Below are 112937 nucleotides of genomic sequence, written 5' to 3'. Positions count from 1 at the left end.
GACCATCGCCTTCGACGCGTCCGCGTCCAGGCAGCGCAGCGGGTCGGCGTCCAGCTTCTCGACGTCGGCCGGTGTCGGGTACACACCCTGCGGAGCCTTCACGGAGCACAGCTCCACGACGTGCGAGACGATCTCGACGCCCGCCGTCTCCTTCAGATACGACCGGGCGACCGCGCCGAGTGCCACACGGGCCGCCGTCTCACGCGCCGAGGCACGCTCCAGGATCGGCCGGGCATCGTCGAAGCCGTACTTCTGCATGCCGGCGAGGTCAGCGTGACCGGGACGCGGACGGGTCAGCGGGGCGTTGCGGGCGAGCCCGGCGAGGACCTCCGGGTCCACCGGGTCGGCCGCCATGACCTGCTCCCACTTGGGCCACTCACTGTTGCCGACCATGATCGCGACCGGGGAGCCGAGGGTGAGGCCGTGGCGGACGCCGCCGAGGAAGGTGACCTCGTCGCGCTCGAACTTCATCCGCGCACCGCGCCCATAGCCGAGCCGCCGCCGCGCGAGGTGGTCGGCGACCATCTCGGTGGTGATCGGCACGCCGGCGGGAAGGCCCTCCAGCGTCGCGACAAGTGCGGGACCGTGGGACTCCCCCGCGGTCAGCCAACGCAGCCTGCTCAACGATGCTCCTCAGTGCTCGCGCCCTGGTTACTGCCCTGCGTACGCGCGACCTCGCGTACGGCGACGGCTCGACCGGGTGCGCGGCCCCGGTCCGCCACCTCCGATCCTCCCACGTCCGAGGCGCGGTCCGGCCGCCGGTCCAGCAAGCGGACGCGCGTCGGGAAGGAAACGGGAAGTCAGCGCTCGGCGAGCGCCTTCTCCCCGGCCCGGCGCATGGCGTCCAGCGGGGCCGGCGCGCGGCCGGTCATCCGCTCGACCTGGAGCACGGCCTGGTGCACCAGCAGGTCGAGGCCGCTGACGACGGCCCCGCCGAACATGGACCAGCGGGCGGCGAGGTCGGTGGGCCAGGGGTTGTAGAGCACGTCGAAGAGGGTGGTGGGCCGCTCGGGTACGGCGCTGGCCAGCGCGTCGGTGGCGCCGGCGGGGGTGGTGGCGATCACGAGGGGCGCGTGCAGCGCCTGTGCCGCGTCGTCCCAGTCGGCCGTACGGACCTCGACGTCGAGCCGCTCGCCCCACTGCCGCATCTCGGCGGCCCGGGTCTCGCTGCGGACGTATGCGACGACCTCGCCGGTGCAGATGCGGGCCAGGGCGGCCAGGGCGGAGGAGGCGGTGGCGCCCGCGCCGAGGATGGCCGCCGAGTCGACCTGCTCGATGCCGTGCTCACGAAGGGCGGCCACGATGCCCGGGATATCGGTGTTGTCCCCCAGGCGCCGGCCGTCCTCGGTGAAGACGACCGTGTTGACCGCGTCGACGGAGGCGGCCGTCTCACTGACCTCGTCGACCAGCGGGATGACCGCCCGCTTCAGCGGCATGGTCAGCGACAGCCCCGCCCACTCAGGGCCCAGCCCCTCCAGGAAACCGGGCAGCCCGGCCTCGTCGACCTCGAAGCGGTCGTACGACCACCCGGTCAGGCCCAAAGCGTCGTACGCGGCCCGGTGCAGCACCGGGGAGAGCGAGTGGGCGATGGGCGAACCGAGCACGGCGGCCCGGCGGGCGTCAACTGCCCTTGACGTCATGGGAACCTCGGATATCGGGACATCGCCACTCATCGACCGAAGAGCTGCTGTCTGACGGTATGCACGGATCATACGCAGACGGTCAGCTCTTCTTCCGCGCCTCGTTCCACTGGTTGACCAGCTTCTCGTGCTCCGCGAGCGTCTTGGTGAACTTGCTGGTCTTGCCGTCCATCGAGATGAAGTAGTACCAGCCGTCGTGCGTCGGGGCGAGCGCGCCCCTGAGCGCCTCCTCGCCGGGGTTGTCGATCGGGCCCGGCGGCAGACCCTTGGCGTAGTAGGTGTTGTACGGGTTGTTGTACCTGCGCAGCTCGGCGATGCTCAGGTCGATCTTGCTCTGGTTCTTCACGTAGTTGTATGTGGAGTCGAACTCCAGCCGCCCGTAGGTCTGCGGGTTGTCCGGCTTGAGGCGGTTGTAGACGACCTCGGCCATCTTGCGGAAGTCGTCGTGGCTCGTGCCCTCGGCCTGCACCAGGCTCGCCACGGTGAGCAGCTGCCAGGGACTGTCGAGGCCGAGCGCCTTGGCCTTCTTCTCCACGCCCAGTTCCCGGTACGTGGCGGTGGCCTGGGACACCATGCTCTTGAGGACGGCCTCGGGCTTCTGACCCTTTGCGACCGCGTAGCTGGAGGGGTAGAGGAATCCTTCCAGCGGGTCCTTGAGGTTCGGCTGGTTCAGCGCCCAGGCGGGCAGACCGAGGTGCTTGTACTCCTTCTTCGCGACGGCGGCCGTGGTGCCCGCCTTCACTCCGAGGCGCTGGTCGATCTCGCTGTAGACCGCCGAGTTGCGCCGCCCCTCGGCGATGATCATGTTGCTGCGGCTCTTCGGGCTGAGCATCAGTTCCACCGCGCTCGCGGCGGACATGTGCTTCTCCAGCGTGTAGACGCCGTCCTGGAGGTACTTGCTCTTGGGGTTGGCCTGCTGTGCGGAGACGAACGCGGCCGCGCTCTCGACGACGCCCGCCTCTTGCAGCTTCTGGCCGATCGCCCAGCCGCCGGCGCCCTTCGGGATGACGACCACGACCTGCTCGCCGTTCCCGCTGCCCGCATAGTCCGGGGCCGGGCCGAAACGATTTTGGTAGAAGTGATAGCCGTAGTAGCCGACCCCGCCGAGACCGCCGCCGAACACCAGGACGACGAACATGAAGGCGCAGCCGTTGCGCCGTTTCTTCTTGCCGCCCTTGCCGCCGTTGGCCGCCTTGCCCTTCGCGTCACCGCGCCCGCGCCGGCCCTTCGGGTCGTCGTCGAAGTCGTCCTCGTCATCGTCGTCCGAGAAGAAGGCGTGCTCGCCCTGGTCGGGCCCCGGGTCCCAGTCGGTCTCCGGCTCCGGTTCGGGACGCCTGCGGCCGGGCGGCTCCGGCGGCGGATACGCGTCCGGTGTGCCGTAGAGATCGGGCTGCTGCGCGCCGTACGCCACGGGCTGCTGGCCGTAAGGGTCGCCCGGGTCGGCGGCGTAGGGGACGTGTCCATGGGTGCCGGTCGCGTCCCAGCCGCCCTGCTGGTACTGCGGCTGGGCCTGCGCGGCGTACTGCTGCTGTGGCTGACCGGCGTACTGCTGCTGGCCGTAGGGCCGACCCTGAGCGTCGTAGTACTGGTTCTGCTGCTGGCCGTATCCGCCCTGCTGTCCCTGGGCCTGGCCCCAGCCACCCTGCTGCGGCTGCTGCGGATAGTGCTGCGGCTGGCCGCCGTAGGCAGGCTGCTGGCCCACGTGGGCCTGCTGCTGCCCTTCCCATCCGACGTCCCCGTACAACGGGTCCTCCGGATGCCACGGTTCGGAGCCTGGGCCCCGGCCATACTCAGTCATCGATCCCCTAGAGCCGCGAGGCGGCGGCGACACACGGCCCGGGGGGCCGGTATCCGTTCCGCCTCTTGCTGTGCGGTGGCTGTTCGAACACCATCGCATCGCGCGGAACGTTACCGTATCGCGATCAGATGACCACTTCGACGCCCTCGCCGGGTGGTTTACCTGACACCCGTTCGGATTCCAGGGCCTGCTGCAGGATGATCACGGCGGCCGCCTGGTCGATGACGGAGCGGCCCTTCTTGGATTTCACCCCGGAGGCGCGCAGTCCCTGACTGGCCGTCACCGTCGTCATCCGCTCGTCGACCAGGCGGACCGGCACCGGCTTGACGCCCTTGGCGAGTTCCTGGGCGAAGGCGCGGACCTTGATCGCGGCCGGTCCCTCGCCCCCCTTGAGGGAGCGAGGCAGACCGACGACGACCTCGATCGGCTCGTACTCCTCGACCAGTTGTCTGAGCCTGCGGTGAGCTGCCGGAATGTCCCGCCCGGGAACGGTCTCCACCGGAGTGGCGAGGATCCCGTCGGGGTCGCACGAGGCGACCCCGATCCGGGCATCCCCGACGTCGATCGCGAGTCGACGCCCTCTGCGCATTTCTGACCGTTTCCTTACTTGGCGGTGTCGGCGACGAGACGCTCGACGGCGTCCACGGCCTCACCGACGGCGCCCGGGTTCTGACCGCCGCCCTGGGCGACGTCCGGCTTGCCGCCACCGCCGCCGCCGAGGGTCTTGGCGGCCGTACGGACCAGGTCACCGGCCTTGAGACCGCGCTCACGGGCGGCCTCGTTGGTGGCGATGACCGTGAGCGGCTTGCCGTTGTTCACCGTGAACAGGGCGACCACGGCGGCCCGGCCGCCCTGGATGCGACCGCGCACGTCGAGGACCAGCTTGCGCAGGTCGTCCGGCGTGGTGCCGTCCGGGACCCGGCCGGTGACCACGGCGACGCCGTTGATGTCCCTGGCGGACTCGACGAGACCGGCGGCGGCCTGCAGCACCTTCTCGGCGCGGAACTTCTCGATCTCCTTCTCGGCGTCCTTCAGCTTGCCGAGCATGGCGGAGACCTTCTCCGGAAGCTCCTCCGAGCGGCCCTTGATCAGCTCCTGGAGCTGGGCGACGACCGTGTGCTCGCGGGCGAGGAAGTTGTAGGCGTCGACACCGACGAGGGCCTCGATACGGCGTACACCCGAGCCGATGGACGACTCGCCCAGCAGCTTCACCAGACCCAGTTGGGCGGTGTTGTGCACATGCGTGCCGCCGCACAGCTCCTTGGAGAAGTCCCCGATGGTCACGACGCGGACGCGCTCGCCGTACTTCTCGCCGAACTCGGCGATGGCGCCCTGCTTCTTGGCCTCGTCGATGCCCATGACCTCGGCGTGCACATCGAGGTCGCGGGCGAGCACCTCGTTGATCTTCTGCTCGACGTCGGTCATCACGGCCGTCGGAACGGCGGACGGGGAGCCGAAGTCGAAGCGGAAGCGGCCGGGCTGGTTCTCGGAACCGGCCTGGGCGGCCGTCGGGCCGAGGGCGTCGCGCAGCGCCTGGTGGGTGAGGTGGGTGGCCGAGTGGGCGCGGGCGATGGCCTTGCGGCGACGCTGGTCGATCGAGGCGTGGGCCTTGGCGCCGACGGTCACCTCGCCGACCTGGACGACGCCCTTGTGGACGTACACGCCCGGGACCGGCTTCTGGGTGTCGCGGACCTCGATGACGGCACCGGAGTCCACCTTGATACGGCCGGTGTCACCGATCTGACCGCCGCCCTCGGCGTAGAACGGGGTGCGGTCGAGGACGATCTCGACCTCGTCGCCCTCGGTGGCGGCCGGGGAGGAGACGCCGTCGACCAGGATGCCGACGACGGTGGTCTCGCCCTCGGTGTCCGAGTAGCCGATGAAGTCGGTGGCACCGGCCTTGTCGGCGATCTCACGGTAGGCGCCCATGTCGGCGTGGCCGGTCTTCTTGGCCTGGGCGTCGGCCTTGGCGCGCTCCCGCTGCTCCTTCATCAGGCGGCGGAAGCCCTCCTCGTCCACCGACAGGCCCTGCTCGGCGGCCATCTCGAGGGTGAGGTCGATCGGGAAGCCCCAGGTGTCGTGGAGCAGGAAGGCCTTGTCGCCGGCCAGGACCGTGCCGCCGGCCTGCTTCGTCTCGGTGACGGCGGTGTCGAGGATGTTGGTGCCGGCCTTCAGCGTCTTGAGGAAGGCGTTCTCCTCGGCGAGGGCGACCTTCTCGATGCGCTCGCGGTCGGTGACCAGCTCCGGGTACTGCTGGCCCATCATGCCGATCACGACCTCGATCAGGTCCTTGACGACGGGGCCGGTGGCGCCCAGCAGCCGCATGTTGCGGATGGCGCGGCGCATGATGCGGCGCAGGACGTAGCCACGGCCCTCGTTGCCGGGGGTGACGCCGTCGCCGATGAGCATGGTGGCGGTGCGCATGTGGTCGGTGACCACACGCAGGGACACGTCCGAGTCGTGGGCGTCACCGTAGGCGACACCGGTCAGCTCGGTGGCCCTGTTGATCACGGCCATCGAGGTGTCGATCTCGTACATGTTCTGCACGCCCTGCAGAATCATGGCGAGACGCTCCAGGCCGAGGCCCGTGTCGATGTTCTTGCTCGGGAGCTCGCCGAGGATCTCGAAGTTGTCCTTGCCGGTGCCCTCGCCGCGCTCGTACTGCATGAAGACGAGGTTCCAGATCTCCACGTACCGCTCGTCGTTGACGGCCGGGCCGCCCTCGACGCCGAACTCGGGGCCGCGGTCGTAGTTGATCTCGGAACAGGGGCCACAGGGTCCGGGGACGCCCATGGACCAGTAGTTGTCCTTCATGCCGAGGCGCTGGATGCGCTCCTTGGGCACGCCGACGACCTCGTGCCAGATGCGCTCGGCCTCGTCGTCGTCCTTGTAGACGGTGATCCACAGACGCTCGGGGTCGAGGCCGTAACCGCCCTTGTCCTGGGGGTCGGTGAGCAGCTCCCAGGCGAGCTTGATGGCGCCTTCCTTGAAGTAGTCGCCGAAGGAGAAGTTGCCGCACATCTGGAAGAACGTGCCGTGGCGGGTGGTCTTGCCGACCTCTTCGATGTCGGGCGTGCGCACGCACTTCTGCACGCTGGTGGCGCGCGGGTACGGCGGCTTGACCTCACCCAGGAAGTAGGGCTTGAAGGGCACCATGCCGGCGGGAACGAGGAGCAGAGTCGGGTCGTCCGCGATGAGCGACGCCGAAGGGACGACGGTGTGCCCGCGCTCCTCGAAGAAGCTCAGCCAGCGGCGGCGAATCTCGGCCGACTCCATCAGTGGTCCTCATTCCGGTTGTACGAGTACGTCGTGTTCTCGATGTACTTCGGGTTGCTGCGGTTGTTCTCGATGGCGTTATACCGCCGGGGCGCGGGAAGTTGGGGGCTCTGGTCGATGCCCAGGGCCTCCTCCAGCTCGGCCTCCCGCTGCGCCATGTTGTCGCGGACGTCGAGCGCGAAACCGACCGCGCGGTCCTTGAGGCGCTGACCCGTTTCGAGCGCCTTGTTCGCGGCGGACGCGGCGAGGTTCTCGGGGGTCAGCTGCTTGAGCTTGCGGTTGACCTTCGTGGTGGCCCACACACCGGCGGCGACACCCGTGGTGAACCAGAACGTACGGCGGAACATCGCTAGGTCTCAGTCCTTCTTCCGCTTCGCCCGCCGCGCGGCCGGGACCGTCCGGCCCACGATCACGGTACGCCTGGGTTCCTTGACGGGCACGTCCGCCCTGCGGCCGCCCAGCGCCCGGCGCACGCCGTAGCCGAAGGCCGCGACCTTGACCAGGGGGCCGCCGAAGGTGGAGGCGACGGTGGTCGACAGCGCGGAGGCGTTCGAGGTGACCTCCTGGACGTCGGAGGCGATCGCGTCGACCCGGTCGATCTGCGTCTGCGCCGAGCGCACGGCCGTCGAGGCGTCGGCGAGCAGCGGGACGGCCTGGTCGGTCACGTCCGCGACGAGCTTGGTGGTCGCCTTGAGCGTCTGGGCCAGCCTCGCCAGCGCGACGGCGAGGAAGGAGACCAGGATCGCCCAGAAGACGGCCACCAGGATCCCGGCCACCTCTCCACCGGACACCGTGCGCACCCGCTCTCTGAAACGTGCTCTGAAGATCGGAACCATGAAAAAAGCAGTGCACCGAGCCTATCGCGCCGGGCATGCGGCTCCGTACCGGATTACCTTCCGCGAGCGGCGGACTTGCGCGAAGCGATTGTACGGACCGAACACGCTTCAGTACGCTCCGTGTCCCATGCGAGCTCCTCAACGCCCGGGTCCCTCGACGGACGGCAATCTGCCCCTGGAGCTCGACTCCTTCGTGGGACGGTCGGCCGAACTCGCCGGGCTGGGCCGGGCACTCCGGGCCGGGCGGCTGGTGACGGTGACCGGTGCGGGCGGGGTCGGCAAGTCGCGGCTCGCGGCGCGGGCGGCGGCGGAATCGGCGCCGCGGGACGGCGTGTGGCGCGTGGAGCTGGCACCGGTGCACGATCCGGACTTCGTGGACTACGCGGTCGTGGCGGCGCTGGGGCTGACGGACCACACCACGCGGCCGCCGCTCCGGGCGCTGCTCGAGCATCTCGCCCATCGCCAACTCCTGCTGGTTCTGGACGGGTTCGAGCATCTGGTGGACGCGTGCGCCGCGCTGGTGACCGAACTGCTGCGGCGGGTGCCGGGGCTGCGGGTGCTCGCCGTGGGCCGGCGGCCGCTGGCGGTGGCGGGTGAGCGGCTGTTCCCGCTGGCTCCGCTCGGTGTGGACGAGGCGGTGGAGCTGCTCCTGGACCGGGCGGCCCGGCAGGGGGTGGAGGCGCGGGACGATGCGGACCTGCGGGAGCTGTGCCGCCGTCTGGACGGGATCCCGCTGGCGGTCGAGCTGGCCGCGGGGCGGTTACGGGTCCTGCCGCCCGGCCGGCTGCTGGAGCGGCTCGACGACCGGTTCGGGCTGCTGACCGGCGGGAGCCGGGACGCCCTCCCCCGCCATCGGACGCTGCGCACGACCATCGGCTGGAGCCACGAGCTGTGCACACCCGCGGAGCGGCTGCTGTGGGCGCGGCTCTCGGTGTTCGCCCAGACGTTCGACCTGGAGGCGGCCGAGTATGTGTGCAGCGGTGCCGGACTGCCCGCCGCCGACGTCCTCGACGTGCTGTCGGAGCTGCTCACGCAGTCGGTCGTCTCGCGCGAGGAGAGCCCGGCGGGCGTGCGCTACCGCATGCTGGACACGGTCCGTGCCTACGGCGCCGACTGGCTGGCGGCGACGGGGGACGCAAAGCGGCTGCGCCGGCGCCATCGCGACTGGTACATGGGCCTGGCGACCTGGTGCGAACTGGACTGGTTCTCGCCGCGGCAGGCCGAGGTGGCCGCGCGCGTCGAGGCCGAGCTGCCGAATCTGCGGATCGCCCTGGAGCACTGTCTGTCCGGGTCCGACGACACACATCTGGGCCAGTACCTGGCGGGTTCGCTGTGGTTCTACTGGGTCGGCTGCGGGCAGCTGTCGGAGGGACGGCGCTGGCTTGAGCGCAGCGTGGAGCTGGAGTCGGACTACGAGCAGTCCCGGCTGAAGGCCCTGTGGGTGCTCGCTCATGTCGCGATCCTGCAGGGCGACCCGGTTCCGGCGCTGGCCGCCCTGCACGAGTGCCGGGAAGAGGCGGATCGGGCCGCGAACGCGACGGCGGTGGCGTACGCGGAACACCGCAGCGGCTGTCTGGCCCTGGTCACGGACGACATGGCACGCGCAGAAACGCTGCTGCGCTCGGCGCTGGCCCACTACCGGGAGATCGGCGAGCTCAACAGCAACGTGCTGATGGCCCAGGTCGAGCTGGCGATGGCGCGGGCGTTTCGCGGGCAACTGCCGGACGCGGTGCGGCTGTGCGAGGACGTGCGCCAAGTGTGCGACGACCACGGGGAGCGGTGGGCCCGGTCGTACGCGCTGTACGTGCTGGCGTACGCGGCCTGGCGGGACGGCGATCCGGCGCGGGCCCGGGACCTGCTGGCGGACAGCCTTGACCATGCGCACTCGTTCCGCGATCTGCTGGGCTCGGTGCTGTCGATCGAGCTGCTGGCCCTGGTCACGGCGACGCTGGGCGACCCCGGTGAGGCGGCCGTGCTGCAGGGCGCGGCGGCCCGGCTGTGGCCTTCGGTGGGGTTGCCGCTGTTCGGCTCGGCCCACTTCAACGCCCCGCACGAGCTGTGCGAGGTGACGGCCAGGGAAGCGCTGGGCGACGAGCGGTACGAGGAGTGCGCACGGGAGGGAGCAGGGCTGGACGGGGAGGCGGCGGTGGCCCGGGCGCTGGGGCGGCACGGCGTGCGCCCGCTGGACGCCCTGCCGTCGCCGCGCGGACCGGAGCGGCACACCGCGCAGGAGTCGGGCATGCGAAAGCCCGCCGCCTCGCCCACCCGGAAGGGCGGGGAGACGGCGGGCTGAGGTACTACGTCCGGCTGGTGATCAGCGGGCGTAGTACTCGACGACGAGCTGCTCGTCGCAGATGACCGGAACTTCCTTGCGGTTCGGCTCGCGGTCCAGGCGGAACGCCAGGGCCTTGAGGTTCACCTGCAGGTAGCGGGGGGTCTCACCGTCGGGGGCGAAGCCACCCTCACGGGCGATCTGGAAGAGCGTCTTGTCCTTGGAGCGGTCGCGGACCTGGACGACGTCGTCCGGACGGACACGGAAGGACGGCTTGTCGACCTTCTGGCCGTTGACCTGGATGTGGCCGTGGACGACCATCTGGCGGGCCTGGTAGATCGTGCGGGCGATGCCCGAACGCAGGACCAGCGCGTCGAGGCGGCGCTCCAGCTCGACGATCAGGGCCTCACCCGTCTTGCCCTGAACCTTGGAGGCGCGCTCGTAGGCGCGGACCAGCTGGCGCTCGGAGATGTCGTACTGCGCGCGCAGACGCTGCTTCTCCAGCAGACGGACCTTGTAGTCCGAGTTCTGCTTGCGGCCACGGCCGTGCTCACCCGGCGGGTAGGGGCGGGCCTCGAAGTACTTGACGGCCTTCGGGGTCAGCGCGATGCCGAGGGCACGCGACTTCTTGACCTTGGGGCGGGACTGGTTCGCCACTGTCTCTTTCTTCCTTCTGATATTCGGCTCGTCAGGGTTGAGGGAGGTCGCATCCGCAGCCGGGGAAACCCGCCGGTCCACCTGGGACCTACCGGGCAGCCGCTCCCCTGGTCTGGGCACATACGTGCAGCACGCGAGTGGCCCACCGACCGCTCCCGGAGCTCCGGGTGGTGGTGGGCTGCCCGCGACACCTTCGACGGTGCGCGACGCTCCTGGAGCCGGTCCACGAGGAACCGGGCTCCGGCTGGTTGTCCCGCTCTGACAGCGCGGGACTCAGCGCTCCGGGAATTCTACAGGCTGCTCAGGACCGTCTGCGACCGAGGTGCTTCCTGGTCCACTCGACCGCGTCCGCGTAGCGCGCCTCGGCGCCGTGCCGGGTCGGGGCGTAGTACTCGCGGTCCTTGATCGGGTCCGGGGCGTACTGCTGCTCGGCGATGCCCTCGGGCAGGTCGTGCGGATAGACGTACCCCTGCGCATGGCCGAGCTTGGCGGCGCCCTTGTAATGCCCGTCGCGCAGATGCGGGGGCACCTGACCGGCCAGTCCCTTGCGTACGTCCTCCAGGGCGGCGCCGATCGCGGTGGTCGCGGAGTTGGACTTGGGGGCCAGGGCGAGGGCGATGGTGGCGTGGCTGAGGATGAGGGCGGCTTCGGGGAAGCCGATCATGGCCACGGCCTGCGCGGCCGCGACCGCCGTCGGCAGCGCGTTCGGGTCGGCGAGGCCGATGTCCTCGCTGGCGGAGATCATCAGGCGGCGGGCGATGAAGCGGGGGTCCTCGCCCGCCTCGATCATGCGGGCCAGGTAGTGCAGGGCCGCGTCGACGTCGGAGCCGCGGATCGACTTGATGAGGGCGCTCGCGACGTCGTAGTGCTGGTCGCCGTCGCGGTCGTACTTCACCGCGGCCCGGTCGACCGTCTCCTCCAGCGTGGCCAGGGCGAGCTCCGTCTCGCCCTTGTCGAGCGCGGCCCCGGCGGCGGCCTCCAGGGCGGTCAGGGCCCGGCGGGCGTCGCCGCCGGCGATCCGCAGGAGGTGGTCCTCGGTGTCCTCGGGCAGGGTGACGGCGTCCTTCAGACCGCGCCCGTCGCTCAGTGCGCGGCGCAGCAGGCCGCGTATGTCGTCGTCGGTGAGGGGTTCGAGGGTCAGCAGCAGAGAGCGGGACAGCAGCGGGGAGATCACCGAGAAGTACGGGTTCTCGGTGGTCGCCGCGATCAGGGTGACCCAGCGGTTCTCCACCGCCGGGAGCAGGGAGTCCTGCTGTGCCTTGCTGAAGCGGTGGATCTCGTCGAGGAAGAGGACGGTCTCCTTGCCGTATCCGCCGGTGGCGCGGCGGGCGCCGTCGATGACCGCGCGGACCTCCTTGACGCCCGCCGTGATCGCGGACAGCTCCACGAACCGCTTGTCGGTGGCCTTGGAGACGACGTACGCGAGGGTCGTCTTGCCGGTGCCGGGCGGGCCCCAGAGGATGACCGAGGACGGTCCGGCCGGGCCGCCGTTGCCCTCGCCGACCAGTCTGCGCAGGGGCGAGCCGGGCTTCAGGAGGTGCTGCTGGCCCACGACCTCGTCGAGGGTGCGCGGGCGCATCCGCACCGCCAGGGGGCTGCCTGCCGGGTCCTTCTCCTGGCGTTCTTCCGCCGCGGCGGTGAAGAGGTCGGGTTCCACGCTGAAACCCTAAGACACGGCACTGACAATCCCGTCAGGGCCGTCGGCCGGTCCGTCCGGGCCGTCGGCCGGTCCGTCAGCTCGTCCAGAAGTCCCACCAGCGGGTCAGGATCAGCATGCCGATGACGCCGGTGTGCAGGACCGGCAGCACCCAGGTGAACTCGCCGAAGAAGCCCTTGAGCCAGCGCGGGGCCGGCAGGAAGTCGTTGCGGACGTTGAACGACGTCACGTACCAGAACATGAAGATCGTGGCGACCCAGGCCAGCGAGCACCACAGGCACAGCGCGTTGATCCGGTACAGGGACTGGAACTGCAGCCAGGTGACGAAGCCGACGCCGAAGAGCGTGCCGAAGTTGAAGGTCAGCCAGTACCAGCGCGGGAAGCGGGCCCGGGCCAGCAGGCTCATGCCGACGCAGATCACGATGCCGTAGGCCACCAGGCCGAGCATCGGGTTGGGGAAGCCGAAGGCGGCGGCCTGCTTGCTCTCCATGACGCTGCCGCAGGAGACGACCGGGTTGAGGCTGCACCCGGGGGTGAAGGTCTTGCCCGCGACCTTGGCCTCAAGGATCTTGAACTTGTCGATCGTGATGACCCAGGCGGCGAGCAGACCGGCGGCGCCGGTGATGATCAGCAGCAGGGCGAAGGCGCGGCTGCCGCCCTCCGTGCGCGCGGTGGCACGCTCGGGCGCGGGGTCCGTCGAGACGTCTTTGACTGTCGTCTTGCTCATCACGCCGATCCGTCTGCTTGAGAGTTGGACATTCCTTGGGCAGGGGCCATTGTGCCGCACGAGCAGGTCTGTCCACCGTTCGGTGGACATAAGGAGGTACGCACGGTCGTCCCCGAACGTTCGGTTCCGGCCGAAGCTCGACGGCATGACAGCACACGCGAACGAACACGCGGTGCACGTACGAGGGCTGCGCAAGCAGTACGGGAACGTGACCGCGGTGGACGGAATCGATCTCGGCATCCGGCGGGGCGAGGTGTTCGGCCTGCTGGGACCCAATGGCGCGGGCAAGAGCACCACGGTGGAGATCCTCCAGGGCAACCGCGCGCGGGACGCGGGAGAGGTCTCGGTCCTGGGTGCGGACCCGGCGACGGGCACGCGCGCGTGGCGATCCCGTGTGGGAATCGTCTGGCAGGACGAATCGGCGCCCGCGCAGTTGACGGTCCGCGAGACCGTAGGGCATTTCGCCCGCTACTACCCGAGGCCGCGCGATCCGCGGGAGGTCATAGGACTGGTCGGTCTGGAGGCGAAGGCGGACAGCCGGATCAAGGCCCTCTCGGGCGGGCAGCGGCGCCGGCTGGACGTGGCGCTCGGTGTGATCGGCAACCCCGAACTGCTGCTCCTGGACGAGCCGACGACCGGCTTCGACCCGGCGGCCAGACGGCAGTTCTGGGACCTGATCCGGATGCTGGCCGACGAGGGCACCACGATCCTGCTGACCACGCACTATCTGGAGGAGGCCGAGGCGCTCGCGGACCGGCTGGCGATCGTCGCCCGGGGCCGGGTCGTCGCCGAGGGCGAACCCGTCGGGCTCCGCGAGCGCTACGGCACCGGCGTCACCGTCGAGTGGACGGACCCCGACGGCTCCACGCGCGCGGAGCACACGGACACCCCGACGAAGACCGTCGCCGGGCTCATGCACCGCTTCGACGGCGAGATACCGGGCCTCAGGGTGAGCCGCCCGACGCTGGAGGACGTCTATCTGCGGCTGACCGGACAGGAGACAGCGCGATGACCACGACCGCCGCACCCACCCGGACGGAACCCGCCGCCGTGCGCCTGCCCGGGGCCTGGGCCCTCGGACTGCACCGGGGCGCGCTGGAGATCAAGCAGTTCTTCCGGCAGCGCGAGCAGGTGGTCTTCACCTTCTCCTTCCCGGTCGTCTTCCTGTTCCTCTTCGCCTCGATCTTCCACGACGACGTGCGCGGCAGCGGCGTCACCGCCTCCCAGCTGTACGTCCCGGCGATGATGGCCTCGGGGATCATGTCGACCAGCTTCCAGTCGCTGGGCATCTCGATCGCCGTCGAGCGGGACGAGAAGGTGCTGCGCCGGCTGCGCGGCACTCCGATGCCGCCGGCGTCGTACTTCCTGGGGAAGATCTGGCTGGTTCTGTTCACCGGCGTGCTGGAGACCGCGATCCTCCTGCTCGTCAGCACCACGATCTACGGCGTCGACCTGCCGTCCGACGCGGACCGCTGGTTCGACTTCGCATGGATCTTCGTGCTCGGCATGACCGGCTGCGCGCTGCTCGGGATCGCCATCAGTTCCGTGCCCAAGTCGGGCAGGAGCGCGAGCTCCGTCGTCGTACTGCCCTTCCTCGTCCTCCAGTTCATCTCCGGCGTCTACATCTCCATCGGCACCATCCCCGACTGGATGCTGGACATCGGCGCCCTGTTCCCGCTGAAGTGGCTGTGCCAGGGGCTGCGCGGGGTGTTCCTGCCCGACTCCGCGCGCGTCCTCGAACAGTCGGGGAGCTGGGAGTTCGGGCGCATCGCGCTGGTGCTGGCCGCCTGGTGCGTCGGAGGATTGGCGCTGTGTCTGCTCACTTTCCGGTGGAAGGACCGACGCGAGGGATGACCCGCTGGAGCGCGGCGCGCGGCGCGGACGTCTGGGACCGCACGTTCGGGCTCTGGGACGCGTACTTCGCGGTCGCCTGGGCGGCCACCCTGGCCTTCGTCCTCGCGGCGGCGCATCCGGGGTGGACCGTCCGGGCCGTCGCCGCCGCGCTGCTCGTACCGCTGGTGCCGTGGTACGCCGCGGTGGGCCGTCCCCTGCTCCTGACGGATGAGCAGGGCGAGCGGCGGATGCTGCGCTATCTCTCGGGGGCCATCGCGCTGTTCCTGCCGTCGGCGGTGCTGGTCGGCGAGACGCGGCTGATGGCGTTCGCCCTCGTCCCCCAGTGCTTCATGGCCCTGCGCATGCGCGCGGCCCTGGCCGCGGTGACCGTGATCAACCTGGTGCCGGTGGTGGGCTGGGCGCTGGTGTGGCGGCCCGAGGCCACCGATCTGTTCGCCAACGCGCTGTTCTCCGTGGTCACGCTCGTGTTCTCGGTGGTGGTCGGCAGCTGGATCATCCGGATCATCCAGCAGAGCGGGGAACGGGCCGAGCTGATCGCGGAACTGGACGCGAGCCGGCACGAGATCTCCCGGCTGTCGGCCGCGCACGGCGCACTCGCCGAACGCGAACGCATGGCCCGTGAGATACACGACACCCTCGCTCAGGGCTTCACCAGTCTGCTGATGCTGGTGCAGGCGGTCGAGGCCGAGCTGGAGGACGATCTCCCGCAGGCCCGCCGTCATCTGGCGCTGATGGACGAGACGGCCCGCCAGAACCTCGCCGAGGCCCGCGCCCTGGTGGCCGGCGGCACGCCCGCCGACCTCGACGGCGCCTCCCTGCCCGACGCGCTGGGCAGACTGGCGGCGCGGCACGCGGCGACGCTGAAGGTGACCGGTCCGGTGCGGGCGCTGCCGGCCGCACCGGAGGTGGTGGCGCTGCGCTCCTGCCAGGAGGCGCTGGCGAACGCCCGCAAGCACGCGGGGAGTTCGGCGGCGGTCGGCATCCGGCTGTCGTACGCCGACGAGACGGTGACCGTCTCCGTGCGCGACGACGGCTGCGGCTTCGACCCGGTCACGGTGTCCGGCGGCTACGGTCTGGCGGGGCTGCGCGCCCGGGTCGCCGAGGTGGGCGGGACGGCCTCGGTGTGCAGCACGCCCGGCGACGGTACGACCGTGACCGTACGACTGCCCGTCCCCGCCGCCGTGAGGAGTGAGCCCGCGTGATCCGGATCGTCCTGGCCGACGACCATCCCGTCGTCCGCGAGGGGCTGCGCGCCATGCTGAGCGCCGAGCCGGACCTGGAAGTGGTGGCCGACGCGGCCAGCGGCCCGCAGGCCGAGGCACTGGCGGCCGAACTCCGGCCCGACATCGTGCTGATGGACCTGCGCATGCCGGGGGGTGACGGCGTCGACTCCATCGTGCGGATGAGCGAGGCCGGGCTGCCGTGCCGGGTGATCGTGCTCACCACGTACGAGACCGACCGCGACATCCTGCGGGCCGTTGAGGCGGGGGCGGCGGGCTATCTGCTGAAGGACCTGCCCCGCGGCCAACTCGCCGACTCGGTACGGGCCGCGGCCCGGGGCGAGACCGTACTGGCGCCCTCGGTCGCGGCCCGTCTGGTGGACCAGCTCCGCGCCAGGCCGGAACGGCCTCGGCTGTCGCAGCGGGAGAGGGCGGTGCTGCGGCTGGTGGCGGAGGGCTGCACGAACGCGGAGATCGGGAGACGTCTGTTCATCGGGGAGTCGACTGTGAAGACGCATCTGCTGCGCGTCTTTGGCAAGTTGGGCGTGGACGACCGGACGGCGGCGGTCACCTGCGCGATGCGGCACGGGCTGCTCGACCAGTGAGCGAAGGGGCGCCGTATTCCCGGCGCCCCTCCTTGTACTAGCCCAGTCTCGACTCGTACTAGCCCAGTCTCGACTCCAGCTCCGCCACGATCTCGTTCACGCCGATCGCCGTCTGCTCGCCGGACTCCATGTCCTTGAGCTGGACGACACCCTCGGCGAGGTCGCGTTCGCCGGCGATGAGCGCGTAGCGCGCCCCGCTGCGGTTGGCGCTCTTCATCGCGCCCTTGAGCCCCTTCACGCCGTAGGAGAAGTCGGCCGCGACACCGAGCCTGCGCAGCTCCGTGACCTTCGCGAACAGCAGCCGACGGGCGTCCTCGCTGAGCGGGACCGCGAAGACCGAGGTCGAGGACGGGAGATCGAGCTCGACGCCCTCCGCCTCCAGGGCCAGGACCGTGCGGTCCACGCCCAGCGCCCAGCCCACGGACGGCAGCGCCGGGCCGCCGATCATCTCCGACAGGCCGTCGTAGCGGCCGCCGCCGCCCACCGCGGACTGGGAGCCCAGACCGTCGTGGACGAACTCGAAGGTCGTACGGGTGTAGTAGTCCAGGCCGCGCACCAGCTTCGGGTCGTCCTCGAAGGCCACGCCCGCCGCCGTGATCAGCTCACGGACCTCCTCGTGGTACGTCTTGCAGGCGTCGCAGAGGTAGTCCCGCAGCAGCGGCGCGTCCCCCAGCTGCTTCTGGACCGACTCACGCTTGTCGTCGAGCACCCGGAGCGGGTTGATGTCGACGCGGCGGCGCGTGTCCTCGTCCAGGTCCAGACCCCGCAGGAAGTCCACCAGCGCGGCTCGGTACACCGGCCGGCACTCCTTGTCGCCCAGGCTGTTCAGCAGGATGCGGAAGTTCCGCAGCCCCAGCGAGCGGTACGCCTGGTCGGCCAGGATGATCAGCTCGGCGTCCAGCGCCGGGTCCTCCGCGCCGATCGCCTCGGCACCGACCTGGGAGAAGTGCCTGTAGCGGCCCTTCTGGGGGCGCTCGTAGCGGTAGTACGAGCCCGAGTACCAGAGCTTGACCGGGAGGTTGCCCGCCTTGTGCAGGTTGGCCTCCAGCGCCGCGCGCAGGACGGAGGCCGTGCCCTCGGGGCGCAGGGCGAGCCGGTCGCCGCCCTTGGTCTCGAAGGCGTACATCTCCTTCGTCACGATGTCGGTCGACTCACCGACACCGCGCGCGAAGAGCTCGACGCTCTCGAAACCGGGCGTCTCGATGTAGCCGTAGCCGGAGTTGCGCAGGGGCGCGGCGATCGCCTCGCGCACAGCGAGGTACTTGGCGGAATCCGGCGGGATCAGGTCGTACGTGCCCTTGGGGGCCTTGAAGGTGCTCACGGAAGGTCTCGTCACATTCCTCGTCGGGGAGCGTCGACATTCGCTCCCAGGCCGACGGCCACCTGCCGCAGATACGGGTTGGTGGCGCGCTCCTGGCCGATGGTCGTCTGGGGGCCGTGGCCGGACAGCACCACGGTCAAGTCGTCGAGCGGCAGGCACACGCGGGCCAGCGAGTCGAGCATCTCGGCCATGTCACCGCCGGGCAGGTCGGTGCGTCCGATGGAGCCGGCGAAGAGCAGATCGCCCGAGAAGAAGACCGACGGGATGTCCGCGGTCTCGGGCATCTGGAAGGTCACCGACCCCTTGGTATGGCCAGGCGCGTGCGCGACGGAGAGTTCCAGACCCGCCAGTTCCAGCCGGGCGCCGTCGGTCAGCTCCTTGACGTCGTCGGGCTCCCCCACGGTCAGCTCGCCGATGAGCGGCATGCCGATGGAACGGCCGAGCGCCTTTGCGGGGTCGCTCATCATGTACCGGTCCTCGGGGTGGATCCACGCGGGCACGTCGTGCGCGCCGCACACGGGGACGACCGAGGCCACGTGGTCGATGTGGCCATGGGTGAGGACGACGGCGACGGGCTTGAGCCGATGCTTCTTGAGCGCTTCCTCGACTCCTTGGGCGGCCTGGTGGCCCGGGTCGATGATCACGCACTCCTCACCGGCGGCGGGGGCGACGAGATAACAGTTCGTCCCCCAGGCCCCGGCGGGGAACCCGGCAATGAGCACGATCGTCCTTCGTTGTGTCGATACGGGCAGGCTGATGCTGCTGCAGAGCCTACCGGCGCTGCCGATTCCTCAGCGAACCCATATACGGTACGGGGCTACACGCTGCGGTCGGCTCACAGGGCGCACGCGTACCGGTCGACACACGACACTCATGAGGAGAGAACCCGGTGGTCAGCCAGGAACAGCGGAAGCGTCAGCTCGCCCGGGAGAAGTTCTTGCGGCAGCAGCAGCGGCGCACGAGCGCGCGGCGCAAGGCACGCATGCGCAACTCCGTGATCGCGTCGGTGCTCGGCGTTGTCGTCATCGGCAGTGTCGCCCTGTACACGACCGGGGTACTCAAGAACGACGACGACAAGACCAACGCGAGCGCGGACGTCACACCCAGCGCCTCGGCCCCCAGCAAGGCGCCGGACCCGTGCGAGAAGGCCGCCGCGGGCTCCGTGAAGAAGCTCAGCTGGAAGAAGGAGCCGGCGGTCACGATCGACACGTCGGCCAAGTACACGATGAAGCTGGCGACGACGTGCGGTGACATCGACGTCGCGCTGAAGGCGTCCGCGGCGCCGCACACCGTGAACTCGTTCAACTTCCTCGCCGGCCAGGGCTACTTCGACCACACCAAGTGCCACCGGCTCACCACCAACGGCATCTACGTGCTCCAGTGCGGCGACCCGACGGGCACCGGCAGCGGCGGTCCCGGCTACACGATCCCGGACGAGAACCTGAAGGACTCCAGCCTGAAGGGCAACGTCTACCCGGCGGGCACGGTCGCGATGGCGAACACCGGCCAGAAGCACACCGGCGGCAGCCAGTTCTTCCTGGTGTACGCGGACTCCCAGTTGCCGCCCAGCTACGCACCGTTCGGTACTGTCGACGCGGCGGGCCTGAAGGTGCTGAAGAAGATCGCCACCGCGGGCGAGAACACGGGCGCCGGTGACGGAGCCCCGAACGCGACGGTCGTCATCAACAAGGCGACGGTCACAAAATCCTGACGAGCATGACGGCCAGCTGCGGAATTTCCGTCGCGCGGGATGCGGACAGGCAACCCGCCGGTCGCCTATGTTGGCCGTGACGAAACTGTGGACGATGCCCGGGGGCGCGAAGGCCCCTCGCAGGCATCATGTGGAGGAGGCGCTGTGAGCAGCGACCCGTGGGGCCGCGTCGACGAGACGGGGACCGTGTACGTGCGTACGGCCGACGGCGAGCAGGTCGTCGGTTCCTGGCAGGCCGGCTCCCCCGAGGAGGCGCTGGCCTACTTCGAGCGCAAGTACGAGGGCCTGGTTGTCGAGATCGGCCTCCTCGAAAAGCGAGTGCAGACCACCGACCTGTCGGCGAAGGACGCCCAGACGGCCATCGGCCACCTGCGGGAGCAGATCGAGGCGCACCACGCGGTGGGCGACCTGGACGCGCTGCGGGCGCGGCTGGACAAGCTGGTGGCGACCGTCGATGCGCGCCGCGAGGAGCGCAAGGCGCAGCGTGCGAAGCAGTCCGACGAGGCCCGCAAGGCCAAGGAGGACCTGGTCACCGAGGCGGAGCAGCTGGCCCAGTCCGACCAGTGGCGGGCGGCAGGCGAGCGGCTGCGCGCGCTGGTGGACACCTGGAAGGGGCTGCCGCGGCTGGACCGCAAGTCCGACGACGAGCTGTGGCACCGCTTCTCGCACGCCCGCTCGGCGTTCTCCAAGCGCCGCAAGGCCCACTTCGCGCAGCTCGACGCGCAGCGCGAGGACGCCCGGAAGGCCAAGGAGAGGCTGGTCGCCGAGGCCGAGTCGCTGTCCGACTCCACGGACTGGGGTCCGACGGCCGCCCGCTACCGCGAGCTGATGTCGGAGTGGAAGGCAGCGGGCCGCGCCCAGCGCGAGCACGAGGACGATCTGTGGAACCGCTTCCGCGGCGCCCAGGACGTCTTCTTCGCCGCCCGCAGCTCGGTCTTCGCCGAGCGGGACGCGGAGCAGTCGGAGAACCTGAAGCTGAAGGAGGAGCTGGCCGAGGAGGCCGAGAAGCTCCTTCCGATCACGGACCTGAAGTCCGCCCGGGCCGCCTTCCGCTCGATCAACGAGCGCTGGGAGGCCATCGGCCATGTGCCGCGTGACGCGCGTCCGAAGATCGAGGGCCGGATGCACACGGTCGACCGGGCCATCCAGGAGGCCGAGGAGGCCGAGTGGCGCCGGACGAACCCGGAGGCACGCGCGCGTGCCGAGGGTCTGACCGGTCAGCTGCAGGCGGCCGTGGACAAGCTGAGGGGCCAGATCGAGCAGGCGCGCGCCCAGGGCAACACGTCCAGGGCCGACAAGCTCGAAAAGGAGCTGGAGGGCCGCCAGGCGCTCCTGGACCAGGCTCTGAAGGGTCTGCAGGAGTTCGGCGGCTGACAGGCCGCTGACCACGCCCTACGCATGCGAGAGGGCCCCGTACGCGATGTACGGGGCCCTCTCGTCGTATGCGCCCGTGCGAGACGCGGTGTGCGCCTGTGCGACGCGCTGGCGCGGTGCGGTGGTCATGACTACCGCGGTGCGGTGGTCATGACCGGTTGCGCGCCGAGGTCACGCGGTAGACGTCGTACACGCCCTCCACGCCCCGCACGGCCTTCAGGACGTGTCCGAGGTGCTTCGGGTCGCCCATCTCGAAGGTGAAGCGGGAGGTGGCGACGCGGTCGCGGGAGGTCTGGACGGCCGCGGAGAGGATGTTGACGTGCTGGTCCGACAGGACGCGCGTGACGTCCGACAGGAGCCGGGAGCGGTCCAGCGCCTCGACCTGGATGGCGACCAGGAAGACCGAGGACTGGGTGGGCGCCCACTCGACGTCGAGGATGCGCTCGGGTTCGCGGGACAGTGACTCCACGTTGACGCAGTCGCTGCGGTGAACCGATACGCCGCTACCGCGTGTGACGAAGCCGATGATCGGGTCGCCGGGTACGGGCGTACAGCAGCGGGCCAGCTTGACCCACACGTCGTCGACGCCCTTGACCACGACGCCGGGGTCGGCACTGGAGCGGCGCTTGCGGCCACGGGTGCGCGTGGGCGGTACGGCCTCGTCGATCTCCTCGGTGGCGGCCTCCTCGCCGCCGAGGGCCTGGACGAGCTTCTGCACGATGTTCTGCGCGGAGACATGGCCCTCGCCGATCGCCGCGTACAGCGCGGAGATGTCCGAGTAGCGCATCTCGTGGGCGAGCGTCACGAGCGAGTCGCCGGTGAGGATGCGCTGGATCGGCAGGTTCTGCTTGCGCATCGCGCGGACGATGGCGTCCTTGCCCTGCTCGATCGCCTCGTCGCGGCGTTCCTTGGAGAACCAGGCCCGGATCTTGTTGCGGGCGCGCGGCGACTTGACGAAGCCGAGCCAGTCGCGGGACGGGCCGGCACCGGGTGCCTTGGAGGTGAAGACCTCCACCAGATCGCCGTTGTCCAGGGTGGATTCGAGCGGTACGAGCCGGCCGTTGACCCGTGCTCCTATGGTGCGGTGGCCGACCTCGGTGTGGACCGCGTAGGCGAAGTCGACCGGGGTGGCCCCGGCCGGCAACGCTATGACATCGCCCTTGGGGGTGAAGACGAAGACCTCGTTGCGGGACAGGTCGAAGCGCAGCGACTCCAGGAACTCGCTGGGGTCCTCCGTCTCCTTCTGCCAGTCCAGCAACTGCCGCAGCCACGCCATGTCGTTGATGGCGTCCTTGTCCTTGCCGGACGACCTGGGCGCGTCCGTACGGACCTTGGAGGCGCCGGCGACGGCCTCCTGCTTGTACTTCCAGTGCGCGGCGATGCCGTACTCGGCGCGGCGGTGCATGTCGAACGTGCGGATCTGGAGCTCGACGGGCTTGCCGTTGGGGCCGATCACCGTCGTGTGCAGCGACTGGTACATGTTGAACTTGGGCATCGCGATGTAGTCCTTGAACCGGCCGGGGACCGGGTTCCATCGCGCGTGCACGGTGCCGAGGGCCGCGTAGCAGTCGCGGACGGTGTCGACGAGTACACGAATCCCCACCAGGTCGTAGATCTCCGCGAAGTCCCGGCCGCGGACGATCATCTTCTGGTAGACGCTGTAGTAGTGCTTCGGGCGGCCGGTGACGGTCGCCTTGATGCGGGCGGCGCGCAGGTCGGCCTGGACCTCGTCGGTCACTATGGCCAGATACTCGTCACGTTTCGGTGCCCGCTCGGCCACCAGCCGTACGATCTCGTCGTACATCTTGGGGTAGAGGATCGCGAACGCGAGGTCCTCCAGTTCCCACTTGATGGTGTTCATGCCGAGGCGATGGGCGAGCGGCGCGTAGATCTCAAGGGTCTCGCGCGCCTTCTTCTCCTGCTTCTCGCGCTTGAGGTAACGCATGGTGCGCATGTTGTGCAGGCGGTCGGCGAGCTTGATGACCAGGACGCGCGGGTCCTTGGCCATGGCGACGACCATCTTGCGTACGGTCTCGGCCTGCGCGGCCTCGCCGAACTTGACCTTGTCCAGCTTGGTGACGCCATCGACGAGGAGGGCGACGGTGTCGCCGAAGTCACGGCGGAGCTGGTCGAGGCCGTACTCGGTGTCCTCGACGGTGTCGTGCAGCAGGCCCGCCATGAGGGTGGCCGGGTCCATGCCCAGTTCGGCGAGGATCGTGGTCACCGCGAGCGGGTGGGTGATGTACGGGTCGCCGCTCTTGCGCTTCTGGCCGCGGTGCCAGCGCTCGGCGACCTGGTAGGCGCTTTCGATCTGGCGGAGCGTGGCGTTCTCGATCTTGGGGTCGTTGCTGCGCACTATCCGCAGCAGCGGTTCGAGAACCGGGTTGTACGGGTTCGCACGCTGGACGCCGAGGCGGGCGAGGCGGGCACGGACGCGGTTGGAGGAGCCGGAGCGGGCGGGCTGGCCCGCGGAGGGACGGGCCACGGGGGGCTGCGCGGAGCGCTCGGGCGGGGCCGGCTTGGGGCGCGAGGTCGAGGCAGGCTTCTCGGCGGGCGCGGACTGGGCGTGCTCGACCGTCCCGCGGGTGTCGTTCTTCGCGTGCGGCGCGGGCTTGGCCGCCGGTGCCGAGGCGGACTCGGGCTTGGCGGCGGTCAGGTGCTGGGCCTCGTCTGGCAAGAGGACTCCTCGTGCGCGATCCGGGTCCCCCGGTCAGGCTCCGGAGACCCCATGGTAGCGAGCCTGAGCTCAAGCATCGCCTTCAGGCCGATGTGAGGACCGACTACCAGAGAAACACGAGAGGCTGCCGCCGGATTCCGCAGGGGCGGCGTGCGGGTGGTCGGCGGGTGTCCCGGGGGTTGCGAGAGCCTTGCGCCGGCCGCCGCGAGCGAAGCCGATTCCCACGAACCAGGGCTTACGGCAGCCGCCCCGGGCGGTCGGCCGGCCTGAGGGATGCCGCCACCTTCCAGCGGCCGCCCGGGACCGACCGACTTCCGCGGACGCAGGCTTACGACAGCCGGGAACGACGCCGACTCCACTGACACGCGCACGAACGGCCACCACCGGACCCACCCGGGCCACCTTCGGGCAGTCGACCGACCTGGGGGTTGCGAGCGCCTTGCAGCGGCCGCCCGGGACCGAACCCGACCTCCGCGGGCACAGCCTTGCGGCAACCGCCCCCGGGAACGACACCGACTCCGCGGACACGCGCACGAAACGCTGCCACCAGACCCACGCGCACCACCTTCGGACGGTCGGCCGGACTGGGGGGTGCAAGCGCCTTGTACGCAGGCTTGCGGCAACCGCCCCCGGGAACGACACCGACTCCGCGGAACGCACGAACGACAGGCTGTCGCCGGACCCACATGGGCCGCCCGCGAGCGGTCCCGGGGGCACTGGGGTTGCGGAAGCCGTGCGGCAGTCTCATCGAGGGCGAAGCCGACTCCGGCGACGCGTAACGACAGGCTGTCGCCGGACCCACGCGGGCCGCTCGCGAGTGGTCGGCGGGTGGCCTGGGGGTGCGGACGGTTTGCGGGGGCTGCCCGTGGGGTGGCGACGGGGGCGTGCGCGTGGTTGCCGGTGGGGGTGCCACGGTGCTGCCGCGGGACAGCGTGGCCGAACGCCGAACGGCCGTCCCGGGGTCCGGGGCGGCCGTTCGGTTGGGTCTGTGGGGCTCAGAGTTGGAGGAGAGCCTCCAGCGGAGCGCCGTTCAGGGGCGCTTCCAGGCGGGCGCGGCCGTCGAGGAAGCCGAGTTCCATCAGGACCGCGACGCCCGCCACCTCGGCACCCGCCCGGTGGATGAGCTGGATCGCGGCCTCGGCCGTGCCGCCGGTGGCCAGCACGTCGTCGACGATCAGGACACGGTCGCCGGACGTGAGGTCCTCCGCGTGCACCTCGATCTCCGCCGAGCCGTACTCCAGGTCGTACGCCTGGCGCAGCGTGGCACCGGGAAGCTTGCCCGCCTTGCGCACGGGGATGAACCCGAGGCCCGCGCGGACGGCGACCGGGGCGCCGAGGATGAAGCCACGGGCCTCCAGACCGACGATCTTGGTGGCACCGGTGTTCCCGGCGACCTCCGCCAGCGCGTCGGTGAGCGCGGTGAACGCCGCCGGGTCCGCCAGGAGCGGGGTGATGTCCTTGAACATCACCCCCGGCTCCGGGTAGTCGGCCACATCGCGGATGCGGCTGAGCAGCAGTTCCTCGATGCCCGTCATCGGCGCTTCCCCGAGGCTCGCCCACGGCCCCGGCTGCGGGACGCGGACTGGCCGCGGGGGCCGACCACGGCGGCCGCGGCGTCCTCCGGCTCGTCCGCGGCCACGGACCGGTTCTCAGCGAGTTCCTCCTCCGCGGCGGCCTGGGCCCGCTTGGCCAGGACACGCTTGCGGAGGGCCTTCATCTGCGGCTCGCGCTCCTTGAGGTCGGCGACGAGCGGCGTGGCGATGAAGATCGAGGAGTACGCACCTGCCGCGAGGCCGACGAACAGCGACAGCGAGATGTCGTTGAGCGTGCCGGCGCCGAGGAAGCCGCCACCGATGAACAGCAGGCCCGCCACCGGCAGCAGCGCGACCACGGTGGTGTTGATCGAGCGGACCAGGGTGCCGTTGATCGACTGATTGGCGATGTCGCTGTAGGTGAAGCGGGTCTGCTTGGTGATGTCCTTCGTCTGCTCCTTGAGGCTGTCGAAGACGACGACCGTGTCGTAGAGCGAGTAACCGAGGATCGTCAGCAGACCGATGACCGTACCCGGGGTGACCTCGAAGCCGACCAGGGCGTAGATACCGGTCGTGATCGTGATGTCGTGGATCAGCGCGACGAGTGCCGCGATGGCCATGCGCCACTCGAAGGCGATCGCCAGATAGATCACGACGAGCACCATGAAGATCGCCAGGCCCTGCCAGGCCTTGGAGGCGATCTGCTCGCCCCAGCTGGGGCCGACCAGGTCGGCCGCGAGCTTCTCCGGGTCGATGCTCAGGTCCTTGGCCAGCGTCTGCTTGACCTGGTCGGACTTGTTGGTCTCGATGCCGGCGATCTGGATGCGCATGCTGCCGTCGCCGAGCTTCTGCACGATCGCCGGATGGCCGGAGGCGTCCTTCGCGTACTCCTCCGCCTGGGTCACCGAGACGTTCATGCCCTTGGGCGTCGTGAAGACCGCTCCGCCCTGGAACTCGATGCCCATGTTCAGACCGCGCACCGCCAGGCCGACGATGGCCGTGATGGTGATCAGGATGGAGATGCCGTACCAGAGCTTGCGGTGGCCGATGAAGTCGTAGCTGACCTCACCACGGTGCAGTCGGGCGCCGAGGTTGCCGAGTTTCGACATCTCACGCTTCCTTCGGGTCGACAGGGCCGGCGGCAGGACCGGCGGGACGGCGGGTGCGGCGCAGCGGGGCCTTGGCACCCAGGCTCTTCGGGTCGAGGCCGGACCACTTGTGGCCGCTCGCGAAGAACTTGCGGCGGGCGAGGACCGTCATCAGCGGCTTGGTGAAGAAGAAGACGACGACCACGTCGAGCACGGTGGTCAGACCCAGTGTGAACGCGAAGCCCTGGACCTTGCCGACGGTGACGATGAACAGCACCGCGGCGGCGAGGAACGACACGAAGTCGGAGACCAGGATGGTGCGCCGGGCACGCGGCCAGGCCCGCTCGACGGCGGGTCGCAGCGAGCGGCCCTCGCGGATCTCGTCCCGGATGCGTTCGAAGTACACGATGAACGAGTCCGCGGTGATACCGATGGCCACGATGGCACCACAGACCGCGGGCAGGTTCAGCGCGAAGCCGATGGCCGGGCCGAGCAGCGCCATGAGCACGTAGGTGAGGACGGCGGAGACCAGCAGCGAGGCCATCGCGACGAGCGACAGACCGCGGTAGTAGGCCACCAGGTAGATCACGACCAGCGCGAGGCCGATCGCGCCGGCGAGCAGACCGGCGTGCAGCTGGTCGCCACCGAGCGCGGCGGTCACGGTGGTGACGCTCTGCTCCTGGAAGGACAGCGGGAGCGCGCCGTACGACAGCATGTTGGCGAGGCTCTGGGCCTCCTGCTGCGTGAAGCTGCCGGAGATCTCCGCCTGGCCGCCGGTGATGGACTGCTGGACGTACGGGCTGGAGACGACCTCGCCGTCGAGGACGATGCCGAACTCGTTCTGCGGCTGCTGCTTCTTGGACAGCTCGTCGGTGATGTCCGCGAACTTCTTGGCACCGCTGCCGTTGAAGTTCATCTGGACCTGCCAGCCGGAGGCGCCCTGCGTGTCGTACACGGCCTGGGCCTTCTTGACCTCGGTGCCGTCCACGGCGGCCGGGCCGAGCAGGTACTTGTACCAGACCTTGTTGTTCTCGCCGCAGGCCACCGTGGGCTCACCGGGCTTGGCCTTCTTGCCGGCGGTGGCACGGACGGTGGGCTTGGAGCAGTCCAGCGCGGCGTACTCGGCCTGGAGCTTCGCGGCCGCCGCGGCGTCGGCGCCGCCGCTGGAGGAGGCGGACGGGCTCGCGGAGGACGTGGCGCTCCCGGACGGGGAGGAGGACGGCGTGGCGTCGTCCTTGAGGGCGTCGGTGACCGCGCGGCCCTGCGAGGTGGCGGTGGCCGTCGGGGACGCGGAGGAGGACGAGGACGCCTTCTCGTTCGAGGACGCGCTGCTCGACGGGCTCGGTGAGGAGCTGCCGCTGGAGGAGGCGCTCGGCGAGGGGCTCGCCGACGCCGGGACGCTGGCCTCGCTGGCCAGGACGGGTCGGAAGTACAGCTTCGCGGTGGTGCCGACCTGCTCCTGGGCCTCCTTGGAGTTGGTGCCCCTGGGGATGTTGACGATGATGTTGTCGGTTCCCTGGGTCTGCACCTCCGCCTCGGAGACGCCCAGGCCGTTGACACGGCGGTTCATGATGTCGACCGCGGTGTCCATGTTGGCCTTGTTGATCGCGGACCCCTGGTCGGCCTTCGCCTTGAGCGTGATGCTCGTGCCACCGGCAAGGTCGATGCCCAGACGCGGGGTGGTGTGCCCGGTGGCGAACATGCCGCCGGTCAGCGCCGCGATGGCGATCAGGATGAGGGCCAGCGAGCGCCCCGGCTTGCTCTGGGCGCTCGCGCTCCGGCCCCTCTTAGGTGCTGCCACCTTCTTGTACTCCCTCTCGGGCCGTTGCGCGCCGGTCGGCGCGGTCGGCCATGACATGGTGTCGGGATCCCGTCAGGGAAACAGACGCGCCCGGGGCGCGCTGGGCGCGAACGGATCGCGCCCAGCTCCCCGGGACGTGACTACTTCGCGTCGGAGTCTCCGTCGGTCTTCTTCGGCTCGTCGTCGTCGGCCTTCGCCTCGACGGACTCGGCCTGGTCGGCCTGCTCGTCGGCCTCGTCCTTCTTACCGAGGTCGACGGCCTTGTCGTCGGAGGCGGCGGCAGCGTCGGCGACGGACGCGTCGGTCTCGGTGAGGGAGGAGGCGTCGTCCGGGACGACGTCGGACTTCAGGTCGTGCTCGATGCCGTGGACGATGCGGTTGTACTCGTCGTCGGTGAGGACGGCGCCGATGGCGTTCTTCGCGAAGAGGAGCTCGACACCCGGGCCGGCGTCAAGGAGGACCGTGTCCTCGTTGACCTCCTTGACCGTCGCGTACATGCCCCCGATCGTGCGGACGCCGGATCCGGGCTGCATCTCGTTCCGCATGTTGGCGGCCTGCTGCTGCTTCTTCTTGGCCGAGCGCGTCATCAGGAACATGGCCGCGATGAGCACGATGAAGGGGAGAAGGGTCAAGGTATTCACGGGACGGGATTTCCTTCGCACGACCGCGGCGGGGAGCGGCCTGGTGGATGGGGGTGTGGTCGGCGCCGCCGGTAAGAGCGGCATCGGCGGAGTCTAAGCGAGTCCGCGTGCATGGAACAACGCTCAGCATGGCACCTGGGTTCCTGCCCCGGCCAATGCGCTCGCCGTCACGCCCCGAACAGGTCCTGTTGTCCGGTTCCCGAGGCCGTCGAGCGGGGCGGGGTGAGGCCGAGGTGCGCCCATGCCGCGGGCGTGGCGACGCGTCCGCGCGGGGTCCGGGCGAGCAGTCCCTCCCGGACGAGGAAGGGCTCGGCGACCTCCTCGACGGTCTCGCGCTCCTCGCCCACCGCGACGGCGAGCGTCGACAGGCCGACCGGGCCGCCGCCGAACAGCTTGAGCAGGGCCTGCAGGACGGCGCGGTCCAGGCGGTCGAGGCCACGGGCGTCGACCTCGTAGACCTGCAGGGCGGCCGCGGCGATCTCCTTCGTGATGATCCCGTCCGCCTTGACCTGCGCATAGTCGCGGACCCGGCGCAGCAGGCGGTTGGCGATACGGGGCGTGCCGCGGGAGCGGCCGGCGATCTCGGCGGCGCCGTCGGACCCGATCTCGACGTCGAGCAGGCCCGCCGAGCGGTGGACGACGCGCTCCAGTTCGTGCGGCTCGTAGAACTCCATGTGCGCGGTGAAGCCGAAGCGGTCGCGCAGCGGGGGCGGCAGCAGGCCCGCGCGGGTGGTGGCGCCGACCAGGGTGAACGGGGGCAGTTCGAGGGGGATGGCGGTGGCGCCGGGGCCCTTGCCGACGATGACGTCGACGCGGAAGTCCTCCATCGCCATGTAGAGCATCTCCTCGGCGGGCCGGGACATGCGGTGGATCTCGTCGAGGAAGAGGACCTCGCCCTCCTGGAGGGAGGAGAGGATCGCCGCGAGGTCGCCGGCGTGCTGGATGGCGGGGCCGCTGGTGATGCGGATGGGGGCGCCCATCTCTGCCGCGATGATCATCGAGAGGGTGGTCTTGCCGAGGCCGGGGGCGCCGGAGAGCAGCACGTGGTCGGCGGTGGCGCCACGCGCACGTGCGGCGCGCAGGACCAGGTCGAGCTGCTCGCGGACCTTCTCCTGGCCGATGAACTCGCCCAGGTCCTTGGGGCGCAGCGCGGCCTCGACGGCCTGGTCCTCACGGTCGGCGACAGGGCCCACCAGCCGCTCGGCGGCGGAGGTGTCGGTCGTGTCGTCCCAGTTCACTGAGGTCTCCTAGCTGAGGGTGGCGCAGTCGGGTCAGCGGGCGCGGTTCAAGGTCTGCAGGGCGGCCCTCAGCAGCTGGCCCACCTGGGGCGTGCCGCCGGCGGCCTCGGCCTGCGGTGCCACGGCGGACACGGCCTCGTCGGCCTCGCGGGTCGCGTAGCCGAGGCCGATGAGGGCCGCGTGCAACTGGTCGCGCCAGCCGCTGGTGACCGGTGCGCCGATCGCGGGGGCGCCGACGGGCTCGCCCAGGCGGTCCTTCAGTTCCAGCAACAGCTTCTGGGCGCCCTTCTTACCGATGCCCGGGACGGCGACGAGGGCCTTCTCGTCCCCCGTGGAGACCGCCCTGCGCAGCGCGTCCGGCGTGTGCACGGCGAGCATCGACTGGGCCAGGCGTGGGCCGACTCCGCTGGCGGTCTGAAGCAGCTCGAAGACCTGGCGCTCGTCGTCGTCCACGAAGCCGTACAGGGTCAGCGAGTCCTCGCGGACGACCAGGGAGGTGGCGAGCTTGGCCGACTGGCCCATGCGGAGCGTGGAGAGCGTGTTCGGCGTGCACTGGACGGCCATGCCGACTCCACCCACCTCGATCACCGCTGCGTCGGGAGCGAGTGCGGCGACCGTGCCGCTGACGAAGGCGATCATGCCGTACGGCCTTTCGTTGCTTGGGCTGTGTGCAGGGCGACGGCCTGCTGCAGTCGGTTCTGGGCGGGGGCGCGCCAGATGTGGCAGATGGCCAGGGCGAGGGCATCGGCCGCGTCGGCGGGCTTGGGTGGCGCGCTGAGCCGAAGCAGGCGGGTGACCATGGCGCCGACCTGGGCCTTGTCGGCGCGGCCGCTGCCGGTGACGGCGGCCTTGACCTCGCTGGGGGTGTGCAGGGCGACGGGGATGCCGCGCCGGGAGGCGCAGAGCAGGGCGACGGCGCTGGCCTGGGCCGTGCCCATGACCGTACGGACGTTGTGCTGGCTGAAGACGCGCTCGACGGCGACGCACTCGGGCCGGTGTTCGTCCAGCCACTGCTCGATGCCCTGCTCGACGGCGACCAGCCGGCGTCCCAGGTCGGCGTCCGACGGGGTGCGGACGACGCCCACGCCGAGCATGGTGAGCGGGCGTCCCGCCACGCCTTCGACCACCCCGACACCGCATCGGGTCAGTCCCGGGTCCACCCCCAGTACGCGCACCGGCCCCTCCCTCTCGCTCGCCTGTTTGTGCAGGCTATCGGGTGCCACTGACAACGGCCGACACGACGACGGGCCGACGGGGTGTGTCCCGTCGGCCCGTTGAGCCCGTGGAGATGGCGAAGGCGTTACGCGTCGACCTTCTCCATGATCTCGTCGCTGACGTCGAAGTTGGCGAAGACGTTCTGCACGTCGTCGCTGTCCTCAAGGGCGTCGATCAGCTTGAAGATCTTCTTGGCGCCCTCCTCGTCCAGCTCGACCTGGACGGACGGCACGAAGCTGGACTCGGCGGAGTCGTAGTCGATGCCGGCCTCCTGGAGGGCGGTGCGGACCGCGACCAGGTCGGTGGCCTCGCTGATGACCTCGAAGGACTCACCGAGGTCGTTGACCTCCTCGGCACCCGCGTCCAGGACGGCACCGAGGACGTCGTCCTCGGTCAGCTCGCCCTTGGGGACGATGACGACGCCCTTGCGGCTGAACATGTACGACACCGAGCCCGGGTCGGCCATGTTGCCGCCGTTGCGGGTCATGGCGACGCGCACGTCGGAGGCGGCGCGGTTGCGGTTGTCGGTGAGGCACTCGATGAGCACCGCGACACCGTTGGGGCCGTAGCCCTCGTACATGATCGTCTCGTAGTCGGCGCCACCGGCTTCGAGACCGCCGCCGCGCTTGATGGCGGAGTCGATGTTCTTGTTCGGGACCGACTGCTTCTTGGCCTTCTGAACGGCGTCGTAGAGGGTCGGGTTCCCTTCGAGGTCGACGCCGCCCATACGCGCCGCGACCTCGATGTTCTTGATCAGCTTCGCGAAGAGCTTGCCGCGCTTGGCGTCGATCACGGCCTTCTTGTGCTTCGTCGTGGCCCATTTAGAGTGGCCGGACATCTGCCTGTCTCCTTCGCGTAACCCATCTCTGCAACGAACTCCAGAGATCCTACAAGGACTCCGGCGTCCGGTTGGCGCGCACCATGTCGACGAACAGGGCGTGCACGCGGTGGTCGCCGGTCAGTTCCGGATGGAACGACGTGGCGAGCGCGTTGCCCTGGCGGACCGCCACGATGTGACCGCCGTGCTCGGCGAGCACCTCGACCTCGGCACCCACGGACTCGACCCAGGGGGCACGGATGAAGACGCCCTCTACAGGATCACCCTCGACGCCACGGACGTCGACCGCCGCCTCGAAGGACTCGTTCTGCCGTCCGAAGGCGTTGCGGCGCACGATCATGTCGATGCCGCCGACGGTCTCCTGGCCCGAGCGCGGGTCGAGGATCTTGTCGGCGAGCATGATCATGCCCGCGCAGGTGCCGTAGACCGGCATGCCGTCCCGCACGCGCGCGCGGAGGGGCTCCATCACTCCGAAGAGGATGGCCAGCTTGGAGATGGTGGTGGACTCGCCACCGGGGATGACGAGGCCGTCGACCTCGGCGAGTTCTTCGGGGCGCCGCACCTGCCTGGCCACGGCGTCCGCCGCGGCCAGGGCGATGAGGTGCTCCCGTACGTCGCCCTGGAGGGCCAGGACGCCTATGACAGGAGTGCTCATGGGGTCTCTACCAGGGCCTCTTACCAGCCGCGGTTGGCGTAGCGCTCGGCCTCGGGCAGGGTGTCGCAGTTGATGCCGACCATGGCCTCGCCGAGGTTGCGGGACGCGTCCGCGATGATCTTCGGGTCGTCGTAGAAGGTGGTGGCCTTCACGATGGCGGCGGCGCGCTTGGCGGGGTCGCCGGACTTGAAGATGCCGGAGCCGACGAAGACGCCCTCGGCGCCGAGCTGGCGCATCAGCGCGGCGTCGGCCGGGGTGGCCACGCCACCGGCGGAGAACAGCACGACCGGCAGCTTGCCGAGCTCGGCGACCTCCTTGACGAGCTCGAACGGGGCGCGCAGCTCCTTGGCGGCGGCGTAGATCTCGTTGTTGTCGCAGCCGCGCAGCTTGGCGATCTCGCCCTTGATCTGGCGCAGGTGACGGACCGCCTCGACGACGTTGCCGGTGCCGGCCTCGCCCTTGGAGCGGATCATCGCGGCACCCTCGGCGATACGGCGCAGGGCCTCGCCCAGGTTGGTGGCACCGCAGACGAAGGGGGTCGTGAACGCCCACTTGTCGGAGTGGTTGACCTCGTCGGCCGGGGTGAGGACCTCGGACTCGTCGATGTAGTCGACGCCGAGGGACTGCAGGACCTGGGCCTCGACGAAGTGACCGATGCGGGACTTGGCCATGACCGGGATCGAGACGGCGCTGATGATGCCCTCGATCATGTCCGGGTCGGACATACGGGCCACGCCGCCGTCCTTGCGGATGTCGGCCGGGACCCGCTCCAGGGCCATGACGGCGACAGCGCCCGCGTCCTCGGCGATCTTCGCCTGCTCCGGCGTGACGACGTCCATGATCACGCCGCCCTTGAGCTGCTCGGCCATGCCGCGCTTCACGCGGGCGGTGCCGGTCTCGGGAGCCTGGTTCTCGGTGCTGGACACGGGTGACCTCACTGAAGTGAAAGACAGTTTCTGCTGCAGAGCAGGAAACGTGAGTGGACCAGGCCACAGCAAGGGCCAATGTGAAGGCGGTGGATCCTTTTGGCCTACGATCCCGAGAAATCGCAGCTAGACGGCCCGGTCCACCAGCGCCGCCGGGGGCTCGTCGTCCATCTCGAAGGCCAGCGGGAAGGGGGCGTGGCCGGCCAGCCGGAACCAGCGCACCTTGCGGTGCTCGCGGAGCCGGCGGGCCGCGCCGACGGCGTCGTTGTGGAAGCGGCGGGCCATCGGGACACGTCGCACCGCCTCGGTCAGCTCACGGGCCGCCGCCTCCCCTCCAGGGGCCTCGCGGACCGCCTCGACCTGCTGGGACTCCGCGAAGACCGCGCGCAGCGCCTGGCTCAGTTCGCTCTCGGCGACCTCCCGCTGCTCCTCCTCGGCCTGCCGGGCCGCGTGCGCGGCCTCGTACAGGACGATCGAGGCGGCCGGATCCAGCACGCCGGAGGTCGCCAGCTCCTGGGTCACTGACGCGCGGCGCAGCAGCTGGGCGTCGAGGGCGGCACGGGCGGCGTCGATCCGGGCGTGCAGACGGTCCAGGCGGCCGGCCGTCCAGCTGAGGTAGAGACCGATCACGACAAGGGCGACGAGGATCCAGATGAGGGTTGCGCTCACGGGCGGCAAGGCTACCGGGGCGCTCCGCTGGCTTGGCCGAGTGCCTTGCGGTTGCCGACGCCGCAGTGGCCGCCCGGGGGCTGCCGCCCCCGCTCCCCCGCATCGGCCCGAACGCCCTCGTCCTCAAACGCCGGACGGGCTGAATCTCACCGGCCTCGGCATCAGGCGGTCCGGCTACCGGTGACGCCAACCTCAACGCTCCCGGCCGCGCCCAATACCGCCACCCCGGCCCTCACACCCGCCCAGGGGCTCCCGCCCCCAGACCCCTGCATCGCGGCCCGAGCGGCCTCGTCCTCAAACGCCGGACGGGCTGAATCTCACCGGCCTCGGCATCAGGACCAAGCGGTCCGGTCGGCGGTCACTTCGACCCCACGGCTCCCGGCCGTGTACCCCGCATAGGCCCTGAACAGCGTCGTCCCCAAACGCCGGACGGGGTTGATTTCACCGGCCTCGGCATCAGGACCAGGCGGTCCGGCTACCGGTGACGCCAACCTCAACGCTCCTGGTCGCGCCCGATAGATACCGCCACCCCGGCTCTCACGCCCGCCCAGGGGCTCCCGCATCGGCCCGAACGGGCTCGTCCTCAAACGCCGGACGGGCTGAATCTCACCGACCTGGGCATCAGGACCAAGCCGGTCCGGTCGCCGTGAATATCGCCGACCTCGGCGTCAGGACCCGTGCTGGCTCAGTCCCGGGCCAGGCCCAGGCGGGCTCTCAGGCCCGAGCGTTCGTCCGTGGCTACTGCCGCCGCGCCCGTCGTGACCGTTTCGTAGACCGAGAGGATGTCCGCGCCGACCGTGGACCAGTCGAAGCGGCGTACGTGGACGCTGCCGTGGGCGCGCAGTTCGGCGCGGCGGGCCGGGTCGGCCAGGAGGCGTACGGCCGCGTCGGCCAGGGCGTCCGCGTTCTCGTTGGTGAAGAGTTCTCCGGCCGCGCCCTGGTCCAGGACCTGGGCGAAGGCGTCCAGGTCGGAGGCGAGGACCGGCGCGCCCGCCGACATCGCCTCGACGAGGATGATGCCGAAGCTCTCGCCTCCGGTGTTGGGCGCCACGTAGAGGTCGATGCTGCGCAGGAAGCGTGCCTTGTCCTCGTCGCTGATCATGCCCAGGAACTCGACGCGGGAGCGGAGTTCTGCGGGGAGGGTCTCCACCGCCTCCTCCTCGTCGCCGCGACCGGCTACGAGGAGCCGGGTCTGCGGGCGGGCGGCGAGGATCTTGGGGAGGGCCTTCATCAGTACGGGCAGGCCCTTGCGGGGCTCGTCGATGCGGCCGATGAAGCCGATCGTGTCGCCCTGCCAGGCGGGATTCGGCTCCGCCTTGGCGAAGAAGTCGACGTCGACGCCGTTGGGGATGACCACCGCGTCTCCGCCCAGGTGTTCGACCAGGGTGCGTCGGGCGTACTCGCTCACCGCGATCCGTGCGCTGATCTTCTCCAGCGCGGCCTGCAGGATCGAGTACGCGGCGATCATCGCCCGGGACCGGGGGTTGGAGGTGTGGAACGTCGCGACGATGGGGCCCTGGGCCGCCCAGCAGGTCAGCAGGCCCAGCGAGGGCGACGTCGGCTCGTGGATGTGGACCACGTCGAACTCGCCGTCGTGCAGCCAGCGTCGTACCCGGGCCGCGGAGAGGAAACCGAAGTTCAGCCGGGCCACCGAGCCGTTGTACGGCACGGGCACCGCGCGGCCGGCCGAGACGACGTACGGCGGGAGCGGGGTGTCGTCGTCGGCCGGGGCGAGGACGGACACCTCGTGGCCGAGGCGGATGAAGTACTCCGCCAGGTCGCGGATGTGGAATTGGACGCCACCGGGCACGTCCCAGGAGTACGGGCAGACGATGCCGATCCTCACGGCGTCCCCTTCGCGGGATCGAGATCGGCGAGCCACAGCCGCTGGAGCATGTGCCAGTCCTCCGGATGTTCGGCGATGCCCGTGGCGTAGGCGTCGGCCAGCGCCTGTGTCATGACAGACGTCTTCTCGTCCCGCGTACCTGTCTCGGGTACCTCGATCGGAGGATGGATCCGGCCCTGCATGACGGGCGAGTCGTCGTACCAGAGGGTGACGGGCAGCAGCAGCGCGCCCGTCTGCTGGGCGAGCAGGGCCGGGCCCGCGGGCATCCGTGCCGCCTCGCCGAAGAACTTGACCTCCACGCCGGAGGCGGACAGATCACGGTCGGCGACCAGGCAGATCAGGCCGCCGTCACGCAGCCGCCGGGCCAGCGTGCCGAACGCGGAGCCGCCGCTGTGCGGCAGGACCTCCATGCCGAGGCCCTCGCGATAGGCGACGAAACGGTCGTACAGGGTCTCCGGCTTGAGGCGTTCGGCGACCGTCGTGAAGGGCGTCTCCAGCTTGGTGGTGACCCAGGCGCCCGCGAGGTCCCAGTTGGCCAGGTGCGGCAGCGCGAGGATCACGCCCCGGTCGGAGGCCAGACCGTCGGTCAGGTGGTGGACGTCCTTGCACTCGAAGCCGGTCCTGATCCGCTCCGGGCTCCAGGAGGGCAGCCGGAAGGACTCCATCCAGTAGCGCAGGTACGAGCGCATGCCCGCGCGCGAGAGCTCGGCCAGACGCTCGGGGGTCGCGTCGGGTACCACGCGCGCGTAGTTGCTCTCCAGGCGCTGGACACCCTTGCCCCGCCGCTTCCAGGCGAGGTCGGCGATGCCGTGGCCGAGGCGTACGGCGACCGGCTCGGGGAGCTTCTTGACGGTGCTCCAGCCGAAACCGTACAGCGCGTCGGTCAGCCGCTCCGCGGTGCTCACTTCGCCGCCTCGCTCCCCTGGGACGCGTCGGCGTTGTCGTCGGACGCGGCCGCCTCCGCCTCGGCGGACTCCCTGCGGACCGTGACCACCCGCTGGATCAGGGTGACCAGGCTGCCCACGGCGACGATCCACAGGGCGATCGGCAGCAGCACCTGGATACCGGGAACGCCGAACTTGTGCAGGCCGGCCAGACCGGCGGCGACCAGCGAGATCACCAGCCGCTCGGCCCGCTCCACGAGCCCGTTGACGGCGACCGGCAGGCCGATCGACTCGCCACGGGCCTTGGTGTACGACACCACCTGACCGCTGGCCAGGCAGAAGATCGAGACGGCGCACAGGACGTTGTCGTTGCCGTTTCCGGCATACCACAGCGCGAAGCCGCCGAAGATCGCCCCGTCGGCGACCCGGTCGAGGGTGGAGTCCAGAAAGGCTCCCCAGCGGCTGGAGCGGCCCAGCTGGCGGGCCATGTTCCCGTCGACCAGGTCCGAGAAGACGAACAGCGTGATCACGATCGTGCCCCAGAAGAACTCGCCCCTGGGAAAGAAGACCAGCGCGCCCGCGACCACACCGGCCGTGCCGATGAGCGTCACCGTGTCGGGGCTGACGCCCCTGCGGATGAGAAACGCGGCGAACGGCGTGAGGACACGCGTGAAAAATGCACGCGCGTACTTGTTCAGCATGGCCTTCCCGACGGTCGGTGGCGCCGCGCGTCCCTGATGGTCGCCGGCTGGCCCATCGTAGTCACGCGCGCGTGCGGGTGACCGCCGGGCACCCGGAGCCCGTCTCCGGATCCGGCGGATGGCCCGCAAGTGACGCTGGGCCACGCGATCGGCGTCCGTCGTATGGACGCACCGTGACGGGAGTGGAAAGCTCGAAGGACCGCGGGCGTCATCGGAGCCGCCACCGCACGCGGCCCGGCATGCCCGCGCCCACAGTGACCTCACCGTGCACGGGAGGCAAGGCCATGGGCGACAAGGCACAATCACACCCCGGGGCCGCCGGCAGGGCTACGGCGGCCGACCATCCCGCGTCCCTACGGAATGTGGTGCTGGTCGGCCACTCCGGTTCGGGCAAGACGACTCTGGTGGAGGCTCTCGCGCTGACCGCGGGGGCCGTGAACCGGGCGGGCCGTGTGGAGGACGGCGGCACCGTTTCGGACTACGACGAGATCGAGCACCGGCAGCAGCGCTCCGTGCAGCTCTCTCTCGTGCCCGTCGAATGGGACGGGTTCAAGATCAATCTTCTGGACACCCCCGGATACGCCGACTTCGTCGGAGAGCTGAGGGCCGGTCTGCGAGCGGCGGACGCGGCCCTCTTCGTCGTCTCGGCATCGGACGGCGTGGACGGCTCGACCCGGATGGTGTGGGAGGAGTGCGCGGCGGTCGGCATGCCGCGGGCCATCGTCATCACGCACCTGGAGGCCGCCCGCGCGGACTTCGAGGAGATGACACGGGTGTGCGCGCAGGCGTTCGGCGCGGACGACCCCGACGCCGTACTCCCGCTCTATCTGCCGCTGCACGGCCCGCAGGCACCCGACGGGCACGCGCCCGTGACCGGGCTGATCGGACTGCTGTCGCAGCAGCTGTTCGACTACTCCTCCGGGGAACGCAAGGAGTCCGAACCGGGTCCGGACCAGCTGCCGCAGATCGAGGAGGCGCGCAACCGGCTCATCGAGGGGATCATCTCGGAGAGCGAGGACGAGACCCTCATGGACCGCTACCTCGGCGGGGAGCAGGTCGACATCAAGACATTGATCGAGGACCTGGAGCGGGCCGTGGCCCGCGGGGCCTTCTTCCCGGTCCTGGCCGCCGCCCCCGCGGCCGAGGGCGCCAAGCAGGGCATCGGCACGGTCGAGCTGCTCGAACTGATCAACCGTGGCTTCCCGACCCCGCTGGAACGGGAGGCACCCGGGGTCGCCACGGTCGACGGGAAGTCGCGCGAGCTGAAGGCGTGCGATCCGGGCGGGCCACTGGTCGCGGAGGTCGTGAAGACCTCGTCCGACCCGTACGTCGGCCGGGTCTCCCTGGTCCGGCTGTTCTCCGGCACGCTGCGCCCCGACGAGACGGTGCACGTCTCCGGGCACGGGCTCGCCGACCGCGGGCACGAGGACCACGACGTCGACGAGCGGATCGGCGCCCTGTCGACGCCGTTCGGCAAGCAGCAGCGGCCGGTGACGCACGCCGTCGCGGGCGACCTTGTGTGCGTGGCGAAGCTGAGCCGTGCCGAGACCGGGGACACGCTCTCGGCCAAGGACGACCCACTGCTCATGGAGCCGTGGCAGATGCCCGACCCGCTGCTGCCGCTGGCCATCCACGCGCACAGCAAGCCGGACGAGGACAAGCTCTCGCAGGGGCTGAGCAGGCTGGTCGCCGAGGACCCGACGATGCGCCTGGAACAGAACCAGGACACCCACCAGGTGGTGCTGTGGTGCCTGGGCGAGGCCCACGCGGACGTCGCCCTGGAACGGCTGCGCAGCCGCTACGGCGTCCAGGTCGACGTCGTACCGCACAAGGTTTCCCTCCGGGAGACGTTCGGGAGCAGGTCCGCGGGACGCGGACGGCATGTGAAGCAGTCCGGCGGGCACGGGCAGTACGCCATCTGCGAGATCGAGGTCGAGCCGCTGCCCGGAGGCTCGGGCATCGTGTTCGTGGACAAGGTGGTGGGCGGAGCCGTGCCCCGGCAGTTCATCCCGTCGGTGGAGAAGGGGGTACGGGCCCAGGCGGCCAAGGGGGTCGCGGCCGGCTATCCCCTGGTCGACGTGCGGATCACGCTGCTCGACGGCAAGGCCCACTCGGTGGACTCCTCCGACGCCGCCTTCCAGACGGCCGGCGCGCTCGCGCTGCGCGAGGCCGCGGCGGACGCCAAGATCCATCTGCTGGAGCCGGTGGCCGAGGTGAGCGTGCTGGTCGGCGACGACTACGTGGGCGCCGTGATGAGCGACCTGTCGGGCCGGCGCGGCCGGGTGCTCGGCACCGAGCAGGTGGGCTCCGGGCGCACGCTCGTACGGGCCGAGGTGCCCGAGTTCGAGATCGGCCGGTACGCCGTCGACCTGCGGTCCCTCTCGCACGGCACCGCCCGCTTCAGTCGCGCGTACGCGCGGCACGAGCCGATGCCGCCCCAGGTTGCCGAAAAGATCCGCGAACAGGCCAAGGAGGCTTCGTAGTCGAAGATCCCGGAGGGCACCGCACATCCTTCCGGAACGTCATCCTCCGTACGGGCGGGCGGCTTTGGCCGTCCGCCTACGGATGTCAGTGCCTGCGGATACGCTGATCACCTGATCCCGTCATGCCGGATCAGGACGATGACCTGTTCAACAGGTGTGCGGGGCAAGGAAGTCGGGAAGGCCGCAGAAGCGACACCGGCGGCGATCGGGGGCGGGAATGTCGATTGGAACCGAGTGGGACGGGCCACAGGTGCCCATCTCCGGCGGTGAGAGCCAGGCGGCCACCTTCGCGCTGGCCTCGGCCGCCTACCGGGACAGTCCGTTCGACGAGATCAAGAAGGCCGACAACGAATGGCACAAGTCGACCGTCAAGACCGGCCGGATCGCGCTGTTCCGGCCGAATCTGGGCGAGGCCTTCTCCCGGGCCGTGGTCGACCGCATGCTCCGTTCCGGCCGCGCGCCGCTCATCCAGTCCTTCGGGATGGATCCCCAGGTCGTCGTGGAGCACAGCCTCGCGGCCAACAACATCCGCAAGGCGCGTGACAACCGCCTGAGCACCGTCATGGTGCTGTGCGGCCTGCTGTTCCTGCCCGGACTGCTGTTGTGGCTGCTGGTCTTCCAGCTCCGCACGTTCGTCGCCAAGCGCGACGACAAGCGGGCCGGGGCGCTCGCCACCACGCTGCTCGTCGCGGTGGGCGCGGTCGCCGCGATCTTCCTGGTCCGCATGCCGTTCACCGGGTTCTGGGCCTGGTACGCGCGCGGGTGCGTCGTCGCCCCGGTGCTGGGCTGGTTCTGGGCCAAGCAGATCTGCGAGCGCACGGCGCAGGACCTGCGCGGACGCTGGGACGGCCTGCTCTCCGGCAGCAGCGTCGGCGCGAAGATCCCCGAAACGGTGCCGAGCAGCCCCGGTGAGACCGCGGCCGAGCAACTGCGCCAGTCCCTCGCCCGGCTGAGCGCCGAGCAGCGGTCCAACTCCGTCTTCTACGCCGGACCCAAGGGCATACTCGGCATGGGCACGCGCTGGGGTTCCTGGCAGCTCGCCGAGGACCTGCTGCCGGCCGATCCCACCCGGGAGATCCACCCGTTCCGCAGCTGGGACGTCATACGGTCCATCCACGACCAGCTGCGCATGCTGGAGCGCGGCCCGCTGAACACCGGCGGCTTCCCCAAGCCGTCCATCAAGCACTGGATCGTCACGCCCATCGGCGAGAACGCGGAAGCGGTGTCCCGGCCGGAGGGCACGGACGTCGAGGCGTACTCGGTCAAGACCCACGCGATACAGGACATCTGCAACAAACAGCAGTTCGGCAGCGGCGACCGGCACTACCTGGGCGTGCAGTGGACGCTGTGGGACGGGCAGCTGGTGCTCACCATGCTGATCACGGTGACCGTGCTGCACCAGACGCTGCGCATCGAGGTGACCGGGCATGCGCTGGGGCCGGTGCACTCGCTGTTCACCACGAAGCCCGCGGCGCCGACCAAGGAGGTCGCCAAGTCCTTCAAGCCGTGGGAGAACCGGACGATCAAGCTCCCGCTGGTCGGCACGGACGAGGTGGTACGGCTCGCCGCGCGGGCGCCGCTGACCTGGTATCCGCCGCTGCTCAACTGGCTCGGCGGCTCGCTGGGCCTGCCCGAGCCGTTCGGTCTGCGCCACGCGTGGGCGGACCGGCCGTGGCGGCACCGCTTCATGGCCGACGATGCGCTGCGCGCGGCCACGCCGGTGCTGCGGGTGGTGCACTCGGCGGCGATCCGGGTACTGGAGGAGAACGGCGTCGACACGGAGAAGTTCGGCACGCGCTCGGCGTTTCTCAGCACGGCTGTACAGGATCCGGCGCCGAAGAAGGCCGACCTCTACGACGCGTAGGCCTCCGGCGGTTCGGCCGGGTTCCGTGCGGGTGGGTGGGGGTTCCCCTCTCCTGGGGGCTGCCGCCCCCCGACCCCCGCTTCGACCTGGACGGCCTCGTCCTCAAAAGCCGGACGGGCTGAGATGTGCGGGCCGGGCCGCGATGTACCGGTCGGCCGCCGAAGAGCCGGAAGCGTCACTCACGTCGTCGGCCAGGACTCCGCCAGCATCTTCCTCGTGTCGGCCAGCAGCTGCGGCAGCACCTTGGTGTGGCCCACCACCGGCATGAAGTTCGTGTCGCCGCCCCAGCGGGGGACGATGTGCTGGTGGAGGTGGGCCGCGATGCCCGCGCCGGCGACGGTGCCCTGGTTCATACCGATGTTGAAGCCATGGGCGCCGGAGGCGGTGCGCAGGGCCGTCATGGCCTGCTTGGTCAGCTCGGCCAGCTCGGCGGTCTCCGGGCCGGTCAGATCCGTGTAGTCGGCGACGTGGCGGTACGGCACCGTCATCAGGTGGCCGCCGTTGTACGGGTAGAGGTTCAGCACCGCGTAGACGTGGTCGCCACGGCGGACGATCAGACCGTCCTCGTCGGACTTGGCCGGGATCGAGCAGAAGGGGCAGCCGTCGTCGGCACCCGGGCCGCTCGGCTTGTTCTCGCCCTGGATGTAGGCCATCCGGTGGGGCGTCCACAGGCGCTGGAACGCGTCCTGCGTCCCCACTCCGATCTGCTGCTCCGGCTCACTCGTCATGCTACGCAGCATATGGCTTCGCCCGTTCGTGGCGTGTCGCCGGGGCGTCCCGGGACGGGGAAGGGCAGGGCCCCGGGGATGTCGTCCATCCGCCGGGGCTCCGGGGCGAGCAGGGTCAGACCTGCGTCCGGTCCTGCACCACCTTCGCGATCTTGGCGATGGCCTCGTCGAACGGGATGCCGTTCTCCTGCGAGCCGTCGCGGTAGCGGAAGGAGACCGAGCCGGCCGCCATGTCGTCGTCGCCCGCGATGACCATGAAGGGCACCTTCTGCTTCTGGGCGTTGCGGATCTTCTTCTGCATACGGTCGGAGGAGGCGTCCACCTCCACGCGCAGGCCCTGCTTCTTCGCCGCCGCGGCGAACTTCCGCAGGTAGTCGACGTGCGCGTCACCGATCGGGATGCCGATCGCCTGGACCGGGGCCAGCCACGCCGGGAAGGCGCCGGCGTAGTGCTCCAGGAGCACCGCGAAGAAGCGCTCGATCGAGCCGAACAGGGCCCGGTGGATCATGACCGGACGCTGCTTGGAGCCGTCGGCGGCCGTGTACTCCAGGTCGAAGCGCTCCGGCAGGTTGAAGTCGAGCTGGATGGTCGACATCTGCCAGGTGCGGCCGATCGCGTCCTTGGCCTGGACGGAGATCTTCGGGCCGTAGAAGGCGGCGCCGCCCGGGTCGGGGACCAGCGGCAGGCCCTGCTTCTCGGCGACCTGGCGGAGGGTCTCGGTGGCCTCCTCCCAGACCTCGTCGGAGCCGACGAACTTCTCCGGGTCCTTGGTGGACAGCTCCAGGTAGAAGTCGGTCAGGCCGTAGTCGCGGAGCAGGCCGAGGACGAAGGTGAGCGTCTTGTCGAGCTCGTCCGACATCTGCTCACGGGTGCAGTAGATGTGCGCGTCGTCCTGGGTGAAGCCGCGGGCCCGGGTCAGACCGTGCACGACGCCCGACTTCTCGTACCGGTACACGGTCCCGAACTCGAAGAGGCGCAGCGGCAGTTCACGGTACGAGCGGCCGCGCGCGTCGAAGATCAGGTTGTGCATCGGGCAGTTCATGGGCTTGAGGTAGTAGTCCACGCCCTCGTCGAGCTGCATGGGCGGGTACATGCCCTCGGCGTACCAGTCGAGGTGGCCCGACGTCTCGAAGAGCTTCCCCTTGGTCGCGTGCGGGGTGTAGACGAACTCGTAGCCCTCTTCCTCGTGGCGGCGCCGCGAGTAGTCCTCCATCGTACGGCGGACGATGCCGCCCTTGGGGTGGAAGACGGCCAGGCCGGAGCCGATCTGCTCCGGGATGGAGAACAGGTCGAGCTCGTTGCCCAGCTTGCGGTGGTCGCGCTTCTCGGCCTCGGCGAGGAAGTCGAGGTACGCCTTCAGCTCGTCCTTGGACGGCCAGGCGGTGCCGTAGATGCGCTGGAGCATCGGGTTCTTCTCGCTGCCGCGCCAGTAGGCGGCCGCGTTGCGCATCAGCTTGAACGCCGGGATCAGCCGGGTGGAGGGCAGGTGAGGACCGCGGCAGAGGTCCTTCCAGCACAGCTCGCCGGTCTTGGCGTCCAGGTTGTCGTAGATCGTCAGCTCGCCGGCGCCGACCTCGACGTCCGCGCCGTCCTCGGAGGAGGCGGAGCCCTTGAGGCCGATCAGTTCCAGCTTGTACGGCTCGGCGGCTAGCTCCTCGCGGGCGGCCTCGTCGGTGACCACACGGCGGGAGAACTTCTGGCCCCGCTTCTGGATCTCCTGCATCTTCTTCTCGACGGCCTTGAGATCCTCGGGCGTGAACGGCTTCTCGACGTCGAAGTCGTAGTAGAAGCCGTCCTTGACCGGCGGGCCGATGCCCAGCTTGGCCTCAGGGAAGATCTCCTGCACGGCCTGGGCCATGACGTGTGCGGTGGAGTGGCGCAGGATGTTCAGGCCGTCCTCGGAGGAGATCTCGACGCCCTCGACGGCCTCGCCGTCCTTGAGTTCGTAGGTGAGGTCCTTGAGCTCGCCGCCCACGCGCGCCGCGATGATCGAGCGCTCGCCGGCGAAGAGGTCGGCGGCCGTAGTGCCCGTCGTCACCACGCGTTCTTCCCGCTCGGAATCGCGTTGGATGATCACACGGACGTCTGACACCGGTCTCTCCTGACTGCAGGTGGGGTGCGGCGCCATACCGGGAGCGCGCGCAATAGGGGATCGTACCGACCCGGACCGGCCGACCGCGAAACGGTCACCCACAGTCCCCGGCCGGTCGCAACCCCTAGCCCGTCGCGGCCGCCCTCAGTCGCAGTCCTCCCCGCTGCACGCCTCCTCGAAGAAATCGAGATTCTCCTGGAGCGACTTCAGCAGCCGGTCCCGCTCGGCCTCGTCCACCTGCACCGGTACGACCCCACAGGCCCCGGTCAGCCGCCGGAAGCCGCCGCGGCTCTCCAGCCGCCCGTGCACCCGCACCGGCAGTCCGACGAGGTGGGCGTGTCCGGCTGTCCGGTAGTCCTCCTCGTCCAGCGTCACCCGCAGATACGGGACCTCGGCACCCGCGAGCACCCGCAGCCGTACGCTGCCCTCGCCGCGCGGCCCCGACCGGCGCATCCGGACGACGGAACCGGTGATCCGCACCGGCACGGACGGTTCGTCGCGCAGATAGCGGGCGCCCGCCTCGCGCAGGACGGGCAGGTCGCCGGGTGAGAACTCGACCGGTTCGGCGGACGCCGCGCAGTCCTCGGGGACACCCGCGGCCGGCGCCCACTCGACGGCGATCCGGGCTCCCTCGGTGCCGCGCACCAGGGCGACGAGGGATTCGGTGAGCTCCCGGCTGACGCCGGCCTCGACCGCGCCGTCGAAGGCGTCCATGCCGCCGGTGGCCCGCTGGTAGTCGATGGCCTCGCGGATGGCGTAAAGGGCCTGCTGGAGGCGCACGGCGAGCGGGCGAGCGGCGGCCACGGGGGCGAAGGCGGTGAGCCTGCGGCCACCGGTCGCCGAGCCGACCAGGACGTTCTCCAGCATCACGGCCGCCGCCCTGCGGTGCCGGGCGCCGTAGTAGCCCGCACGCGCGCGTGTGGCGAGCGCGGCCGCGAGCAGCATCTGCCGGGCGGCCGTGCGCAGCTGTTCCTCGACCGTCCAGGGGGCGGTGTCCACCGGTCCGGACGGTACGTCCCGCCACCAGCGGATCTCGTCGCTGGGCACGGCGAGTCCCACGAGGACCTCGCGCGCCGAGGGATTGCCGCTGCGGGACAGGGCGACCAGGGCCTCGCCGAGCAGGTCGTCGCTGTCGGGGAAGGCCCGGCTCTCGGGCACCAGCAGGCTGGTCCCGCCGCCGCCCGGCCCGGGCGGGGTCCAGCGGCCGTAGCGCCCGGGGGCGCCGCCGCGCCGTTGCCAGCCGTGCCGGTGCAGCAGGGCGCCGAGCACGGCGGGGTCGACGTCGGCGGGGTCGGGGGAACGGTTCCAGTGGGCGGCGTCCCCGGTGACGGGATGCGGCCTGCCTTCCCGCAGGGGCTCGTCGTACGGACGGTCCCTCATGGTCTGCCTCCCGTCCCGACCCGCGTCATGATCTCGCACAGCGCCCGGTCGTCGAAGATGCGCGAGGTCGGGATCCGCACGGTGGTCCGGTGCCGGCCGGTGATCGGGTGGCCGGCCAGGTTGACCCAGTAGCAGCAGTGCCGCAGGTCGAGCCGGTCGTGGCTGGCGCGCAGCCAGTCGTCCTGGGAGCGCGGCACCAGCATCACGACGAGGATCTTGTGCACCGAGACCGGGGTGCGGGCGAGCTTGCGCAGATGGTCGTTGTCGAGCGTGAAGGAGAAGAAGCGGCCCGGCGGGTTCGGCGCGATCTGGTACGTGCACTTCAGCTGCACCTTGATGGTCACCTCGTCGTCGACGGTGTGGCCGGGCGAGCCGTGGCTGACGTGCCAGTCGATGCCGTTGTCCGGGAACGGCTGCGACAGCGAGCAGCCGGCCGCCGCGGCGACCGCGTGCAGATAACCGACCTGCAGTGTCTCCATGCAGGCGGTGGTGGCGAGTGTGCCGCGATGGGGTGCCGTCCGTTCGGGCAGCAGCCCGCCCCGCTCGGGCTGCGCTATCACCATGACCAACAGCCTTCCAAGCCAAGTGTTTCCCCGCTGCGGGCCGCTGAACTGCAAAGACCCGCACTCCTGTTGTGTCCTTCCGGCGTACGGCGCAAACAGCCCGGGTATCACCAAACAGGCAGAAGACGGGACGTCAGCTGCCGTGGGTGAACGAGGAGTTGTGTTGCGATGACGTGCTGGTACGAGGGGCCGCTGGCCGCCTTCGACACGGAGACCACGGGCGTGGACGTCGAGACCGACCGGATCGTGTCGGCCGCCGTCGTGGTCCAGGACGCCCCGGGCACCCGGCCCCGGGTGACCCGTTGGCTGGTCAACCCGGGTGTTCCGGTGCCGGAGGCGGCGACGGCGGTGCACGGGCTGACGGAGGAACATCTGCAGCGCAACGGCCGCTGGCCGGCGCCGGTGATGTTCGAGATAGCGGAGGAGCTGGCCGAGCACGCGACCATGCACCGCCCGCTGGTGGTGATGAACGCGCCGTTCGATCTGACGCTCCTGGACCGCGAGTTGCGCCGCCATCGCGCGTCGTCGCTCGACCGCTGGTTCGAGTCGTCACCGCTGCTGGTGCTCGATCCGCGGGTCCTGGACAAGCACCTCGACCGCTACCGCAAGGGCCGCCGCACGCTGACGGACCTGTGCGCGCACTACGGCGTCGTGCTGGAGGGCGCGCACGACGCGGGCGCGGACGCGCTGGCGGCGCTGGAGGTCGTACGGGCGCTCGGGCGGCGCTTCGCGACCCGGCTGGAGCGCCTGTCCCCCGCCGAACTGCACACCCTGCAGACCACCTGGCACGCGGCTCAGGCCCGCGGCCTGCAGGCCTGGTTCGCACGCAGCGGCTCGGACGAGGCGGTGAGCACGGACTGGCCGCTGCGACCGGAGCTGCCGGCGGCGGCGTAGCGTCGGGGTCGCCGAAGTCGTAGTCGATGACCTCGGTGACACGGATGCTGCCGTCGGCGGCGACCTCGAGGTATCCCGGTGGCGGGTAAACAAGAAGAGCCGGTCCGCAAGTTGTGGACCGGCTCTCTCCCGGTGGGCGATACTGGGTTCGAACCAGTGACCTCTTCGGTGTGAACGAAGCGCTCTCCCACTGAGCTAATCGCCCGGGAACGCACTGAACAATACAGGTCCGGGCGTGATTCCTTCAAACCGCTTCGAGGTACGCGGCCAGGCCGCGCCGCCCGGCCCGCATCATCAGCCGGTGGTTGGCGCGGAAGAACGGGCGTCCGGGCACGGCCAGTCGCCGCAGCAGGGGCTTGCCGACGTCGACCACCTGGTCGAAGCGGGCGAGGGTGCCGGAGCCGTCGGGGGTGACGGTCCAGCGGGCCCAGCCGTCCATGTCACCGGACAGCGCCGTCTCCAGGACCCCGGCGGCCGGGTCGCGGCGTACCTCGCGCGCGGTGAAGGTCAGGTCGTACGGGAGGAAGGCGCGGACGGTGAACAGGCCCGTGGTGTCGTCGAGACGGTGCACCGAGCGCACCTGGGGCCACCAGCGCGGGTAGTCCTCGGGACGCTCCAGGGCTCCGTAGACGACGTCGGCCGACGCGGTCAGGTTCCACAGGCTGAGGAAGCGGTAGTGGGTCCAGTCCATGGGCGGAGTCTGCCCGTACCCAGTGCCGCACACCGGGATCTGAGTACGTTCTGAGTACGCACACTCATGTCGGGTGACGTGACGTGGACCACACTCCAGGGCATGACGTACCCTCTGCCCCCGGTCGAGGAGCTGCGGCTCATCGATGCGGAGCTGTGGCAACTCGACGCCCGTCGGGCCCAGTTGCTGTCCCGCCGCGCCCGGCTGGTCGCCGCCCTGCACCGTCCGATGCCGCCGATGCCCCTCGCGCCGCCGCGCCCCGAGGCCTCCGCGCCGCGCGTGCAGAACGTGCTGCTCGTGCTCGGCGGTGTGCTCCTCACCATCGCGGCGGTGGCGTTCACGCTGGTCAGCTGGGGGCATCTGGGCATCGCCGGGCGGGCCCTGGTGCTCGGCGCGGTCACCCTGGCCGCGCTCGCGGCGCCGGTGGCGCTGCTGAAGCGGGGGCTCGGATCCACGGCCGAGTCGGTGGCGGGTCTGGGTCTCGCGCTGACCGTGCTCGACGCGTACGCGCTGCACGAGGTGGCGTTCACCGGCACGGGCGGCACGGCATACGCGGCGCTCGCCGCGGCGGCACTGGCGGGGCTGTGGGCGGCGTACGGGCTGCTGCCGCCGACGGCACCGCTGCGCTCGCCCGTCCCCGCCGCGCTGCTCTCGGCCCAACTCCCGCTGCTCCTGTGGGCGCTGGCCGTGGGCGGGGGCCCGTACCGCATCGCGTCGGCGCTCCTGGCGACGGCCGGGTTCGACACGGTCGTGGCACTCGTGGGCACCGCCGGGGCCGTCCGCCTCGTCGCCGCCCTCGGCGCGTGCGGCACGGGCGCCCTGGGCGCATGGACGGCCGGCTGGCTCTCCTGGGACGCAGCCGGCCCGAGCGCCGCCGCCCGTGCGGCGGCGCTCCTCGCCCTCGCGGCGGTGATCGCGCTCGGCGCCGCATGGCGCCTGGAGCAGCCGGTCACCGCCGCGGGTGGCGCTGTGGCGGGTGGTCTGCTGCTGGTGACGGCGTTCGGCGGCCTCCTGCGCGTGACGCTGCCGGACGACTGGACGGTGCCCGGCCATCTGGCCTTGGGCGTCGCCCTGCTGGCGGCCGTACGAGCTCCGCTCCCCGAGCCCGTACGCCGTGGTCTTGTGCTGGCCTCGGGCGGTGTCCAGGCCCTGGCGCTGCTGTGGACCGTCCCGTTGGTCGCCGTCACCCTCGTGGGTCCCGTCGCCTGGGCGACGCGCGTCTGGTCCGGCGCCCCGTCCGACGCGCGCGCCACGGTGACGGCCGACGCGCCGTGGCCGCCGCACGCGGTGGCGGTGCCGGTCGTCCTCGCGGTCGTCACCGCCGTACTGCTGTCGGCGGTCCGCGACACGACCTGGCGCCCACGGGCCCTCGTCGGCGCCCTGACCCTGGCGTGGGCCACCGCTCTGGTCCTCCCCGCGGTGCTCGAACTGCCGTATGCCGCCGGGCTGTCGGTGCAGGGGGTCACGACGGCGGCAGCGCTGCTGGTGGCCGGGTTCATACGCCGCCACGCCCCCGCGCAGGAGCCCGACCGCCCGAGCGCGCAGTCGACCACCTACCTGCCCGCGCGGGTGACCGCCCTGGTCCTCGCGCTCCTCGCCGCCCTCTCGCTCTCCTTCGGCGCGCTCGCGTCGCGGACGGCGACCTTGACCGTGCTCTGTGCCCTGACGGCGCTGTTCGCGGGGGCATCCCTCCTCTCGCGTCTCGCCCCGTTCACGGCCCCCGCCGCGCTCACCCACGCCACCGCGCTCGCCGTCGCCGCGGGCGCCGCCGCCGACTGGCCGCCGTCGCACACGGCCCTGCTCGTGCTGGCGGTCCCGGTGGCCGCGGCGCTCCTCGCCGCACGTCTCGGCGACTCCCCGGCGACCGTCCCGATGGAGGTGACAGGAGCGGCGGCCGGGCTGCTCGCGACCGGGCTGGCCCTCGCCGACCCGCCGATGCTGGCCCTGGTGCTCGGCCTGTCCGCAGTGATCACCGCGGGCGTGGCGATCCGCCCCGACCGGCGCCCCGTCGGCTATGCGTCCGCGGCCCTGTTCGCCCTGGCCGCCTGGGTGCGGCTGGCGTCCTGGGGTGTCGAGGCCCCCGAGGCGTACACGCTCCCGGTCACCGTCCCGGCGCTGTTCCTCGGCGTACTGCGCAGGCGGCACGATCCGCGGACCTCGTCCTGGACGGCGTACGGCCCCGGACTCGGCGCCACCTTGCTGCCGAGCCTCGCCGCCGCCTGGGGCGACCCGCACTGGACCCGTCCCCTGCTGCTGGGCACGGCGGCGCTCCTGCTCACCCTGCTGGGCGCCCGGCACCGGCTGCAGGCGCCGCTCGTGCTCGGCGGCGCGGTGCTCACCCTGGTCGCGCTGCACGAACTCGCCCCGTATCTCGTGCAGATGGCCGACGCGCTGCCCCGCTGGGTGCCTCCCGCCCTCGCCGGACTGCTCCTGCTCGCGCTCGGGGCGACGTACGAGCGGCGCATCCGGGACGTCCGGCGGGTGCGGGAGGTCCTGGGGAGGATGAACTGAGCGGCTACGACGGCATCTTGTCGCCGAGCAGCGCCAGGTTCTCGATGGCGGCGAGGCCGTAGAGCGCGGTGTCGTTCGAGGACACCCAGCTCGCCTCGCCGCCCTCGACCAGCGTGGCCGGGCCGGTCAGCCGCTCCGTCCTCCACGGCGAGGACTCCGCGTAGCCGTCGGAGCTGTAGAACTTCGTCCAGGCGCGCTTGGCGAGCGTCGCGTCGCCGGTCTGCAGGGCGGCGTAGGCGTCGAGGCGCGAATGGCCCTGGAAGAGCAGCAGGGTGCCGAAGTTGGAGCCGTAACGGGCGGTCTGCTCGGCCTTGGTGGCGTTGAAGTAGCGGCAGTAGTCGAGGTAGGCCTCCTTGAACCGCGGCATGTCGACGAGGTGGATGAGCTCGGCGCACAGTTCGTTGAGGCCGAAGACGGCGGAGAGGTGGGACACCGAGACCACGGGCGTGTCGGCGACGGCGAACCTGCCGGTGTCGAGGTCGTACAGACCGCTGCCCTGCACGAAGCCGTTGGGCTGAGCGGCGATGGTCTCCATGGTGGACAGCACGCGCGCCTTGGCCTTCTCCCACTTGGGGCCCTTGCGCTCCCACTCGGTGAGCCAGGCCGACACCAGTCCGCTCCAGTCGGTGCCGAAGCCGATCGACAGGGCGTGCCGGTCGGGTGTGTACGGCTCGGTGCGGATCTTGCGGATCGGGTCGAGGACGAGGAACGTCTCGTCGGAGTCGACATTGGCGTGCATGAGGTCGCCGACGCGCTCGTCGGCGGTGAGGAAGTAGTAGTAGCGCCGGTAGGTGGTGTTGGCGATGCGCTGCTGCTTGGCGCTGTCGGCGAAGTGCTGCACGCCGTGTCGGGTACCGAGTCCGGCCCATTTGCCCAGGTGGTAGACGTCGACCTCGCCGGTGTGCCGGGTCATGGCCTCGGCGAAGCGGAAGATGTCGGCGCGGCCGGAGCGGAGATAGGCGAACCAGAGCCACAGGTCGGGCGACAGCTCGGAGTTGTCCCAGGCGTAGCCGCCGACGTCGTACCGCCACTGGTGCCGGACCGTGTCATAGGTGTGCATGATGTCGCCGTAGTCCCAGAAGCCGTACCAACGGCGCATCTCCACCTGGTCCTTGTAGTAGGTGAAGAGGAAGTCGAGGTGGTCCTCGATCTTCGCCTTGGCGGCCGTCGAGCGGTCGGGCTCGGAGTAGAGGCCGGGGCCGAAGACCTTGGCCTTGATCAGCTGCTTGGGCGGGGCGGCGAGCTGCGGCAGGACGCGGACCGCGGCGACCTGGTCGGCGAGGGTCTGCGGGGCCGGGGTGGACTCGTTGGCCCAGAAGAAGAGTTCGGAGGTGCGGGCGATGCCGTAGGGGGTGCCGAACTCGGGCTCGTAGTCCTCGTAGGTGATGTTGAGGCCCTCCAGCTGCTCGGGGTAGGTGTCCTGGCCCATGCCGTCGTGGTAGAAGCGCAGGTCCATGGGCTGTGCCTCGGGCGACCAGAGCCAGAGGGTGACGGTCGCCGCGTCGGTGTGGGCGTCGCGGATGTCGAGCTGGGCGGGGAACTTCTCCCAGAAGTCCCTGAGCCCGAAGGAGAATCCGCCGCTCGCCCCGCCCACATACCCGAACCCGGAGGCCCGCCCGCCACCGCCGGCGGCGATCCAGCCGTACCCCTTCCTCGTCCGCTTGCGGACGGTGAAGCCGTCGGCGGAGAGCTGGGAGAGGGTGTAGTCGCCCCACTGCGGGATGTACTGGAGCCGGCTCGTGACGCGCTGGTCCCAGGTGGCGGGATCGGGCAGCTTCCGGCCCGCGTACTGGGCCGCCTGCACGGCCGCCCCCGGGTCGCGGCGCAGCCCGGTGATGCCCTGGACGGCCTCCCGCAGCAGGCCCGTTCCCTCGCCGCCGATGCGGATGTGCCGGTCGTAGGCGGCGTCCCGCATGGGCACGGTGAAGCGGACACCGAGCCCGCGGACGAAGTCGCCGCTCGCCTTCCCCGGCTCCTGCGTCCCGTCGTAGGTGATCGTGTGCACCATGCGGAAGGAGTCGGCTCCCGCGTAGAAGTAGAGCCTGATCGAGAACGGCAGCCAACTGCGGTCGCCCTTGCGGTGCTTGCCGTCGATGCGGACCACGGCACGGACCGGTCCGTCCTGCTCGACGGTGACCGAAGCGATCGCGCCGTCGAAGCGCTCGGTCTTCACCGTGCCCTGGTCCTCGTCCTCGATCTCCGGCTGGCGGAGGAGGACGAGTCGGCCGTTCCTGGCGATCTCCGTCGAGCCGCGGGTGACCGACTTGACGAGCGTGGCACCGGACGTGCCGATCCGGACGGTGATGACGCCGGTCGACACATCGACGGTCCCGCCGCTCCTGTCGACGGTCACCTTCTTGTCGGGGGACTGCGGTGTGCCCGCCGCGAGGGTGAGCTTTCCGCTGCCCGAGGAGACCGCGTGCGCGGTCCACTTGAGGGAGCCGTCGGGCCAGTGGGCGATCGGCCAGGACTGCACGGGCACGGCCCTGCCGTCCGCGTCCGTCAGCGCGAAGGTCTGGTCCTCCTGGTACGCGCCCATCGGCCAGGGCACGCCGACGGTGGAGCCGGGGGCCGCGCCGAGGCCGCCGTCCTCCAGCCAGTCGAGGGTCACCGGGTCCGCGTCGGCGGCCTGGGTTGTCGGCGCGGCCTGGGCGTCCTTCGACCCCAGTGCCCAGCTGAACTGGGCGGCGGCTCCGGCGACGGCCGCCGCCTTGAGGAGGGATCTGCGGGGAATGGAAGACATGTCGGATTCAGCCTTTCCTATCCGTGCGAATGCAAGGTGGTCAGGGGCATGACAGTGCGGGGTACGGCGCCGAGGCACCGACCCTGATCGAGGAGCCGCCGCTCAGCGGCGCCGGTACCGCTCCTCCACGGCGACGGCCGCCGCCGCGACGGCCCCCAGCACGGGGACCGCCAGCGGCGCGATGAGCAGCGCGGAGCAGACGACGAGCACAGCTCCGCCGACGAGCAGGAAGGATCCGGCGGGGTCGAGCACGGTACGACGGCCCGCGTCCGCGAGCAGCGCGCGCCAGGTGTCCCCCGGCGCCCAGACCGCGGCCGCGCGCAGCCCGGCGACGGCGAGGCCGATCACCGCGGACATCCCCGCGGCCCCGACGAGCGGCCCACCCGGCAGCCCGGCACGCACGGCCTGGACGTCCACCCACGCTGCGGCCACCGCACCCCACCCGAGGGCGCCGACGACCCAGCCACCGCGCAGGGCGGCCCGGAAGTCCCCGACGAACTCCCGCCACCCCCCGCGCTCATGGGCCGTACGCCGCCGCAGATGCCGGGCGCCGGCCGCGAAGGCCGCCGGCCAGGTGACGACCCCCAGCGAGGCCACGGCGATCCACACGCCCGTGAGCAGACACTCGGCGAAGACGGCGAACCTCTCCGCGAACACCGACTCGCGCCGCGCCCTCACCCGTACGTCGGCCACGGCCTCAGCCCTTCAGTCCGGAGGTCGCCATCCCGTCGATCAGATACCGCTGGAAGGCAAGGAAGAACAGCAGCACGGGCAGTAGCGCGACCAGCGACATGGCGATCATGCCGCCGTAGTTGGCGGCCACGCCGTCGGAGTCTCGGAACATCATCAGCCCCAGGGAGACGGTGTACTTGCCGGGCTCGTTGAGGTAGATCAGCGGGCCCATGAAGTCGTTCCAGGCGTTGATGAAGGTGAAGATCGCGCTGGTGATGAGCGCGGGCCGGCACAGCGGCAGCACGATCGACCAGTAGATGCGCAGATGACCGCAGCCGTCCAGCCGGGCGGCCTCGTCCAGCTCACGGGGCAGGTTCCGCATGAACTGAACCATGAGGAAGACGAAGAAGGCCTCCGTGGCGAGGTACTTGCCGATGAGCAGCGGAGCGTAGGTATTGATCCAGTGCAGCTTCTGGAACATCACGTACTGCGGGATCAGGAGCACGTGGTACGGCAGCAGCAGCGTGCCGATCATGAGCGAGAAGAGCAGGTTCCGGCCGGCGAACCTGATGCGGGCGAAGGCGTACGCGGTCAGCGAGCAGGAGATCAGGATGCCGACGACGGAACCGACCGCGTAGAAGAGGGAGTTCTGGAAGAACGTCCAGATGGCGATGTCGGCTATGCCGTCCGCGAGGCCCTTGAAGTTCCCGAGGACCGGGTGGCCCGGGAACAGCTGGAGGCTGTTGATGATGTCCTTGCTGGGCTTGAACGAGGCGCCGACGACCCAGACGACCGGGTAGAGGATGACGGCGAGGATCAGCAGGGCGCCCAGGTGCCAGCCGAGCGAGCCGGTCCGCCGACGGCCCGCTCCCGTCGCCTTCGTCGTCATGACACTCATCGGGCCTCCTCCTCGTAGTGCACCCACTTCTTCTGGGACCAGAAGAGGACGGCCGTCACCAGCGCCACGGCGAGCAGCAGCATCCAGGCCATCGCCGCGGCGAAGCCCATCTGGGAGTTCTTGAAGCCCTGCTGGTAGAGGTAGCAGGTGTAGACGAGCGTGGCGTCCGCGGGCCCGCAGTAGGTGTTGGAGACGACGTACGCCGACCCGAAGATCTGGAACGAGTGGATGGTCTCCAGGAGCACGTTGAAGAACAGCACCGGGGAGATCATCGGCAGGGTGATGTTCCAGAACTTCCTCAGCGGCCCCGCGCCGTCCATCTCGGCTGCCTCGTAGAGCTCCCTGGGCACCTGTTTGAGCCCGGCCAGGAAGATCACCATCGGCGCCCCGAACTGCCAGACGGTGAGCGCCACCAGGGAGTACAGGACCCAGTCGGCGTTGCCGACCCAGCCGCCGACGTGGAAGCCGAGGAAGGACTGCGTACGGTCCACGACGGCACCGTCGGAGAAGATCGACCGCCAGACGAAGCCGACCGACACGCTCGCGCCGATGAGCGACGGCGCGTAGAAGGCGGCCCGGTAGAAGGCCTGGCCACGGCGGCTCTGCGCGAGCAACAGGGCGACGCCGAGGGCGAGCAGCAGCTTCAGCGGAGTGCCGATGACCACGTACTTGGCCGTCACCTCGACCGACTTCTGCCACCGGGGGTCGTCGAACATCTTGGTGAAGTTGTCGAACCCGACCCACTTCGGGGTGTTGAAGAGGTTGTAGTCCGTGAAGGCGAAGTAGAGCGAGGCGACCATCGGGCCCGCGGTCAGCAGCACGAAGCCCGCGATCCACGGGGACATGAACAGATAGCCGGCGAGGTTCTCCCGGCGGCCCCGCCGCCCCCTGGCCGTGGGGGCGGCGGAGCGGGCCTTCCGGGTGGCGGGCACGGATTCCTTGACGAGCGTCACGGAGGTTCCCATCGGACTTGTCAGGCTGATCGGGCGGTCGGACTGATCGGGCTTGTCATGCTGATCGGGCTGATCGGGCTTGCCGGCCTGATCGGACTGAGGCGCAGCCCGCTCAGGCTTGGAAGGCGGCCTCGGACTCGGTGAAGAACTGCTTGACCGAGTTCGCGACCGTGGTCTTGCCCTGTCCGAGGTCACCGCCGATGCGCAGGAAGGCGGCCTCGACGGTGTCGGCACCGGAGGGGTGCGGCGTGATCGTGCCGAGGACGCCGGACTTGGCGGTGTCCTCCTCGTACTGCGCGATCTCCTTGCTCACCGCGTCGGTCGGCTTGAACGCCGCGTACTGCTCGGTGCTCGCCAGGATGCCCCGGTCGTAGCCCATGATCTTGCCGACCTCGGGGTCGTGGACCATGAAGTCGATGAACTGGGCGACTTCCTTGGGGTGCGCGGTACGGGCAGAGGCGCTCAGCATCAGAGATGCCAGGTACTGGCCGGTGTGCGTGCCGTCCACCGTGGGGATCGGGGCCAGGCCGTAGGTGCTGCTGCCCTCCGCCGAGTAGCGGACCGTGAAGTTGTCCCAGGTGAACTCCGAGGCCCCGTGACCGGCGGAGAGCGAGGACTTGGGCTGGTCCTGGGAGACGACCTTCGGGTCGGTGACGATGCCGGCCTTCACCCGGTTGTAGCCGTCCTGCCACCACTCCGTCAGATCGGCCTTGTCGAAGCCGAGCCCGTCCTTGGTGAAGAACGCCTTGCCGTTCTGCCGGAGGTACAGGTCGTAGAGGTACATGATGGTGAAGTAGCCGGTGTCGCCGGCGATCCCGGTCTTGTCGTGGATGGTCTTCAGGGCCTTGAAGTACTCGTCCCAGGTCCAGCCCGCCCGCGGGTCCACGCCCGCCCGCTGGAAGACCTTCTTGTCGACGACCAGCGCCATGGTGTTCGAGCCGACGGGCACACCGAGCTGCTTGCCGTCCACCTCGCCGACCTTGGTGACACCGGCGCGGAAGTGATCCAGGCTCAGATTGCCTGCCTGCACCTGGGAGTTCAGGTCGAGAAGAATGCCTCTCTTGTCGTACTTCCGAAGAAATCCGACGGCATTCTGGAAAACGTCCGGCGGATTTCCGCCGGCGGCCTGCGTCTGGAACTTCTCCCAGAACGAGAGATACGTCTGGAAGTCGGTCTTGACCTTGATCTTCGGATACTTCTTCTCGAAGAGCGCGATGCTCTGATTGATCCTTTTCGCCCGCTCCTCGGCACCCCACCACGAGTAACGGATCGTCACCGTCCCGCCCCCGGAACCGCTGTCGCCGCCACACCCCGTCGTGGCGGCCAGCCCTAGGGCGGCCGCCGACGCCCCGGCCGCCTTCAGGATCGTTCGCCTCTCCACATTCCCGCTGGTTCCCACAGTCGAACCCTCCCCGCGCGTCACCGCCGCGTACATGAATCGTTTCAAGTAAGCGCTTGCTGGCACAAGGTACGGAGGGCCCGGAGGTGCGTCAATGACTCGGACAGGATTTTCTCGCGCGGGGCGCCGGGCGGCAGGGCGGCGGGGGCGGGGAGGGACCCGGGGGCGACGGGAAGGTTTGGGTCGCCCCGGAGCCGTCACACCTGGGCGTTCGACTCCTGCGGCCGGCCCGAATCGTCCAGACCGCGAGCCGATGCCTCACAGCGCAGGGGGACGCGTCCGGCGCCGAACGGCCGACGGCCCGCCTGCAGTGAGGCAGACGGGCCGTCGGTTCCGGGTGGGCGATACTGGGTTCGAACCAGTGACCTCTTCGGTGTGAACGAAGCGCTCTCCCACTGAGCTAATCGCCCGGGCGCAGGGAGAACATTACCCCATGTCAGGGGATGCCTCCGACCAGCGCCGACCGGTGCGGATCACTGACGCTTCAGCGTCCAGGGCATCACGACGCCGAACTTCCAGACGTAGATCCCGACCAGGACGGCCACGATCACCAGGCCGATCACCGTCAGGGCGATGTTGCGCCGACGGACCTTCGGGTCCAACGCCCGCTGGGCCGCCTCGGTGACCTTGCGCTTGGTCCAGCGGAGCACGAGCTGGGCCCAGACGAACTCGGTGGCCCAGATCGCCATACCGCCGAAGATCACCACCCAGCCGGGTCCCGGCAGCGGCAGCATGATGATGCCGGCGAGCACGACCGCCAGACCGACGACGAAGATGCAGACCTGCCAGCTCACATGCAGGGCGCGCCGCGCCTTGATGAACTCCGGCGCCCTCGATCCGAGCCCGCCCTCGACGCGCTCCCCGTCAGCCTGCGCCTCGCCGGACGCCACCGCGACCTCGCTCGGCTCGTTACTCCCCGTATTCATACGGCCAAACCCTACCCGAGTGAAACACGTCACCGGAATGGTCGTACCTCGCGTACTGGTTCTCGGCCGGAAGAGTTACGTAAAGACACGCAAAACACTCAGAGGGGTTTACAACGGCACCGTAGGTGGCATGTCGATTTCGCCGACGTGCGAATCCCCGAGCGCACACTGAGCGAAAGGCCCTGGCGCTTATGAACACCACGGTCAGCTGCGAGCTGCACCTGCGCCTCGTTGTGTCGAGCGAGTCCTCCCTGCCTGTCCCCGCAGGCCTGCGGTACGACACGGCCGACCCCTACGCCGTGCACGCCACCTTCCACACCGGAGCCGAGGAGACCGTCGAGTGGGTGTTCGCCCGCGACCTCCTCGCCGAGGGTCTGCACCGGCCCACAGGCACCGGCGACGTCCGCGTCTGGCCGTCCCGCAGCCACGGCCAGGGCGTCGTGTGCATCGCCCTGAGCTCCCCGGAGGGGGAGGCCCTGCTGGAGGCCCCTGCGCGGGCCCTGGAGTCCTTCCTGAAGCGGACGGATGCCGCCGTGCCTCCCGGCACGGAACACCGGCACTTCGATCTGGATCAGGAGCTCTCGCACATCCTGGCGGAAAGCTAGGTCGCGGCCCCTCGAAGCCGCCCGGCGCCGTCCACTCGGGGAGACGGCTCGGGCCCAAGACAATCGCATACGGGATGCGCACCGGCGCCGTCACCGTGGGTTTCCGCGGGGGCGGCGTCGGTGTGCGCGGGCGTCCGGCGCCCGCGGTCACGGAGCGTGCCGCAGGGAACCCCTTCGGCCACCGGAACGTTCTACCGGCAGCCAGCCACTACCATCGGCCAGCATCGGCGGGCGCCCGCCCGACCCCCAGGCCAGGGAGCGAAACGTGCTGATCACCCACGACACCCGGTGCGCCCTCGACACCGTGGTGGATCTGGTGAACACCGTGCCGGAGGACGACACGACGGCGGACGGACTGCCGGATGTCGCAGCCCTCGAAGTTTTTGTGCGATCGCACAAAATAAGTGATGTCGGGATTCTGTCCGAGTTCGATCTGTCGGCGGTGCGCAAGATCCGCGGTCGGTTCGCGGGGATCTTCGCGGCCCCGGACGCCCGGTCCGCGGCCGTCCTGATCAACGAACTGGTCGCCGCCGCGGGCACGACGCCCCGGCTGACGGACCACGACGGCTACGACTGGCATGTGCACTACTTCGCCCCCGGCGCCTCCGTGGCCGACCACCTCGCGGCCGACTGCGGAATGGCACTGGCCTTCTTCGTGGTCGCCGGGGAGCAGGAGCGGCTCAGGCGCTGCGAGGCCCCCGACTGCCGGCGCGCCTTCGTCGATCTCTCCCGGAACCGCTCGCGGCGCTACTGCGACAGCCGCACCTGCGGAAACCGGCTGCACGTGGCCGCGTACCGGGCACGGCGCAAGGAAGCGGCGGGCTGACCGCCCGTTCTGCCCTTCTCGATGCGGGACACCTCGGTGCCGACGCCCGTCCCGGCGGGTGGCGCCGGGAGGAGCGTGTACGGCTCAAAGCCACAGCAGATCGTGCAGCGCGGCCATGAGGAGCAGACACCCGATCACCGCAAGGAAGATCATCAGCGGTGGCTGGGAAAGGGCGAAGAGGCATCCACGCGGCTCGTCCTTCGGCGGCGCGGCATCGCTCTGTGTCGTGTCCAGCATCTCGCCGCGATGATGACCCAGGGAGCACCCTCCGCGCGATCAACACGCCCGTTGGATGCGGGAGTTCGCCGAATTCTGTGATGTCCGGTCCGGTTCCGGTCCGACCATGATCACTTCCGCGTGCGGTCTCGACCCACTGTGTCGTTTCAGTGCGTCACGCGGACGTCGTGTGCGGTGCTCCCTGAACCGTCATATGCCGTGCTTCTTGAGGATGGCCTCGATGTCGCTGAAGTCGTCCGAGGCGCCGGTGGTGCGGGGCGCGGTCGTCGGCCGGGTCGCCGGGCCGAGAGAGGGCGCGGAGGCCGTCGGGGCCACCGCCGTCTCGCTGCGGGCGGCACGGGCGGCCTTGCGCTCCGCACGGGTTCCCCCGCGCCGGCGTTCGACGGCGCGCGTGGTCGCGAGCAGGACCCAGGCCCCGCCCAGCAGGCCGAAGCCGATCCAGGCCGTGGGGCTGAACGCGGTGTCGGCCAGCCAGCCGACGACACCGGTCATCACCAGGCCGACGGGAATCAGTGAATAGGCCGCGATACGGAAGGCCGCCAGGAAGCGCTTGCGGTACGCGGTGACCGCAGCGATGCCCAGGCCGGCCGCGGACACGGCGGAACAGACGGTCTCGGCAATCATCCGGTCCTCCTGGCGGACTCGGTCGGGCAGGGCGGAAGAGCAGGGTGCGCTCGCGGAAGAGCGAGCTGCGCTTCGTCCCTTCCATCCTGCACCGCCCGGTACCCGCGATGCCATGGTCGGGCCCGACATCAGGGACATCTCCGGGTCGGATCCTCCCCAGGTGCCGGTCACCGCCGTACGGTCCCGATTCGGCCCCGGGAGGCTCGCCTGGGAGACTGGTTCCCATGAGTGACTCCTCCCCCACACCCACCGGTACCCCCGTTCCCGTACTCGACGTGTGGTGCGAACTCCAGTGCCCGGACTGCCGCAGCGCCCTGGACGACCTCCACGCCCTGCGCGCCCGCTACGGCGACCGGCTGGAGCTGCGGCTGCGGCACTTCCCGCTGGAGAAGCACAAGCACGCCTTCGCCGCCGCGCAGGCCGCCGAGGAGGCTCTGGAGCAGGGGAAGGGCTGGGCGTACGTCGAGGCCGTGCTCGGCCGGGTCGAGGAACTGGACCGCAAGGGAGAACCCCTCCTGGTCGAGGTCGCCGGCGAACTCGGGCTGGACGCCGAGGAGTTCGACACCGCACTGATCGACGGGCGGCACATCCTGATCGTCGACGCCGACCAGGCCGAGGGCAAGGCGATCGGTGTGACGGGCACCCCGACGTATGTCATCGGCGGCGAGCGCCTCGACGGCGGCAAGAGCCAGGAGGGGCTGCGCGAGCGCATCGAGGAGATCGCCGACCGGCTGCTGGCCGGGCAGGACTGACGCCGGAGCAGGTCCTTGTGCGTCGGGACGGTACGTCGAGACCTCAGAGCAGGTTCTTGTACATCGAGTACGACGTCGGCACGTATCCCAGTGACGCGTACAGCCGCTCGGCCGGTGTGTTGCCGGCGAAGACGTTGAGGCCCAGGACGCGCTTTCCGGCGGTGATCGCCTGGGCCTCGGCCAGCAGCATCAGCGAGCGTCCGTGGCCCCGGCCGCGGGCGTGCTCGTCGGTCTCCACGTCGTAGACGTACGCCGTGTCCCCGGCGAGCGACAGCCACAGGGTCCCGACCCCGGCTCCCTTCCACTCCAGCACGCTCACCAGCATGTCCTCGGTCGCGAGGCCGTGGGGCAGCAGCTGTGCGTGGTCGTGCTCCGACTTGGCCCGCGCCTCGGCCCCGGGTACGCCGCGGTCGATCCAGTCCTGGGCGTAGTCCGCGAGCTTGCGCGCGAGCCAAGGCCCGTACTCGGCCTCGGTCATGGGTCTGCCCCGGCTGCCCGCGGGCAGTCCGGGCGGGGTGTCGCCGAGCGGCTTTTGCATGCCGCGGTTGCGGTGGACGTAGCCGAGCGCCGTGGCGAGCCGCAGCGCGCCCTCGGCGTCGGCGGGCACCGAGACCTCGATGCGCCGGCAGCCCCAGCCGCGCGTCACCTCCTCGGCGGCGAGCGCGGCCACCGCGCCCCGGCCGCGTCCGCGGTCGGGCTCCTCGATGCGCAGCTCGTCGATCCGGGCGACGGAGGGCCCGAAGACCGGGTGCGTGGAGAGGTGCACCACGCCGACGGGACGGCCGTTCACGCACACCTGGAAGTGGCGCGACAGCGCCCCGCCGGGGGCGCGCTGAAGCGGCTCGGTCGGCCGCAGGGTAGTGGTCATCACGGGTGTTCTACCCGTTCCCGGGGCCCGGAGCAGCCCATTATCCGGAGCCCCTGCCGGGAGCGTCGGGGAGCGTCGTGGAACGTCCGGGCCGGTCAGGGGTCGAGGTCGTGCCCGGAACGCTCGTCGAAGATCCGCATCGCCTTGGCGGTCACCGGGCCCGGCGCGCCGGGCAGTTCGCGGGCGTCGACGCGGTGCACGGCCTGTACGTCCCGGAGGGTGGACGTGAGGAAGACCTCGTCGGCGCGTTCGAGGACGTCCAGCGGCAGGTCGGTCTCCTTGGCGCCGGTCCACTCGACGGTCAGGGCGCGGGTGATGCCGGGGAGGCAGCCGGAGGCGAGCGGCGGGGTGTGGATCTCGCCGTCGAGGACGACGAAGACGTTCGAGCCCGTGCCCTCGCAGAGCTGCCCGACCGTGTTGGCGAACAGCGCCTCGGAAGCGCCCTGTTGACTTGCCCGGGCGAGGGCGACGACGTTCTCGGCGTACGAGGTCGTCTTCAGGCCGGTCAGCGCGCCCCGCTCGTTGCGGGTCCAGGGGACGGTGATCACGGCGGTGGAGTCGGCGCGGCGGGTGGTCTCGCCGAGGGCGACCACCAGGGTCGGGCCGTGCTCGCCGCGGTCGGAGCCGAGGGGGCCGTGGCCGCCGGTGTAGGTGATCCGCAGCCGGCCCAGTGGCATCGGGTTGGCCTCCAGGACGGCGGCGCAGGCGCGGCGCACCTCGTCGTGGTCCGGGTCGGGCAGCCCCAGCCCCCGGGCCGAGCGGGTCAGCCGGTCCAGGTGGCGGGTGAGCGCGAACAGCTTCCCGTCGGTCGCCTTCACCGTCTCGAAGATGCCGTCGCCCACGGTCAGCCCGTGGTCGAAGACGGAGACACGGGCGGATTCGATGTCCCGCAGCCCGCCGTCCAGCCAGATCTTCACCCAAGACCCCTTCCACTCTCCGCGTACGTGCCCGACGCTACCGCGAGCAGCCGGGACGCCTTCAGCTCGGTCTCCCGCCACTCACCCTCGGGGTCCGATCCCCACGTGATACCGGCGCCGGTGCCGAAACGCAGTGTCGCCGCGCCCTGGGCGGACCGATCGATCCAGAAGGTGCGGATGCCGACGGCCAGCTCGCCGGTGCCCCGGTCGGCGTCGACCCAGCCGATGCCGCCGCAGTACGGGCCGCGGGGCGCCGTCTCCAGGGCCTCGATGATCCGCAGGGCGCTCGACTTGGGCGCGCCGGTGACGGAGCCGGGCGGGAAGGCCGCGGCGAGCAGCCCGGGCCAGCCCGCGCCGTCGCGCAGTTCGCCGCGGACCGTCGACACCAGATGGACCAGGCCGGGGTGCTTCTCCACGGCGCACAGGTCGGGGACGGTCACGCTGCCGGTGGCGCAGACCCGCCCGATGTCGTTGCGGACCAGGTCCACGATCATCACGTTCTCGGCGTAGTCCTTCTCCAGGAGGTCCGCCTGGGTGCGCCCGGTGCCCTTGATCGGCCCGGACTCGACGACCAGTCCGGCACGGCGCAGAAAGAGCTCGGGCGAGGCCGTGGCGATCTCCACCCCGTCCCCGGGCAGCCGAATCGTTCCCGCGTACGGCGCCGGGTTGCCGCGGGCCAGCAGTGCGGTCAGGGCGTCCACGTCGGCGTCGGGGGCGACCGGCGCGGAGAGCACCCGGCAGAGGTTGGCCTGGTAGACCTCCCCGGCCGCGATGTGCTCGCGTATCCGGTGCACGGCCGCGATGTACGCCGCTCGGTCGAGGGACGACGTCCAGTCGCCGGCCGCCGGGCCCCGCCACCGGCCCGGCACCGGGGCGGGCACCGGCTCGTCCCGTACGTCCGCGAAGCGAGCGCAGGTCAGCCGCCCCTCGAAGTCCGCGCAGACGGCCCAGAAACCGGAGGAGTCCAGGGCCGCGGGATCACTGGTGACATCGAGCAGGCCGGTGGCGACACGGTCGCCGAAGCGGGCAAGAGGAGCGAGGTCGAGCACGGAGTCGAGTCTATGGCGGGTGTCGTCAGGGTGGCCCGGGCATGTCCCGCCGGTGCCCTGACCGCGTCCTTCGGCGGGTGCAGCGCAGCACGCTGCGCAAACGCGTTTTTGTGCTGGCCCGGGAATCCGCTAGAGTTCAACACGTCGCCGGGACGCGGAAGCGGACCGAAACGACAGGCGGACGTAGCTCAGTTGGTAGAGCGCAACCTTGCCAAGGTTGAGGTCGCGAGTTCGAGCCTCGTCGTCCGCTCGAAGGAACCAGGGGTTTTCCCGATCCCCTACACTCCTGGTGGAGTGGCCGAGAGGCGAGGCAACGGCCTGCAAAGCCGTCTACACGGGTTCAAATCCCGTCTCCACCTCCAAGGACGATTAGCTCAGCGGGAGAGCGCTTCCCTGACACGGAAGAGGTCACTGGTTCAATCCCAGTATCGTCCACTGGTCCGCAAGGACCTTGATCCGCGAGGATCCCCGCGCGATTAGCTCAGCGGGAGAGCGCTTCCCTGACACGGAAGAGGTCACTGGTTCAATCCCAGTATCGCGCACGCAGTACTCCCGGACGATTAGCTCAGCGGGAGAGCGCTTCCCTGACACGGAAGAGGTCACTGGTTCAATCCCAGTATCGTCCACACACCGGAGCCCCCGGCCGTCTCGTACGGCCGGGGGCTCCGTCGTGCGCGGCTCAGCTGGAGAACAGCATGTGGCCGAAGCTCTTGTGGCGGTGGTGGCCGCCGTGACCGCCGTAGTGGCCGCCGTGACCACCGTGCGGGGCGCCCCAGGCGGGGGCGGACGGAGCGGCCGGGTACGCCTGCGGGGCGGCCGGGGGCGGCGGGGCGGGCTGGGACCACTGGGACTCCAGGCGGGTCAGCGCCTCCAGCTCGCCGTAGTCGAGAAAGATGCCGCGGCAGCCGCTGCACTGCTCGATCTGGACGCCGTTGCGGTTGTAGGTGTGCATCGGCGCATGGCACTTCGGACACTGCATGGTCGGCTCAACTCCTCGCCGGTAGGTCCTGCTTCGTGTTTCCCCAGGACAGACTCAGTCCGGCCCCGGTCGGTTGCACCCTACTTCGGGAATCCGTGCGACAACTCGGGCGGTACGCAACTCATTCGGTCACAGGCGTCGACCAGGGACTGCTCCACCTCGTCCAGGGGGCGGCCGACCGCGAGCGCTTTCGTGACAAAAAGGGCGGCGGTCTGTGCGGTGAGGGCACGGGCCGGGACGTCCAGGGCCGGCCAGGGGTCGCCGTCGGCGGGTACGGCCGGGCCGCCGGCCGCGCGGTAGGCGGTGAGGAAGCGGGTCCACTCGTCGGGCGGGAGGAGTCCGCAGGCGTACCAGGCGGCGGGTCGCGCGAGATCCCAGGCCGGGACGCCCACACCGAGGTCGTCGACGTCGATGAGCCGCCAGGGACCGTGCGGGGACGGGTGCCGGACCAGCTGGCCGAGGTGCAGGTCGCCATGGCACAGGGCCGGGGCGCCGGGCATGGGGGCCTCGGCACGGGCCCAGGCCGGGAGCGCCGCCCAGGCCCGCAGTATCGGGGGTGCGGCGGGGTGGGGGGCCGGTGCCGCGGCGAGGGCCGCCCGGAGACGGCCGATCGCCCGGGCGGCCTTGGCGGGGCCGCGCATGGGGGGCAGGGGCAGGGCGGAGGTGACGGCGGAGGTGGCGGTGGCGGGGAGGGTGGCCGCAAGGGGGCGCCGAGGGGCGGGGACGGCGGGGGGCTCGGTGGGGAGGTCGCACCGGGGGCCGGAAGTTCCGGTGGCGGAAGCGCGGTCGGCGGGGGCGCGGTCCGTGGCCGGGATGCGATGGAGGCGGGCGAGCAGGGTGGCCGCGGCCTCCCAGGGGGCCGCGTCCGGGTCGTCCGGGTCCACGGGTGTGCCGTACGGCCAGAAGGTCACGAGGCGGTCGTTCAGGGCGGCGGGGGCCGGGGTCAGCGGGGCCAGGAGGATGTCCGGGTGGCGGACGGCCGCGGTGAGTCGGAGGGCCAGCTCGGCGGGGTCGGTGCCCGGGGTGTGGGCCTTCGCGACGGTGTCGGCATGGCGGACGACGGTGGCGTCGGGACGGTCGGCGAGGGTGACGGTCGCACCGCAGGCGCAGGAGGCTTCGCCGGGGTGGGCCGCGGCGGTGGCCTTCGCGGTCAGCTGCGGCAGTACGTCTGCGGTCACGGGGTTCCCTGAGTGCGTACGGCTGTGTCCGGCGAGCGTACGCGGCTGTGGAGCGCCGTGGCGTGCCCGAGCCGGCGTCGGCCCCTGTGCGGAAGCTCGACGCCGGCCCGGCGCACAAAAGCAATGCCGGCGCAGCTCCCCAGCTGCGCCGGCATTTGTGCCGTCCGCCGCACCCCCGTCCCCACGGGGTTTCATGGGTGGATGTCCCCGCCCGGACCGCTCTTCCGGGCCTGGGGTCGCCGCTCAGCGCCCCAGCATCACGCCCACGGACGACGCCTGTGTGGCCACTGTCTCCCAGCCGTCGAAGACGAGGAGGAGCAGGGCCGCCAGGGGAAGGGCCATGATCGTCGCCACCAGGGGGTGGCGGCGCCCCGTGCGGCGGGGCGCTGTGCGCCCCTGCGTGCGAATCAGTGTCCGCGGTGCCGTCAGGGCCATGGTCCCTCTCCTGACCGTCTCGGTTGTCGTTGGCAGCGGCGGGTGTCTGACCTCGGGGGACGAGTGCTGCACCCGCCGCTTGACCTCAAATCTAGGCTCGTGGCGCCCACCGGGCGTCATGCCGTCGTACCGAATCGCGGGCCTCCCGGAGGATGAGCCATCACCTGCGGAGTACTCCCCTGGGTGGAGACGAGGTCCTAGGTCTAGGGGTCTTCCCTGAGGGGTCGCCCGGTGTGTCCGGGCTTTTCCGAGCTGTCCTCGCGGGGCACTGGCTGCTCCACGAGGGCCAGGACCCGGTTCGCCATGAAACGGGCCGTACGCACGACGGTGCCTCCCCCACTGCCTGAAGGGCGTGGGGGGACCCCCAGCGTGACTTCGCTCACTTCCACGACGCCTCGGCGCACCGCTGTCTCCACCCTGCGGCCCGCTCTGCTCGCCACCACCTCGTAGGTGCGCGTCGTGTCGCCGGCATCCACGACTATCTCCACGCGGTCACCCTTCACGGGTTGAATCCCCCTTCTGTGACAGGCGGTTGAGGTCACAGCACGGTCAAGGCCGCCCGGATCGGCAGCTTCCTGACCACCCCTCAAGTCTCCCACCCGGCACTGACAATCCTTCGGGCCGAGAGGGCGCGGCCTCTGCGCGCAGGCGGCCGCGGAAACGTAAGCTGTGGCACGTCACACGGACCGGGCAGCGGGGATGAACATGGCGATGATGCGCCTGAGGCGCGAGGACCCGCGCGTCGTCGGCTCGTTCAGGCTTCACAGACGGCTGGGCGCGGGCGGGATGGGCGTTGTCTACCTGGGCTCCGACAAGAAGGGGCAGCGGGTCGCCCTGAAGGTCATCCGCCCCGATCTGGCCGAGGATCAGGAGTTCCGGTCGCGCTTCGCCCGTGAGGTCTCGGCGGCACGGCGGATCAGGGGCGGGTGTACGGCGCGGCTCGTCGCGGCGGATCTCGACGCGGAGCGGCCGTGGTTCGCCACGCAGTACGTGCCCGGCCCCTCCCTGCACGACAAGGTCGCCGACGAGGGTGCGCTCGGCGCGGCGGAGGCGGCCGCGATCGGTGCCGCCCTGTCCGAGGGGCTCGTCGCGGTGCACGAGGCCGGGGTCGTGCACCGGGATCTGAAGCCGTCCAACATCCTGCTGTCCCCGAAGGGGCCGCGGATCATCGACTTCGGCATCGCCTGGGCGACGGGGGCCTCGACGCTCACGCACGTCGGCACCGCGGTCGGCTCCCCCGGGTTCCTGGCACCCGAGCAGGTGCGCGGTGCCGCGGTCACGCCCGCCACGGACGTGTTCTCGCTGGGCGCGACCCTGGCGTACGCCTCGACCGGTGACTCCCCCTTCGGGCACGGCAGTTCCGAGGTGATGCTGTACCGCGTGGTGCACGAGGAGCCGCACCTGCACGGTGTTCCGGACGCGCTCGCCCCGCTGGTACGGGCCTGTCTGGCGAAGGACCCCGAGGAGCGGCCCAGCACGCTCCAACTCTCCCTCAGGCTCAAGGAGATCGCGGCCCGCGAGGCCCAGGGCCTGTCCGAGGTACGGCCGCCCACGCCGCGCCCCGGCGAGACCGAACGGCCCACCGGTCGGCTCACCGACACCCACCCCGAGCAGCAGCGCACACTGCGCCGTACACAGCCGTCCCCGAGCTCGACCCCTGCCCCGCGCGGCGGCACTCCCGCACGGGGCGGCAGCGCCTCGCGCGGCGGCGGCGCCCCGTCGCGGGGCGGATCACGGCCGACCCCGGCGGCCCGCAATACGACACGGTCCGGCAGCGGCAGCCGCCCCGCGCCCCGTAGCGGCACCGGCCGCCCGGGTCCGCGCGCCACGGGGACCGGGCGTCGGCCGGCCAATCCGCGGCTGCTGCGGCAACGGCTGTTCGTGTTCGTCGTGGTGACCCTGCTGGTCGCCCTCGGCATCGCGACGGCCCAGGGCTGTCAGGGACCCTCGCGGGGACTCGGCGGCGTGGGAGGAACGGTGTCGCCGCGACACGCACACGTGGACGCGCCACCGCCGGACGTCAGGACGGCCTGAGGCGCCACGGTCGACACCTGTTCAGCTGTGCGGACGGGGATGCGGGCATCCACGACGCCTTGGGCCCCGACTCGGAGCTCGGCGGGGCGGTCGACACGCACCTGCGCGTCTTCTGCCGGGTGTCAGTCGAACCGTCGTCGCGCCAAGGTGACCTACGGCGGCGGCGCGCCCGCCGGGCTCCGGCCCATGCCGGACGGTTGCGCCACATCCTCGCCTCGGCCGTCGCCGGCAACCTGTCCCTGAGGCGCGACGACCACGGGGAGAACGGGATCGTCGCCGACACCCGGCACGCGGTCGGCGACACCGGTCCGACGGGACCCGAGGCGGGACGTGACCTGTCACCGGCCGGCCGCGTCCTGGAGCCGGCCGTGTGCAGCGCGGGCAGGCCCGCAACTCAGGGGGCAGTGCCCCGGAGTTGCGGCAGGATTCGCTCGAAGAACTCGCGGTCGCCGTCGAAGACGGGGTCCAGGTGCAGGAACTCCTGCGCTGTCACCCAGCGGAGGTCGGCGACCTCGCCAGGGTCGGGGACCGGGTCGGCGGTGCCGGGGTCCGCGGTCCACCAGTGGAGGCGGAAGGCGCCGTCGTCGGTCACCGACTCCCAGACCTTCTCCCCCGCGGTCACCACGAGGCCGACCTCCTCGCGGACCTCGCGCACAAGGGCCTCCGCCTGTGTCTCGCCCGGTTCGAGCCTGCCGCTGAGGGGCGCCCAGTAGCCGGAGCGCTCGGCGGCCGGACCACGGCGGATGACCAGCACCCGGTCACCTCGCGGGAGGACCGCGACGATTGCGTCACGCATGGCGGGGCCTAGGGGGTGTCGTTTGGATCAGGTCGGCTGTGACGAGCGGTGCGGTCTGGCCGACCCGAGCGGGGTCATGGGGGTGCCCCCTGGTCGAGCGAAGCCGAGAGCTTGGGGGAGCGTGCAGCTGCAAGGCGGAGGAGGGAGTCGACGCGGAGCGTCGGCGAGTGACGACAACGCGGCTGGGGGTCCCCCCTGCTCGGAGAGCTTGGGGGAGTGCGTGCCAGACCCCGCGACGCCGGAATGATCCAAACGACACCCCCTAGGCCACGGGGCGGCCGGTGGCCACCGCGTAGAAGGCGACCGCGGCCGCCGCGCCCACGTTGAGGGAGTCGACGCCGTGGGACATCGGGATGCGTACCCATTCGTCGGCGGCGACCAGCGCCTGCGTGGACAGGCCGTCGCCCTCCGCGCCGAGCATCAGCGCCACCCGGTCCATGCGGTGCGGGGCGGCCTCGTCGAGGCTCTTCGCCTTATCGTCCGGGGTGAGCGCGAGCAGCGAGAAGCCGGCCTCGCGGACCGACTCCAGGCTCTTGGGCCAGGAGTCCAGGCGGGCGTAGGGCACGGAGAAGACCGCGCCCATGGAGACCTTGACGCTGCGGCGGTAGAGCGGGTCTGCGCAGTCCGGCGAGAGCAGGACCGCGTCCATGCCGAGGGCGGCCGCCGAGCGGAAGATCGCGCCGATGTTGGTGTGGTCGTTGACGGACTCCATGACGACCACCCGGCGGGCGGAGCGCAGCAGTTCGGCCGCCGTCGGCAGCGGCTTGCGCTGCATGGAGGCGAGGGCACCGCGGTGCACGTGGTAGCCGGTGACCTTCTCGGCGAGCTCCGGGCTGACCGCGTACACGGGCGCCGGGAGCTCGTCGATGACGTCGCGCATGACGTCGACCCACTTGGCGGAGAGCAGCATGGAGCGCATCTCGTAACCGGCGTCCTTGGCGCGGCGGATGACCTTCTCGCCCTCGGCGATGAACAGGCCCTCGGCCGGTTCTCGCTTGCGGCGCAGCTCGACGTCGGTCAGGCCCGTGTAGTCGCGCAGGCGCGGGTCGTCGGGATCCTCAACGGTGATGAGATCGGCCACAGGGTGATACTGCCTTGTCCTGGGTGTGGTGCCAACGGCTCTGACGGGACAGGTTACCCACGGTTACGCGGACGGTGCCGGGCCGGGCCGCGGGCCCACGCCGACGACCGCACCGACGACGATGACCGCCGGCGGCTTCACGTCCTCGGCGCGCACGGTCTCGGCGACGGTCGCCAGGGTGGCGTCGACACGGCGCTGGGCTGCGGTCGTGCCCTCCTGGACCAGGGCGACCGGGGTGTCGGGGGACTTGCCGTGGGCGACCAGTGTCTCGGCGATCTTCCCGATCTTGTCGACGCCCATCAGGATCACCAGGGTGCCGGTCAGCTTGGCGAGCGACGGCCAGTCGACCAGGGAGCGTTCGTCGTCGGGCGCGACATGGCCGCTGACCACGGTGAACTCATGGGCGACGCCCCGGTGGGTGACGGGGATGCCGGCCGCGCCGGGCACGGAGATCGAGCTGGAGATGCCCGGGACGACCGTGCACGCGATGCCGGCCTGCGCGAGTGCCTGCACCTCCTCCATGCCCCGGCCGAAGACGAAGGGGTCGCCGCCCTTGAGCCGTACGACGGACTTGCCCTGCCGTGCGTGCTCGATGAGCGCGTTGTTGATGGCCTCCTGGGCCATGTAACGGCCGTAGGGGATCTTCGCCGCGTCGATCACCTCGACGTGCGGCGGGAGTTCGGCGAGCAGGTCGCGCGGGCCGAGGCGGTCGGCGATGACGACGTCGGCCTCGGCGAGGAGCCGGCGGCCGCGGACCGTGATGAGGTCGGGGTCGCCGGGTCCGCCGCCGACCAGCGACACCCCGGGCGTCCTGGTGCGGTGATGCGGGGCGACGAGGGTGCCGTCGCGCAGGCCCTCCACGACCGCGTCACGGATGGCCGCGGTGTGGCGCGGATCGCGACCGCGCGCGTCCGTGGTGAGCACGGCGACCGTGACGCCCTCGCTGTGGCCGGTCGCCGGGGTCCAGGCGGTGGCCGCGTCGGCGTCGTCGGAGCGGACGCACCAGACACGGTGGCGCTCCGCCTCGGCGGAGGCGGCGGTGTTGGCGTCGGCGTCGCTGGTGGCGATCAGGGCGTACCAGGCGTCGGCCAGGTCCCCGTCCGCGTACGGGCGCCGCTCCCAGGTGATCTCGCCCGCGTCCGCCATCGCCTCCACGGAGGGGGTCGCCTCGGGGGACACGAGCACGATGTCTGCGCCCGCCGCGATCAGTGCGGGCAGGCGGCGCTGGGCGACCTGGCCGCCGCCGAGTACGACCACTCGGCGACCGGAGAGGCGGAGGCCTACGGGGTAGGCGGGGTGTTCGGCCATGAGGGGCGGCTCCTCGTACAGGCAGCGGTGCGGTGGGCGCGCTGCGACTTCGGAGCGGCCCTGACGTGCGGATTTTAAGGTGCGGACGGGACACGCGGCTCGGTGGTCCGATGGCTGAACACCGGACCACCGCCGCCGTGACGCCTATTTCTCGGTCACTCCGGCCGAATCGAACGTCGCCACCTCGTGCATCGCCCGTGCCGTGCTCTGCACCAGCGGCAGGGCGAGCAGTGCGCCCGTGCCCTCGCCGAGGCGCAGGTCGAGGTCGACCAGGGGGCGCAGGCCGAGCTTGTTGAGGGCGGCCACATGGCCGGGCTCGGCGCTGCGGTGGCCCGCGATGCAGGCCGCGAGGACCTCGGGGGCGATGGCGCGGGCCACCAGGGCGGCGGCTCCGGCGCTGACGCCGTCCAGGATCACCGGCGTACGCAGCGAGGCGCCGCCGAGGAGCAGGCCGACGATCGCCGCGTGCTCGAAGCCGCCGATCGCCGCGAGGACGCCGATCGGGTCGGCCGGGTCCGGCTGGTGGAGCTCGATGGCCCGGCGGACGACCTCGGTCTTGCGGGCCAGGGTCTCGTCGTTGATGCCGGTGCCACGGCCGGTCACCTCGGCCGGGTCGGCGCCGGTGAAGACGGAGATCAGGGCCGCGGACGCGGTGGTGTTGGCGATGCCCATCTCGCCGGTGAGCAGCGCCTTGTTGCCGGCCGCCACCAGGTCGCGGGCGGTCTCGATGCCCACCTCGATGGCGGCCTTGGCCTCCTCGCGGGTCATCGCGGGACCGGTCGTCATGTCGGACGTGCCCGCGCGGACCTTGCGGGGCAGCAGCCCGGGCGTGGCGGGCAGGTCGGAGGCCACGCCCACGTCGACGACGCAGACCTCGGCGCCCACCTGGTTGGCGAAGGCGTTGCAGACCGCTCCGCCGCCGAGGAAGTTGGCCACCATCTGGCCCGTGACCTCCTGCGGCCAGGGGGTGACGCCCTGGGCGTGCACCCCGTGGTCGCCGGCGAAGATCGCGACGGCCGCGGGCTCGGGGATCGGCGGCGGGCACTGCCGGGACAGCCCGGACAGCTGCGCGGAGATGATCTCCAGCATGCCGAGCGCACCTGGCGGCTTGGTCATCCGCTTCTGCCGCTCCCAGGCCTCGCCGAGCGCCTTGGCGTCCAGCGGGCGGATCCCGGCGACGGTCTCGGCGAGCAGGTCGTGCGGGTCCTCGCCGGGCAGCGCGCGACGGCCGTACGTCTCCTCGTGCACGACCCAGGACAGCGGGCGCCGCTTCGACCAGCCCGCCTGCATCAGCTCGGGCTCGTCCGGGAACTCGTCGACGTAACCGACGCACAGGTAGGCGATGACCTCCAGGTGCTCGGGCAGGCCGAGGGCGCGGACCATCTCGCGCTCGTCGAAGAAGCTGACCCAGCCGACGCCGAGGCCCTCGGCGCGGGCGGCCAGCCAGAGGTTCTCGACCGCGAGCGCCGCGGAGTACGGCGCCATCTGCGGCTGCGTGTGACGGCCGAGGGTGTGCCGGCCGCCGCGGGTCGGGTCGGCGGTGACGACGATGTTCACCGGAGTGTCGAGGATGGCCTCGATCTTCAGTTCCTTGAACTGCTTCGCCCGGCCCTTGGGCAGCGACTTCGCGTACGCGTCGCGCTGGCGCATGGCCAGTTCGTGCATCGTGCGGCGGGTCTCGGCGGACCGGATGACGACGAAGTCCCAGGGCTGCGAGTGGCCGACGGAGGGCGCGGTGTGGGCGGCCTCCAGCACGCGCAGCAGCACCTCGTGCGGGATCGGGTCGCTGCGGAAGCCGTTGCGGATGTCGCGACGCTCACGCATGACCTTGAGGACGGCCTCGCGCTCGGCGTCGTCATAGGCGGGCGCGGCCGGACCGGTGGACTGTCGTGCTTCTGCCACTGCGGCCGTGCTCTCTTCCTGGTCGGCGGCCCTGGTCTCCAGGTCCTCCGCGTGCTGTACGACTTCGGGGCCGGGCTCCGCGTCCGGCGCGGCCGGGACGGGTGCGGGTTCGGCCTCGCGGGGTGCGGGGACCGTGGCCGCGGGCTCCTCCGGGGCCGCGGCGGGCGGCTCCTGGAGGGGGAGGACCAGCGGGTGCGGCGGGGTCGGGGCCAGGTGCGGAGTGGTCGGCACCGTTCCCTCGACGGGCACGAACTGGCCCAGGGGCTGGTCCGGGTGCGCCACCAGGGGGACGCTGCCCGGGAGGGAGTCGCCGGGAGCGGCCTGTTCGGGGACGGCCGCGGCAACGGGGGCGTCGGCCTCCGGTTCGGCTTCGGGGGTGTCTGCCTCGGGGGCAACTGTCTCCGGGGCACCTGCCTCGGCGGCGGCGTCGGTCACGGCGTGTGCGACGGCCGTGGGCGGCACGGTCTGCGGCCCCTCGGCCACGACGGGCGCCGGCGGCTGGGCCTGGGGCTGGGCGTGCGGCGCGACGGGGTCGACGGCCGGCTGAGCCGCCTCGGCCTCCGAGCCGACGGGCCCCTGAGGCGGTACGGCGATGACGGCCGGGGCTTCCTCTGCGTGGCCGGACTCGGCGGCGACGGCCTGCGGCTCCTGGCCGGGCTGAGGCTGCCGCGCCTCCTCGGCGGGCGGCTGCTCACCCACGGCACCGACGGCCTGCGGGATCTCGTCGGCGGCGGGGTGCGCGGGCTGGGGTGCCTGGGCGGCGGCGTCCGGCTGGGGGGCCGCGGGCAAGGGAGTGCCCGCGGCGGGCGTCGCGACGGTCTCGCCGGTGGGCGCGGCCAGTACGGCGTCCGGGGCGGACACGACCGCCTCGGCCTCCGGCGTCTCCTGGACGACGGCCACGGGCTCGGGTACCTGCACGGCCTCGGCGACCGGGGCGACTGCCTGAGCCGGCGACACGATGACCTGGGCACCGGGCACACCGGCGGCGGGCGTCTGAGCATGAGCCTGTGCGGCCTCGGCGAGCTGTGCTCCCTCGGCCTCCGGGAACCGCGGACCTTCGGGAGCCTGGCTCGGCGGGACCTGCGGGGCCTGCGGGACCTGCGATCCGTCCGGAGCGTGCCCCTCGGGGACCGGCGCCCCCTGCACCTCGGTGCCCTCCGGCCCCTGTACGGCGACCGGGCCCTGCACACCGTCCGGAGCCCCGGCGACCTGCGCGGCCCCGGCGACCTGCGCGGCCCCGGGGACCTGCGCGGCCTCGGCACCCTGGCCGCCCTCGGCGCCCGGCACGGCCGCCGGACCCTGAGCCGGTCCGGTTTCCTGCGCGACCGGCGCGCCGTACACCCCGTCGTGTCCGTGCACGGGCTGCATCCCGTCGTGCCCCTGCACGACCTGCGGGTTCCCCTGCGCGGCACCCTGGACGTCCTGGACGGACAACGCCGCATCGGCGGGAGCGGTGGCGGTCGCGAAGCCCGGTGCGGGCGCCTGCTCCGCCGTACCGCTCGCGACGGCCTCCGTGGCGAGCCGGGCCACGGCGGCCTGGGCCGCGCCGGGTCGGCCGGCGGCCGGCTCCACGGCCGACTCCACAAGGGGAGCCACCGCTTCCGCGGCCGGGGCCGGGGCCGGAGCGCCCACGTGTGCCGCGGGTGCCGGCGCCGCGCCCCATGGGGCCGCGCCCTGGGGGGCCGCGTCGGGCAGCGCCTGGACGTCGAGGTACTCGGGGCCGGTCGTCTGCGGGCCGGGCTGTCTCACCGGCGCGCCCGCGGGACCGCGGTCGGCGAGGGAACGGACCGGGCTGGCCGAGGCGTTGGGGATCGGCGGACCCATGTGCAGCGGGCGGCGCGGGGCCGCGGTCTGCTCGTGCGGGGCCGAGAGGATCGGGGACGGCGGGACGGACACCGGCGGGTCGGGCAGGCGGACGCCACCGAGGTCGACGGAGCCGCTGTCGCGGCCGGCCGCCTCGTGCGGTCCCGGCTCGTGCACGGCCTCGACGACCGGCTCCGGGGCGGGCGGCGGCACCTCGTTGCCCCATGCGCTCTGGGCGCCCGGCAGGAGCAGGTCCTCGTCCTCGGCGGTGGTCTCGGAGAGGTAGGTGTACATGCCGTGCGCGGGAACGCCTGGCTGTTCCACCCTGCCTGCGCTCTCCGGCAGTCCCTCGCCAGGGACCTGGCCGGTGTCCGTCATGCGTACCCCTCGCCCATCGGTTAGTGCTTCTACGACCAGCTCACCCGGAACGGCGCACCGACCGCCCCGCAGTGAAGAACGAGCGTGCGTGCCCAGCGGCACGAACGACCGTCCCACAAAAGGCGACAAAGCCATTCGGTGGCATTGTCCCGGTCGTTCCGCCCTCGCGGCAGCTTGATCCGCGACAGCCCGCTGTGGACTGCGCCACGTTGCGCGTCCTCCGGTTCTGCCGTACCACACCCACCCCAAAACGGGCGTGTTTTCCGGACATTGACGAACGAATTTCCGGGCCACTGGAGCGGTACAACGATCGGCCAGCCTACCGCGCGCAGTACGACAACAGGATCACGGGGCGCGATCCGGTAGAAGCCCGCTGAGCAGGAACGCAACGTTCCGCTCCGTCTCGGTCCAGCCTCGTGTCTCCAGTTCGACGGACTGCATCAGGGCGCACTCGACCCGGTAGCCGTGCTCGGTCAGATCGCGGCCGACGAGTTCGGCCGCGTCGCGGGTCGCGGCGTGCGCGACGATGCGCTGCGGGCGCCGGTCGGCGACCGCGGAGACCACGGCCGCTCCCCCGCCGCCGACGCGGACGACGTCCGGTTCGGGCAGGTTCTCCAGGACGTGCGGGGCAGTGCCCTGCACGATCTGCAGCTGCACGCCGAAGTGCCGCGCGGCGGCCTCGGTGCGGGCGCACGCCTGAGGGTTCCGGTCGACCGCGATCACGGCGGCACCGGCGCGCGCGGCCTCGGTGGCGAACGCGCCGCCGCCGCAGCCGATGTCCCAGACGAGGTCGCCGACGCGCGGTCCCAGGCGGGCGAGTTGGGCGGCCCGGAGCAGATCCGTCTCCCCCTCGCCGAGTCCGCCGCCGTAGGCCTCGTCGGGCAGTACCCAGCCGCGCGGACCCGCGCCGGGGTCGCGTCCGGCGATCCAGCCACCGCCCTCGCCCGCCCCGACCGGCCCGCCGATGACGATGACGACGTTCGGGTCGCGCCAGGTGTGGTCGGCGGCCTTGTCGGAGGTGACGACGGTGACCTGTTCGCGCTCGGTACCCAGTTCCTCGCAGATGACGAAGGTGCGGTGGACCCCGTCCAGGAGCAGCCCGAGTTCGGCGGGGCCGGCGCCGGGTGAGGTGAGTACGGCGACCTTGGTGTGGGCCCGGCACACATTCACCGCGCGTCGCAGGGTGCGCCGGTGTGCGACGACCACTTGGGCGTCGTCCCAGGGCATTCCGGCTCGGGCGAATGCGGCGGCCACGGAGGAGACGGCGGGGACGACTTCGACCTCCAGGCCGAACTCGGGTGCGCGCAGGGTCCGTACGACACCGAAGAAGCCGGGGTCTCCGTCGGCGAGCACCACCGCGGTGCCGCGGTGGGCGGCGATGCGGCGGGCGGCGAGGGCGACGCTGCCGAGGCGGATGCGTTCGGCGGCGTGGGGCACCTCGGGGAGCGCCAGGTGGTGGGCGGCGCCCGCGACGAGGGTGGCGGCGCCCAGGGCTCCGCGGGCCGCGGCGGTCAGCGGTGAACCGTCCCAGCCGATCACCGTGACGCGGTCGGCCATCGTCGTCAGTCTCCAGGGTTTGCGCAGGTCGTCAGGGGTGGGGCCCGTAGGCAGGCTCCGTGAGGGTACCTGGTGGGGGCGACGGGCGCGCGACGGGCGGTGGCCCTGTGGGGCCCGTGCTGTCAGTTCCAGTCCGAGAACGACGTGAAACCGCCGGTGTCGGCGAGCTGCTCGCCGGCGCCCTCCAGGTCCTCGGGCAGCAGGCTCCACACGATGAAGTCGGTGCGCACATCGGTCCACGCGCCGTCCTCGGTGCGGACGTGGACTATGCACGCGTTGCGCAGGACGCCCTCGCTGATGCAGCCGATCTTCTGGGCGACCTGCTGGGAGGCGGTGTTGTCGGCGGCGGTGCGCAGCTCGATGCGTTCCAACTTCTGGTCGCCGAAGAGCCATTGGGCGGTGGCGAGCGCGGCTTCGGAGGCATAGCCCTCGCCGCGGGCCCAGGGGGCGATGATGTACGACAGTTCGGTGGACCGGATCTGCCAGTTGGTCTTCGTCAGCTGGACGATGCCGACCAGGCGCTGGGTGAGGAACTCGGTGACGGCGAGGTCCAGGCCCCGGCCGGCGGTGCGCTCGGCGGGCGCGTACTCGGTGATCCAGTGCCGGGCGCCGTCCTCGGTGAACGGCTGGGGGACGTCGGTCCAGGCCGCGACCTGTTCGTCGTTCATCATCTCGGCCAGGGCGGGCACGTCGTCCTCGTCGAGGGGCCGCAGCACCAACCGCTCCGTGCTGATGGAGATGTTGGGGAAGGTGCTAGTCATGCGCCACTCCGTAACTTCGGAAAACCTTCAGGGCCTGCTGAACTGCCCAGCATGCAGCATGAAACCACTCAACCCCACAACGGGGCCGACTCCGGGTGAGGGAGTGGACCCCGTGCGTGGCGATACGCGGTATACGCCCCGTCAGAACGAGGCGATGACCGAGCCCTGGTACTTGTCCTCGATGAACTTCTTCACCTCGGGCGAGGTCAGGAGCTTGGCGAGCTTCTTGACCCGCGGGTCCTTCTCGTTGCCCTTCTTCACGGCAAGGAAGTTGCCGTACGGGTTGTCCTTCGCGGACTCCAGGACGAGGGCGTCCTTGGCGGGCTTGAGGCCGGAGGAGATGGCGTAGTTGCCGTTCACGACCGCGGCGTCCACGTCGTCCAGGGAGCGCGGGGTCTGGGCCGCCTCGACCTCCTTGAACTTGAGGTTCTTCGGGTTCTTGGTGATGTCGTGCGGGGTCGCTTCGGTGCCCACGCCGTCCTTGAGGGTGATGAGCCCGTTGGCGGCGAGGAGCTTCAGGGCGCGTGCCTCGTTCACGGTGTCGTTCGGGACGGCGACGGTGGCGCCGCTCTTCAGGGCGTCGGTGCTCTTCACCTTGTGGGAGTAGAGACCGAGCGGCTCCAGGTGCACCGTGACGACGGGCACGATGTGGGTGCCGCGCTTCTTGTTGAAGTCGTCCAGGTACGGCTGGTTCTGGAAGTAGTTGGCCCCGACGGAACCGTCCTCCGTGGCCGTGTTCGGCACGATGTAGTCGCTGAACTCCTTGACCTCCAGGTCGAGGCCCGCCTTCTTCGCCAGGTTCTGCTTGACGAAGTTCAGGATCTCGGCGTGCGGGGTGGGGCTCGCGGCGACGACCAGCGGGCCGCTGTAGTCGGCGGAGGAAGAGGAGGACGCCTTCTCCGAGCCGCAGGCGGAGAGCCCGAGGGTGAGGGCTCCGGCGGCGAGGACGGTGGTGGTGATCTTGGCGGTGTTACGCACGAAAAGTGCCTTTCCTAGGGGTGGTGCGACCCCGTCTTGGGTGTACGGGGAGTCTTTTGGGGGGCTCAGGCGGCCTTGCTCACGTCGGCGGGCGCGGGTGTCCTGGCCTTGAGCAGGCGCAGCTTCGGCGCCGGGCCGGAGCGGCCGCCGCGCCGGTGCAGGGAGCGGGCCGCGTAGTCACCGGCGAACTGGATGACCGAGATGACGACGGCAAGGATCGCCACGGTGATCCACATCATCTGCGTCTCGAAGCGCTGGTAGCCGTAGCGGATGGCGATGTCGCCGAGGCCGCCCGCGCCGACCGTGCCGGCCATGGCGGAGTAGCCGATGAGGGCGACGACCGTGGTCGTGGTGCTGGAGATCAGCGAGGGCAGCGACTCGGGTACGAGGACCTTGCGGACGATGGTCCAGGTGTTGCCGCCCATCGACTGCACGGCCTCGACGAGCCCGCCGTCCACTTCGCGGACAGCCGTCTCGACGAGTCGGGCGAAGAACGGGATGGCGCCGATGGCGAGCGGCACGATGGCGGCCTCGCGGCCGATGGTCGTCCCCGTGATCCAGCGGGTGAAGCTCATCAGCGCGACCATCAGGATGATGAACGGCATCGAGCGGGCGATGTTCACGATCTGCCCGACGACCTTGTTGGCGACGACGTTCTGCAGCAGTCCGCCCTTGTCGGTGAGGACGAGCAGGATGCCGAGCGGAAGCCCGCCGACGACGGCGATGAGCGTGGACCAGCCGACCATGTAGAGCGTGTCCCAACACGCCTGGGACAGCAGCGGCTGCATCTCGGACCAGGTCACTTGGCACCTTCCTTCACCAGCACGGGCTCCTGGCCCGCTTCGCCCACGACATCGATCTGCAGGCCCTGTTCACGCAGGAACCCGATGGGCACGACGTTGTCCTCGTAGCGGCCGGGCAGTTCGATGCGCATACGGCCGATCTGGAGGCCGCCGACGGTGTCGATGGCGGCGCCGAGGATCGATATGTCGATGTTGTAGGTGCGCGAGAGCTGGGAGATGACCGGCTGGGTGGCGGCCTCGCCGTGGAAGGTGACGTCGAGCACCGTCCGGTCGGCGCCGGTGGCCTCGCCGCCGACCGGGAACAGCGCGGCGGCCAGTTCGGAGCCGGGGGTGGCGAGCAGCTCGCTGACGGTGCCGGACTCGACGATGCGTCCCTGCTCCATGAGCGCGGCCGAGTCGCAGATGCTCTTGACCACGTCCATCTCGTGCGTGATGAGCAGGACGGTCAGGCCCAGCTGCCGGTTCAGGTCGCGCAGCAGCTGGAGGATGGAGCGGGTGGTCTCGGGGTCGAGGGCGCTGGTGGCCTCGTCGGAGAGCAGCACCTTGGGGTCGCCGGCGAGGGCGCGGGCGATGCCGACGCGCTGCTTCTGTCCGCCGGAGAGCTGGGCCGGGTAGGCCTTGGCCTTGTCGGTGAGGCCGACGAGGTCGAGCAGTTCGAGCGCCTTGCGGGAGCGGTCCTTGCCCGACCTGCCGAGGATCTCCAGCGGCAGCTCGACGTTGTCCTGCACGGTGCGCGAGGACAGCAGGTTGAAGTGCTGGAAGACCATGCCGATCCGGCTGCGCGCCCGGCGCAGTTCCCGGCCGGCCCGCGGACCGCGCCCGGCGAGGGCGGTGAGGTCCTGCCCGGCGACGGTCACGGTCCCGGCGGTGGGGCGTTCCAGCAGGTTGACGCAGCGGATGAGCGAGGACTTGCCGGCGCCGGACTGGCCGATGACGCCGTACACCTCGCCTTCGCGGACGTGGAGATCGACGCCGTCGAGGGCGGTGACCTCTCGGCCGCGCGAGCGGTAGACCTTGGTCAGGCCCGATGTGGTGATCACTGTGATTCCGTCACTGTCGAGTGCGCGGGCGTGGGTGTGCCCGGGCACAGGTGCATTCGTTCAGGGACGCGGCACGGTTCTCGCGGTGGCGATGGAACCGGGGGAGAACATGTGCGCGGGGCGGCTTGCGTCGCGGACGTCGTCGGACGACACGCGGACGTGCCACGGCTCTCGCTTCGGGGCGCGAGGCTCAGGTGGTGCAGGGGCCCTCTAGAAGGCGCACATTCGACACAGACAACGAGCACCGGGCGTCATGGTCGCCTCGGTCGCAAGGGTGCGGCTGCTCGTCGTGGTCATGCGATCAGTAAACCAGACGTACGGTCCTGACAGTCCGCGGTCGTCCACATGCTGGACAGTGGTGGACACTGGTCAGCGGCGTACGGAGATCGCCACTCCCCCGTCGGTGACCAGGGCGGACAAGGCCGACAGGTCGTCGACGACCAGGTCGGCGACCAGTTCCTGGGCCGGGTGGGTTGTGGCCAAGGCCACGGTGGTCATCCCGGCGGCACGGCCTGCCCGGAGCCCCGCCGGGGCGTCCTCGAAGACGACGCAGCGGGCCGGATCGACGCCCAGCCGGCGCGCGGCGAGCAGATAGGGCTCGGGGTCGGGCTTGCCGCGCGTGACGTCATCGGCGGCGACCAGCATCTTGGGCCGGACCCCCACGGCGTCGAGCCGCGCCTCGGCCAGCCGCCGGGTGGCGGAGGTGACGACGGCCCACCGCTCGGCGGGCAGCGAGTCCAGGAAGTCCCGGGTACCGGGCAGCAGCCGGACACCGCCGTCCGGCACATCCTCCACCTCCAGCTGCTCGACCCGCGCGACCGCCTCCGCGACGACCTCCGCGGGCAGCAGATCGGCGACTATCTCCACCGCGGTCCGCCCGTGCAGCTCGACCCGCGCGAAGTCCTCCGCCGTGATCCCGAACTCCCGCGCCCACCGCGCCCAGCACCTGTCCACGGAGTCGAGTGAGGAGACAAGGGTGCCGTCATTGTCGAACAGGAGTGCCTGAGCATGGATCGTCATGGTCTAGACCCTACGGTGTACGGCGGGGGCGACCGCATCGGACCGTTTGGCCCGTAATAGGGTCTGCGCATGCTCAATGCCCTGACGCTGGTGACCAGTGTCGCCGCGCTGCTGCTCGCCGCCTGGTGCGGGTGGGCCGCCTATCGTGACCAGCCGACCAAGGACTGGCACTTCATCGGCATGGCAGTGGTGTCACTGCTGGCCGTGGTGCAGCTGGTGATCGGGGTGGTCCAGCTGGCGCGGGGCGAGAAGCCGGAGCAGGGCACGACGATCTTCGTGGCGTATCTGCTGGGGGCGTTCGCGTGCATCCCGGCGGCGGGCTTCATGTCGCTGGCCGAGCGGACGCGGTGGGGGTCGGTGACCGTCGCCGCGGGCGGCGTGGTGCTGGCCGTGCTCGAAGTGCGGCTCTTCGACATCTGGGGAGGGTGAGATGACGGCCACGGAGGAGACGAAGCCGGCGCGGACGCGGCTCATCAGCGGGCCGGGCATGCTGCTCGTCTGGTTCTACGGCGTGATGGTCGTCGGAGCCGTCTCACGCTCCGTCGTCCAGATCACGACGGACTTCGAGCGGGCGCCGCTCGCCTACTCGCTGTCCGCGGTCGCGGGTGTGGTGTACGGGTTCATCACGTACTCGCTGGTGCGTGGCGGCGAGAAGGCCCGCAGGGCGGCAATGGTGTGCTGCGCCGCCGAACTCGTGGGAGTGCTCGTCGTCGGTACGTGGACCCTGGTCGAGCCGTCGGCCTTCCCGGACGCGACGGTCTGGTCCGACTACGGGATGGGGTACGTCTTCATCCCCGTACTGCTGCCCCTGTCGGCCATGTACTGGCTACGGAAGGCGCGGGACGGCGTCAGGCCGTAGTCGCGTACGACCCCGCCGGCTTCTCCAGGACGATCATCGGTACGCCGTCCGCACCCTTGGACGTGCCCACCGTCTCGTAGCCCACCCGCCGGTACAGCCGCAGGTTCCCCTCGCTGCGGTGGCCGGTGTGGAGGCGGAACTTCTTGGCGCCGCGCTCCTCGGCGAGGGCTCCCTCGGCCGCGCGCAGCAGTCTGGCGCCGATGCCGTGGCCCTGCAGACGCGGGTGGACGCAGAGCTTGCCGATGGCGGCCGCGCCGTCCTCGGTCACCGTGCCGCGCACCGAGCCGACCACCTCTTCGCCGAGCCGGGCGACGAAGACGCAGTCGGAGGCGACCTCCTGACGGACCGAGTCGAGACTCTGGACGAGCGGGTCGATGCGGTAGTTGCCGTACAACGCCGCCTCGCTCTGGAAGCACAGGTACTGGAGCCTGAAGATCTGCTCCGTGTCCTGTTCGGTCGCCACCGAGATGGTCACGCTCATGCCCATGTGCGCACGCCTCCCGCTCACCTGATCGTCTGTCGTCCCCCACTCCTATCCCCGCACTTCGCGGGCCGCAACCTCCGGTGCGAGCAATCGACGCAGACATCCCAGACATCGGGAACGTTCCGGGCCAAGACTGCCCTGTGAGATACCCAACTCCCCCGCGATCTCCCGGTATGTGAGGTCCTTCGGGGAGAGCAGCGCCTCCATCAGACGAGGGCAGCGGCCGGGCAGCCGGCGGACCGCGTCCCGCAGGGCACGGTGTCTGGCGGCGGTGAGGGCGAGCTGCTCGGGCCCGCGGCCGCTGTCGTCGGCGGGCTCCGTGTCGTACGGCCGCTCAAGACGGTTCGTACGACGACTGCGGCGCACCTCGGCGCGGACGGCCTTGCGCAGCCACGCCTCGGGGTCGAGCGGCGGCCCGTCGGAGTCCAGTCGCTCAAGGAGGCGCAGCCAGACCGCCTGCTCCAGGTCACCCGGTTCGGTTCCGGAGGCATATGCCTCGGCGGATGCCTCGGCGGTGAGCAGCGGGCTCAGCGCGGCAACCAGATCGTGCGTCATATGCGGAACGACGCGGCCGCCCCGACGGCAGGTTGCCGGGGCGGCCGCGGGTCTACCCGAACGGGTTCAGCGGGCTCAGCCGTTGACGAAGTCCTCGCGGGCGAGCACACCGGTGTCCGCGTTGTCGGTGAAGACACCGTCGATACCGGTCGCGAAGTACGTCTTGAATGCCCCGAAGGAGTCTCCGTAGGCGTCGGCGCCGGTGCCCTTGCGGAACTCCGCCGGGAGGAAGGGGTTCTCGTTGCGCATGGTGTAGGGGTGCAGGATCAGACCCACTTTGTGCGCGTCCGCGACCAGGGTCGTCGGCGTGGTGAGCCTGCCGTCGGCGTCCTTCGGGATGACCAGGTCGAGCGTCGGGCCGATGCCCTGCGCATAGCCGGCGATCTCCCGGAGGCCCTTGGGCGTGATGAGGTCGGCGACCGTGCGCGGGTCGCCCGCCTCGACGAAGTCCCAGGGGCGGCTGGTCGCACCGGAGAGCAGGACCACGAGCGGGTTGTCGACCAGCTTGTTCAGGCGCTGGATGCTGGTCGGCTCGAAGGACTGCAGGATGACGGGCGAGTTCCGCCGGTCCTTGCCGTACTTGCGCAGCAGCTTGGCGACCCGCTCCTCAAGGCCGAGGCCCAGCTTGCGGAAGTAGGTGGGGTGCTTGGTCTCCGGGTAGATCCAGACCTGCTTGCCCCGCTTGCGGGTCTCCTCGTCCTGCCACTTGAGGACCTCTTCGAAGGTGGGGATCTCCCAGCGCCCGTCGTAGAGGGTGTTGTGCGGGCGGTTGGCCGGGATGCGCTCGATCGCGCGCAGCGTCTTCAGCTCGGCGAGCGTGAAGTCCTCGGTGAACCAGCCGGTGGTGGAGACGCCGTCCAGCACCTTGGTGGTCTTGCGGTCGGCGAACTCGGGGTGGTCCGCGACGTTCGTGGTGCCGCCGATCTCGGGCTCGTGGCGGCAGACCAGATGGCCGTCCTTGGTGGGGACCAGGTCGCCGGCCTCGACGACGTCGGCGCCGAGGTCGAGGGCCAGGTTGTACGACCCGAAGGTGTGCTCGGGCCGGTAGCCGCTGGTACCCCGGTGGCCGATGATCGTCGGCTTGGGCAGGCTCTTCAGACCACCACCGGTCCGGGCCGCCTTGGCCTCCGCGGCTCTGGCGGCGCCGGGCAGCCCGAAGACCGCTCCGCCCGCGCCGAGCACCGCGGCGCCGAGAAGCGCCCGTCGTGCGGTGCCCTGCGTCTGCTCGTTCGACTCGTGGCTTTCCATGAGGGCCCTCCTGCCGTCCGCCCGTGATTGCGGCCCGATGGTAGGGGCGTGGACATGACTGCCGGGAGACCTCCGTTCGAACACGCGGGTGACGCCGGATGTCATGAGGAAAGCAAGATGTGACGGTCCGTCGGCATCGGCCCGGACGGCGCGGGTACCCGGCCCGATGGGCCAACCGCGCGATGTCCATCACATCGTCGCACCGGCGTCACGCGCGGATTCCGGCACGCCACCGCAGGTAAACCTGCGTCAACAGTACGTAAGACCTCGGTGAAGCGGACGCACCCGATGTGCGTTTCCCCCGGAGCCGCGAGTAATGTCCTCACCTGCACAGACTCATATCGACCCCCTCGACATCGGAGGACCCGTTGTCCCGCTTCGCGCTCATCAAGGCAGTGCTCGGACCGATCATGCGCCTGATGTTCCGCCCCCAGGTGGAGGGCGCGGAGCGCATCCCGAGCGACGGACCGGTCATCCTGGCCGGCAACCATCTCACGTTCATCGACTCCCTCGTGCTGCCGCTGGTGACCAAGCGGCAGGTGTTCTTCATCGGCAAGGACGAGTACGTCACCGGCAAGAGCCTCAAGGGCCGGCTGATGGCCTGGTTCTTCACCGGCGTCGGCATGATCCCGGTGGACCGGGACGGGGCGAGCGGTGGCGTGGCCGCGCTGATGACCGGTCGCCGGATCCTTGAGGAGGGAAAGGTCTTCGGCATCTACCCCGAGGGCACGCGGTCGCCCGACGGCCGGCTGTACCGGGGCCGCACCGGCATCGCCCGCCTCACGCTGATGACGGGCGCGCCGGTGGTTCCCTTCGCGATGATCGGCACGGACAAGTTGCAGCCGGGGGGGCGGGGTATTCCGCGGCCGGGCCGTGTGACCGTTCGCTTCGGTGAGGCGATGGAGTTCTCCCGGTACGAGGGGATGGACCGGGACCGGTATGTGCTGCGGGCGGTGACCGACTCCGTGATGGCGGAGGTCATGCGGCTGTCGGGGCAGGAGTACGTCGACATGTATGCGACCAAGGCCAAAGCCGCCTAATCGCCCTAGGGGTTCTGTCGTAGTGCGAGTGCCGGTGCGTTGTGGCTTGTCGCGCAGTTCCCCGCGCCCCTTTGGGGCGCTTTCCTCAGCCGGTGCTTTCCAGTTTCTGGTCCTTCAGTAGGAACCATGCCGCCGCCGCTGTTGCCAGCAGGACGGCCGCTCCTGCGCCTGATGCCAGGTGCAGGCCGTGGACGAAGGCGTCCCGGGCCGCCGTCAGGAGTTCCGCCGAGGTGTGGGCGGGGAGGGTCGTCGCCGTTTGCACCGCCGCGCCCAGTGATTCATGGGCCGCTTCCGGGGTGCCGGCCGGGCCCGTGAAGTCGCGGTAGACGCCGGTCACGATCGAGCCGAGCAGGGCGATGCCCAGGGCGGCGCCGAGTTCGTACGCCGTTTCGGAGACCGCGGAGGCAGCGCCCGCCTGGTCCTTGGGGACGCTGGAGAGGATCACGTCGGCGGTGACGGTGAAGGAGAAGCCCGCGCCCACGCCGACGACCAGGAGCGCCGCGCCCAGGACCGGATAGCCCGTCGACCGCCCCAGCGTCGTGAGGACGGCGAGGGCCAGGCCCACCACCGCGAGGCCGCCGGAGACCACGGCCCGTACCGAGAAGCGCCGGGCCGCGCGGCCCGCGACGAGACCGGCCGCCACCGCGCCGACCGCGGCGGGCAGTTCGGCCAGACCAGCCTCGAACGGGCGCCTGCCCTGGACGAGTTGCAGGTACTGGGAGAGGAAGAACACCAGGCCGGACATGCCGAGCACGGTCAGCAGGTCGGCGAGGACCGCGCCGCTGAAGCCCCGCTTGCGGAACAGCCGCATGTCCAGCAGGGGCGTGGGCATGGTGAGCTGGCGGTGGACGAAGCCGTACAGCGCGGCGGCGCCCAGCAGGCCCGCGGCGAGCGTCGCCGGGGTGAGGCCGTGCGTGGCGGCCTCCTTGACGGCGTAGACGACGCCGATCATGCCGACCAGCGACAGCACGACGCTGATCAGGTCCCAGGGACCGGGATCGGGGTTCCGGGACTCGGGCAGCGTCCTGATGCCGACGAGGACGAGGACCACCATCACCGGCAGGTTGATGAGGAAGACCGAGCCCCACCAGAAGTGCCCGAGGAGGAAGCCGCCCACGATCGGCCCCACGGCCGTGCCGGCGGAGGCGGTGGCGCCCCAGATGCCGACCGCGAGGCTGCGCTCGCGCGGGTCGTGGAACAGATTGCGGATCAGGGCGAGTGTGGCGGGCATCAGGGTCGCGCCCGCGACACCGAGCAGCGCCCGCGCCAGGATCAGCAGCTCCGGCGTCGTGGCGTAGGCGTTGAGCACGGATATCGCGCCGAACACCGTGGCGCCGCCGAGCAGGATCCGCTTGCGGCCGATGCGGTCGCCGAGGCTGCCCATGGAGACCAGCAGTCCGGCGATGACGAAGGAGTAGACGTCACCGATCCACAGGAGCTGGGTGCCGGAGGGGTTGAGGTCTTCGCTGATGTAGGGGGTCGCGAGACCGAGGACGGTCGCGTCGACGGCCACCAGCAGCACGGCCAGCACGAGGACGGAGAGCGCGAGCCAACGGCCCGGACGCTTCTCCACCTCCGCCATGGGGGCCGGCTGCAGGGTGCTGGTCATGATTCCTCTCTTCGGAGTGCGCCACCGAGCAACAGCTCGGTGATCATGTGGGTGAAGTCCTTGGGGGCCACGCGGCCTTCCGCGACCGCCCAGGCGCCGGAGGCCATCAGGCCGTACAGCGCCTCGGTGAGCCATGCCGGGGTGAGGTCGATGCGGAACTCGCCGCCGGCCTGGCCACGCCGGAACAGGGCGGCGACGCGGGCGTCGAGGCGGGCCCAGCCCTCGTTCTGTTCCTCGCCCTCGAACAGCTGGTTCTCGGTGTAGAGGAAGGCGAGCAGTCCGGCGGCGGGCTCGATCGCCCGCACCAGCCGGCGTACGGCCTCGCTCGCGGGTCCCTCGTCGAGCCGGGCCACGTCGAGCGCGGCCTCGCACTCCGCGATGCCGAGCGCCTCCAGCGCCCGCACGAGCGCGTCGCGCCCGGCGAAGTGGCGGTGCAGCGTGGCGCGGCTGATCCCGGCCGCCCTGGCGACCTCGTCCATGGTGGCGGTGGATTTACGGGTCAGCAGGGCCGCGGCACTGCGCAGCACGTGGTCACGATCGAGGGCCATGAAACAATCGTAGCCCATGTGAGACATCTCTGTCTCACAATAGGCATGCGTGACTCATCGTTGCTGGTCGGTGCGGGTGCTCCGTCAGTGCCAGGGCAGCTGCCCGCGCCGCTCCCAGTACGCGGCCGGCTCCTCGACGAGGGCCGCGAGCCGCTCCAGCTGGTCCTCGTCGAGGTCGACGACGGCGGCGTGCAGGTTGGAGGCGAGCTGGTTGGTGGTCGCGGCGCCGGAGAGGACGATCCCGGCCCACGGCAGGCGCAGGATCAGGGCGAGGGCCACGGCGTCGCAGCCGAGGGAGGTCTCCGCGGCCACGGCCTTCAACGCGTCCGGTGCGTGCGGCTCCGCGAGCCGCCCGTTGGCCATGCCTTCCTTGACGATCACCGTGAGCCCGGCGTCATGGGCCTCGGCGAGGGCGGGGCCGGCCGAGGTCTCCAGGGCGTTGTAGGTCGACTGGACGGTGCGGAAGAGGGGCTCGCCGTCGACGGTCACGGCGAGGGCGGCCCGGACGGTATCGGCCTGGGCGGGGCCGCTGGTGGAGAAGCCGATGGTCATGCCCTCGGCGGCGGCCTGGGCGAGCCGGCTGTGGAGTTCCTTGTCGGTGAGGGCCGGGCTGTCCGGGGTCACCGAATGGATCTGGTAGAGGTCGAGGCGGTCGCCGAGCAGTTCGTCGGTCTCGGCGCGCTGCCGCTCGTAGGTGGCGAGGCTGTGGTCCTTGACCTCGTGCTCCTCCGCGTCGGCGGACCAGCCGGCGGTGTAGGTGTAGCCCCATTTGCTGCCGACGACGATGTCGTCGATGTCGGGGCGGGCATTCAGCCAGTCGGCGAGGAACTCCTCGGAGCGGCCGTAGGAACGGGCGACGTCGAAGTAGCGCACGCCCTGGGCGTAGGCGGCGTCGAGGAGTTCGTGGGTGCGGGTGCGCAGCGTCCCGACGCTGCGGTCCTCGCCCAGGTCGTGGTCCCGGCCGAGGTTGATGTAGCCGGGGCGGCCGACGGCGGCGAGACCGAGTCCGATGTGGCAGGTCGGGGTCGTTGCTGAGGCCAGTCGCGCGAAGGGCATCGCGGGCTCCGTTCGGTCGGCTCCGTTACGGCTTGCGACCAAAGTAACCCGCGATGACCTTCGACTCCCGCACTGGTCCGATTCCTGCTGGACCGTCGCTCCTACTTGGCCGTCGCCCACTCGTGCTGAACCGCCACGTCCTGCTTCAGTTCGGCCAGCTGGACCGCGACCGCGCTCGGGGCAGTACCGCCGCGGCCGTTGCGGGAGGCCAAGGCGCCCGGGACGTTCAGGACGCTCCGTACCTCCGGTGTGAGGTGGGCGGAGATCTTCGCGAACTGCTCGTCCGTGAGGCCGTCCAGTTCCTTGCCCTCGGACTCGGCGACCTTGACGCACTCCCCCGCGACCTCGTGCGCCACGCGGAACGGTACGCCCTGCTTGACCAGCCACTCCGCGATGTCGGTGGCGAGGGAGAAGCCGGCCGGGGCCAGCTCCTCCATGCGCTCGCGGTTGACCGTGAGCGTGGCGATCATGCCGGTGAAGGCCGGGAGCAGCACCTCCAGCTGGTCGCAGGAGTCGAAGACCGGCTCCTTGTCCTCCTGGAGGTCGCGGTTGTAGGCCAGCGGCAGGGCCTTCAGGGTCGCCAGCAGACCCGTCAGATTGCCGATCAGCCGGCCGGACTTGCCGCGCGCCAGCTCCGCGATGTCCGGGTTCTTCTTCTGCGGCATGATCGACGAGCCGGTGGAGAACGCGTCGTGCAGCGTGACGAAGGAGAACTCCTTCGTGTTCCAGATGATGATCTCCTCGGAGATCCGGGAGAGGTTCACCCCGATCATCGCCGTGATGAAGGCGAACTCGGCGACGAAGTCACGGGAGGCCGTGCCGTCGATGGAGTTGCCGACACTGCCGTGCTCGAAGCCGAGGTCCTTGGCGACCGCCTCCGGGTCCAGGCCCAGGGAGGAGCCGGCGAGGGCACCGGAGCCGTACGGCGAGACCGCCGTGCGCTCGTCCCACTGGCGCAGCCGCTCGGCGTCCCGGGACAGGGACTGGACGTGCGCGAGGACGTGGTGGGCGAAGAGGACCGGCTGGGCGTGCTGGAGGTGGGTGCGGCCGGGCATGGCCACGTCCGGGTGGGCTTCGGCGAGGCCGATCAGGGCGTCCTGGAGGTCGGCGATCAGACCGCCGATCGTACGGGCGTGGTCCCTCAGGTACATCCGGAAGAGGGTCGCCACCTGGTCGTTCCGCGACCGGCCCGCGCGCAGCTTGCCGCCGAGGTCGGGGCCGAGGCGCTCCAGTAGGCCGCGCTCCAGGGCGGTGTGGACGTCCTCGTCGGCGATGGTGCCGACGAAGGAGCCGTCGGCGACGTCCGCTTCGAGCTGGTCGAGCCCGGCGAGCATCCGGGTCAGCTCGTCCTCCGTGAGGAGTCCCGCCTTGTTCAGCACGCGCGCGTGGGCACGCGAACCGGCGATGTCGTAGGGCGCGAGCCGCCAGTCGAAGTGGACGGACGCGGACAGCTTGGCCAGGGCCTCGGCGGGACCGTCGGCGAAACGGCCGCCCCAGAGCCGTACGTCACCGCTGTTGCTGCTCACTTGCGTTGCTCCTAGAGAGAGACGGATGTGCCGCCGCCTCCCTGCCGACCGGCGGTCAGGGAGGCGGCAGTGGCGTTACTGCTTACGCGAGGTCGCGTCAGGCTACGCCCGCGACTGACGCTGCGCCGCGATCTTCGAGGACATGCTGTAGATGTCGATGAAGCCCTTGGCCGCGGCCTGGTCGAAGGTGTCGCCCGTGTCGTACGTGGCGAGGTTGAAGTCGTACAGCGACGACTCGGAGCGCCGGCCGGTGACGACCGCGCGGCCGCCGTGCAGGGTCATCCGGATGTCGCCGTCGACGTGCTGATTGGCCTCGGCGATGAAGCCGTCGAGGGCGCGCTTGAGCGGGGAGAACCACTGGCCGTCGTAGACCAGTTCGCCCCAGCGCTGCTCCACCTGCCGCTTGTAGCGGGCGAGTTCGCGCTCGACGGTGACGTTCTCCAGCTCCTGGTGGGCCGTGATGAGCGCGATCGCGCCCGGGGCCTCGTACACCTCGCGGGACTTGATGCCCACGAGACGGTCCTCGACCATGTCGATCCGGCCGATGCCCTGGGCGCCGGCGCGCTCGTTGAGCTGCTGGATCGCCTGGAGGACGGTGACGGCCTTGCCGTCGATGGCGACGGGGACGCCGTGCTCGAAGGTGATGATCACCTCGTCGGCCTCGCGGGGCTCGGCCGGGTTGGAGGTGTACTCGTAGATGTCCTCGATCGGGGCGTTCCAGATGTCCTCCAGGAAGCCCGTCTCGACCGCGCGCCCGAAGACGTTCTGGTCGATGGAGTACGGGGACTTCTTGGTGGTGGCGATCGGGAGCCGCTTGGCCTCGCAGAAAGCGATCGCCTTGTCGCGGGTCATCGCGTAGTCGCGGACCGGGGCGATGCACTTGAGGTCGGGGGCGAGGGCGACGATGCCGGCCTCGAAGCGGACCTGGTCGTTGCCCTTGCCGGTGCAGCCGTGGGCGACCGTGGTGGCGCCGTGCTTCCGGGCGGCGGCGACGAGGTGCTTGACGATCGCCGGCCGGGACAGGGCGGAGACCAGCGGGTACCGGTCCATGTAGAGGGCGTTGGCCTTGATCGCCGGGAGGCAGTACTCGTCGGCGAACTCGTCCTTGGCGTCCGCGACCTCGGCCTCCACCGCCCCGCACGCGAGGGCGCGCTTGCGGATGACGTCCAGGTCCTCGCCGCCCTGACCGACGTCGACCGCGACCGCGATGACCTCGGCGCCCGTCTCCTCGGCGATCCAGCCGATGGCGACGGAGGTGTCCAGACCGCCCGAGTAGGCGAGTACTACGCGCTCGGTCACTGGTGTCTCCTCACCGTGCATTGCCGACATGCATGAGTATGCAGTGTTCTGCATGATTCGTCAATCCGCGAACCCGTCGGGAGAGTTTCGAAGAGACGTTGAACAGACGAAACCGCTTTCCCGTACTCACCCCCGAACGCCGGCGCCACGTTCGCAGAAACCCACTCCTGACCCAAGTGAGGCATCCGCATGTCCAGGGCTCTTCCGAAGTACAACAAGCGTCGCGTGGCCGTCATCGGTGGCGCTGCCGCCGTGGCGCTGTCCGGCGCGGTCATCGCCGGCTCCGCCCTCGCCGGGACGCCTGCCAAGAGCGGCAGCGCCACGAACGCCCGCACCCTCGCGAGCCCCGGCACGATCACCTGCCCGGACGTGGCCTCGAAGCTCCCGGCGATCCCCGCCTCCGCCAAGGCCGAGGTCGACCGCAACCTCGCCCTGCTCCAGACCCAGATCCAGGAAGCCAACAAGCGCCTGGTCGACACCGTGGGCCAGGGCGGCCCCAACTTCGTCAACAACGCCATCCTCGGACCCCTCAAGGACAAGCGGGTGGCGACCGTCAACCGCATCGCCACGGCGATCGGGCGTACGGCCGCCAAGCCGACGGGCCTGGACGCGCTGGCACCGTGCACACTGAACGCGGGCGGCGCGAACGCGGGCACCAACACGGGCGGTGCCGCCGCGGGCAACAACGCGACGGCCACCCCGGGCGCGACGGGCGCGCAGCAGTCCACCGGCGGCACGAACAACGCCAACGCCGCCGTGGGCACGATCAGCTGCCCGGACGTGGCCTCGAAGCTCCCCGCGATCCCCGCCTCCGCCAAGGCCGAGGTCGACCGCAACCTCGCCCTCCTCCAGACCCAGATCCAGGAAGCCAACAAGCGCCTGGTCGACACCGTGGGCCAGGGCGGCCCCAACTTCGTCAACAACGCCATCCTCGGCCCCCTCCAGGGCAAGCGCGTCTCGACGATCGACCGCATCGCCATCGCCATCGGCCGCACGTCGGCCAAGCCGACGGGCCTCGACTCCCTGGCCGCCTGCACGCTCACCAAGTGAGGTGACAGGTTGCTGTGGCCGCCCCGCACTCCCTCCGGCCGGGGCGGCCACGGTGGACAGGTGGACCGGTCGACCGCGGGATCGCGGGATCACCGGATCGCGGGTCGCCGGATCGCGGATCGCGGATCGCGGGTCAGGGAAATCCTTAGACAGCCGAAAGGACTCTCCCGATAATCGTTGGCCATGGGAAAGACCTATGAGCGCATCGACGGCAGGCTCCGCACGTTCATCGAGGAACAGCCCCTCTTCTTCACCGCGACCGCACCCCTGTCCGGCGACGGCACCGTCAACCTCTCCCCCAAGGGCCTCAAGGGCTCCTTCGCGGTGCTCGACGAGCACACCGTGGCGTATCTGGACTTCGCCGGATCCAACGCGGAGACCATCGCGCATCTGCGGGAGAACGGCCGGATCACCCTGATGTGGTGCGCCTTCCAGGGCCCGCCGAACATCGTGCGGGTGCACGGGCGGGGCGAGGCCGTCTTCCGTGACGACGCCCGGTTCGGGGAGCTGCTCAGCCACTTCCCCGGCATCGACCCCACCCCGCACGGCCTGCGCGCGATCATCGTCGTCCACGCCGAACTGGTCCGGGACACCTGCGGATACGCGGTGCCCTTCATGACGTACGACGCGGACCGCGATCTGCACGGAAAGCGCTTCGCCCGCGAGGACGACGCATCGCTGAGCGACTACTTCCGGAACAAGGAACACGTGGCGACTAGCCTGGATGGCCTACCAGGGCTGCCGCTGCCGCTCCCGCCCTCTACCGTCTGAGCCATGCGCCCCGGTGTCGTGGTCACCCTCGCCTCCCTGTCCCTCCTCACGCCCGGCTTCGCACCGGCCGGTGCGACCGCCCCGCTGCCCGCCCGTATGGCGGACACCGGGGGCGGCACCCAGCTGATCACCGCTCAGGCAGCAGGCACCGCCTCGACGTCGGGCACGCTCATCTGGTGGGACCTGCGGGGCGGGCAGTGGGTGCAGGCCGGTTCGGCACCGGCCCGCTTCGGCGCGAGGGGGCTCGCCGAGGGGGCGTCGCGCAAGCAGGGCACGTACACGACGCCGACGGGGCTGTACGACCTGCCGTTCGCCTTCGGCATCAAGGCGGCCCCGGGCGGTACGTCCGTCACCTACCGTCCGGTGCACGAGAACTCGTGGTGGTGCCAGGACAACGCGTCCCGCTCGTACAACCGCTGGACCGAACCCCTCCCGGCCGACTGCCGCGCCTCCGAGTCCGAGCACCTCGTCTCGTACGCCGGTCAGTACGCCCACGCGCTCGTCATCGGCTTCAACTACGCGCATCCGGTGCGCGGGCGGGGGGCCGGGATCTTCCTGCACGTCAACGGGAGCGGGGCCACGGCGGGTTGTGTGTCGGTGCCGGCGGACGCGATGCAACGCATCCTGAAGTGGGCGGACCCGAAGGCGCGTCCGCACATCGCGATCGGAACGGCGGCCGGGACGACGGCGATCACCCGGTACTGAGCGCCACCGGCAGCCGTACCGAGAACGTCGTCGCCCCGGGGCGGCTCTCCAGGCCCACGCTTCCCCCGTGCGCCTCCACCACCGCCGCCACGATCGACAGACCCAGCCCGGCGCCGCCGCCCGAGGCGTCCGTGCGGCGGCGGTGCTCGGCCCGGGTGAAGCGCTCGAAGACGCCGGGCCGGACGTCCTCGGGGACGCCGGGGCCGTCGTCGTGGACCTTCAGGGTCGCCGTCCTGCTTCCGTCCGCGCCGCCCTCCGTATCGCCCTCCGTGTCCAGGGACACCGTCACCTTCGTGCCAACAGGTGTGTGCAAACGCGCGTTGGCCAACAGGTTGGCCAACACCTGTTGGAGACGATGCGCGTCGCCGGTCACCGTCACCGGCTCCTCCGGCAGCTCCAGCGTCCAGCGGTGATCGGGGCCGGCCGCGCTGGCGTCCGTGACGGCGTCCAGGACCAGATGGGTGAGGTCGACGGGGCGGCGCTCCAGGGGGCGGCCCGCGTCCAGGCGGGCGAGCAGCAGCAGGTCGTCGACCATCTCGCCCATCCGGGAGGACTCGGCGGCGATCCGCTCCAGCGCCCGGGTGACCTCCGGCGGCACGGGCCCGGGGTGGAGCAGGGCGAGTTCCGCGTGGCCACGGACCGAGGCGACCGGGGTGCGCAGCTCATGGCTGGCGTCGGCGGCGAAGGTGCGCAGCCGCTCCTCACTGGCATGCCGCTTGGTCAGGGCGTCCTCGACATGGCCCAGCATGCGGTTGAAGGCGGCGGCGACCCGGCCCACCTCGCCGCGCGGGTCGGCCTCGGGGGCCCGGGGCGGCAGCGCCACCTCACCGCTGGCCAGCGGGAGTTCGCTGACCCGGGTGGCGGTCGCCGCGACCCGGCTGAGCGGACGCAGCGACCAGCGGACCCACAGCGCCCCGGTGACGCCCGCGACGGCCAGGGCCAGGCCGAAGACGATCGCGGCGACCAGTTCCAGCCGGTGCACGATGGCCTCCACCGGCTCCAGCGGCAGGCCGACGATCAGCACATCGCGGTCGAGGCCCCGGGACGCCACGACCCGGTAGTCGTCCAGGGAGGAGAGGCGGACGGTGTGGGCCCTGCCGTCGACCGGTACCGCGGCCAGCCGCCGCTGGTCCGCGTCGGTCAGGTCGACATTCAGCTCCACGGCCAGGTTCCCGGAGCGGACCAGCCCCTTGTTGGTGACCGTGCCGTTCACCAGGCGGGCGCCGAAGGTGCCCGTGGCCTGTCTGCGGGTGTCGCCGTGCTCGTCCCCGTCGTGATCGTTCGGCAGCCGGCCGCTGTGCTCCAGACTCGCCGGGAACCGGGTGCCGACCTGGACGAGTTGTTCGTCGAGGCGCTGTGTGAGGTAGCCGCTGAGCCCGACCACCGCGGCGAGCCCGACGGCCGCGCAGCTCACCGCCAGCAGCACCACCAGGCCCACGGTGAGCCGGGCCCGCAGGGTACGCGGCCGGGGCAGGCGCCGTAGCCGGCGCGGGAGTCTCACCTGCCCACCGGCTTCAGCACGTACCCGGCCCCGCGCACGGTGTGGATCATGGGCTCGCGGCCCGCGTCCACCTTCTTGCGCAGATACGAGATGTACAGCTCGACGACATGGGCGCGGCCGCCGAAGTCGTACGACCACACCCGGTCGAGGATCTGCGCCTTGCTGAGCACCCGGCGTGGATTGCGCATCAGGAACCGCAGGAGCTCGAACTCGGTCGGGGACAGTTCGATCAGTTCGCCGGCCCGGGTCACCTCACGGGCCTCCTCGTCCATGACCAGGTCGCCGACGGCCAGCCGCGGGCCCTCCTCCTGCTGCCGGGCCATGCCCGCCCGCCGCAGCAGTCCGCGCAGCCGGGCGACGACCTCCTCCAGGCTGAACGGCTTGGTGACGTAGTCGTCGCCGCCCGCGGTGATCCCCGCGATCCGGTCCTCGACCGCGTCCCGGGCGGTGAGGAAGAGCACACAGACGTCCGGCTTCACCTCGTGCAACGAGCGCAGCACGGCGAAGCCGTCGGTGTCGGGGAGCATCACGTCGAGGACCACCGCGTCGGGCAGCAGCTCGCGTGCCGCGGTCACCGCGCCGGCGCCGTCGCCGGCCGCGCGCACCTCCCAGCCCTCGTAGCGCAGGGCGCCGGTGAGCACCTCGGCGAGGTCCGGGTCGTCGTCGACGACGAGGACACGTAGGGGGGTGCCGTCGGGCCGGGTGAGGGCGGGCCGGCCGGAGCGGGTCGTGTGCATCGCGTTCATCGCGTCTACAGCATCGCTCCTCCCGGCGGCCGCGGGTGACCCCCGTGGCTCTGAGTTTCCTGTGAGTGGGCCCACAGGGCGCCGTCTCAGAGCTTCCTCAGAGGTTCACGCAGCACAGTGGCACGGCGGACGGGAGCACCCGGGAGAAAGGGCCCACACATGACCACCCTGTACGAACGGCGGGCGGCGCCGGCCGTGACGCCGGTTCCCCGCAGCTCCCCCGCGGGCCCCCTGCTCGCCCTGCTGTGGGCCGGGGCGGCGGCCGTGGTGGCGCTGTGGTGGACGGACACCGGTTCGGTCGTCGGTACGGCCGGCTGGCTGACCGGCGCCGGGCGGATCGCCGGGCTGCTGTGCGGGTACTCCTGCGCGGTGCTCGTCGGGCTCATGGCCCGGGTGCCGCTCCTGGAGCGGCGGATCGGCTCGGACCGGGTGGTGCGCTGGCACGCGATGGCGGGCCGCTACACGGTCTGCCTGCTGGTCGCGCACATCGTGCTGATCCTCGCCGGGTACGCCGCCCAGGACGGCGCCTCGATCGTCCACGAGACGGTCACGGTGATCCTCGACTATCCGGAGATGCTCAAGGCCACCGCGGGCACGGTGATCCTCTTCGCCGTCGGCATCACCTCGGCGCGGGCGGTGCGCCGCCGGACCAGCTACGAGTTCTGGTACTACGTCCATCTGCTCACCTACGCCGCCGTCTTCCTGGCCTTCGGCCACCAGTTGGCGCTCGGCAACGACTTCAACGGGAAGCCGGTGGCCACGGCGGCCTGGTACGCCCTGTACCTGGGCGTCGCGGCCCTGGTGGTGTGGTTCCGGGTCCTCGTGCCGGTGAGGCTCAATCTGCGTCACCGGCTGCGGGTGGAGTCCGTGCACCGGGAGGCGCCGGGCGTGTACTCGGTCGTCGTACGCGGGCGGCGGCTGGCGGAGCTGGGGGCGCGGCCGGGGCAGTTCTTCCGCTGGCGGTTCTTCGGGCAGGGCATGGGCTGGACGTCGACGCCGTACTCGCTGTCGGCGCCGCCCCGCCCCGACCTGCTGCGCATCACGGTCAAGGCGCTCGGCGACCACAGCGCGGCGGTGTCCCTGCTGCGGCCGGGCACCCGGGTGTGGGCGGAGGGGCCGTACGGCTCCCTGACCGCCGACCGGCAGACCGCGCACAGGTCCCTGCTGATCGCGGGCGGCGTCGGGATCACCCCACTGCGGGCGCTGTTCGAGACGCTGCCCGGCGAGGTGACGCTGCTCTACCGGGCCCGTACGGCCGAGGACCTGGCCCTGGGCGGGGAGCTGGAGGCCATCGCGCGCTGGCGCGGGGCGAAGGTGCTGTACGCCCTCAACGGCGCGCACGGGGAGCGCCCGGCACTCACCGCCGACGCCCTGCGCGCGACCTTCCCCGACCTGTCCGGGCACGACGTGTACATCTGTGGTCCGCACGGCTTCGCCCAGGACCTGTACGGGGCGCTGCGCGCCGCCGGTGTGCCGGACCGCCGTATCCACCACGAGTCGTTCGAGCTGTGAGGCCCCCGTGCACGCGTTGAAGAAGACCCGACCCCTGCGCCGCATCGTGCTGGCGAGCGCGGCCACCGTCTCCGGGATGGTGCTGCTCCTGTCGCTGAAGCCGCACACGAGCCCGGCTCTGGCAGTGGGCACGCAGTCGCCCGTGCCGTCCAGCAGTGCGAGCGCGTCGGCCGGCGGGTCCTCGGGCGGGTCCAGCGGATCCACCGGCAAGAAGGCCACCGGTACGAAGACGGTCACCGGCGACTCGGTCCAGACCCGCTGGGGCCCGGTCCAGGTGCGGGTCACGGTGAAGAACGGCAAGCTCACGGAAGTGACCGCCGTCACCTACCCGCAGGACAATCCGCGCGACCAGGAGATCAACAGTTACGCCATCCCCCAGCTGCGGCGCGAGGCACTGGCCGCGCAGAGCGCAGAGATAGACACGGTCTCCGGAGCGACGTACACGAGTGACGGCTACCGCCAGTCGCTCCAGTCCGCCTTGGACTCTGCCGGAGTCTGAACACACAGGAGTCGAGGCACGTATCAGTGGGCCAAGGGTCAAGTCCCCACGGAGGAACCGTGACCACCACGCTCGCAGGCGGACGTGCCGCCCGCCGCCAGACGATGCGCCGCATCCGCCCGCGCCGCTCCCCGGCCGTCCCGCTGCTGATCGCCGTGTGGGCGGGCGCAGCGGCCGTGCTGGGGCTGTGGTGGCACAACACACCGTCCATCGCCGACGACAACGGCAAGATCCTGAACGCGGGCCGGATCACCGGTCTGCTGGCCGGCTACCTCATGGCGCTGGTCGTGCTGCAGATGGCCCGGGTGCCCGCCCTGGAGCGGCGCGTCGGCTCGGACCGGGTGGCCCGCTGGCACGCCATGAGCGGCCGGTACACGCTCTGTCTGGTCTTCGCGCACATCTTCCTGACCATGTGGGGCTATGCGCTCCAGGCGGGCAAGTCGCTGGGCGACATCGTCCAGCAGACCATCGACTCCATCACCCAGCTGCCGGACATGGGCAAGGCCGCCATCGGCACGGGTCTGTTCGTGGTCATCGGGCTGACCTCGATCGGTGTGGTCCGCCGCAGGCTGCCGTACGACGCCTGGTACCACGTGCACCTGTTCACCTACGCGGCGGTGTTCCTGACGTTCTGGCACCAGATCACCACCGGCAACGACTTCGCCCTGGAACCCGCCGCGAAGACCTTCTGGTACGGGCTGTACGGCTCGGTCACCGCGTTGGTGCTCTGGTACCGCATCCTCACCCCGATCCGGCTGAACCTGCGTCACCGCCTGCGCGTCGAGGCGGTCATCGAGGAGACGCCGGGCATCGTGTCGGTGCTCATCGGCGGCCGCAAGCTGCACCGGATGGGCGCGGAGGCCGGGCAGTTCTTCCGGTGGCGGTTCCTGGCTCCGGGCATGCGGTTCAGCTCGCACCCGTACTCGCTGTCGGCGGCGCCGCGTCCGGACATGCTGCGGATCACGGTGAAGGCGATCGGCGACCACAGCGCCCGGTTGCGCGAGCTGCGCCCCGGCACCAAGGTGTGGGCGGAGGGCCCGTACGGCGCCATGACGGCCTCCCGCCGCAGCCGCGGCAAGGTGCTGCTGGTCGCGGGCGGCGTCGGCATCACGCCGATGCGTGCCCTGTTCGAGACGCTGCCCGGCGCGGCCGGCGACCTGACCCTGCTCTACCGGGCCAACACCACCCAGGACCTGGCCCTGTGGGACGAGCTGGCGGTCATCGCCAATGAGCGCGGTGCCCGGCTGATGTACGCCGTGAACAGCCCGGAGGGCGAGCGGCCGGACATCTCCGCGGACACCCTCCAGCGGAAGATCCCGGACATCGACCGGCACGACGTGTTCATGTGCGGCCCGCCCGGGTTCGCGCAGCAGGTGTACGAAGCGCTGCGCGGCGCGGGGGTGCCCGCCCGCCGCATCCATCACGAGTCGTTCGAGATGTGAGCGACGGGAAACCACGGAACCTCCACGGGAACTCGACGGGAAATCAGGAGCTCAGAAGAGATGCGGAAGAGCCACCCCATTCGGCGCGTCGTGCTGGCCACCGCGGCCACCGTCTCCGGTGTCGTACTGCTGCTGTCGCTGAAGCCGTCGACGGACCCCGCCTCGGCGTCGGCGGCGGGTGCGGCGCCGCAGCAGACGGCGGCCGGGCAGGAGTCGCCCCAGGGCGGGGCACAGGCGGCCGGGACGGGCACGGTGACCGGTGACGCGGCGCAGACCCAGTACGGGGTCGTGCAGGTACGGCTGACCGTCGCCAACGGCAGGATCACCAAGGCCGAGGCGGTGCAGGCACCGAAGGGCGGCACGAGCGACCAGAAGACCGCGCTGTCCGTGCCCAAGCTCAACCAGGAGGCCGTGGCCGCGCAGAACGCGAACATCGACTCCGTCTCCGGCGCGACCTACACGAGCACCGGCTACAAGAAGTCGTTGCAGTCGGCGCTGGACAAGATGAAGGCGGCGGCCGGCTCGTCGGGGTCGTCCGGCACAGCCGGCTCCGGTTCGTCCGCCGGCTCCGGTGGGGCCGCGCAGGCCACGAAGACCGTGACCGGGCAGGTCGCGCAGACCCAGTACGGGCCGGTCCAGGTCCGTATCACCGTCGCCAACGGCAGGATCACCAAGGCCGAGGCGGTGCAGGCGCCCAAGGGCGGCACGAGCGACCAGAAGACCGCGCTGTCCGTGCCCAAGCTCAACCAGGAGGCCGTGGCCGCGCAGAACGCGAACATCGACTCCGTCTCCGGCGCCACCTACACGAGCACCGGCTACAAGCAGTCGCTGCAGTCCGCGCTGGACCAGGCCGGTGGCTGAGGCCGTGGCCGAGTCGGAAGCTCCCGCCGCGGTGCGTCGGGCGGAGGAGGTCATGGGGACCGTCTTCTCCTTCGACGTCCGCGGCGGGGAACCGCATGCCGTACAGGCGGCCCTCGACGAGGCGGTCGCCCAGCTGCACCGGGTCGACGAGGTGTTCAGCACCTACCGCGAGGACAGTCAGGTGTCCCGGCTGGCCCGCGGCGAACTGACCGTGGCCGCATGCGATCCCGAGGTCGCCGAGGTGCTGGAACTGGGCACCGAGGCGGAGCGGCTGAGCGACGGCTGGTTCAGCATGCGCTACCGGGGCCGGTTCGATCCGACCGGGATCGTCAAGGGCTGGTCCGCGGAGCGCTGCGCGCGGCTGATCGCGGAGACGGCCGGGGTGAGCGGCGTGAGCGTGAACGGCGGCGGGGACGTCCAGATGTTCGGCGCGCCGGAGCCGCAGCGGCCGTGGCGAGTGGGGGTGTCGGATCCCCTGCGGCCCGGTGGGCTGGCGGCGGTGATCTCGTCCGCCGGGGTGTCGGAGCTGGCGGTCGCCACGTCCGGTACGGCGGAGCGCGGGGCGCACATCGTGGATCCGCGGACGGGGAAGTCGGCGGTCACGGATCTGGTCGCGGTCACGGTCGTCGGCCCGAGCCTGACATGGGTGGACTGCTGGGCCACGGCAGCGTTCGCGATGGGCTCGCGGGAGGGCCTGGCGTGGCTGGAGTCGCTACCGGACGTGGAGGCCCTGCTGATCACCGCGGGCGACGAGGTGCGCTGCACGGGGGGCTTGGCGGCACGGCTGGGGTGACGGGTGGTACGGCTGGCCGGGGGCGCGTGCTGCGGCTGGCCGGGGGTGGGTCGCGCGGCCCGGCGCTCACGGGGTGCCGCTGCGCCCACCCGTGCCGCCCCAGGCGGCACGACTGCCCGCAGCTGGGGCAACTGGATGGCAAGCGGTCACCGCAACACCCTAGGGGCGCGGGGAACTGCGCGACCGGCCACACACGAGCCGCAGTCGGCACATCACAGGAGCCCCACCCTCAGTGGCCGTTCTGAGCCAATCGCAGCAGATGTTCCGCCAGCGCCTGCCCCCCTGACGGATCACGACTGATCAGCAGCAACGTGTCGTCACCGGCGATCGTCCCCAGGATGTCGTGCAGCTCGGCCTGGTCGATGGCCGAGGCCAGGAACTGCGCAGCCCCCGGAGGGGTCCGCAGGACCACGAGATTGGCGGAGGCCTCCGCGGAGATCAGCAGCTCCTGGGAGAGCCGCCGCATCCGCTCCTCCTTCGCCGACTCCCCCAGCGGAGCGCGCGGCGTGCGGAAGCCGCCCTCGCTCGGGACCGCGTAGATCAGCTCACCGTCGGTGTTGCGGATCTTCACCGCGTTCAGCTCGTCCAGATCCCGGGAGAGCGTCGCCTGGGTGACGGTCAGCCCGTCATCGGCGAGGAGCTTCGCCAACTGGCTCTGGGAGCGCACCGGTTGCCGGTTGAGGATGTCCACGATCCGGCGGTGGCGTGCGGTGCGGGTCTGCGGCACGGCAGGCCCCGCGGTCTGCTCGTGGTCCTGCGCCTGGCTCATCGTCGTCTCATTCCCCGGCTCGTCCGTCCCCGTTCGCTGCTTCGAGGATGCCGGGCAGCGCCCGGAGAAGGGCGTCCGTCTCGTCGTCGGCGAGATTCAGCGGCGGCATCATCCGTACGACGTCGGGGGCGGGCGCGTTCACCAGGAATCCGGCCTCCTGAGCCGCCTGCTGCACCTGCGGCGCGAGCGGCTCGGTGAGCACGATACCCAGGAGGAGGCCCGCGCCCCTGACATGGTCGATCAACGGGTTGCCGAGTGACTCGATTCCGTCCCGCAGCGTCTCGCCCTGCCGCTTGACGTTCTCCAGCAGTCCCTCGTTCGCGATGGTGTCGAGGACGGCGAGTCCGGCGGCGCAGGCGACCGGGTTGCCGCCGAAGGTCGTGCCGTGGTGGCCCGGCCGAAGCAGCTCGGCGGCCCGGCCGAAGGCGACGGTGGCGCCGAGCGGCAGCCCGCCGCCCAGGCCCTTGGCCAGGGTCACGACGTCCGGCAGGACGCCCTCGTGCGCCTGGTACTCGAACCAGCTGCCGGTCCGCCCGATGCCGGTCTGCACCTCGTCGAGGACGAGCAGGGACCCGGTGGCCGCCGTGATGGCGCGGGCCGCCTTCAGATAGCCGGCCGGGGGCACCACGACCCCGTTCTCGCCCTGGATGGGCTCGATGACGACGAGGGCGGTCTCCTCGGTCACCGCGGCCGCCAGGGCCTGCGCGTCGCCGTAGGGGACGTGGGTGACGTCGCCGGGCAGCGGCAGGAACGGCTCCTGCTTGCCGGGCTGGCCGGTGAGCGCGAGGGCGCCCATCGTACGGCCGTGGAAGCCGCCCTGGGTGGCGACCATGTGGGTGCGTCCGGTCAGCCGGCCGATCTTGAAGGCGCCTTCGTTGGCCTCGGCGCCGGAGTTGCAGAAGAAGACCTTGCCGTCGCGGCCGAAGTGCTCCAGGAGGCGTTCCGCGAGGGCGACGGGCGGTTCGGCGATGAAGAGGTTGGAGACATGGCCGAGGGAGGCGATCTGCCTGCTGACGGCCTCGACGACGGCCGGGTGGGCGTGGCCGAGCGCGTTGACCGCGATGCCGCCGACGAAGTCGAGGTATTCCTTGCCGTCGGCGTCCCACAGCTTCGCGCCCGCGCCGCGCACGAGAGGCAGCCGAGGAGTGCCGTAGTTGTTCATGAGCGCGCCCTGCCACCGCGCGGTCAGTTCCTGGTTGCTCATGATTCCCCCTGTTCGTCCGGCTTCTCGTCGGGCACGACCATCGTGCCGATGCCTTCGTCGGTGAAGATCTCCAGCAGGATCGAGTGCTGGACCCGGCCGTCGATGACTCGGGCGGTGTTGACGCCGTTGCGCACGGCGTGCAGACAGCCCTCCATCTTCGGCACCATGCCGGAGGACAGCTCCGGCAGGAGCTTCTCCAGCTGGGAGGCGGTGAGGCGGCTGATCACCTCGTCGGAGTTCGGCCAGTCCTCGTAGAGGCCCTCGACGTCGGTGAGGACCATGAGTGTCTCGGCGCCCAGTGCCGCAGCGAGTGCCGCAGCCGCCGTATCAGCATTGACGTTGTAGACATGTCCGTCGTCCTGACTGCGGGCGATGGAGGAGACGACCGGGATACGGCCGTCGGCGAGCAGGGCCTCGATCGCGCCCGTGTCGATCTCGGTGATCTCGCCCACCCGCCCGATGTCGACCAGTTCGCCCTCGATCTCGGGCTTGTGCTTGGTGGCGGTGATGGTGTGCGCGTCCTCGCCGGTGAGGCCGACGGCCAGCGGTCCGTGCTGGTTGAGCAGCCCGACCAGCTCGCGCTGCACCTGCCCGGCCAGCACCATCCGTACGACGTCCATGGCGTCCTCGGTGGTGACCCTGAGGCCCGCCTTGAACTCGCTGACGATGCCGTGTCTGTCGAGCGCCCGGCTGATCTGCGGTCCGCCGCCGTGCACGACGACCGGCCTGAGGCCGGCGTGGTGCAGGAACACCACGTCCTGCGCGAACGCGGCCTTCAGCTCCTCGTCGACCATGGCGTTGCCGCCGAACTTGATCACGACGGTCCTGCCGTTGTGCCGGACCAGCCAGGGCAGCGCCTCGATGAGGATCTGCGCCTTGGGCAGGGCAGTATGTTTGCGGGTCGAGGACTTTCGCTCTTCTGAGTGATTGACCGTCATAGCCGACTTTCGGAAAGATCTCGGATCAGCCGCCGGGTGGGCGGTGTTGGCCTGCGGAGGTGGCGTAAGACTCATCTCGGACACGTCCGGGACGAGCGGCCGCCTGTGGAACTGGAACCCTCGTTGGCGACGACGAGGACCCGCGACAACCAAGCGGGCACGTCAAGACGAATAGGCGCTGTTCTCGTGGACATAGTCGGCCGTGAGGTCGTTGGTCCAGATGGTCGCAGATTCATTGCCTGCCGCGAGGTCCGCCACAATGTGGACCTCGCGGTAGCGCATGTCGACCAGTTCGCGGTCCTCGCCGACGCCGCCGTTCTTGCACACCCAGACGCCGTTGATGGCGACGTTGAGCTGGTCCGGCTCGAAGGCGGCCTGTGTGGTGCCGATGGCGGACAGGACGCGGCCCCAGTTGGGGTCCTCGCCGTGGATGGCGCACTTGAGGAGGTTGTTGCGGGCGATGGAGCGGCCCACCTCGACGGCGTCGTCCTCGGTCGCGGCGTTGATCACCTCGACCTTGATGTCCTTGCTGGCTCCCTCGGCGTCCCGGATGAGCTGCTGGCCGAGGTCGTCGCACACGGTCCGTACGGCCGCCGCGAACTCCTCGTAGCCGGGGGTGACCCCGGCCGCGCCCGAGGCGAGCAGCAGCACGGTGTCGTTGGTGGACATGCAGCCGTCGGAGTCGACCCGGTCGAAGGTGACCTTGGTGGCGGCCCGCAGCGCCTTGTCCAGGACCTCGCTGTCGAGGTCGGCGTCGGTGGTGAGGACGACCAGCATGGTGGCGAGGCCCGGCGCGAGCATGCCCGCACCCTTGGCCATGCCACCGACGGTCCAGCCGTCCCCGGTCACGACGGAGGTCTTGTGGACGCTGTCGGTGGTCTTGATGGCGATGGCGGCCTTCTCGCCGCCGTGCTCGCTCAGGGCCGCCGCGGCCGTCTCGACGCCCGGGAGCAGCTTGTCCATCGGGAGCAGGACGCCGATGAGGCCGGTGGAGCAGACGGCGACCTCGATGGGGCCGCGCCCGAGCACCTCGGCAACCTTCTCGGCGGTCGCGTGGGTGTCCTGGAAGCCCTTCGGTCCCGTACAGGCGTTGGCGCCGCCGGAGTTGAGGACGACGGCGGAGACCTGGCCGCTCTTCAGGACCTGCTCGGACCACAGCACCGGCGCGGCCTTCACACGGTTGGAGGTGAAGACACCGGCGGCGGCGCGGCGGGGCCCGTTGTTGACCACGAGGGCCAGGTCCGGGTTGCCGTTCGCCTTGATCCCGGCGGCGATGCCCGCCGCCGTGAATCCCTTGGCTGCCGTGACGCTCACGGTGCGACTCCGATCGTGGAAAGCCCCGTGGTCTCGTCGAGTCCGAGGGCGATGTTCAGGCTCTGGACGGCACCGCCCGCGGTGCCCTTGGTCAGGTTGTCGATGGCGCTGATCGCGATGATGCGGCCCGCGGCCTCGTCGTGTGCGACCTGCACCTGAACGGCGTTGGAACCGTGGACGGACGCCGTGGCGGGCCACTGGCCCTCGGGCAGCAGGTGGACGAAGGGCTCGTCGGCGAAGGCCTTCTCGTAGGCGGCGCGGACCGTCTCCGCGGTGACACCGGGGCGGGCCTTCGCGCTGCACGTGGCGAGGATGCCCCGGGACATCGGCGCGAGGGTGGGAGTGAAGGAGACGGAGACCTTCTCCCCGGCGGCCGCGCTCAGGTTCTGGATCATCTCGGGGGTGTGCCGGTGCCCTCCCCCGACGCCGTACGGCGACATCGAACCCATGACCTCGCTGCCCAGCAGGTGCGGCTTGGGCGTCTTGCCCGCGCCGGAGGTGCCGGAGGCGGCGACCACCACGGCCTCGGGCTCGGCGAGCCCCGCCGCATAGGCCGGGAAGAGGGCGAGGGAGACGGCGGTGGGGTAGCAACCGGGCACCGCGATGCGCTTGGACCCCTCCAGCGCAGCGCGGCCACCCGGAAGTTCGGGGAGGCCGTAGGGCCAGGTCCCGGCGTGCGGGGAGCCGTAGAACCGCTCCCAGTCCGCGGCGTCCTTGAGCCGGAAGTCGGCGCCCATGTCGATGACGATCACATCCGGGCCGAGCTGCTCGGCGACGGCGGCGGACTGCCCGTGGGGCAGGGCGAGGAAGACGACGTCATGTCCGGCGAGGGCTTCGGGGGTGGTCTCCGCCAGCACGCGGCCGGCCAGCGGAAGGAGGTGCGGCTGCAGGGCGCCGAGCCGCTGACCCGCGTTGGAGTTGCCGGTCAGGGCCCCGATCTCGACCTCGGGGTGCGCAAGGAGCAGCCGCAGGACCTCTCCGCCCGCGTACCCGCTCGCTCCGGCCACCGCCGCTCGTACCGCCATGTCACCCTCCTCTGGATGGCATGACTATACGTTTCGCTGCACGTTTATGCAATCCTGAGATCAGGCCCGAGATCACGAAGACGGCCGGAACAAGGAGCCCGCCACGCCCTCGCCGGAGGTTGCGGTCGGCACCGCAGGGGCGTTTTCTGGAAGTGTCCGGCGGTAAAGCGAGAGCGCCCGGGGCCACGGCACAGACCGTTGGCCCGCGCCTGCTTGTGTGCCCCCCGGGTAGCGGCCCGCCGTCGCCGCCGTCATCACAGTCCGATGCGGAGGTGACCGAGGTGAAAGCGGTCGTATACGAGGAGCCTTTCCACGTGGCCGTACGGGACGTGGACGATCCACGGATCCAGCACCCCAACGACGTGCTCGTACGCGTCACGTCGACCGCGATCTGCGGCTCGGATCTGCACATGTACGAGGGCCGCACAGCGGCCGAGCCCGGCATAGTCTTCGGACACGAGAACCTCGGCGTGATCGAGGAGGTCGGTACCGGCGTGATGTCCCTGTCCCAGGGAGACCGTGTCGTGATGCCCTTCAACGTCGCGTGCGGGTTCTGCAAGAACTGCCTCGCCGGGAAGACCGGGTTCTGCCTGACGGTCAATCCGGGCTTCGCGGGCGGGGCGTACGGATACGTGGCGATGGGACCCTACAAGGGCGGCCAGGCAGAGCTGCTGCGCGTGCCCTTCGCCGACTTCAACTGCCTGAAGCTGCCGCCGGGTGAACAGTTCGAGACGGACTTCATCCTGCTCGCCGACATCTTCCCGACCGGTTACCACGGTTGCGAGCTCGCCAAGGTCATACCCGGCGAGAGCGTGGCCGTGTACGGCGCCGGGCCCGTGGGACTGATGGCCGCCTACTCCGCGCTGCTGCGCGGTGCGTCCAAGGTGTTCTCCGTCGACCGGGTGCCGGAGCGGCTCGCCAAGGCGGCGGAGATCGGGGCCATCCCCATCGACTTCACCAAGGGTGACCCGGCCGAGCAGATCAAGGAACAGACGGGAGGAGAGGGCACCGACAAGGGCGTGGACGCCGTCGGGTACCAGGCCCAGGCGCACGACGCCAGTCACGAGGAACCCGCCATCGTCCTCAACGCGCTCGTCATGACGGTCCGGCCCACCGGCATGCTCGGTGTCCCGGGCCTGTACGTCCCGTCCGACCCGGGCGGACCCGACGAGCACGCCAAGCACGGCCAGCTCCTGGTCTCGATCGGCAAGATGTTCGAGAAGGGCCAGCAGATGGGCACCGGCCAGTGCAACGTCAAGCAGTACAACCGCCAGCTGCGCGACCTGATCATCGCCGAGCGCGCCAAGCCCAGCTTCGTGGTCTCCCATGAGCTGCCGCTGGACCAGGCGCCGGAGGCGTACGAGAAGTTCGACAAGCGGATCGAGGGCTACACCAAGGTCGTGCTGCACCCCGAGCACGCACTCGCGGCGTAGCACCCACGCGGCAGAGAAAGGAAGCCGGGCGCACGGGACATCACCTGTCCCGTGCGCCCGCGCGTCCGGCTTGACCTGGAGTGCGCTCCAGCTCCTACCGTTTTTGCCGAAGAACCCCCATCGAACGACTGCTCCACGTACGGCAGTCGAGGACGGATGAGCCCACATGAGCGAGAGCACCACCCGTGAAGAGCGCTTCGCCCGTGGTCTGAAGGTGCTGGACGGCGTCGACGGCGAGGCCGGCAGGCGGGTCATCGACTCGCTCGCCGACATCAGCCCCGAACTCGGCCACCAGATAGTCTCCTGGGGCTTCGGGGAGATCTACACCCGGCCCGAACTGTCGCCGCGGGAGCGCCAGTTGGTGACGCTGGGCATGCTCACCGCGCTCGGCGGCTGTGAGCCTCAGCTGGAGGTGCACATCAACGCGGCCCTGAACGTGGGCCTCACACCCGAGCAGATCATCGAGGCGCTGCTGCACTCCGCCGGGTACTGCGGCTTCCCCAGGGCGCTCAACGCGACGTTCGTCGCGAAGAAGGTCCTCGCCGAGCGCGGGCTGCTGCCGCTGGGGCAGCAGCCCGCGGACGACTCTGCGGCTACCTCTGTCTGATCCGCAGGAAGGTGACGGAGTTCGCCGGGAAGGTGTACGTGAACCGGTCGGCGACTCTCGTGAAGGTGGACGTGACCGGGGCGACCGCCGTGGACGTCTCGGTGTTCACCGCGTCGGGCGCGGCCGCCAGGGTGGTCACCCGGGCCCTCGGCGCGACCTCGGCGCCGCCCAGGTCGATCGCCGTACGGGCCGCCGTGGACTGGACGTTGACGACCTTGACGATCAGCTCACCGGTCCTGGCGTCGTGCGTGACGACCTGGCGGAACGGCTCGGCCGGCCGGTCGTCGGCGAAGCTGCCCCACTCCTGGCCGTCGAGGTAGAGGGTGACCTGGCGGCCCCGCACCTTGATGTCGATGTCGTAGGTGCGGCCGGTCTCGATCGTGCCGGCCTTGGAGATCAGCGTCGACTTGCCGCCGTCGACGGCCTGCTCGACGGCGCTGGTGGTGTTGTTCCAGCCGCCCAGGTTCCACCAGTAGTAGTTGCCGGTGTCCTTGACGCCGAAGGCGACCAGGAAGCCCTCCTTGCCGGACTTCTTGGTGGCCTTCGCGTGCAGGTCGTAGTCGTGCCAATTGACGTCACCGGCCGAGACCATGGTGTTCTCGGCGGTGTCGGAGGTCTGGACGTACTGCCCGTCCTGGACGCTCCAGTTGCCGGTGCCGGTGTGGGTCCACCGGGAGGCGTCGCCGGAGAAGTCGTCGTCGAGGAGCGTCGTCCCGTCCGCCGAGGTGACCTTCACGTCGTCGTAGGCGGCGCTGGTGTTCCAGGTGGACAGGCCGACGGCGCCGCTGATGGGAGCCTGCAGTGACGGCGTGCCGGTGGCCGTCGAGGGGATCACGCGGTCGCCCACGTTGTTCATGAACAGCTTCTGGACCTCGTAGTTGGCCGAGCCCCAGGAGGAGTGGTTGTCGAACCACACCAGGTCCGGGCTCCACTGCACATAGTCCTCGTTCGCGAACAGCGGCGCGTAGGAGGCGAGCTTGACGACGTCGGCGTTGCGCTCCAGACCGGTCATGTAGGCGGCCTCGGCGAGGCCGTTCTTGAAGGCGTTGCCCCAGGAGGCGTATTCGCCGAGGAAGACCTTGGGACCGCCGCGGTCGTAGGAGTCGTAGCGGTCGTTGTTCTGCAGGAACCACTGCGGGCTGTTGTAGTAGTGCTCGTCGACCATGTCGACCTTGGCGTCCTTGTTGAGCCGCCAGGCCGTGTCGAAGGTCGAACCGGCGTCGTCCGGACCGGAGTTGGAGATCACGGTCACGTCGGGGTACTTGGCCTGGATCGCGGCGCGGAACTGCTTGAAGCGGGCGAAGAACTCGTTCGGGAGGTTCTCCTCGTTGCCGACCTCGATGTGGGTGAGGTGGAAGGGCCTCGGGTGGCCCATCTCGGCGCGCTTCTTGCCCCATGCGGAGGTGACGGGGCCGTTGGCGAACTCGATGAGGTCGAGCGTGTCCTGGATGTGCCGCCGGAGCAGTGCGTCGTCGTCGACGGCCTTGTTCTGGCCGCAGCCGGTGACCAGGGCCGGGACGACGGGCAGCGGCATCGCGCCGATGTCCTCGGCTAGGCGGAAGTACTCGTAGTAGCCGAGGCCGTACGACTGGTTGTAGCCCCAGAAGTTGGCGTTCGTGGCGCGCTGCTCGACCGGGCCGATGGTGTCCTTCCACTGGTACGAGCGCTTGCGCTGCCAGCCGGAGGACTCGCTGTAGTCCTGCATGGAGCCGGTGTTGACCAGGCAGCCGCCGGGGAAGCGCACGAAGCCCGGGTGGAGGGCGGCGATCTTCTCGGCGAGATCCTTGCGCAGGCCGTTGGGCTCGTGCTTGTAGGTGTCCCGGGGGAACAGGGACACCATGTCGAGGGCCGCGGCGCCGGAGGAGGCCACGGTGAGCCGGCCGGCGGTGCTGGTGCGGGTCGCGGTGAAGGAGGCCCGGTACTGGGCCCAGCCGCCCTTCACGGCCGTCCGCCGGGCCTTGGTCAGCGTGCCGTCGGCGTCCTGGAGGGTGAGGGTGAGGTCGGTGCCGCTCTCGGCGCGGGCCCACACCGAGAAGTCGTACGTCTTGCCCTGTTCCACGGCGATGCCGGTGTTGTAGCCGGCGTTCGTGACCGCCGAACCGGCGCCCAGCGAGAGGTAGTTGCGGTTGCGGTCGTTGAGGCGGCCGGAGTCGTTCACGACCTGGGCGCTGCCGGTGACCGTCCAGGCCGTCAGCGGGGTGTACGACTTGTTGTCGTCGGTGGAGTACTCGAAGGACCGGTTCTGCACGAGCTCGGCGTACAGGCCGCCGTCGGCCGCACGGTTGATGTCCTCGAAGAAGACGCCGTACATGGTGTCGTCGATCGCGGCGCCCCTGGCGGTGGGATCGACGGTGATCGCGTAGTCGGTGACGTCCTCGGCGTGGGCGGGTGCGGGGGTCATGGCCGTGGCGAGCAGGAAAGCGCTTGCTCCCAGGCCGATTCTCCAGCGGGTGCGGGTGGTGCGTGACATGGATACTCCGCGGCTCTTGTCGGATCGTTCGCGACGTTCGAAATATCAGACAACGATCAGCACTTCGAACGGCAAGATAGGGAAGGGGTGTGAGCACGTCAACGGGGCCTGCGCGGGGACGTAAGGTCGACGGCATGGACGGGCTGCCACGAGGAGGCGTTCCGCGCCACGTGTCACACGGCGTGGGCGGGTTCTGGCCCGTGCCGGACGTGCTGGCTCATCTGGCCGGGCGCTGGCGGGTGGAGCGGACCGTGCGGGACCTGGCGAGCGGCGACGAGGGGTGGTTCGTGGGCAGCACCGTCTTCCGTCCACTGACCGGGGGCGGACTGCTGCACGAGGAGTCCGGCCTGTTCACCTGGCAGGGCGTGACCCGTCCCGCCGAGCGGACCCTGCGCTTCCTGCCCGGAGAGACGCCAGGCACCGCGGACGTCCGCTTCGCCGACGGACGGCCCTTCCACGACCTGGACCTGACCTCCGGCCGGCACATCACCGACCACCCCTGCTCCGCGGACCTCTACCGGGGCGAGTTCACCGTCCGGGACGCGGACCACTGGCGGACGGTGTGGCATGTCGCCGGCCCCACGAAGGACCTCGTGCTGACCACCGACTACGCGCGCGTGGGCTGAGTCGACGCCCCGTCGAAACGCTGCACCGGCCGCGCCTCCAGCACGAACACGAGGGCAGCG

At 70.8% G+C, this 112937-nt stretch carries 102 protein-coding genes and 7 tRNA genes (1 of these 109 running past the window's edge); 34 read left to right on the top strand and 75 right to left on the bottom strand.

Annotated features, from left to right (window positions below):
• From aroC to AB0I54_RS17360, 7 genes are all read right to left on the bottom strand, one after another.
• Positions 1 to 624 carry the 5' portion of a chorismate synthase gene (gene aroC / locus AB0I54_RS17390; protein WP_363296837.1) on the bottom strand. The gene continues 561 nt to the left of window position 1, outside the view, so 624 of the gene's 1185 nt are visible here — the first part of the coding sequence; its start codon is at positions 622 to 624; its stop codon lies beyond the left edge, outside the window.
• Between the two features lie 176 nt (positions 625 to 800).
• The gene (locus AB0I54_RS17385; RefSeq protein WP_363296836.1) at positions 801 to 1640 is read right to left on the bottom strand and encodes a shikimate dehydrogenase; all 840 of its coding nucleotides are present in this window, start codon (positions 1638 to 1640) and stop codon (positions 801 to 803) included.
• Positions 1641 to 1722: 82 nt separating this feature from the next.
• Complete coding sequence (gene mltG / locus AB0I54_RS17380) at positions 1723 to 3438, bottom strand: endolytic transglycosylase MltG (RefSeq protein WP_363296835.1); 1716 nt, start codon at positions 3436 to 3438, stop codon at positions 1723 to 1725.
• Between the two features lie 124 nt (positions 3439 to 3562).
• Positions 3563 to 4027 (bottom strand): Holliday junction resolvase RuvX, encoded by a 465-nt coding sequence (ruvX, locus tag AB0I54_RS17375; protein WP_363296834.1) that lies wholly within the window; start codon positions 4025 to 4027, stop codon positions 3563 to 3565.
• Positions 4028 to 4041: 14 nt separating this feature from the next.
• Positions 4042 to 6714, bottom strand: a complete 2673-nt coding sequence (gene alaS / locus AB0I54_RS17370; protein ID WP_363296833.1) for an alanine--tRNA ligase — start codon at positions 6712 to 6714, stop codon at positions 4042 to 4044.
• Positions 6714 to 7061, bottom strand: coding sequence for a hypothetical protein (locus AB0I54_RS17365; protein ID WP_363296832.1), 348 nt, complete (start codon positions 7059 to 7061; stop codon positions 6714 to 6716). The genes alaS and AB0I54_RS17365 overlap by 1 nt, the downstream gene beginning before the upstream one ends.
• Positions 7062 to 7070: 9 nt before the next feature.
• Positions 7071 to 7514, bottom strand: coding sequence for a DUF948 domain-containing protein (locus AB0I54_RS17360; protein WP_363296831.1), 444 nt, complete (start codon positions 7512 to 7514; stop codon positions 7071 to 7073).
• Between the two features lie 163 nt (positions 7515 to 7677).
• On the opposite strand from AB0I54_RS17360, the gene AB0I54_RS17355 reads away from it, so the two are divergent.
• Positions 7678 to 9843: an AAA family ATPase gene (locus tag AB0I54_RS17355; RefSeq protein ID WP_363296830.1), complete on the top strand. Its 2166-nt coding sequence runs from the start codon at positions 7678 to 7680 to the stop codon at positions 9841 to 9843.
• A 21-nt stretch (positions 9844 to 9864) separates the two neighbouring features.
• Here AB0I54_RS17355 and rpsD read toward each other — a convergent pair whose 3' ends face one another.
• From rpsD to AB0I54_RS17340, 3 genes are all read right to left on the bottom strand, one after another.
• Positions 9865 to 10479, bottom strand: coding sequence for a 30S ribosomal protein S4 (rpsD, locus tag AB0I54_RS17350; RefSeq protein ID WP_014671539.1), 615 nt, complete (start codon positions 10477 to 10479; stop codon positions 9865 to 9867).
• Positions 10480 to 10780: 301 nt separating this feature from the next.
• A complete protein-coding gene (locus AB0I54_RS17345) occupies positions 10781 to 12136 on the bottom strand; it encodes a replication-associated recombination protein A (protein ID WP_363296829.1) in 1356 nt (451 codons plus the stop codon).
• Positions 12137 to 12212: 76 nt separating this feature from the next.
• Positions 12213 to 12863, bottom strand: a complete 651-nt coding sequence (locus tag AB0I54_RS17340) for a vitamin K epoxide reductase family protein (RefSeq protein WP_363296828.1) — start codon at positions 12861 to 12863, stop codon at positions 12213 to 12215.
• A gap of 145 nt (positions 12864 to 13008) precedes the next feature.
• On the opposite strand from AB0I54_RS17340, the gene AB0I54_RS17335 reads away from it, so the two are divergent.
• Genes AB0I54_RS17335 through AB0I54_RS17320 form a run of 4 tightly spaced genes read left to right on the top strand, consistent with a single transcriptional unit; the run spans position 13009 to position 16542 of the window.
• Positions 13009 to 13875 carry an ABC transporter ATP-binding protein gene (locus tag AB0I54_RS17335; RefSeq protein ID WP_363296827.1) on the top strand — a complete coding sequence of 289 codons (867 nt, stop codon included), beginning with the start codon at positions 13009 to 13011 and terminating at the stop codon, positions 13873 to 13875.
• Positions 13872 to 14717 (top strand): ABC transporter permease, encoded by an 846-nt coding sequence (locus tag AB0I54_RS17330; protein WP_363296826.1) that lies wholly within the window; start codon positions 13872 to 13874, stop codon positions 14715 to 14717. Before AB0I54_RS17335 ends, AB0I54_RS17330 begins: the two co-directional genes overlap by 4 nt.
• On the top strand, positions 14714 to 15919 hold the full coding sequence (locus tag AB0I54_RS17325) for a sensor histidine kinase (RefSeq protein ID WP_363296825.1): 1206 nt from the start codon (positions 14714 to 14716) through the stop codon (positions 15917 to 15919). The genes AB0I54_RS17330 and AB0I54_RS17325 overlap by 4 nt, the downstream gene beginning before the upstream one ends.
• Positions 15916 to 16542, top strand: coding sequence for a response regulator transcription factor (locus AB0I54_RS17320; protein WP_363296824.1), 627 nt, complete (start codon positions 15916 to 15918; stop codon positions 16540 to 16542). Before AB0I54_RS17325 ends, AB0I54_RS17320 begins: the two co-directional genes overlap by 4 nt.
• A 58-nt stretch (positions 16543 to 16600) precedes the next feature.
• Here AB0I54_RS17320 and hisS read toward each other — a convergent pair whose 3' ends face one another.
• Together hisS and AB0I54_RS17310 are read right to left on the bottom strand one after the other, a co-directional pair.
• Positions 16601 to 17863: a histidine--tRNA ligase gene (gene hisS / locus AB0I54_RS17315; RefSeq protein WP_363296823.1), complete on the bottom strand. Its 1263-nt coding sequence runs from the start codon at positions 17861 to 17863 to the stop codon at positions 16601 to 16603.
• A gap of 11 nt (positions 17864 to 17874) precedes the next feature.
• Positions 17875 to 18585: an MBL fold metallo-hydrolase gene (locus tag AB0I54_RS17310; protein WP_363296822.1), complete on the bottom strand. Its 711-nt coding sequence runs from the start codon at positions 18583 to 18585 to the stop codon at positions 17875 to 17877.
• Positions 18586 to 18752: 167 nt separating this feature from the next.
• On the opposite strand from AB0I54_RS17310, the gene AB0I54_RS17305 reads away from it, so the two are divergent.
• The gene (locus AB0I54_RS17305; protein ID WP_363296821.1) at positions 18753 to 19574 is read left to right on the top strand and encodes a peptidylprolyl isomerase; all 822 of its coding nucleotides are present in this window, start codon (positions 18753 to 18755) and stop codon (positions 19572 to 19574) included.
• 144 nt (positions 19575 to 19718) lie between these two features.
• On the top strand, positions 19719 to 20948 hold the full coding sequence (locus tag AB0I54_RS17300) for a DUF349 domain-containing protein (RefSeq protein WP_363296820.1): 1230 nt from the start codon (positions 19719 to 19721) through the stop codon (positions 20946 to 20948).
• Positions 20949 to 21096: 148 nt separating this feature from the next.
• Here AB0I54_RS17300 and AB0I54_RS17295 read toward each other — a convergent pair whose 3' ends face one another.
• From AB0I54_RS17295 to pgsA, 15 genes are all read right to left on the bottom strand, one after another.
• Complete coding sequence (locus AB0I54_RS17295; RefSeq protein WP_363296819.1) at positions 21097 to 23625, bottom strand: bifunctional (p)ppGpp synthetase/guanosine-3',5'-bis(diphosphate) 3'-pyrophosphohydrolase; 2529 nt, start codon at positions 23623 to 23625, stop codon at positions 21097 to 21099.
• Between the two features lie 995 nt (positions 23626 to 24620).
• Positions 24621 to 25160 carry an adenine phosphoribosyltransferase gene (locus AB0I54_RS17290; protein ID WP_363296818.1) on the bottom strand — a complete coding sequence of 180 codons (540 nt, stop codon included), beginning with the start codon at positions 25158 to 25160 and terminating at the stop codon, positions 24621 to 24623.
• Positions 25157 to 26266, bottom strand: a complete 1110-nt coding sequence (gene secF, locus AB0I54_RS17285) for a protein translocase subunit SecF (protein ID WP_363296817.1) — start codon at positions 26264 to 26266, stop codon at positions 25157 to 25159. The genes AB0I54_RS17290 and secF overlap by 4 nt, the downstream gene beginning before the upstream one ends.
• A gap of 1 nt (position 26267) precedes the next feature.
• Positions 26268 to 28046, bottom strand: coding sequence for a protein translocase subunit SecD (gene secD, locus AB0I54_RS17280; RefSeq protein ID WP_363296816.1), 1779 nt, complete (start codon positions 28044 to 28046; stop codon positions 26268 to 26270).
• A gap of 140 nt (positions 28047 to 28186) precedes the next feature.
• Positions 28187 to 28687, bottom strand: coding sequence for a preprotein translocase subunit YajC (gene yajC / locus AB0I54_RS17275; protein WP_363296815.1), 501 nt, complete (start codon positions 28685 to 28687; stop codon positions 28187 to 28189).
• A 167-nt stretch (positions 28688 to 28854) separates the two neighbouring features.
• Entirely contained in the window at positions 28855 to 29925 is a 1071-nt protein-coding gene (gene ruvB, locus AB0I54_RS17270) for a Holliday junction branch migration DNA helicase RuvB (RefSeq protein ID WP_363296814.1), read from the bottom strand.
• A 33-nt stretch (positions 29926 to 29958) separates the two neighbouring features.
• A complete protein-coding gene (ruvA, locus tag AB0I54_RS17265) occupies positions 29959 to 30564 on the bottom strand; it encodes a Holliday junction branch migration protein RuvA (protein WP_363296813.1) in 606 nt (201 codons plus the stop codon).
• Positions 30561 to 31100: a crossover junction endodeoxyribonuclease RuvC gene (gene ruvC, locus AB0I54_RS17260; protein WP_363296812.1), complete on the bottom strand. Its 540-nt coding sequence runs from the start codon at positions 31098 to 31100 to the stop codon at positions 30561 to 30563. Before ruvC ends, ruvA begins: the two co-directional genes overlap by 4 nt.
• Positions 31101 to 31225: 125 nt before the next feature.
• A complete protein-coding gene (locus AB0I54_RS17255; protein ID WP_363296811.1) occupies positions 31226 to 31978 on the bottom strand; it encodes a YebC/PmpR family DNA-binding transcriptional regulator in 753 nt (250 codons plus the stop codon).
• A gap of 49 nt (positions 31979 to 32027) precedes the next feature.
• Positions 32028 to 32633 (bottom strand): pyridoxal 5'-phosphate synthase glutaminase subunit PdxT, encoded by a 606-nt coding sequence (gene pdxT / locus AB0I54_RS17250; protein WP_363296810.1) that lies wholly within the window; start codon positions 32631 to 32633, stop codon positions 32028 to 32030.
• A gap of 20 nt (positions 32634 to 32653) precedes the next feature.
• Positions 32654 to 33559 carry a pyridoxal 5'-phosphate synthase lyase subunit PdxS gene (gene pdxS / locus AB0I54_RS17245; protein WP_363296809.1) on the bottom strand — a complete coding sequence of 302 codons (906 nt, stop codon included), beginning with the start codon at positions 33557 to 33559 and terminating at the stop codon, positions 32654 to 32656.
• A gap of 126 nt (positions 33560 to 33685) precedes the next feature.
• The gene (locus tag AB0I54_RS17240) at positions 33686 to 34228 is read right to left on the bottom strand and encodes a hypothetical protein (RefSeq protein ID WP_363296808.1); all 543 of its coding nucleotides are present in this window, start codon (positions 34226 to 34228) and stop codon (positions 33686 to 33688) included.
• A 685-nt stretch (positions 34229 to 34913) separates the two neighbouring features.
• On the bottom strand, positions 34914 to 36074 hold the full coding sequence (locus AB0I54_RS17235; RefSeq protein WP_363296807.1) for a glycosyltransferase family 4 protein: 1161 nt from the start codon (positions 36072 to 36074) through the stop codon (positions 34914 to 34916).
• Positions 36071 to 36979: a phosphatidylinositol mannoside acyltransferase gene (locus AB0I54_RS17230; protein ID WP_363296806.1), complete on the bottom strand. Its 909-nt coding sequence runs from the start codon at positions 36977 to 36979 to the stop codon at positions 36071 to 36073. Before AB0I54_RS17230 ends, AB0I54_RS17235 begins: the two co-directional genes overlap by 4 nt.
• Positions 36976 to 37659 carry a phosphatidylinositol phosphate synthase gene (pgsA, locus tag AB0I54_RS17225; RefSeq protein ID WP_363296805.1) on the bottom strand — a complete coding sequence of 228 codons (684 nt, stop codon included), beginning with the start codon at positions 37657 to 37659 and terminating at the stop codon, positions 36976 to 36978. The genes AB0I54_RS17230 and pgsA overlap by 4 nt, the downstream gene beginning before the upstream one ends.
• Before the next feature lie 284 nt (positions 37660 to 37943).
• On the opposite strand from pgsA, the gene AB0I54_RS17220 reads away from it, so the two are divergent.
• Positions 37944 to 40142, top strand: coding sequence for an elongation factor G-like protein EF-G2 (locus AB0I54_RS17220; protein ID WP_363296804.1), 2199 nt, complete (start codon positions 37944 to 37946; stop codon positions 40140 to 40142).
• A gap of 217 nt (positions 40143 to 40359) precedes the next feature.
• Complete coding sequence (locus AB0I54_RS17215) at positions 40360 to 42006, top strand: hypothetical protein (RefSeq protein WP_363296803.1); 1647 nt, start codon at positions 40360 to 40362, stop codon at positions 42004 to 42006.
• A 179-nt stretch (positions 42007 to 42185) separates the two neighbouring features.
• Here AB0I54_RS17215 and AB0I54_RS17210 read toward each other — a convergent pair whose 3' ends face one another.
• The 4 genes from AB0I54_RS17210 to AB0I54_RS17195 form a co-directional block, all read right to left on the bottom strand.
• Positions 42186 to 42746: an HIT domain-containing protein gene (locus tag AB0I54_RS17210; protein ID WP_363296802.1), complete on the bottom strand. Its 561-nt coding sequence runs from the start codon at positions 42744 to 42746 to the stop codon at positions 42186 to 42188.
• A 103-nt stretch (positions 42747 to 42849) separates the two neighbouring features.
• Positions 42850 to 44826, bottom strand: a complete 1977-nt coding sequence (thrS, locus tag AB0I54_RS17205) for a threonine--tRNA ligase (RefSeq protein WP_363296801.1) — start codon at positions 44824 to 44826, stop codon at positions 42850 to 42852.
• A gap of 144 nt (positions 44827 to 44970) precedes the next feature.
• A complete protein-coding gene (locus AB0I54_RS17200) occupies positions 44971 to 46206 on the bottom strand; it encodes a hypothetical protein (RefSeq protein ID WP_363296800.1) in 1236 nt (411 codons plus the stop codon).
• Positions 46203 to 46769: a DUF4365 domain-containing protein gene (locus AB0I54_RS17195; RefSeq protein ID WP_316755150.1), complete on the bottom strand. Its 567-nt coding sequence runs from the start codon at positions 46767 to 46769 to the stop codon at positions 46203 to 46205. The genes AB0I54_RS17200 and AB0I54_RS17195 overlap by 4 nt, the downstream gene beginning before the upstream one ends.
• 168 nt (positions 46770 to 46937) lie before the next feature.
• On the opposite strand from AB0I54_RS17195, the gene AB0I54_RS17190 reads away from it, so the two are divergent.
• A complete protein-coding gene (locus tag AB0I54_RS17190; RefSeq protein ID WP_363296799.1) occupies positions 46938 to 47663 on the top strand; it encodes a 3'-5' exonuclease in 726 nt (241 codons plus the stop codon).
• Between the two features lie 133 nt (positions 47664 to 47796).
• Here AB0I54_RS17190 and AB0I54_RS17185 read toward each other — a convergent pair.
• A tRNA-Val gene (locus AB0I54_RS17185) sits at positions 47797 to 47868 on the bottom strand.
• A 39-nt stretch (positions 47869 to 47907) separates the two neighbouring features.
• The gene (locus AB0I54_RS17180) at positions 47908 to 48354 is read right to left on the bottom strand and encodes an SRPBCC family protein (RefSeq protein WP_363296798.1); all 447 of its coding nucleotides are present in this window, start codon (positions 48352 to 48354) and stop codon (positions 47908 to 47910) included.
• A gap of 102 nt (positions 48355 to 48456) precedes the next feature.
• Here AB0I54_RS17180 and AB0I54_RS17175 point away from each other — a divergent pair, with 102 nt between their 5' ends.
• Positions 48457 to 50865, top strand: coding sequence for a hypothetical protein (locus AB0I54_RS17175; protein WP_363296797.1), 2409 nt, complete (start codon positions 48457 to 48459; stop codon positions 50863 to 50865).
• A 4-nt stretch (positions 50866 to 50869) separates the two neighbouring features.
• On the opposite strand, the gene AB0I54_RS17170 is transcribed toward AB0I54_RS17175, so the two are convergent.
• From AB0I54_RS17170 to AB0I54_RS17140, 7 genes are all read right to left on the bottom strand, one after another.
• Positions 50870 to 53608: a Tat pathway signal sequence domain protein gene (locus AB0I54_RS17170; RefSeq protein WP_363296796.1), complete on the bottom strand. Its 2739-nt coding sequence runs from the start codon at positions 53606 to 53608 to the stop codon at positions 50870 to 50872.
• Between the two features lie 102 nt (positions 53609 to 53710).
• Positions 53711 to 54301: a hypothetical protein gene (locus tag AB0I54_RS17165; RefSeq protein ID WP_363296795.1), complete on the bottom strand. Its 591-nt coding sequence runs from the start codon at positions 54299 to 54301 to the stop codon at positions 53711 to 53713.
• Between the two features lie 4 nt (positions 54302 to 54305).
• Complete coding sequence (locus AB0I54_RS17160) at positions 54306 to 55178, bottom strand: carbohydrate ABC transporter permease (RefSeq protein ID WP_363296794.1); 873 nt, start codon at positions 55176 to 55178, stop codon at positions 54306 to 54308.
• Complete coding sequence (locus tag AB0I54_RS17155; protein WP_363296793.1) at positions 55175 to 56143, bottom strand: sugar ABC transporter permease; 969 nt, start codon at positions 56141 to 56143, stop codon at positions 55175 to 55177. Before AB0I54_RS17155 ends, AB0I54_RS17160 begins: the two co-directional genes overlap by 4 nt.
• Positions 56144 to 56243: 100 nt before the next feature.
• Positions 56244 to 57530 (bottom strand): extracellular solute-binding protein, encoded by a 1287-nt coding sequence (locus AB0I54_RS17150; protein WP_363296792.1) that lies wholly within the window; start codon positions 57528 to 57530, stop codon positions 56244 to 56246.
• Between the two features lie 338 nt (positions 57531 to 57868).
• Positions 57869 to 57940: transfer RNA gene (locus AB0I54_RS17145), tRNA-Val, on the bottom strand.
• Between the two features lie 63 nt (positions 57941 to 58003).
• Positions 58004 to 58456 (bottom strand): TIGR02611 family protein, encoded by a 453-nt coding sequence (locus AB0I54_RS17140; RefSeq protein WP_363296791.1) that lies wholly within the window; start codon positions 58454 to 58456, stop codon positions 58004 to 58006.
• A gap of 191 nt (positions 58457 to 58647) precedes the next feature.
• Here AB0I54_RS17140 and AB0I54_RS17135 point away from each other — a divergent pair, with 191 nt between their 5' ends.
• Entirely contained in the window at positions 58648 to 59061 is a 414-nt protein-coding gene (locus AB0I54_RS17135) for an SsgA family sporulation/cell division regulator (protein ID WP_004002642.1), read from the top strand.
• A 265-nt stretch (positions 59062 to 59326) separates the two neighbouring features.
• Positions 59327 to 59887: a CGNR zinc finger domain-containing protein gene (locus AB0I54_RS17130; protein ID WP_363296790.1), complete on the top strand. Its 561-nt coding sequence runs from the start codon at positions 59327 to 59329 to the stop codon at positions 59885 to 59887.
• An 84-nt stretch (positions 59888 to 59971) separates the two neighbouring features.
• Here AB0I54_RS17130 and AB0I54_RS17125 read toward each other — a convergent pair whose 3' ends face one another.
• Together AB0I54_RS17125 and AB0I54_RS17120 are read right to left on the bottom strand one after the other, a co-directional pair.
• Positions 59972 to 60124, bottom strand: a complete 153-nt coding sequence (locus tag AB0I54_RS17125) for a hypothetical protein (RefSeq protein ID WP_263206696.1) — start codon at positions 60122 to 60124, stop codon at positions 59972 to 59974.
• Positions 60125 to 60313: 189 nt separating this feature from the next.
• The gene (locus AB0I54_RS17120) at positions 60314 to 60748 is read right to left on the bottom strand and encodes a hypothetical protein (protein WP_363296789.1); all 435 of its coding nucleotides are present in this window, start codon (positions 60746 to 60748) and stop codon (positions 60314 to 60316) included.
• 224 nt (positions 60749 to 60972) lie between these two features.
• Here AB0I54_RS17120 and AB0I54_RS17115 point away from each other — a divergent pair, with 224 nt between their 5' ends.
• Positions 60973 to 61500 carry a DsbA family protein gene (locus AB0I54_RS17115; protein ID WP_363296788.1) on the top strand — a complete coding sequence of 176 codons (528 nt, stop codon included), beginning with the start codon at positions 60973 to 60975 and terminating at the stop codon, positions 61498 to 61500.
• Between the two features lie 43 nt (positions 61501 to 61543).
• Here the strand turns inward: AB0I54_RS17115 and AB0I54_RS17110 are convergent, their stop codons facing one another.
• The 3 genes from AB0I54_RS17110 to AB0I54_RS17100 all read right to left on the bottom strand — a co-directional run bounded on the left by AB0I54_RS17110 (position 61544) and on the right by AB0I54_RS17100 (position 64334).
• A complete protein-coding gene (locus AB0I54_RS17110; RefSeq protein ID WP_363296787.1) occupies positions 61544 to 62368 on the bottom strand; it encodes a GNAT family N-acetyltransferase in 825 nt (274 codons plus the stop codon).
• A gap of 95 nt (positions 62369 to 62463) precedes the next feature.
• On the bottom strand, positions 62464 to 63285 hold the full coding sequence (locus tag AB0I54_RS17105) for an aminodeoxychorismate lyase (RefSeq protein WP_363296786.1): 822 nt from the start codon (positions 63283 to 63285) through the stop codon (positions 62464 to 62466).
• On the bottom strand, positions 63282 to 64334 hold the full coding sequence (locus AB0I54_RS17100) for a chorismate-binding protein (RefSeq protein ID WP_363296785.1): 1053 nt from the start codon (positions 64332 to 64334) through the stop codon (positions 63282 to 63284). The genes AB0I54_RS17105 and AB0I54_RS17100 overlap by 4 nt, the downstream gene beginning before the upstream one ends.
• A gap of 177 nt (positions 64335 to 64511) precedes the next feature.
• Here AB0I54_RS17100 and AB0I54_RS17095 point away from each other — a divergent pair.
• The 5 genes from AB0I54_RS17095 to AB0I54_RS17075 all read left to right on the top strand — a co-directional run bounded on the left by AB0I54_RS17095 (position 64512) and on the right by AB0I54_RS17075 (position 64960).
• Positions 64512 to 64584, top strand: a tRNA-Gly gene (locus AB0I54_RS17095).
• A 38-nt stretch (positions 64585 to 64622) separates the two neighbouring features.
• Positions 64623 to 64696, top strand: a tRNA-Cys gene (locus tag AB0I54_RS17090).
• A 1-nt stretch (position 64697) separates the two neighbouring features.
• Positions 64698 to 64769: transfer RNA gene (locus tag AB0I54_RS17085), tRNA-Val, on the top strand.
• Positions 64770 to 64804: 35 nt separating this feature from the next.
• A tRNA-Val gene (locus AB0I54_RS17080) sits at positions 64805 to 64876 on the top strand.
• Between the two features lie 12 nt (positions 64877 to 64888).
• Positions 64889 to 64960: transfer RNA gene (locus AB0I54_RS17075), tRNA-Val, on the top strand.
• Positions 64961 to 65013: 53 nt separating this feature from the next.
• Here AB0I54_RS17075 and AB0I54_RS17070 read toward each other — a convergent pair.
• From AB0I54_RS17070 to AB0I54_RS17055, 4 genes are all read right to left on the bottom strand, one after another.
• Entirely contained in the window at positions 65014 to 65313 is a 300-nt protein-coding gene (locus AB0I54_RS17070) for a zf-TFIIB domain-containing protein (RefSeq protein ID WP_363296784.1), read from the bottom strand.
• A gap of 80 nt (positions 65314 to 65393) precedes the next feature.
• Positions 65394 to 66491, bottom strand: a complete 1098-nt coding sequence (locus tag AB0I54_RS17065) for an aminoglycoside phosphotransferase family protein (RefSeq protein WP_363296783.1) — start codon at positions 66489 to 66491, stop codon at positions 65394 to 65396.
• Positions 66492 to 66734: 243 nt separating this feature from the next.
• Complete coding sequence (locus AB0I54_RS17060; protein ID WP_263206707.1) at positions 66735 to 66926, bottom strand: hypothetical protein; 192 nt, start codon at positions 66924 to 66926, stop codon at positions 66735 to 66737.
• Positions 66927 to 67129: 203 nt separating this feature from the next.
• On the bottom strand, positions 67130 to 67429 hold the full coding sequence (locus tag AB0I54_RS17055; protein ID WP_363296782.1) for a hypothetical protein: 300 nt from the start codon (positions 67427 to 67429) through the stop codon (positions 67130 to 67132).
• A gap of 196 nt (positions 67430 to 67625) precedes the next feature.
• On the opposite strand from AB0I54_RS17055, the gene AB0I54_RS17050 reads away from it, so the two are divergent.
• Positions 67626 to 68960 (top strand): serine/threonine-protein kinase, encoded by a 1335-nt coding sequence (locus tag AB0I54_RS17050; protein WP_363296951.1) that lies wholly within the window; start codon positions 67626 to 67628, stop codon positions 68958 to 68960.
• Positions 68961 to 69354: 394 nt separating this feature from the next.
• Here the strand turns inward: AB0I54_RS17050 and AB0I54_RS17045 are convergent, their stop codons facing one another.
• The 10 genes from AB0I54_RS17045 to AB0I54_RS17000 all read right to left on the bottom strand — a co-directional run bounded on the left by AB0I54_RS17045 (position 69355) and on the right by AB0I54_RS17000 (position 82387).
• Positions 69355 to 69756: an NUDIX domain-containing protein gene (locus AB0I54_RS17045; protein ID WP_363296781.1), complete on the bottom strand. Its 402-nt coding sequence runs from the start codon at positions 69754 to 69756 to the stop codon at positions 69355 to 69357.
• 262 nt (positions 69757 to 70018) lie between these two features.
• Entirely contained in the window at positions 70019 to 70837 is an 819-nt protein-coding gene (locus AB0I54_RS17040) for an RNA methyltransferase (RefSeq protein WP_363296780.1), read from the bottom strand.
• 63 nt (positions 70838 to 70900) lie between these two features.
• Positions 70901 to 72145 carry a uroporphyrinogen-III C-methyltransferase gene (cobA, locus tag AB0I54_RS17035; protein WP_363296779.1) on the bottom strand — a complete coding sequence of 415 codons (1245 nt, stop codon included), beginning with the start codon at positions 72143 to 72145 and terminating at the stop codon, positions 70901 to 70903.
• 144 nt (positions 72146 to 72289) lie between these two features.
• On the bottom strand, positions 72290 to 76228 hold the full coding sequence (cobT, locus tag AB0I54_RS17030; RefSeq protein ID WP_363296778.1) for a nicotinate-nucleotide--dimethylbenzimidazole phosphoribosyltransferase: 3939 nt from the start codon (positions 76226 to 76228) through the stop codon (positions 72290 to 72292).
• Between the two features lie 345 nt (positions 76229 to 76573).
• Entirely contained in the window at positions 76574 to 77785 is a 1212-nt protein-coding gene (gene cbiE, locus AB0I54_RS17025; protein WP_363296777.1) for a precorrin-6y C5,15-methyltransferase (decarboxylating) subunit CbiE, read from the bottom strand.
• A 122-nt stretch (positions 77786 to 77907) separates the two neighbouring features.
• Positions 77908 to 78546, bottom strand: a complete 639-nt coding sequence (locus AB0I54_RS17020; RefSeq protein WP_363296776.1) for a GNAT family N-acetyltransferase — start codon at positions 78544 to 78546, stop codon at positions 77908 to 77910.
• A 141-nt stretch (positions 78547 to 78687) separates the two neighbouring features.
• Complete coding sequence (locus AB0I54_RS17015) at positions 78688 to 79524, bottom strand: MetQ/NlpA family ABC transporter substrate-binding protein (RefSeq protein ID WP_363296775.1); 837 nt, start codon at positions 79522 to 79524, stop codon at positions 78688 to 78690.
• 65 nt (positions 79525 to 79589) lie between these two features.
• A complete protein-coding gene (locus tag AB0I54_RS17010; protein WP_363296774.1) occupies positions 79590 to 80327 on the bottom strand; it encodes a methionine ABC transporter permease in 738 nt (245 codons plus the stop codon).
• Complete coding sequence (locus tag AB0I54_RS17005; RefSeq protein ID WP_363296773.1) at positions 80324 to 81367, bottom strand: ATP-binding cassette domain-containing protein; 1044 nt, start codon at positions 81365 to 81367, stop codon at positions 80324 to 80326. The genes AB0I54_RS17010 and AB0I54_RS17005 overlap by 4 nt, the downstream gene beginning before the upstream one ends.
• Before the next feature lie 369 nt (positions 81368 to 81736).
• Positions 81737 to 82387, bottom strand: a complete 651-nt coding sequence (locus tag AB0I54_RS17000; protein ID WP_363296772.1) for an HAD family hydrolase — start codon at positions 82385 to 82387, stop codon at positions 81737 to 81739.
• Positions 82388 to 82456: 69 nt separating this feature from the next.
• Between AB0I54_RS17000 and AB0I54_RS16995 the strand changes: the two genes are divergently transcribed.
• Positions 82457 to 82816, top strand: coding sequence for a hypothetical protein (locus tag AB0I54_RS16995; RefSeq protein WP_363296771.1), 360 nt, complete (start codon positions 82457 to 82459; stop codon positions 82814 to 82816).
• Position 82817: 1 nt separating this feature from the next.
• On the top strand, positions 82818 to 83246 hold the full coding sequence (locus AB0I54_RS16990; protein WP_363296770.1) for a hypothetical protein: 429 nt from the start codon (positions 82818 to 82820) through the stop codon (positions 83244 to 83246).
• Here AB0I54_RS16990 and AB0I54_RS16985 read toward each other — a convergent pair.
• From AB0I54_RS16985 to AB0I54_RS16975, 3 genes are all read right to left on the bottom strand, one after another.
• Positions 83236 to 83733, bottom strand: a complete 498-nt coding sequence (locus AB0I54_RS16985; RefSeq protein ID WP_363296769.1) for a GNAT family N-acetyltransferase — start codon at positions 83731 to 83733, stop codon at positions 83236 to 83238. The genes AB0I54_RS16990 and AB0I54_RS16985 overlap by 11 nt on opposite strands.
• A gap of 45 nt (positions 83734 to 83778) precedes the next feature.
• A complete protein-coding gene (locus AB0I54_RS16980) occupies positions 83779 to 84285 on the bottom strand; it encodes a sigma-70 family RNA polymerase sigma factor (protein WP_363296768.1) in 507 nt (168 codons plus the stop codon).
• 75 nt (positions 84286 to 84360) lie between these two features.
• A complete protein-coding gene (locus AB0I54_RS16975) occupies positions 84361 to 85533 on the bottom strand; it encodes a glycerophosphodiester phosphodiesterase (RefSeq protein WP_363296767.1) in 1173 nt (390 codons plus the stop codon).
• Positions 85534 to 85901: 368 nt separating this feature from the next.
• Between AB0I54_RS16975 and AB0I54_RS16970 the strand changes: the two genes are divergently transcribed.
• Positions 85902 to 86573 carry a lysophospholipid acyltransferase family protein gene (locus AB0I54_RS16970; protein WP_363296766.1) on the top strand — a complete coding sequence of 224 codons (672 nt, stop codon included), beginning with the start codon at positions 85902 to 85904 and terminating at the stop codon, positions 86571 to 86573.
• 85 nt (positions 86574 to 86658) lie between these two features.
• Here AB0I54_RS16970 and AB0I54_RS16965 read toward each other — a convergent pair whose 3' ends face one another.
• The 5 genes from AB0I54_RS16965 to AB0I54_RS16945 form a co-directional block, all read right to left on the bottom strand.
• Positions 86659 to 88182 (bottom strand): MFS transporter, encoded by a 1524-nt coding sequence (locus AB0I54_RS16965; protein ID WP_363296765.1) that lies wholly within the window; start codon positions 88180 to 88182, stop codon positions 86659 to 86661.
• Positions 88179 to 88730: a helix-turn-helix domain-containing protein gene (locus AB0I54_RS16960; protein WP_363296764.1), complete on the bottom strand. Its 552-nt coding sequence runs from the start codon at positions 88728 to 88730 to the stop codon at positions 88179 to 88181. The genes AB0I54_RS16965 and AB0I54_RS16960 overlap by 4 nt, the downstream gene beginning before the upstream one ends.
• 84 nt (positions 88731 to 88814) lie before the next feature.
• A complete protein-coding gene (locus AB0I54_RS16955; RefSeq protein ID WP_363296763.1) occupies positions 88815 to 89786 on the bottom strand; it encodes an aldo/keto reductase in 972 nt (323 codons plus the stop codon).
• A 101-nt stretch (positions 89787 to 89887) separates the two neighbouring features.
• Positions 89888 to 91312, bottom strand: a complete 1425-nt coding sequence (gene argH, locus AB0I54_RS16950; protein WP_363296762.1) for an argininosuccinate lyase — start codon at positions 91310 to 91312, stop codon at positions 89888 to 89890.
• Positions 91313 to 91414: 102 nt separating this feature from the next.
• Positions 91415 to 92611, bottom strand: a complete 1197-nt coding sequence (locus AB0I54_RS16945; RefSeq protein WP_363296761.1) for an argininosuccinate synthase — start codon at positions 92609 to 92611, stop codon at positions 91415 to 91417.
• A gap of 189 nt (positions 92612 to 92800) precedes the next feature.
• Here AB0I54_RS16945 and AB0I54_RS16940 point away from each other — a divergent pair, with 189 nt between their 5' ends.
• The 3 genes from AB0I54_RS16940 (at position 92801) to AB0I54_RS16930 (ending at position 95137) form a co-directional block, all read left to right on the top strand.
• Positions 92801 to 93661, top strand: coding sequence for a hypothetical protein (locus AB0I54_RS16940; RefSeq protein WP_363296760.1), 861 nt, complete (start codon positions 92801 to 92803; stop codon positions 93659 to 93661).
• Between the two features lie 183 nt (positions 93662 to 93844).
• Positions 93845 to 94432: a pyridoxamine 5'-phosphate oxidase family protein gene (locus tag AB0I54_RS16935; protein ID WP_363296759.1), complete on the top strand. Its 588-nt coding sequence runs from the start codon at positions 93845 to 93847 to the stop codon at positions 94430 to 94432.
• A gap of 3 nt (positions 94433 to 94435) precedes the next feature.
• Positions 94436 to 95137 carry a L,D-transpeptidase family protein gene (locus AB0I54_RS16930; protein ID WP_363296758.1) on the top strand — a complete coding sequence of 234 codons (702 nt, stop codon included), beginning with the start codon at positions 94436 to 94438 and terminating at the stop codon, positions 95135 to 95137.
• Here AB0I54_RS16930 and AB0I54_RS16925 read toward each other — a convergent pair.
• Positions 95124 to 96638 (bottom strand): HAMP domain-containing sensor histidine kinase, encoded by a 1515-nt coding sequence (locus AB0I54_RS16925; protein ID WP_363296757.1) that lies wholly within the window; start codon positions 96636 to 96638, stop codon positions 95124 to 95126. The genes AB0I54_RS16930 and AB0I54_RS16925 overlap by 14 nt on opposite strands.
• Positions 96635 to 97375: a response regulator transcription factor gene (locus AB0I54_RS16920; protein ID WP_363296950.1), complete on the bottom strand. Its 741-nt coding sequence runs from the start codon at positions 97373 to 97375 to the stop codon at positions 96635 to 96637. The genes AB0I54_RS16925 and AB0I54_RS16920 overlap by 4 nt, the downstream gene beginning before the upstream one ends.
• A gap of 168 nt (positions 97376 to 97543) precedes the next feature.
• Between AB0I54_RS16920 and AB0I54_RS16915 the strand changes: the two genes are divergently transcribed.
• The 5 genes from AB0I54_RS16915 to AB0I54_RS16895 are packed head-to-tail and all read left to right on the top strand — an operon-like array spanning position 97544 to position 102491.
• Complete coding sequence (locus tag AB0I54_RS16915) at positions 97544 to 98896, top strand: ferredoxin reductase family protein (RefSeq protein WP_363296756.1); 1353 nt, start codon at positions 97544 to 97546, stop codon at positions 98894 to 98896.
• Positions 98897 to 98903: 7 nt separating this feature from the next.
• Positions 98904 to 99395 carry an FMN-binding protein gene (locus AB0I54_RS16910; RefSeq protein WP_363296755.1) on the top strand — a complete coding sequence of 164 codons (492 nt, stop codon included), beginning with the start codon at positions 98904 to 98906 and terminating at the stop codon, positions 99393 to 99395.
• Between the two features lie 59 nt (positions 99396 to 99454).
• Positions 99455 to 100837 carry a ferredoxin reductase family protein gene (locus AB0I54_RS16905; protein ID WP_363296754.1) on the top strand — a complete coding sequence of 461 codons (1383 nt, stop codon included), beginning with the start codon at positions 99455 to 99457 and terminating at the stop codon, positions 100835 to 100837.
• A gap of 60 nt (positions 100838 to 100897) precedes the next feature.
• Positions 100898 to 101698, top strand: coding sequence for an FMN-binding protein (locus tag AB0I54_RS16900; protein ID WP_363296753.1), 801 nt, complete (start codon positions 100898 to 100900; stop codon positions 101696 to 101698).
• A 52-nt stretch (positions 101699 to 101750) separates the two neighbouring features.
• A complete protein-coding gene (locus tag AB0I54_RS16895; protein ID WP_363296752.1) occupies positions 101751 to 102491 on the top strand; it encodes an FAD:protein FMN transferase in 741 nt (246 codons plus the stop codon).
• Positions 102492 to 102720: 229 nt separating this feature from the next.
• Here AB0I54_RS16895 and AB0I54_RS16890 read toward each other — a convergent pair whose 3' ends face one another.
• The 5 genes from AB0I54_RS16890 to argC all read right to left on the bottom strand — a co-directional run bounded on the left by AB0I54_RS16890 (position 102721) and on the right by argC (position 107741).
• Positions 102721 to 103260: an arginine repressor gene (locus AB0I54_RS16890; RefSeq protein WP_363296751.1), complete on the bottom strand. Its 540-nt coding sequence runs from the start codon at positions 103258 to 103260 to the stop codon at positions 102721 to 102723.
• A 7-nt stretch (positions 103261 to 103267) separates the two neighbouring features.
• Complete coding sequence (locus tag AB0I54_RS16885) at positions 103268 to 104464, bottom strand: acetylornithine transaminase (protein WP_363296750.1); 1197 nt, start codon at positions 104462 to 104464, stop codon at positions 103268 to 103270.
• Positions 104461 to 105402, bottom strand: a complete 942-nt coding sequence (gene argB, locus AB0I54_RS16880) for an acetylglutamate kinase (RefSeq protein ID WP_363296749.1) — start codon at positions 105400 to 105402, stop codon at positions 104461 to 104463. Before argB ends, AB0I54_RS16885 begins: the two co-directional genes overlap by 4 nt.
• A 162-nt stretch (positions 105403 to 105564) precedes the next feature.
• Positions 105565 to 106716: a bifunctional glutamate N-acetyltransferase/amino-acid acetyltransferase ArgJ gene (gene argJ, locus AB0I54_RS16875; RefSeq protein ID WP_363296748.1), complete on the bottom strand. Its 1152-nt coding sequence runs from the start codon at positions 106714 to 106716 to the stop codon at positions 105565 to 105567.
• Positions 106713 to 107741: an N-acetyl-gamma-glutamyl-phosphate reductase gene (argC, locus tag AB0I54_RS16870; RefSeq protein WP_363296747.1), complete on the bottom strand. Its 1029-nt coding sequence runs from the start codon at positions 107739 to 107741 to the stop codon at positions 106713 to 106715. The genes argJ and argC overlap by 4 nt, the downstream gene beginning before the upstream one ends.
• A 281-nt stretch (positions 107742 to 108022) precedes the next feature.
• Between argC and AB0I54_RS16865 the strand changes: the two genes are divergently transcribed.
• Together AB0I54_RS16865 and AB0I54_RS16860 are read left to right on the top strand one after the other, a co-directional pair.
• Entirely contained in the window at positions 108023 to 109174 is a 1152-nt protein-coding gene (locus AB0I54_RS16865) for a glutathione-independent formaldehyde dehydrogenase (RefSeq protein WP_363296746.1), read from the top strand.
• 166 nt (positions 109175 to 109340) lie between these two features.
• Positions 109341 to 109781 (top strand): carboxymuconolactone decarboxylase family protein, encoded by a 441-nt coding sequence (locus AB0I54_RS16860; protein ID WP_363296745.1) that lies wholly within the window; start codon positions 109341 to 109343, stop codon positions 109779 to 109781.
• On the opposite strand, the gene AB0I54_RS16855 is transcribed toward AB0I54_RS16860, so the two are convergent.
• Positions 109768 to 112251, bottom strand: coding sequence for an alpha-L-arabinofuranosidase C-terminal domain-containing protein (locus tag AB0I54_RS16855; RefSeq protein WP_363296744.1), 2484 nt, complete (start codon positions 112249 to 112251; stop codon positions 109768 to 109770). The two genes, AB0I54_RS16860 and AB0I54_RS16855, sit on opposite strands and share 14 nt — an antisense overlap.
• 182 nt (positions 112252 to 112433) lie before the next feature.
• Here AB0I54_RS16855 and AB0I54_RS16850 point away from each other — a divergent pair, with 182 nt between their 5' ends.
• Positions 112434 to 112877, top strand: coding sequence for a DUF6314 family protein (locus tag AB0I54_RS16850; protein ID WP_363296949.1), 444 nt, complete (start codon positions 112434 to 112436; stop codon positions 112875 to 112877).
• Positions 112878 to 112937: the final 60 nt, after the last annotated feature.

It is taken from the genome of Streptomyces sp. NPDC050625, assembly GCF_040654755.1.
GTDB lineage: Bacteria > Actinomycetota > Actinomycetes > Streptomycetales > Streptomycetaceae > Streptomyces.
Note: the sequence above shows the minus strand (reverse complement) of the source record. Positions and strands in the feature narration are given on the sequence as shown.

What these genes read in the sequence shown, in the direction of transcription:
- AB0I54_RS17385 (WP_363296836.1), bottom strand. Translation starts at nt 1,640, where the DNA reads ATGACGTCAAGGGCAGTTGACGCCCGCCGGGCCGCCGTGCTCGGTTCG.
- mltG (WP_363296835.1), bottom strand. Translation starts at nt 3,438, where the DNA reads ATGACTGAGTATGGCCGGGGCCCAGGCTCCGAACCGTGGCATCCGGAG.
- ruvX (WP_363296834.1), bottom strand. Translation starts at nt 4,027, where the DNA reads ATGCGCAGAGGGCGTCGACTCGCGATCGACGTCGGGGATGCCCGGATC.
- alaS (WP_363296833.1), bottom strand. Translation starts at nt 6,714, where the DNA reads ATGGAGTCGGCCGAGATTCGCCGCCGCTGGCTGAGCTTCTTCGAGGAG.
- AB0I54_RS17365 (WP_363296832.1), bottom strand. Translation starts at nt 7,061, where the DNA reads ATGTTCCGCCGTACGTTCTGGTTCACCACGGGTGTCGCCGCCGGTGTG.
- AB0I54_RS17355 (WP_363296830.1), top strand. Translation starts at nt 7,678, where the DNA reads ATGCGAGCTCCTCAACGCCCGGGTCCCTCGACGGACGGCAATCTGCCC.
- AB0I54_RS17340 (WP_363296828.1), bottom strand. Translation starts at nt 12,863, where the DNA reads ATGAGCAAGACGACAGTCAAAGACGTCTCGACGGACCCCGCGCCCGAG.
- AB0I54_RS17335 (WP_363296827.1), top strand. Translation starts at nt 13,009, where the DNA reads ATGACAGCACACGCGAACGAACACGCGGTGCACGTACGAGGGCTGCGC.
- AB0I54_RS17330 (WP_363296826.1), top strand. Translation starts at nt 13,872, where the DNA reads ATGACCACGACCGCCGCACCCACCCGGACGGAACCCGCCGCCGTGCGC.
- AB0I54_RS17325 (WP_363296825.1), top strand. Translation starts at nt 14,714, where the DNA reads ATGACCCGCTGGAGCGCGGCGCGCGGCGCGGACGTCTGGGACCGCACG.
- AB0I54_RS17290 (WP_363296818.1), bottom strand. Translation starts at nt 25,160, where the DNA reads ATGACGGGCATCGAGGAACTGCTGCTCAGCCGCATCCGCGATGTGGCC.
- secF (WP_363296817.1), bottom strand. Translation starts at nt 26,266, where the DNA reads ATGTCGAAACTCGGCAACCTCGGCGCCCGACTGCACCGTGGTGAGGTC.
- ruvA (WP_363296813.1), bottom strand. Translation starts at nt 30,564, where the DNA reads ATGATCGCCTTCGTCAGCGGCACGGTCGCCGCACTCGCTCCCGACGCA.
- AB0I54_RS17255 (WP_363296811.1), bottom strand. Translation starts at nt 31,978, where the DNA reads ATGTCCGGCCACTCTAAATGGGCCACGACGAAGCACAAGAAGGCCGTG.
- pdxT (WP_363296810.1), bottom strand. Translation starts at nt 32,633, where the DNA reads ATGAGCACTCCTGTCATAGGCGTCCTGGCCCTCCAGGGCGACGTACGG.
- pgsA (WP_363296805.1), bottom strand. Translation starts at nt 37,659, where the DNA reads ATGCTGAACAAGTACGCGCGTGCATTTTTCACGCGTGTCCTCACGCCG.
- AB0I54_RS17220 (WP_363296804.1), top strand. Translation starts at nt 37,944, where the DNA reads ATGGGCGACAAGGCACAATCACACCCCGGGGCCGCCGGCAGGGCTACG.
- AB0I54_RS17215 (WP_363296803.1), top strand. Translation starts at nt 40,360, where the DNA reads ATGTCGATTGGAACCGAGTGGGACGGGCCACAGGTGCCCATCTCCGGC.
- AB0I54_RS17210 (WP_363296802.1), bottom strand. Translation starts at nt 42,746, where the DNA reads ATGCTGCGTAGCATGACGAGTGAGCCGGAGCAGCAGATCGGAGTGGGG.
- AB0I54_RS17200 (WP_363296800.1), bottom strand. Translation starts at nt 46,206, where the DNA reads ATGAGGGACCGTCCGTACGACGAGCCCCTGCGGGAAGGCAGGCCGCAT.
- AB0I54_RS17195 (WP_316755150.1), bottom strand. Translation starts at nt 46,769, where the DNA reads ATGGTGATAGCGCAGCCCGAGCGGGGCGGGCTGCTGCCCGAACGGACG.
- AB0I54_RS17190 (WP_363296799.1), top strand. Translation starts at nt 46,938, where the DNA reads ATGACGTGCTGGTACGAGGGGCCGCTGGCCGCCTTCGACACGGAGACC.
- AB0I54_RS17180 (WP_363296798.1), bottom strand. Translation starts at nt 48,354, where the DNA reads ATGGACTGGACCCACTACCGCTTCCTCAGCCTGTGGAACCTGACCGCG.
- AB0I54_RS17175 (WP_363296797.1), top strand. Translation starts at nt 48,457, where the DNA reads ATGACGTACCCTCTGCCCCCGGTCGAGGAGCTGCGGCTCATCGATGCG.
- AB0I54_RS17170 (WP_363296796.1), bottom strand. Translation starts at nt 53,608, where the DNA reads ATGTCTTCCATTCCCCGCAGATCCCTCCTCAAGGCGGCGGCCGTCGCC.
- AB0I54_RS17160 (WP_363296794.1), bottom strand. Translation starts at nt 55,178, where the DNA reads ATGAGTGTCATGACGACGAAGGCGACGGGAGCGGGCCGTCGGCGGACC.
- AB0I54_RS17155 (WP_363296793.1), bottom strand. Translation starts at nt 56,143, where the DNA reads ATGGGAACCTCCGTGACGCTCGTCAAGGAATCCGTGCCCGCCACCCGG.
- AB0I54_RS17140 (WP_363296791.1), bottom strand. Translation starts at nt 58,456, where the DNA reads ATGAATACGGGGAGTAACGAGCCGAGCGAGGTCGCGGTGGCGTCCGGC.
- AB0I54_RS17135 (WP_004002642.1), top strand. Translation starts at nt 58,648, where the DNA reads ATGAACACCACGGTCAGCTGCGAGCTGCACCTGCGCCTCGTTGTGTCG.
- AB0I54_RS17125 (WP_263206696.1), bottom strand. Translation starts at nt 60,124, where the DNA reads ATGCTGGACACGACACAGAGCGATGCCGCGCCGCCGAAGGACGAGCCG.
- AB0I54_RS17120 (WP_363296789.1), bottom strand. Translation starts at nt 60,748, where the DNA reads ATGATTGCCGAGACCGTCTGTTCCGCCGTGTCCGCGGCCGGCCTGGGC.
- AB0I54_RS17115 (WP_363296788.1), top strand. Translation starts at nt 60,973, where the DNA reads ATGAGTGACTCCTCCCCCACACCCACCGGTACCCCCGTTCCCGTACTC.
- AB0I54_RS17110 (WP_363296787.1), bottom strand. Translation starts at nt 62,368, where the DNA reads ATGACCACTACCCTGCGGCCGACCGAGCCGCTTCAGCGCGCCCCCGGC.
- AB0I54_RS17070 (WP_363296784.1), bottom strand. Translation starts at nt 65,313, where the DNA reads ATGCAGTGTCCGAAGTGCCATGCGCCGATGCACACCTACAACCGCAAC.
- AB0I54_RS17060 (WP_263206707.1), bottom strand. Translation starts at nt 66,926, where the DNA reads ATGGCCCTGACGGCACCGCGGACACTGATTCGCACGCAGGGGCGCACA.
- AB0I54_RS17050 (WP_363296951.1), top strand. Translation starts at nt 67,626, where the DNA reads ATGAACATGGCGATGATGCGCCTGAGGCGCGAGGACCCGCGCGTCGTC.
- AB0I54_RS17045 (WP_363296781.1), bottom strand. Translation starts at nt 69,756, where the DNA reads ATGCGTGACGCAATCGTCGCGGTCCTCCCGCGAGGTGACCGGGTGCTG.
- cobA (WP_363296779.1), bottom strand. Translation starts at nt 72,145, where the DNA reads ATGGCCGAACACCCCGCCTACCCCGTAGGCCTCCGCCTCTCCGGTCGC.
- cobT (WP_363296778.1), bottom strand. Translation starts at nt 76,228, where the DNA reads ATGACGGACACCGGCCAGGTCCCTGGCGAGGGACTGCCGGAGAGCGCA.
- cbiE (WP_363296777.1), bottom strand. Translation starts at nt 77,785, where the DNA reads ATGGCCGACCGCGTCACGGTGATCGGCTGGGACGGTTCACCGCTGACC.
- AB0I54_RS17020 (WP_363296776.1), bottom strand. Translation starts at nt 78,546, where the DNA reads ATGACTAGCACCTTCCCCAACATCTCCATCAGCACGGAGCGGTTGGTG.
- AB0I54_RS17000 (WP_363296772.1), bottom strand. Translation starts at nt 82,387, where the DNA reads ATGACGATCCATGCTCAGGCACTCCTGTTCGACAATGACGGCACCCTT.
- AB0I54_RS16995 (WP_363296771.1), top strand. Translation starts at nt 82,457, where the DNA reads ATGCTCAATGCCCTGACGCTGGTGACCAGTGTCGCCGCGCTGCTGCTC.
- AB0I54_RS16990 (WP_363296770.1), top strand. Translation starts at nt 82,818, where the DNA reads ATGACGGCCACGGAGGAGACGAAGCCGGCGCGGACGCGGCTCATCAGC.
- AB0I54_RS16985 (WP_363296769.1), bottom strand. Translation starts at nt 83,733, where the DNA reads ATGGGCATGAGCGTGACCATCTCGGTGGCGACCGAACAGGACACGGAG.
- AB0I54_RS16980 (WP_363296768.1), bottom strand. Translation starts at nt 84,285, where the DNA reads ATGACGCACGATCTGGTTGCCGCGCTGAGCCCGCTGCTCACCGCCGAG.
- AB0I54_RS16975 (WP_363296767.1), bottom strand. Translation starts at nt 85,533, where the DNA reads ATGGAAAGCCACGAGTCGAACGAGCAGACGCAGGGCACCGCACGACGG.
- AB0I54_RS16965 (WP_363296765.1), bottom strand. Translation starts at nt 88,182, where the DNA reads ATGACCAGCACCCTGCAGCCGGCCCCCATGGCGGAGGTGGAGAAGCGT.
- AB0I54_RS16960 (WP_363296764.1), bottom strand. Translation starts at nt 88,730, where the DNA reads ATGGCCCTCGATCGTGACCACGTGCTGCGCAGTGCCGCGGCCCTGCTG.
- AB0I54_RS16955 (WP_363296763.1), bottom strand. Translation starts at nt 89,786, where the DNA reads ATGCCCTTCGCGCGACTGGCCTCAGCAACGACCCCGACCTGCCACATC.
- AB0I54_RS16940 (WP_363296760.1), top strand. Translation starts at nt 92,801, where the DNA reads ATGTCCAGGGCTCTTCCGAAGTACAACAAGCGTCGCGTGGCCGTCATC.
- AB0I54_RS16935 (WP_363296759.1), top strand. Translation starts at nt 93,845, where the DNA reads ATGGGAAAGACCTATGAGCGCATCGACGGCAGGCTCCGCACGTTCATC.
- AB0I54_RS16930 (WP_363296758.1), top strand. Translation starts at nt 94,436, where the DNA reads ATGCGCCCCGGTGTCGTGGTCACCCTCGCCTCCCTGTCCCTCCTCACG.
- AB0I54_RS16920 (WP_363296950.1), bottom strand. Translation starts at nt 97,375, where the DNA reads ATGCACACGACCCGCTCCGGCCGGCCCGCCCTCACCCGGCCCGACGGC.
- AB0I54_RS16915 (WP_363296756.1), top strand. Translation starts at nt 97,544, where the DNA reads ATGACCACCCTGTACGAACGGCGGGCGGCGCCGGCCGTGACGCCGGTT.
- AB0I54_RS16900 (WP_363296753.1), top strand. Translation starts at nt 100,898, where the DNA reads ATGCGGAAGAGCCACCCCATTCGGCGCGTCGTGCTGGCCACCGCGGCC.
- AB0I54_RS16895 (WP_363296752.1), top strand. Translation starts at nt 101,751, where the DNA reads ATGGGGACCGTCTTCTCCTTCGACGTCCGCGGCGGGGAACCGCATGCC.
- AB0I54_RS16890 (WP_363296751.1), bottom strand. Translation starts at nt 103,260, where the DNA reads ATGAGCCAGGCGCAGGACCACGAGCAGACCGCGGGGCCTGCCGTGCCG.
- AB0I54_RS16885 (WP_363296750.1), bottom strand. Translation starts at nt 104,464, where the DNA reads ATGAGCAACCAGGAACTGACCGCGCGGTGGCAGGGCGCGCTCATGAAC.
- argB (WP_363296749.1), bottom strand. Translation starts at nt 105,402, where the DNA reads ATGACGGTCAATCACTCAGAAGAGCGAAAGTCCTCGACCCGCAAACAT.
- argC (WP_363296747.1), bottom strand. Translation starts at nt 107,741, where the DNA reads ATGGCGGTACGAGCGGCGGTGGCCGGAGCGAGCGGGTACGCGGGCGGA.
- AB0I54_RS16860 (WP_363296745.1), top strand. Translation starts at nt 109,341, where the DNA reads ATGAGCGAGAGCACCACCCGTGAAGAGCGCTTCGCCCGTGGTCTGAAG.
- AB0I54_RS16855 (WP_363296744.1), bottom strand. Translation starts at nt 112,251, where the DNA reads ATGTCACGCACCACCCGCACCCGCTGGAGAATCGGCCTGGGAGCAAGC.